This is a genomic window from Vibrio sp. 970 (assembly GCF_033339075.1).
In genome coordinates this window covers 1-110353 of the sequence record NZ_JAWOTW010000013.1, presented here as the reverse complement: position 1 = coordinate 110353, position 110353 = coordinate 1, and the positions used below count along the sequence as shown (strand labels likewise).

The window sequence follows — 110353 nt, the reverse complement described above, 5'->3', positions numbered from 1 at the left end:
GCCAGTTGAGACGACCAGCGATCTCGGTGATACCTGAGGTTTTGCCAGACCCGGTAGGGCCGGTTACGAACAATGCGTCACCGCCAGGCTCTTTGAGATAGGCCAAGACCTCTCGCAGAAACTCTTTGCGGAAAACGTAGTTGGTATCAGTGGCAGGGATGAAAGGGTTTGAACCGTCAGCGTAGCCGATGGCCGTTACCTTCTCCGGAATGCTGGGCATACCGAAAACCTTGCTTACTGAGAATTGAGAGTATTGAGACATAGGTGCGCTCCTATTGTGACAGGCGCACCACGTCCCGAACCGGGCGGATGCGCCCGGTTGGGCTAGTAAATTAACGTTAATTTGCTGTTTGTTTTTGGCGACCAGCTATCGCACTTTTCGCTCTCCGAAGAGAACAAAATCTGCTTACTGATGGTATTCACCATGAGTAAGAAGACTTTTAAGGAGCGAGGAGAGTAGCCTCTCCTGGAGGCTACTCCCTCAATGGACGAACATCACCACATCGTCGTTTTGACCAATGACCCCGGTTTCTTTGGCCCACTTCACTGCTTCACTGTGCGCCTGGTAGGAGCTGGAATACAGTTTCGGATCAAATTTCACCTCGCGTCCATCAGCCAGATAGATGATGCCTGCGTGATCGTCGTAAACATGAAGATTCTGTTGCATTCGACATTCCCCCTGTAGCTTGTCGTCAAAGCCAACTGACACCAGAAGACTTTGAGGACAAGCCACAGAGGCTTGACCAGAAAGAGAGGGGTTGCCCCCTCCCTTTGCGTTGACTATCAGCAGTAACCGAACGATTCAGCGATTCTCACGAAAGGACGAGAGATTGCCCAACCAGCAGGGATACACAAAGCGATGATAGCGATTTCCATGATGTTGCTCCTAAGCAAAAAGGGGCAACATCCCCGTCGGGGTATGGTTGCCCCGATGGGTTTGAAAGTGTCGAAGATTACTCAGCGACAGTTATTACCAAACAAGTTCCTTGCCCTTACGAAGGTAAGTCGGGATTTCGAGATAATCCCAGTCAGGTTCTTGTTTAGCGACTTCTTGAACTTGAGTTACCTCAGGTTCAACGACTGCTTTGGCTTGTTCAGCCTTGGCAGCACGTTCTTTGATGACGGCCTGTACAGACCGCATTGCAGGAACTGCGAATTTGTTCCAAAGGAACAAACCGATACGCTGGAACACTTTAGCGAGAACGATGAAGGAAAAAGCAAATGCCTTCGCGCCTACGTACAGTGCGCCCAGAGATGCAAGCAGAACTACAATGAAAGTGATGATGTGCATGGTGTTGCTCCTATGTAAAAAAAACAGGGGCAACACCCGAAAACCGGGAGAAGCCCCCGGCTTGGGGTTAAGTAATGCCATACGGCATAAGACTAGATGCTGTTTGTTTTCGGAGACCAGCTATCTCACCTATAGCCGCAGAGCGACTAAGATGATTCAAATATAGCTCACCTTTGCTAAACAGAAAACGCTGTAACTGTCCATTTTGGGCACTTCGAGAGGTCAGGTTACAGATTGACCGCATTTATCCTTTCCAGTGCGTTTATCTGTACCTCAAATTTAGGAGTATCTCTAATGGCAGAAGCACAAGTAGCACTGGACACAAACAACGACCGCAGCAACCACTACTCTCGCCCTGTTTTCAAGCAAGTTCTGAAAGTAAACAGCCTCCAAGCTCAGCGCGTCATGGAACGCAGCTTTGAGCGAGTTTCCAACTCCCTGTTCTCCATCGACGTGATCCTTCGCATCATCGGTGAGCAGGACGAAATCGACCAGGTTGAAACCGTCATCCTGGAACACATTTCCAAGGTCTCCGAAGACCTGGACAAAGCTACCGCCCAGCTCAACAAGCTGATGGAAGACAACGGCATCGACATGATGCCCGGCTACACCAACCCGAATGAATACACCATCGAGATCAACTCTCCTCAGGTTGCTCAGTTTGCACACCTGATCCGCAAACTGGATACCCTGATGGGGATCGTTGACACTCTCTGGCTGAACACCGTACTGACCAGCAAGCAGCGCACCGACGCCACTTACCAATGGCAGCAACGCCTCATCAAGCTGGCCGGTCGAATCATCGGCATCGAGAAACGGGCTCGCATTTCCGCCCACAGCAAAGGCAAAGAAGGTGAAGTGGCCGAAGCCGCTCCGGAATCTGCAACCGGCGACAAGGAAATCGCAGACGAAGCCGAGAAAACAAAAGCAGCATAACCCAGCCCAAACCTTTGCCCCTCGCCCGAGGGGCTTTTTTTGTCTTTTATGGTTGCATTTTTTGATGCTGTGATATTATCGAAGTAAATCAGATTCAACTCAGGTAAGAACGGAGAACAACATGAAAAAGGCTTTAATCACCACCGTGGCTCTGGCTGTAGCAGCTCTATCTGGCTGTGCATCCACCAGCAGTTACGAACCCACAGCGTACAAAACCAATCACAGTCGCGCTTACAACATCGCGGAGGCCGGTGGCCTGGTAACAGGCATCCAAGACGCTTCTGTTCCGCGTGACAAGCTGGAGCGTCTGACCGACACCAAAACGTTTGGGGCAGCCTACGTGCTGTCTGGCTACATGTCCCCTCAGCTCGGAATGACCGACTGGCAAGGTGGCTTGGTCAACCTTGCGAACTGGGCTATCGGCCCCAAACAGCATGGCGCTCGCAATAGCTTGATCGCTTGGATGCCTGCTAACGAAGCAGTTTCACCGGCAGACGCTCAGGCCAAATTTCTTTCACATGTGAAAGTTTCCATTGAGTCAGCGCTGACTGATTTGGGTGCCAATTTCACGCTTCTGTATGACAAAGACGGTCGCCTAACCTATCAGTTCTACAAGAATGAATGGGGTTGCCCGACGTGGGTGAACGGACAAAGTAAGGTAGCTGACATGTGTTCCGTTAAGGTGAAAATCGTGGAGCCTCGCCTAGGGTCAGCTCCTAATTTTGTCTCTGGCGTTCAAGGTACAGCGTATGCCTTCACATCAGGCCATGAGACCGCATACAACTTTGTGAATGTCGGTAATGGGGCAGCAAGCCATGCTCCTCAGCAAGCGATCTACGCAGCTATTAGCAAACAGCTACCAGCTTGGGCCTACCTCTACCTTGCTCCAAAATCGGTTGAGCTGGATAATGGCGAAAAAGTTGCTTTCCCTTACCTTCTTGATCAGGGAAAAGCAGAGTTATTTGTTTACCCAGAAGCGTAATCAATCTACATGAGAAAGGGGCCGAAAGGCCCCTTTTTTTATCCACCACCAGTTGGCGCGCCTGTTTGAGGGTCTATGCTGTTTGTCGCCTCTTTTCGCTTCGCGTCAATATCAATCCCTTCCAACCGCTCCAACGCCCTTTCCTGAGCATTCTTCCGCGTCCCGTCAATATTGAAGTCATTCCCTGCTCCAGTCAGCGAGTCGAGATTTATTGAGGCCGGATCAGGGAATTTACCGTTCTGCTGTAATATCCCAAGCCACTCATCCAAATTAATTTTGCTCCAATCAATTTCGGCAATTTTATCTAGTGGAATCCCTTCACACTGAGGATTTTTGGGGTCTCCAAAGTTCTGCCCCAATTGAGGGCGAACCTGTTCTTGTATAATACGAGAGAGCGGAGAATTGAAGCAGCAATACGCTTCTCTTTTTTCAATACAAGCGCCCAACACCTTAGATTTACAATAAGAGCCTACATAGGTGCAATTCTTGAGCGCTCTTTTTGCGTTCATAGTGAACTCTTCTTCCTCGCACTTATAAATCATCTGGATCATCACCATCGCAACGACATAGACGGTATATATCGTCATGGCAGTGCTAAGCCATGTTGTCGCAGTCTCCATCATTGCTTCGGCAGCTTGTTCAGATGCTGCGGCAGCCGCCTGCTCTGTTGCTGCATCTTGGCCTGCTGATTTCATGACATCCATCATCACTTCTTTGACTTGCTCTTTGAGCTGGTCAATGAGTTGATCAACAAACTGCTCTACAGGCTGGAAGAACGAATCAACAGCACCTGAAACGTTCTCTATATAACTTGTGAACGGTTTTGTGACTTCTGTCCACCCTTGAAGGGCAGGTTCCCTAAGTACCTGATAAGCACCTTTAAGCGCATTACCATCAGTCAGCCCCATCACTGCGCCATCGAGCTTTGGAACGGCCATTATTAGGTTCAGATAATCGGCAAGAGATATATTGGTTGGCTTTTCACAGCAATCAGAAACTCCCCCAACAGCTATCTTGCATTCGCCAGCTTCCCCTGCAAAAGCAGAGCAAATAACGTTTTCATCCCCGGTAGGATTGTCATCCCCATCTTGGCCTGTGCAGCTCATATCCTGCGTCATGAATTGGGCTGCATTGAGCAACGCAGTAGCGCGAGCAAAATCAGTGCTTTGTGTTTTGGTCAAATCAAGGCAGTCATCTCCCATGCAGCGTATAGGCCCACCGCACTGGTACTCAGTTTCCTTTTCCAAGGTCGGAACAGAAACATCTGTACCACAGTCATAAGTATCCTCGTGGACGTAGCACGTACCAGAACTTCCCTGAGCACCATCAACACATTTGGAACTGATGAAGCCGCACTGAGGGTTTTCTTCATATTTCTGACAGCTATCGAGATTCCCGCCCGTGTTTACCGGACAGTGCGTTTCACCTTGAGGGTCTGTCCAGCAGTCCATTTGCCCCTTATAGAAGTCATAGTCAGCTTTAACTCGAACCTTTTTGCATAGTTTTGGAATACCAGGCAAAGGTGACGGCTTGAGTTGAGATTCGCAAACTTTGATCCCATTGATGACTGTGCAGCCAGTAGCATCAGTCGGGTCATCTATACATGTGATCTCGCCTTCCGCAAAACCATCTACCACCCCTTTGGCTGAATCCATGCAGCTCTGTGGAGCCCACTCATCCTTGGTAATGGCTTTCGATGGGTCATAGCGGAGTTTTATGCGGCCAAAACCCTCACCTTCGCCACTTACTGAAACGCGGATCTTAAACGTAACAACATCACCATCTTTCACGTTCTTAAAATAGGGAGTGACATCAACATTAGGGTTTCGCTCCCAACTCGTGGAGAGCTCACATCTACCGGCTGTTTCTGGAGGGAAGTTGCCATCTGGGCCAGACCACACTTTAGTCTCTTGGCCGGACTTACCGACCCACACTTGCATGTAGTCATCCCACTTGGCGTATTCAAGCGTTGCAGACACTATGGCATCTGGATTGCTGACTTGGACCCGCGTGTACTCCTCATAAATCTTGCAGTTACCACTCCAGTAGTTGTCCCCCACTCGACCAATCCACAACTCAGTACAGCCTTCTCCACAAGATTTGAGGTTATATGGACCATCATAGTGCTTCACCACAGAGGCGTCGTAGTCATGGACAACCTCACAGTCCGCGCTTTGATCTACAACACGCTGACACCGTTCATACTCTGGAATGTGGGCGTTGATAGTATTCTGATTGATGGTTGTTTCGGCAGAACAATCCCCAAAGCCACCTGCGATGAGGTCCATATCCTCATAGGTCTTTTTGCTTAGATTTAGTACCGGGTCATTACTGAAATCAGGGCGTGATCGATTAGAGGCATCGAGAAGAACCTTGTATGCCGCACCAGAGATTGATGGATTAGCACTATTGGCATCACTCCACAGCGACCCTTTTGCATTATTCCCCACGCTGTCCATGTCATCGCCAGAGTCGTAAATGCCTTGCAGACCGCCCACATCAGGTTTATTGGCATCAGGGAAGTAATAACTATCAGGTTTATTGTTGGTCCCGCTCGTTCCGGGGAATAGATCATTGACATTAATCTGACTCCCCCCGTTCATTTGGAATTGACCGTCTTTCAACGTCGGCATAGAGATTGTGCCATCTTGCACAGTCCCCGAGCTCGACTTGAATGAGTTTGAGAGGTTTTGTCCGAAAGCCTGGGCCTCTTTACCCACCGCTGTGATGTCCTGGTCTTGGCTACCGTTAGCGTAGGAATGTATCGGCAGCGCAGACATGGTTACTGTCAACAGCGAGGCCACAGCTTTCATAAAGTAATTATGACTTCGCATTGTGTTCTCCATTTCAACCTTCCCATGCTATCTGAGAAGACAAGGGCCACCTGTACGTGTAGTGGCCCTTTTGGGGCATAATCTAAAATGCCCGTGCAAATTCGTTAGGGTCTGCTCAATTGTTACAGCAATCATTCCATCGCCAGATGGTGTAAATAGGGTCTTGCCCAATTGCCGGTATAGTTCGCGCCAGACCCCACGTAAGAGTGGATTCGCCAATTACGTGAGATGAGTTTGTCTCTGGAACCGGATGCAATAGCGTGAATTTGTACTGCGTTTTGGGTAGTGTTGGGCTAATAACGCCTCTACACATAGCCTCAGAACCCATTGTCTTCCACGCTAACCCCCGGCGATGCAAAGCAGCCAGAACCCTTGTGCTAAGAAGACTGCTATCGCGGATAACACCTTTTCCACCATTCTGGTTGCCACTAAATGGATACAGGGTGCCCCATGAACCAGCACACCAGAAAAGCTGTTTTAAAGGTTTTCCAGCGGTTGATGAGACAGCATCAGCAGTACACGCAGCCGCCGCAATTGGGTTTGCTACTGCCGCCGCCTCTGGATTGGTAAAAAAAGCGAGCTCATCATTGTTCCAGGTCGGGTCGAGCTCCGACATGTACATGATGTCGAGATCCATATACCCATCAGCATTACAGGTCTGCTTAATAAATAAATCGAGCATCACCAACAGAGGAAACGCATAGTAGTGATAGTGCATAAAAGAACCATCACCACCATCCATGTCTCCCATGCCATGATGCCCTTGGTTAGTCCTATCAAACGGGAACCTGACACCATTCAAGACTGATGAGCAGCCAGGCACTCTCTGAAATTCAACGAGCCGTGCTGGCTCCCACATAGAAGTGGTGACTCCAGGCCGAGGGACCCCTAGATTATCCTCGCACATACACAGAGGGTTGCTTACGGCTTCACTCGGGAATGATCCGCCTCCACCACTTATAGGAACCCCTGCTACTTTGATAGGGAAAATACAGCTCCAGCAGATGTCAGTAATCAGTTTTCCGCCGATCACTTCCGCATTCTGGCACCCAGGGTCAGCCGATACCGAACCAACCCAAAAGACCGCGCTAACGGCCATGATCCGTAGAATTTTTTGCATCATGGTAAGGCCTTTACGTAATTCAAATTTTTCTCCATGACAGCAGGCTTCCCGTGATAGAAACCTTGTTGCCATGACAGTCCAAGTAATTTGGCGCTCTCCCCCAATGGGAAGCTCTCCACCTGCTCAGCAATGAGCTGTATGCCTTTTCGGCGGCAGTGGAGGATGGCCGGGTAGTCTTCAAGCGACCGCAGTCTTCTCGCGTCAAACTTGCAATAGTGCCAGTCATAACGGCTCAGGCGATCCAGAGAAGAGTTTTTGTCTCCATAGTCATCCAGCGCCAGCTCAACCCCTATTTCGGTCAGAGCCTCCCATCTCGATGCGAGAGAGGCGTCCTGAATGCCCTCTGTAATCTCGATGACAAGCCGTGATGAGTGATTTTTAGCAATGTCGCGGACAACCCTACACCACGCCTTGAAGATGACGTCTGATTGCAAAGTTTGTTCGGAGACATTCAGAAAGAGAGCCGGGTACAGATCCAAGCAATAATGAAGGTTGTCCTGAATGAACCGTGCCATCTCCATATCCACCAGTCCCCAATAAGGAGGAGATGACAGAGAGGATGGTGTAAGAACCCGGCCTTCGTCGTACCAACGAGCCAGTACCTCAGCAGCGACAAACGAACCTGTGCCGACGTCTTTAATTGGTTGGAAAGCCGGGGCAAAAATCATTCACCGCCCTCCTCAGCAAGTTCGCGGACAACAAACTTCTTGCCTCTGGCAGTAATGACGCTCGGTGTGTGCTCCAGCTCGAACCGGGTAATCAGATCTGGCGTCAGCAGATATACCGGCGCGTCAAAGTTGTCGGTGACACTCTTGTAGGAATCCCAGCCTTTGTCTTTGTCGAACTCTGTGGCGATATAGGTGATCCGTTGTACGCCAGGCTCCAGCTTGATTTCAGGCAGCTTCTTGGCGAGTAGTTCCATTTGCTTTTTGTCCAGCGGGTCGAAAACTACGACCGCTTGGGTAAATGGCCGCGTTCCAGGCTTGCAAACTTCCTTCGGATCGCACAATGGGTTGATCACGTCACCCGCGTGAGCGAACACAGTGCCATCCGGAGTGCTGATGTCACTGGTGATCATGACGCTAGGGTCAATTTCTCGTGTTCGAGATTTTGGCGCTCTTGGCAGCTCATTGAAATTCTGCTTGGTCCAGAAGCGCTCTATAGCCTGTTTCTTCTTCTCTTCCCAGTCGATATTGGCAAGGCGTTTCTTGGCAACATCAATAAGGTCTGGCTCACTGATTTTCTCCACCGGCCCCTTAACGCCGAGATCGCCTTTTTCTCCGTTATCCACTTCCCGAGCCAACCATACCGGGTCGGACAACCCGGAGACCTGGGCGACGACGTTTGGTTGTTCGCCAGGCAGCGGCTCATCCTCCAGCATCACAATCGTGGGAACGGCTGTGATGTTGTACGTTTTGAACAACGTAGGGTTGATGATGATGTTCGGCACTGGGTCTTTTTTGGCCGCGAGCGCCTGAATAGCTTTAACTCCCTGCCCCAAGTTCATTCCTTCCGGGATGCCACGGAACACAATTACAGAATCAGGCTGGCCTGACACCGCCGTTAGGACGTCATCTAACCCCTGTTCGCCAAGAGACAACGAGGCGAAAACCAGTATCCGATGGTCAGAGTAGATACCCTTTTCAGCCTGTTTCCGGTGCATCTCCTTGAGCGTTGGGTTAGTAGTTTGGAGCTGCTTGAAAAATGCCTTGGCTTCGGCCTGAGCCTCGTCCATGTGTTGGTTTTGCAACAGAGATGGCATTTCCATCTTCTGGGCCTTTTGGGCAATTTGCTTTCCTTGCTCAATAAGCGCCTTATCCTGCTCTGTGAGCGGAGACTCTTGAGCGTATGCCCCGCCAGCCACAGAGAACATCAACGCCACCAGAACGCTCTTAGAACAGGGGATATGCGCGGCCAATGATCTGATCATTTTTCACAGTCCCCCAGTAACGTGAGTCGAAGCTGAATGGGCTTTTGCCCATAAACCAGTAGTTGTTCTCTTTCAGCGTGGTCTTGCCGTAAAAGTGGCTCTCTGGCAGATGTAGTTTCCCTGCGAGCTGGAGCCCCTCTCCGACGACATCACCATTGACGGTGATCTTCCACTTATCGTTGATCTCGACTTTATCCCCCGGCATACCGGTGAGGATTTTGACCATGCGAGTCCCGTCCTTGTAGAAAGGCTGCATGTTCTTGGCTTGGAAGGCGTAAACCGCTCCCCTCTCCAGAGTTTGGTCGTTCAGATCAATGAGGAAGAAGGTGTAACCCGGCAGGCACTTCTCCTGTTGTGGATCAATGCCAATACGGTAGCGGCTGGCAAAGGCCGCACCAGCAGCCCAAAGAACCACTAGTGTCACACCTGCCTTAACCCCGAAGCGCTTCCAGGATTCCTTTTTGACGAAATACTTCTTGAGTGGAAAATTCATTTCAGCACCTCATCAGGGAGGTACACGTCACTTGGAGCCCCGACGACAGCACTTGCGTCAAGGACCAAATAACCTGCGTCTTTCAACTTCAAAATTGCGTCATTGGTCTTGACCATCAGCCTTTCAACTTCCTCCTGAGAGGCACCAGCGGGATACGCCGACGCCACTTTAGCGAAGTCAACCACGACCACTGGCGGGGTTTGATTCAAACGCTGATGGATGCTTGCCGTTTGTTCGCTCATCACGTAGTAGCTACCGCCGAAGCCACCAGCGGCACCGAGAATGGCGGCGATTGCGATTGATTTAATGTCCATTACTGTCTCCCTGGTTATGCAGCCTGCCGACGGCTTCGCATTACGGCCTTGATTGCCTCAGGTATGCTCATGCCTTGTTTCACAAACTGGTCGATGGCGTTAACGTCCACCGGATCGGTCGAATAAAGTAGCTTCTGGAAGTCGCCCACTATCAAGCGACCGACGCCCATACCGCTCTTCGATTTGATAAAGATTTCTGAGTACACGCCTTGGATGGTGTGTACCGTTTTGAGGGTGTGGAACCCGCCCTCTGAAAGGGTCAGACGACCGCTACGTTTAACAGATTCCACGGTTTCTTCGGTTTGGCCGAGCAAGTACATGCTGGCCGAGTTCTCCGCGATGGCGCGGCCCACTGCGTTCTCATAGAGGTCGTTGATGGACTGCGTTGCAATGACAACGGAGCCACCGTACTTACGGAATTTGCGGTAGGCATGTTCCATGAAGACCGAGACCTCGCCCTCTTTGAGCAGGTCCCAGGCCTCATCCACGATGACGACTTTCTTGCGGTTACGTTCACCCAGGAATACTTCTTGCTGGATCTGGTAAATAAGCTGGAGTAGTACAACCTGACGCAAGTGCTTACGCCCTTGCAGTTCATCGAGCTCCAGTACAGTGAACTGGTTCTGGAAGCTGACGTTGTTCTTGCGAGAGAAGTATTTCCCGTAGCTGCCCTGCGACGTAAAGGCGTAGAGCTGCTGACCAATATCCTTGAGGCGCTGGTCATTTTCTTCTTCCAGGCAGCGCTCAGCGATGTCGTCAACCTTCATCTCTTTACCTTTCTCTTCCCACAGGCGAGAAAGGACCTGTTTCAACGCAGAGATTTGCCATTCATCCAGCAAGCCCTTAGCCGAAGCCATCGCACAAACGAGGCTGACTATCGCGTCTTCTTCGTCCTCGTAGTTCTGTATGAGCTCAAACGGGTTGAGGCAGACGTGCGTTCCTTCTTCAAAGTGAACGAAGTCGCCATTGAGCATTTCCGACAACTTCTGGTAGGACTTACCGGCATCAATAACCCAGACCTGAGCCCCCTCGGACAAGTAGGAAAAAATCAGTTCGTTGGTAAGGAACGATTTACCCGAGCCGGATTCGGCTGCGATCACCAGGTTCTTGTTGGTATTACTGTCGTGAAGAGACAGACTCATGAGCTGGCCGTTGCGGGAAATCAGCGCTGCATGATAGGTCCCGGTCCCCTTCCATTCCCCAAACACCGGCAGGACCACAGCAGCCTGCTCGGTTGTCATGGTCTTGTAGCGGAATAGGTCTCGCACTGCATCCCGGTCGGTACAGAATGGCAGGCAGTTGAGGAACATCGGCAGAGCAACGAACTTGTCCTCCATCAGCTCGAACCGAGATTCACGCCAGATGTTTCGTGCGGCCATCGCCGCCGCTTCAACACGTTCTTTGGTTGGAGCAAATAAAACCACCGAGTAGGTGATCTTGACTGGCTTAGCCCCCTCTTTCATGGACTCATAGAGAGTGTCGAAGCTCTCCTTCTTGTCCGCCAGCACCGGCACGAATTTGAGCATCGGCCCGTAGGCTTGGTTTACAGTGAACTGGCGTTTGCGCTCCAGAGTGTTTTTCGTGCTTTCTGCCTCAGGGAAAAAAACATTGGTCACGACCATGTAGTTTTCTTTGATGCTGGAATTGCCGCCGCTGAGATCCCCGGCATAGGTCAACGCATCACCAAAGTAGAAAACGTCAGGCAGCTTTTTCGCTGACATGACTTTCGCGTGGTAGTCACCCAGCCTGATGCCATTCTTGCTGACTTCCACGTCGGTGCCGTAATCGAAGATTTGCTCGCAGATGGGCTTATCCATCTCCCAATCCACAGAGTCATGTCGCCATGAAGCATCTGGCCCCCAATTCAGGATGGTGCTCATGATCCGGATGTAGTTCACCGCCGTCATTGTGCGAGGACGCAGACCAACGGTTTGAAGCGATGATTCGACCTTCGTGCGAAGCTGTGCGAGCTGCTGGAGTTCGCTTTCAGTCGGGTTATTGTTCTTGATGGGGACTTTGCACGTAACGAACAGCTTGAGGTCTTGGATCAAGCCATTGTCGTAGATACCTTTGTTGGTCTTGGCAAATATGCGATCTGTCGTGTGGTGCTGGAGGAAGTTAATCCGTTCCTTGATAACAGATGTCAGCAGCTCGTGACGGAAGCCATCACGCAAACCCATCATCCGGTACATCTCCTGATTGATGTCCGGGGAGCGGAACAGGACAAACTGGAGCGTAGTCTTCGACGGGAACTCCTGATTCAGGAAACCGTTCATTCGCTCCTGAACTTTTTCATCGGCACCACACAGGGGCTCACACATGAAACCAAAGCCTGCACTGTGATCATCCATAAGGAAGACATGATCGTCTTCGTCATAGGCCAGGACAGGAATAATCCCGGCAGCTCGCAAGTGCTCCGGGATCAACGTTTCTTCGAGTTTCTTTTTGATGGTTACGATCATTCAGCACTCTCCAACCATGATTTCAGGTTCTTCGGACGTCCTTTGCTGACACGACCATCCGGAGCAACAACGAACGGAACGCCCTCAATCCCAATGAAATGAGCTGTCAGCAGCGTTTGGTCGTATTGGCCGGGGTCGCAGGTTTCTTTTGAAGGAAGGGAACCCAGGGTGTTGTTCATCAGCGCATCAAGCGCGTGGGTTTTGTCTTTCGCGCAGTACAAGTTTTTTGCCAGGCGGTTGGACTCAGCACCCAGAGCTGGAATCACGATAAATTTAAAGGTGTAATCATCCACCAGCGATTTGGCATCACCCATGAGCTGATGGCAAACCGCGCACCTAGGATCAACAAAGACCACCACCTCTTTGTCACCACGCCCCATCGACACAGTGTTCAGCGTGTCCACATCCATGCCCATGCTCTTGAAGTGGATACGCTCCGCTACATCCCTCATTTGGGACATCGTGTTGAGGGGCTTCTTGCTCCACAGGTCGTAGATTTGTCCTGAAATAACAAATCGTCCGTTTTCAGAGAGGAACATGATCTGCCCATCACTTTGGACGGCTCGAACCCCTTTGATGGGTAGCTCTACAATGTCCTCTATCTTCGCCGCTCTGGGATCGGTGATTTCCAATTTCGATGACGCATGAGCCGTGCCGGTAATAATCCCGAACACCATCAGCGCCCCAAGTAATTTTGTCCGCATGTCTATCCCCTAAGATTGGATTACTGGATGCTGGGCAGTGTATCCGGGGGATGGAAATAGACTCGCCTCTGTAATAGCCCAATTTGGACAATTCCAGCGCGATACAAAAAAAAGCCCGGTCTGAACCGGGCTTTGAGAGGAATGAACCTTAGTTCATGGTAACAGCTTCGGATTTGCCCCCAGAGTCATCGACCCCAACCAGAGAGATGGTCGGCATCGTTTCATAGGTGCCCTTGCTGATAGTCACTCGATCAGAGCTGATGCTCTGCAACTCACCGGCAATGGTCCATTCGTAGGACTTCATGCGGCCATCGGTATCTTCGCAGTTCGCATAGACGATCCACGACCCAACGGTCTCTCGTGAGCTCAGGCTACATGCAGGCAACTTGTTCTCTGCAACATTGATGTTCACCTCGCCCTCAGCTTCATGCCCCATTTCTGAGGTTATTTTCAGCTTGATGCTGTGCTCACCAGCGCCCAGAGTTGCTCTGCCGTAGTAACCACTGCTTTCCAACGGTGTACCATCTACCGAATAAACACGAGTCGAAATACGGTCGCGTGGGTGGCCGCCAGAAATGTACGGTCGCAACAGCACATCCAGAGGCTCACGCTCGTATTTGTTCGAGCCAGAGTATTGCAGGTCAATGGCATAGGGCGCTGCCTGGCCGATCTTGAGCGGTTGCTCGATCACGGTCTCATGGCCGCGAGCATCACGGACAGTGACCTTGATGTTGTAATCACCCGGCTCATTGATCACAAAGGACCGGACAATATCCTGCCGCTGATCCTGAATCACAGCGCCTTCCGGCAACTCCCACTCGTAGGTCGGCTCTTCCAGCTTGCCGTTGAAGGCAATTGGCCGCACTGACGCGGTGATCGTCGCAGGAGCCACGTCTGCGTTCTTCCTAACCTGCATTCCGAAGCTCGGCCATACATACTGCCAAACGCGGGAGCGTAGGCTATGCGAAGCCTCTGCACCCTGATCTCGGTATCCTTCGATCCAGGTGGTGTACTTCGTTTCTACAGTAGCCTGATTGAGGTCAGTGTCAGAGGGTTCGTACTCAGCAGTATCACCCTGCACAATCGAGCCATCAGGCAGCGTGAAGAACCCGTTCAGCTTCACGTCCATCCCACGGTAAGGCAGGCTGGTTTCGGCTTTGAACACATACTTCTTACCGGTCTCAATAACTCGCGGCCCTGTCACGTAAGGACGAGGTGCCTTCACTGCTCGGAAGTCAACCGCCGTTTTCGCAACTTCATAGGCATAGCCGTCATCAGCCGGTGCCGTGGCAGAGCGCACACGAGCCCACAGGCGGTATCGGGTTTCTTCATCGCTCGAAAGCGTGATGCTATCCCCTGTCTGCGCGTAGGTTTTGCCACCGTCAGTAGACCACTCAACAATGGCATTGCCACCGGAGATTGGCTCATCGTTCAACGTCAGGTTCGCTGTGTACTTGCCTTCACTTCCGACAAACAACGTGGTCGGGCCGATAACAGCAATATCAGGTTTGTCGTAAGCGACAACACTGACCGCTTCGGTGTACTTTTCCGCACCTGAGTTGACGTTCACCACCTTGGCCCGAACCTGGTACTCCCCCTTGTCGAAGGTCTTCACAAGCTGATACTTGTATCGATCTTCTGGGATGAACTGCTCCCAGGTTTTACCGTCGTCCTTACTGGTTTCCCACACAACCTGGCCGGTAGCCCGGAGATCCTGACGGTCGTCCAAAGATAGCTTGAACACAGCAGTGAACGGAGCTTCACCAGACAACTTGCGAGCCTCCACGCCAGCACCGATGGCACCACCGCGAAGCACTGTCAAGAAGGCAGGTCTGATAGACAACTCTGTGCGGTTGTAACCCTCAACAGGGCTTTCCAGAACAGCCTCAGCAGCGATACGGACGGAGGAAGTATCCACACCAGACAGGTCTACTGAGAACTGAGCTTCACCGTTCGATGCTTCCGCATAATCAGTGAGCGCAACCGTCTCGTTGTAGGCCTTTTGCTGGATCAGGCGTACTTTCCACACCCCCATCGTGTTAGCGTCATAGTCACCATCAGGTTTGTACTGATCACGGATGAGAACCCTAACCGGCAATGCCTGGGTGTCAATCGCGGTATCACCTTTAACTTCAACGATAGGACGGATACTGTCAGAAGGTGCAGAGATAGCCCGGTAGACAACCTCAGTCTTCACATCAGGCACCTTGTTGTAGGCCGCGTTCACCTTGTAGGTGGTCTCCTCCCACAACGCTCGCTCATCGGTATTGATGCGGCGATACACCTTATTGGTGGCACCCCATCCCGGAGTGAAGGTCTCAGACTCAAGAACATCCGAGTTGCGCGATATGGCAATATCCAGATCAGCTCGTTCAGAGTTGATAATGGCATCACCCAGGTAGTTACCTGTCATCGGCACCAAGTAGATGTTGTCTTTGAAGTTGTAGTCGGAGGCTAGTTCAACGGTCGGAGCTGGTGGGTCAACCGCTTCGACATTGAAAGTCTCGTCGTTCAACGTCACCCTAGTGCCGTTACGGGTGAAAATACTTACCCGCCACCCCAGTGGATGAACGCCGTTGGAGGCCAATGAACCAGAGAGCGAAGGTGATTCCGATAACGGGTCTTGGACCAATCCATCGGGGATCTGCTGCCACTCGAACAGACAGGCACGGCTTGCACTACCAACAGCCTTGTTCGCGGCCTCTTTTTTCGCACGGTCTGCGCTGAGGGTTATAGAACAGTCTGGCCCCTTGCTCTGCTTGAAGTTCACATCAAAATCTTCAATGACGCGATTCACCTGAGCAATGTCATCAATCGGGGTGTAGCCAACAGAGCCATAGGCAGTAGTTACCGTCAGGTTCTGAGAGCCAGACCCAACTTTTACCTTGGAACCGTCACCACTGAACAGGTACAGGCTGTATTCGACAGGTTGTTCACCAATGCTCACAGCCTGCCCCACCAGCCCAGCAACTTTCATCCCGTTGTTGTCCTGCGTAGTTTGTTCAGCCTCATCTGGAGTTCTGTCCCACTGGAGCAAACACACCGGGTCACGAATTGGGTCTGCGGCCATAGCCACATCCTCTTTCGTGGTGAACCGGCAAGGCACACCCGACTCTGGCAGGGCATAGATTTTCACTGGGTCAATGACCTGGCGAATTGTCCATGATTCAGCAGAGAGCTTAGCCGTCCCTTTCCAGGTATTGATGTCCACAACCAAGATGGGTGAGTTCGGCGCGGAGGTCATGACAAGAAGGCTGGAAGAGCCGACCACATCAGGAACAGCAGGTTTAACCGGAATGCTCAAACGACCACCTGACGCACCGAAATCATGTTGGCTCATGATCCCCATTGTCTGGCCTGGCTCGATACGCACCCCATTAACCACCAGCGGTACTTTCGCATCAGAACGTAGGGTCGCAAACACGTCGTATGAACCTGTCACGACAGCACCATCACTGAGCGTCAGCGGCTTGGTTTCGATGATCCGTTTGCCATCTGCATGAACAAATTCATGAGTGACAGCGGGGACCATGACCTTGCCATCCATCCCATCCGCCAGCATTACCTGACGAGGTTTGTACTCGAAGCCAACAGCCTTTTGAACCGCATTGCCTTGTGCATCCTCACCGGAAACAGTCAGCGTGTAAGATTCCCCTTCCTTCAAAGAAGGGAACATTACCGGGTACTCAAGGCGGAATCGACCTTTCGACTCCTCACGCCAAGACAACTGCACCTTGTCATTGGCAGGCCCCCCTACAAGGGCAATAGAGGTCAATTTAGGTGAAGGGTCGATAGCATCAGCCAAGGTAATAACAACATCATCTAGAGTCTGGATAGCTGCTCCATCTGCCACACTGAGTGTCATGGTTGGTGGCGTTCTATCAGACGTTATCTGGAACATTGGTTGTCGCGTTAAAGGCCCGTGCATCTCCTCTGCTGCGGCAACAAGACTGTATTGCCCCTCAGGGAGAGTTTTAAGATCCCACTGGTAAGTGTAGTTCTCCCAGTTGTTGGCTATTAACCCACCAGTTGGAGACAGCTTGTTGCCTTTGCTATCTTCAATCCATGCACTTCGCAGACGCAGCCTATCAAAGTAAGCGCCTCGTCCTGGCTGGTTAACGAATAAGGTAAATACCTTGCTATTTTGATCGAACTGCTGACTTAGCTGAGGGTAGTGCTGATCGTTCCAGTTAACCTCTGCCCAAAGAGGATTCGAGCGAAGAGATTTATCCGGATTGAAAACTGTCGCATTATCGTGGACGTACCCTGTTGTGCCTTTAGCCATTGTGAAGCTATTTGCAATCACGCAGCTATCTTGACCAACAGGAATTTCACAGCTTCCCCTGTGAACGGCAGTTTGAACGTAAGGCCTTGGTTCAACTTTGACACGGATACTACTAACAGTGACAGGAAGAACAGAATTGTTCACCCAGTAGCGGTAAAAACTAGACCATCCTATATCACTGTAATTGTAGTCCACACCCAAAAGTCTGGGACTTTTAGGCGCTGATGGAGAGAGTGTGAGGTTATAAGCAATACCGCCTCCCCCCCACTGGCCGAAGTTCACCCAACGCCAATAATTGCCGTCGGTATTGCCATAAGGTGCGGTTGTGACGAGATAAACATAGCTGGCATCTTCTCCTACCTTGGACATCTCTCCCAAGGCATTGGTCATATTTATCCCACCTTCTCTATACTCATGCCAGTTATCACGCGGAACACGCCAAGCTAACTTGATTGGGTTAGTTTTAACTGTCATGCCCTCAGTGTAAGCAACAAATCCGGTTAATCCAGGGCCTAAGTTGTTTGTACTTGAAGGGTCATAAACACCAAAAGGTGCAGACGGAGCATTGGTTATGCTATCAAACATCACTTTTTGACGAGGTGAAAGATAGCTATTTCCAGCGCTATCGCTTATCTCAAACTGAAGTGTAAACACTTCATCCAAGTCAGAGGCTGGGAAAAAGCCAGATTGGAAAGACTGTCTAGCTTGTCCGTTAGCGTCATCGTAGTTCACGGATACATCTTTGTAGAGTGAACCGTCTTGACGATACAGCTTTGCTTTGACGCCTTTGATGGGTGACTCATCAGAGATTCCTGACAGCAAAAAGGCATTATCCTCAGAGCCACCTAGACCCAGTTTCCAAACATCACCGCTAGTAACCTGCCCATAGTTACTATAAACCGGGGCAAGCGAAGAGTAGGTTGGCGGCGTCACATCGACAGTAAGAGGGTATTCATCCGTCTGTACTGTAGAACCATCAGAGGCAAGAATTTCCGCCCTGATAGTGTATGCCCCACCAACTGGAGCTGGTAGTTGAAGTTCCGCACCATAGTAGGATTTTCCACCCACTGTGATGCGATCAGTAGCCCCAAGAAGGTGGCTGGTCGCTGTCGAAACCACTGTTCCATCCGACCGAAGCACCGAAATCTTTACCTTTCGGTCGATACCGGCACTCAAGGCAAACGAGATATTGCCCGTTGGGTTGGCATAGTTGGCATTCGGAGTCAGAGACCGTTGCGTACCATCTGGAGCCTTAAAGGTGTATTCCAGCAGCTCTGCATGAGCAGCACCAGCGGTAAGAACCGCCAGAGCCCCAAGCATCGCCGGAATTTTAGGCTTGAAATTGATCATCGCATTCTCCATTCGTTTTGAGTTACAAGAACCCAATGCTGGAGGTTACGGGAGGGAGTGCATAAACATGGGCTGTGGAAGTGCCCTTTTTGAGCAAATAAGGAAATAGTTGGAATTTGTTATGACTGGACTTTTTGCCAAAAAATAAGGGCAGCTTTTAGGCTGCCCCTATCACCCGTTGATTAACGGCAAGGTGTCTTTTACACCCCCAGGCCATTGCTGAGTTGCACAACAGCCGGGATGACCTTCTCTGCATGTTCCAGAGTAGCAGACATGATGGATTCCACTACGGTCGGGGAGTTGTACAGGCCCATACCGCCACCGATACCCATAGCGAAAGCCATGAGGCTCTGGCGAGCGATACCACCAACAACACCGACCAGGATCATCGCACCCGCAACGATTCGACCCAAAGTACCTTGGGTCCAATCCTTGAGAGTTACCCATACGTCGTCAAACGCTGTACCACCAGTACCAGCGTGGGCCTGATCCGGCACGAGCAGGAAGGCTACCACCATCAACCCCAGGAAGAGGAAGAGTGCGTTGTTTTTACTTGAGGCATTCGCCAACTGATTTGCGTTCATCAAGAACATCTCCTATTTGGTTGTTTCAGACTTCGGTTCGTGTTGTACCGTTTGCAGCGGTCTCAAAACTGGCTCACTTTGCGGTGTGCCATCCCCAATCACCCACCTGCGCGGTTCGATTTCGGTATAGACATACCCTGTCACGATGAGATCACCATTGGTGTCCTCCCAGGGAGCTACCCAAATCCGCATAACCTGTGCTGGTGTACGAATTGGAATCGGGCGATCCGGAAGACGCGGTGCGACATAGTTGTCAATCACCGGGTCTCCGGAGCTAGATGAGTTCGCTGAAACGTTTGAGGAACCTTCGCCATCCGCTTCCGCTTTGGCCTCGACTTCCTCTGGTTTCATTGGACGCGGGACATTTCCGTCATTGGTTGCGGCGTAAACGTCTCGCGCTGACATACACTGAACACCATTCGGCATTCCCGGACAGCTATACTCATCCTTGCCGATGTTGAACGTCGAACAGCCCGACAAAATAAGTAGCGCTGCACCCACCCCCAACATCTTTGCGGATCTTACTGCCTGTTCCTTTTGAGCCTCGCCTCTGGAACTGCCCTTTCTGGTCAAAATGTTCAAATTTTTCATTTCTTGGTTCCCCCGGTGGAACGAATTTGTAGCTTGGTTCCTTTGGTCACGATGATGTCTACCTGACGGCCAGCATCGACCTCGATAACAGGGAAGATGCCTTCGGCCATGTCGATATAGAACTGAGCGATGCGATCTAGCGCCTTACTGGCCCCCTTCACTGCTGCTCCCTGCAACATCTGGTCGGAGAACACAGACTGGTACTGGGTATTTGAGCCAGGGTTAGTGCTAACGACCGGCACAGGATTGACGTCAAAGGCTTCGGAAACGCCACCAAGGAAGCCTGCCATCAAGCTCTTGGCGATGATTTGCCCCTGCTTCGATACGACGCGACCACGGACACCGGCCTTACCGTCTTCACCCACTGCATAGGAATCCAGCTTCGCTTCTATGACACCCCCATCATCCCGAACGCACGAGAAGGTCTCGCCACGCAGGTACGCTCGCTCTGAACTGAGATCTCCATAGCCTGAAACAATCAGGAAGCACTCACGAACATCCGCACGGAAGCGGTTAGGCAAAATAGCCTCTTTCTGAATCCTGAGGGTCGAAGGGAACGGATCTCGACGAGCACCTTGAGATGTTGGTGCGTCCATACCGTTGATGAGCACCCCTGTCAGGATGGAGCCAGAAGGTAGGTAGATAGACTCATCATCCTTGTTGTCCTTCTCTTCAACTTCTGGCGCTTTCTGCGAGTAGCTCACTATTTGGATGCCTGGTTTAGTTGCATCACGACCGTCTCCCTTGCCAGTTGCAGGAGCCCCACCCTTCGAGTCAGGAAGCGGTGCGTCCCGAAAAAAGGATGCAGGATCTTTGTAGTCGAGCTTTTTCTCCATGAACTGACCATCACCACCAGATGCACCATTAACATCGGCTCTGGCATCCTCTGATGAAGAGGATGTTTTTCCACCAGCAGCGCCGGTTTCGACTTTCTTAGCCAATTCCATGTTCTTCTGGGTCAGGCGGTCCAAATCTTGACGAAGGCGGGTCATCTCACGGCCAACATCACTGGATTTCCCGGCAGTGGTTTTGGTTTCCTCCAGCTCTTTCTTGACTCGTTCCAGCTCCTTTTTCAGGTCGGAGTTTTCACGAGACACCATCTTCACATCGGCAGACAACGAATCTATCCCGATCTCACGGGTGTTTTTGTCTGTGAGAACGTGCTTGATGGTTTCTTGGCGACCGCGCTTCTCTTCTTTCTTGGGTTCACCAGAGAACATTGTCACGACCGCAAAAAGAACGAAGACGCCGCCAGCGATAGACACCCAACGCTTCTTGTTGGGGTCTAACTGTGTCCAAAATCGCTTAATCATTGGGCACCTCCCAGCAGCGATGGACGCTTAGACGTTGGTGCGAGACCACGCTTCTGCTTCTTCGCCACATAGATCTCCGTCTTCTGGCCGGGCTCAAGCACGTTAAGCGGCCACGTAGTCACCGCAGCCACATCCCAGCTCCCACACAACGCCTCTTTGAACTCAATAGGCTGATCAGAGACGTTCAGGGCGACACCGATGAACACGTTAAGGTGGTGGCCCATCATGTATTGCCCCTTGCTGAAATCCACCTTTACCCCAGGATGAGCGCAGCTCGGCACCGCAGCACCAGCAGGGATGCGGTTCAACGTGTAACCTTGAGGGACTTCACCAAGAGCAATCTTGCGGAATACCGACCGGATGGTTTCGACATAAGGCTGGCTCTGTTCCCAGGTCTCAGCCTTGGTATTGGCAAAAGCACCAGTGATACCTACACCACCATCGAGCTTGAGAAAGACTTCTCTGGGCGGAATACGACGGGGAACCATCGTCAGGCTGAGAGCTTGGGCTTCCGAGCCTTTTTCAGTAATGAACATAGTCACCGGATACTGCTTATCCGTGGCGACATAGACCACATTCTCTTTGATGCAGACCTCACCACACTGGCCGTTATCCGTCGCCCCGGTCAGAGATGTTGAAACGATCTCAGGATTGCTGAAAGGCGTGACGATTCGGTTCGGATGACCAACGGCTATCGGGATGATCTGGTTAACCCCCGGCTTCATCGTCAGTAAGGGGTTTTCATTCATGCTGCCCACAACCTCATGGGAGCTTTGTCCTGACGTCACAGGGGCAGGAACATCCTTTTTCATAACACTGGCCGGGACAACAGGAATGTCATCCGAGGCATAGGCCATTGAAGTTCCAAGCGCCAAGGACAGCGCCAGGAGCGAAAGTTTAGCGTTGTTCTTCATGCTTTCTCCGGTTTTCTTCTTTGCGCTGGAGTTGCTCCAAAACAGTTTTGGTGCGTGGCTTTCCTACATAGGTGTCGATGTAGTCCAGCACGGGCGCGTAGTTTGAAATCTTGATGGCGAACTCGTAGGAGCGTTCGCTACGCTCTTCGTTAGAAGAAGCCCCTTTGACGTAGGAATATCCGTAGACAAACACCTTGTCGCTCTTGGGCTCGTACTCAACAAAACGCGGCTCAAACCGCATGGTTACGCGGTCGTTCTTGATCTGTTGAGCTTGAATTTCGATGGCATCAATCACGTCCTGATAGATGCTCGGGGAGAGAAGCGGGGTGATCCGTTCTTTCACAAAGTCAACGGTTCCTGGCGTCACATTGCCAAGGAGCTGAGCAAAAGCGAAACCCCAAGCCTCTTTATAGGACTGAGAGGCGTTACTTTTCGTCACCCAGGCTTCTTCCGTGAGCGTGAAAGGCTGGATAGTGACGATGGTTTCCTTGCTGAATACTTGGACCACCAGCAGGAAAACGATAGCAATAAGACCACCCTGGAAGATTCGCCCCCACTTATTTTCTGTTTGGGTCCCTTCCCAGGTCTTGAGATACTTTTTCAGGTTCAAGGCAAATACCTCCGGACAAACGGGTTCTTGAGAGATTTGGCCTTGGTCATGATGAACCCGGCCCAGTAGATCATGTGGAGCAGGTATCCATCCGGATGGTTATCCCTGAATCGGCGATAAAGGTTGGTTACAAGTAACCCCCCCAGAAAGCAGATCAGAGCCTTACCGATGATGACCCCTATCGTTAGCCCCAAAAGCATCGGGGCCAACTCATCTGCGCTCCACAACAGCAGATGCGGGGGCTCATCGACCCGGCGCGGTATCTTTACAGGCTTCATAGCAACCCTCTTCTTTTCCTAGTGGCCTGTATTCTCATTCAGGGTCACTGATTTTCTGCCACGGCTTCGCGCCCTTTTCGGGCACTTCCAGCGACAAATAAAAAAAGGCGGCCTAAGCCGCCTTTTTTGCGTTTACTGGATCGGTTATTGATTTTGAGGAACCGCTTCCGAATGTTTTTCCGAAGCCGCAACGCTAACTTCATTGGCTGGTCGGGCCACCTCCAGAGTTTTCACTTCCTTGTTAGCATTGGCTTTAAACTTGAACATCAGACTGTACGCCGCCAGCAGGAAGAAGCTGAGAATGCCCCAGTAGGTCTGAACCGTGCCCAGAGCCTTGGCCGGGTCACTTGCAGCTCTGTTGGCCGTATCAGCAGCCAACTTAACCCACTGACTCCAGTCAAAACCTGCCGCAAAAGCAGACAGCCAAAACGCGACGGCCACTGGAACGATGAAGATGCACATCAGCACCGCGTTCATCAAAAACCAGAAAAATTGTTTATTAAGGTTCACACTTCCTCCCATTAACCTAGAAAATTGAATGCGTGTTCCAGGTTCATCCCTGCAACAACACCTATAACGAACATCACCTGCCAGACAAGGAACTGCCAGGAGATGAATGAACCAGATGAGCTTTCGCTTTCTCTGACGTGAGCTTGTGCGGACATAGACCCTCCAAATAACTTGTCGTCATCACGGAGTAATCGTCTCTTAATTGATCAATCTAGGAACAGTGCTGTTACGGCCCATTTTGGGCACTTTATGGAGGTTTATTCGAGGAGATGATAAGAGCGGGAGGCGAAAAACTTTCACATGTGAAAGTTCAAAGCGGCCGATGGCCGCTTGTTTCACACTGTTCTATTGTAACGGAGTTCTCGATAAGCATCCCATGCTTGCTCTGATGAGACACCTCGACGACCAACATCTGTGGCGCACTCAAGGTCCATCTTGTACTGCTTAACCTTCTGGTCTGCTGTATCGCCCCAGCTCATGGCTGATGGGTACTTGGAAACACTAAACACATTTTCAAGTTCAGCCTGATAGTCGTCGTTTTGTAACAGAGGTTCGGTTTCACCATCATCCCAGCGAATGTAAGCCTTACCCTGGAGAGCCTTCAAATGCAAAGGCACCAGTAAGGTGGAAATCACTTCGTCAGCCCTGATGTCTTTGTAAGCACACCAGTGAGGTTTAACGGTGATCACACCATTTACCAAAACGATGTCACACGCCAGTGTCGCTTCAACATTATCGTTAACATCCTGCCGAGCGTAGATCTCCACGAAACCAACCTGCTCTGGATCAACCTTGTCGATGAAGCTCCAAAAGCTGGGGTACGACGTTCCATCGCTGAGCGTCAACTGACCGTCATGCTCTTTCAGTATACGGTTCAGTTGTGCAGTGAAGAACTCTGCCGACACTTTTCTTGCCAATGGTTCCATATCACTCAGTCGTAGAGTGGCTCCTCCACTCCCCTCATACACCTCTCCAAAAAAGAAATCTCTCTTACGCATTAGACTTTGCCACCTTTAATCGCTTGCTGGGTCAGCTTGATCCAGTTCAACGGGTTTTCACAGTCAACATGGTTGCCAGCGGCACCAACTACCGTTTTGTATGCCTCCGAGCCTGCCGCTGTGTGTACAGCCAGCATAAACGAAAACATAGGGTCATTTTGCATGGTGCCAATCATCATTGCACTGGAAGTGTCTTTGAGCTGGCAGTTTTCAACCCGCAGATTGAGTACATCTTTTGCCACCATCTGACAGTCGGGACACACCTTCTCAAGGTTCTTGAGCTTTGCGTCGTCATTGAGCACATCAGGAGCCGCGATGGCAGTACCGGCTATACACAGCCCCAGTGCCAGCAGTTGGAGTCTATTAGTTACTTTCATGGTTCCTCTCTATATCGTTCCAATTTCGTTTCGGTAAAAGAACAGTGGCCCAGTGACTGTTCTGAGTTCCGGCGTTACTTGCTTTACTCTTGAGCAAATATGCTGCTTGAAAAAGTTGTGGTATCCGTACAACGCTGGGCGTGTAAATACGGAAAAGATAATGAGGGTGATGGCCGCACCAGCGGCCCACCCGATCACGTCCGGAGAGATAAGTCCTGACACGTCTGAGATACGTTCTGGTTCAACCAAGCGGCACACCACCAGCACCCAGAACCACATTACCGGCATCACAAAGATCATCTTTCCGACGCAAGCAATGAGCACCTTCACCAAATTCAAGCTCTGCGCCCAGTAAAGCCACAACGCAGACAAGGATTGGCGACGTATCACCTGGTAGACGTTCAATGGGATGTCGCACAGATGCACCCCATCTTGATTTATAACGGAGTAGCTCATCCTCCCTCCCTATACCCGTTTCTGGAGGTTGCCGAACGTCAGGCCAACCAGGACACAGCACGTCATCATTGTCATCGGGATGACAACCGGATCGAGCGCTATGGGGATGAAGAACGCGATGAACAATCCGGCCATCAGGTACATCGTTCCGCGAACGCTGTAACGATGGAGAACCGGACTCGCATAATCGAAGTTGGTCCGCTTAATTCGCCATGTCATCATCCCGTCATATACCGCAGGTACGAACAGGATCAGCATATAGGGAGCCCACGCGGCTAACAGTGCCAACCTTGTGTAGAACTGGTAAATGACGTTGACAAAGGCTTCCATGCGGCCTTTGACCCACACAAACCAGCCCTTGCCCATGTCCTGCATCCCCTTGGACTTCTGGCGCTCCTCTTCTGATGGGATCAGCGTTTGGTACATCCCCTCATAGAATCCTGAATCAATAACGCTCGACCTGAACCAGGTAGATGCTTTGTTCTGTATCCAGTCTCTTGCTTCGACACCAAGACTCTGTTCCACCAGCTCGGATTCCCTTTTGATGGCTCTGTCTGTCCAGTCGCCAGGGATCAGCAGCAATATTGCCAGCAACTCAATAACCAGCAGCCATGCGACCAGCAACCACGGCTTCTTCATAGTCGGTTCTCCTTAAAACAGTTTTCACGCTCTCACAGGTGATGAGCTCATACAGCAAGCCACGCAAAGAGGTCTCATCCTCATGGGGCTGCGGGTTAATGGATAGTTCTCCTGGATGGGAAGAAAGCCACAGTGAGAACGACTCTCCTGAATCGACAGACCATGAATCACCGCCACTATCGACAATTTGCACTTCCAACGCCCGGCAGGTTTCGGTGATCAGGGTTTCCAGAAATGCCCCAATTCTGGCCGGGTCTTCATATTTCTCTCTCTGCTCATGAAACACGAGCTGGCTGTAGCGATGCAGAGCTTCTTCAATGATCGGGTAAATCACAGGCTCCTGATTAGCCTTAATCCCGTCTGTGATGTAGCAGCTCAGCTTCTCGATGATGGCCTCCGATGCAGGCCAGTCGAATTGGAGGATGCTCAGGATGTGAGCGTTCTTGCGGCCACGACTTTTCAATTCATTCATAACCCTGTCGAAAGGGTTCACATCGACCATGATGGCTACCTCGTAATTTCTATACTTCTTGTCACACATAGCTCTGCTCTTACTGGGTCAATATGGGCAGACGGCCTTTTACGATTGTTCCGCCTGAAATTTTGGCTATGTATTCCAGGTTCGGAAGCATTCCCAATAACTGGGCTGGGAACAGATCAGCTTCCTCCTCCATCAAACGCTCGCCTTGGTTGCCTCCGTGCATAATGGGCTCCTTGCCATCCGAGTTCTGGCCTTGAGTCCGCATGACGTACTTGAGCCGGGTCTTCGGCAAGTTATCTGCGATATACTCCTGTGTTTCACCATCGACGATACGCAGAGCAAACGTGTTGTTGATGTTCCCCAACACTTGGAGCGCTTTGTCTTTGCTACCCAGTCGAGCTGCGAAGTCAGCAAAAGTCTGAGTTGCAACGAAAAGACGAAGTTTCGCACCGCGACCTTTGTTCAGGAGCTGGATGAACGGGTCGTTGATCACCTCAGCAGCCTCATCAACAAAGATATTTACGGGTCTGTTGTTGACGCCGTAGTTGTATCTGTCACCGGCAACCGCTGTCAGGTCTGACAGGAAGATGGACCCCATAGCACTACCAACCATGTTGTCGGTCAGGGAGTCGAGCCCCAGATAAGCAACTTGAGCGTTGTTGATGATTTTTGCGGAATCAGTGATCTGGCGTTCGTCGCTCAGATCAGATGAGTCTGGAGACAGCAGAGGGCCTAGCTCCCCGGACGTCAGCATATTCATGATCGGCAGGAGGTTCGCCACCATCTTGGAGAAGTGGGTTTGGTCGTGCTGGAACATCGACAGCAAGCCTTCCAGATCAGAGTTTGGGTGCTCAGGTTGGATGATGTCGTAGTAGAACTTCATCAACGCGAAAGCGATCTTCTCACGCGAACCGTTTTTGACTTTCTCCAAATAAGCCGCTGCTTCTGCCTCCCAGTCGGGCATAACTCGCTCTGAGTAAGCCTGAACGGCCTTGATGACCAAGCCAGCAGCGCCACCTTCAAGGAATCGGCGGAGCTTTGTCAGGTTGGGACGATCATGAGTGATGACCAAGCCCTGAGCGATGTTGTTCAGTGCCTGCCATCCAAATGATTTGAACGGGTCGGCCCCTGCTTCGGACGGGATCAACGCTGCCAAACGACTTGCAATTTCAGTCACGCGGGTGAAGTTACGCAGAGGGTCGATACGCACCGACTCTTCCGGGAATGCTGGATGAAATGAGACGAATCTTTCCGGCTGCCCCATAGCTTCACAGGCACGTCGTGCATTGTCCCGCATCTCCTTATCCCCTTTCGGGTCTATGATGATCACGGCTTCCCCACGCAGAATGGCCTGTGAAATCAGGATGTCGAACATACGGGTCTTGCCCGAGCCGGTGGTCCCAACGATCAGCGAATGCCCCTCAGTGTGCTTGAGTGGCTGCATCAGCTTCTCTTCTTTGGGTTCTACCCCGTGAATCCAGGGCTGGCCGATTGGCAGCTCCTTTTTCTTACCCTGTATCTTCCGGACAACCTTTTTGACCGTGGACTCTCTCCCTACGATGGAAGTCCAGTCGCGTTTCAGGATCTCAAACACGCGCTGGGCATGGCGGTTTTCCCACAGGAACCCACTACCAAGCCACATATCGTCCGGCGTGTCCTTGATGTACTTTTGGAGCTCCGCAATAGAAATAAACTCCAGATCACGCCCCTTCAAATGCTTTTGGAGCAGGTGAAGTTTGATAGCCTTTGGCAAACGAGCCATCGCCATCACGCCACAGATCCCCGTCATCCAATAGAAGGGCTCCGGAGGCATCGTGCTGACTTGCTCTACGGCCAAAGCCGCGCCGGAGGCGGCAAGCCAGCCTGCTACAGCATTTTTTTCATAGTTGGGCCGCCACGGCATCTCGTAGGCGAGCGGGTCATAACTCATTGTCATGTTTCATTTACCTCTAAATACAGTTTTCCCTGACGTTTCTTGAGCAAAGGCCGTCTCTGTGCCCGGCTCAGCATCCCGCAGAGGATGTGTTTGCTGATGCCGATGTTTTCACCGGCAATCATGTCGAAGGCTTTGTCACTGGTTACTAAGCAGCCATCCTCTTCCAGGACAGGTGTCACGAGCCATCTGCCCGAGCGTTTTTGGATCATGTCCTTGAGCATCTGGAGTGCTTTCTGAGGCGTAACACCAGACGGCAAGAAATCTTCCGCGTTGATGTCTTTCGGGTTTGTTTTCGCCTTAGGCGGCTCAAACTCCCTAACCTCTGGCTCTTCCCTTTCTCGCACCTCGACGTGTCCCAATTCCTTCTCACGCTCAACTTTGGGCTCAGGAGCCACTGGTTGAACCTCCCGCTTAGGAAGGCGAGCCACGTTCTGTTTTTCTTGGACCGGCTGGCGCTGCGGCTCTTCAACCGGAGAAGTAACATCGACCTTCTTCTCCTTCTGCTGTGGCTGGGAGTCCTTACCTTTCGCCTTTTGTTCAGGCGAGGGTTTACCGGCGTTAACCTCAGGCTTCTGCTGCTGCGCCTTTTTTCGGCTTTGTTGTTTCGGTGCAGACTTATTCTTGCTTGCATCCAAGCCAGGGGGAGAGACGAGCTCAAAGGCATCCTGGTATCCCCCCATTGACGCCTCGGCATCCTTAATGGCCGCTACGACTGCATCTGAAAGCTGCTCCGCCAGTACAATTGCCTTCACTCCGCTGAAATCACGAACTTTGCGACCTGGCATAATCGGGTCTGGAACAATCGCGTTGGCGTGGGACAGCTTCGAGAGAACCTCTGACGGCGCACCCAGCGACCGAGCGCCATCCGGGTACAAAATGACGGCTTGACCCTTCATCAGGCATAGGACTTCGCCCAGCGTCGTTTTACCTTCCAAAACAGGCATGATCGCTTGTTCAAGCAACGCCGATGCTTCTCCGTACCCGGCTAACATCTCAACGAGTAAGGTCTTTGCGTCTTTCTCATGCAGATTAGGTTTGTCCGTAGGTGGCATTGCTGGCGCTGGTGTTGTTTGTTCTGGTGCGTCAGTCAGCATAGGGAGCGGCTCAATCGCCCATGATGGCGGTTCATCAGAACTACCGAACATTGGAAAGTCATCGCCCTGCAGGGAGTTTTGTTCTTGTGGAACGAAGTCCTGTTTTGGCTGCTTCTCTTGCTTTCCGGGCATTGCCACATCTGGGATTTCTGAGTTTGTTGCGTCAGTGCTGGCTGTCTCTGCCGATGCGCTGAATGCGTCAAACGGAAAGTCGATGTCCCCCAGTCCACCCCCAACATCCTTGAGTGCTTGTAACGGATTGTCGTTTGCCAAAGGTGGTGCGTTTTTGGCAATGTCCTGAGGGGACAAATCCTCTTTTGCCTCTGGTTTGTGGGGTTGTTTCTCTGTATCACTCTTCGGTTTTGCTTTGCCCGGTTTGCTCTGCGGCTTACCCTTCTTGCCAGCGTCAGGCTTAGATGATTCCGTTGATCCAGCATCTTTTTGCTCTGGTTTCTCCTCGACAGCATCTGAGGTGCTTTTCAGCATCTCCATCGCATCACCAAAGCCAAGACCAGCTAGAGCTTTCTCTGCTTCCTGCTCTGCGGCCAACATGTCATCGTTCAGAGCTGACACATCTTCCTCTTGGTCGTCATCGACTTCCTCAGGATCAACGAACTCAATCTCAGCGTCCTCAACATCACCAACAACTTCCGCAGCAACAGCCGCAGGAGGCTCAGTCGTAAACACCAGGTCGTTTGATTCGAGTCGGAGCATCAAGATCTTCACCGATCCCGCCGCCTCCTGGAGCATCTCAGGCAAAACTTCCCAGTAGCGGTAGTACGCACGTTCACCCTTCTCCTGCACCGTGTTTGGTACAGCAAAACCACGTTCGATGAGAATGTCGGCCAGTGTGTCAGGGTCTCGTGGAATACCGGGGATCTTGTCGTGGCTGATCAAGTCATAAAGGTCCCCAAGCTGTTTCCAGGCAATGAATACACCTTGGTTGAGGTGCCAGACTTTCGCGCCTGGCTCATTGACCTTCCATTTTCCGGTTTTAACCAGGCGGCGGATGGCATCGAACACGTACCGCTCGACAGGCACACCATAGGAGAACTCGTCCACATCGAGACGACTCTGGCGAAGGTCCCGTGAGACGCTCTCTTGGTCAGCGCGAAGCATCAGCTTGGTCACAGGCTGATTGACGCTGGTTCCTGAGATAGCTTCCAGCATCGCTTCCATGATGGACGGGCCAGACTTGGACAGAAACTCCCGAGTCTCAGCCGGAATAATTCGATCCACCGCCAGCAGCGAGAATTGCTCATGTCTTTTGTGTCGCTTGTCGCGCCACCGGATAAAGTAACGGTCGATTTCGTGACGGTGTGCCCAGTCATGAAGTGACTCCGAATACGGGTTCCATGTGATTGACCCGTCTTTGTCCGTAATGGACACATCCGAGAGCGGTTTACCCACATCATGCAGCAGCCCGGAGAAACAGCTCGCCAGTCTCCAACGCGGCTCATTGTCACGGCGTTCACGAGGCGTCCCCTCGATGGAAAAGATAACTGACTCAGATGCCTGAGCTGCCCAGAAGGCCACTTCAAGCCCATGTCGGAACAGACCACCAGCGCCACGGTGGTGGTGTGATTCGGAAGCTGGCAACAGGTGAACAAACGCGGCATACCGCTGGATCACCGGCAAAACAAGCCGGTTGAAGTCGTCCACAGTGAAACCGAGAGAGTTCCGCACTTTCTCAATCAGTTCAGCTTGGGTTGCCAGTATCTTGTCTAGTGGGGCCACTGGCAGGCCCTTGGCAAAAGGTGGGTATCGAGGGATTTCTTCATCTTCCACGTCTTTAAGCGGCAACACTCTGACGCTCGGCGCGGTCTCGATCACTCCACTTCGCCCACCAAATAACTTGTTAAGGGCTTTCAGCATGTAGGTTGACCATATTCCTATCGTATTTCTCGTCGCTACATGCTCTCAAAACACCTTTAGATCGCACACACGCCTATCTGTCCAATTTGGGCAGTTTGAGAAACCAGCTTTCCATCCCCCCCCTTTTAGAATGGGCTCATCGACAATTTTTTATGAGGAACGACACGATGAGACAACTGATAGCAATTCTGGGAGTGGCAATTCTGGCCGGGTGTGCCTCTAACGCCCCCGAGCAAAAGCCTCAGCCCCAGACTGCCCCTGCCGAAAATGACAAACCTGCCCGAGTTAGCCGGGAACTGTCGATGGCATGGGACAACATGGGGCGCGGTGGTGCTGCATTACGTCAACCTGGTTATATCCATGTGCTGGGCGACGGTAATGTCAGCGCAACGATGAACAAGGTCAAAGATGACTCCGCTGGTTCAGATAAAACTCCAGCAGGGATCAAACAGCACGGGGATGTCAACGAAGCCATCAATACCTTCAAGTCCATGAATAAAGGCAAAGGCTACTCGCTGTACGAGTTGTCACGCTGGGAACGCTATTGCGATGGTGGCAAAGGTATGGACGAGCACGATTGGCGCTTTGTGGAAGCCGAGGGAACCACAAACATCCCCAAGGACGTTGTAACCGGCTGCATACCACCTACCCACACCTATAAAGATTATCTGAATGCCTGGACGCACTTTTGCACCAGTCAGGCTGTAACTGACGCAGATCGCCGCATTGTGCGCGAGTCCGTGCGTCCCTATTCAGTGGTGAACCCATGCAAAGCTCTGAAATAAGAAACCAGACAGAGCTAGGCCGTAAGGCTGAGCTCTTCGACGCTTTATTAATCATGCTCCAGGAGGCCGGTTCGAGGGGTAATTCCAGCGAAGCGGCCTATGTCATTTCTGGAGTCCTCGAAAACCTCTCCAGAGACTACCCCGAAGTCAAAGGTCTGGCTCAAAGCTGGACTGAGCTGGCGAATCTGGAATCAAAGATGAGAGGAGCTGCTTAATGGACCTTTATATCTGCGAGAAGCCTTCTCAGGCAAAAGATTTGGCTGGCGTAATGAAGGCCTCCCAACGAGGTGATGGATTTCTCCATGATGGAGGAAACCGCGTTATTACGTGGGCGTTCGGCCACCTGCTGGAATTGTATATGCCAGACGATTATGACGAACGCTACAAGTCATGGTCACTGGAGACCCTCCCTATTGCACCAGAGTCATGGCGGTACAACGTTCGCAAGAGTGCGTTCAAACAGTACAAAATTGTTGAGGGACTGGTCAAAAAGGCGAGCACCATCTACATCTCAACGGACTACGACCGAGAAGGTGAGGCTATCGCCCGTTCGCTTCTGGATCGATTCCGCTACTCTGGCCCTATTCGCCGAGTTTGTTTGACGGCTCTCGATGAGTCAAGCATCAAGAAAGCGCTGAACAACGTAAAGGATGGCAAGGATACGGTCTCACTCTACTACGCCGCATTGGCACGGCAACGCGCTGACTGGTTGGTAGGCATGAACGTGAGCCGCCTCTACACAGTGCTGGCCCGAGATGTCGGCTTCAACCACACTCTTCACGTTGGCAGGGTTATCACCCCAACCGTCGCTCTTGTTTGTCAACGGGACCGAGAGATCGCCGGTTTCACCCCCTCACCATACTGGACTCTGGGTGTGAACGTGTCCGTACAGAATGGACAGTTTGCCGCCCAATGGATACCACCAGAAGAGTGCAGTGACGAGCAAGGCCGGTGCGTCAATAAGGCCTATGCCGAGCAGGTAGCCTCCCAGGTCAATGGTGCCAATGCTGTTATCAGCAAAGCAGAAACCAAACCAGGTAAAGAGTCAGCCCCCCTCCCCTTCGATCTAACGTCGCTGCAACAATACGCGAGCAAACGATGGGGATACACAGCTCAGCAGGTACTGGATGCAGCTCAAGCTCTGTACGAGACGCACAAAGCGACCACCTACCCTCGTACTGACAGTCGTTATCTACCCGAGAGCCAAAAGGAAGACATTCCGGACATTCTCCAGGCGCTCATTTTGTCCGATCAGAACGTCTCTGGGCTGGTGGCTGGCGCAGATCCTCATCGCAAGGCCAGGGTATTCAATGACGCCAAAGTGACCGCGCACCACGCGATCATTCCAACACCGGCCAGAACAGACATCAGTGCCATGTCTGAGATCGAGTTCAATCTTTACGACGCCATCCGTCGTTTCTACATCGCGCAGTTCTACAGCGAGTTCGAGTTCACCAAAACCTCCATCGAGGTGCAGTGTGGGCGTCACCTCTTTGCGTCCGCTGGTAAGACACCTACCAAACAAGGCTGGAAGGTTTTGTTTGCTTCTGATAGTGAAAGCAGTCCCAAGGACGAGGGGGAAGACACCGACGCGCCGGTTGAACAAGAGAAGCTCCCCAGGGTTAGCCAGGGCGAACCTGCCTTGCTGAATGGGGCCGAGCTGGCAAACAAAATGACGCGGCCAGCACCGCACTTCACCGAAGCCACATTGCTTGCCGCGATGGAGAACATTGCCCGGTTCGTGACTGAGGAGAAGTTCAAACAAATCCTCAAAGACACAGCCGGTTTAGGCACTCCAGCAACACGCGCAAGCATCATCCAGGGCGCTGTTGATAAAGGCTACTTCAAGCGTCAGAAAAAGGTACTGCTTGCAACTGATAAGGCTCATGCGCTTATAGCAGTGCTTCCACCAGCCATCAAATCACCCGGCATGACTGCGGCTTGGGAGCAGGAGCTTGAGAAAGTTGCCTCCGGCTCCGGGAACATGTCTGTCTTCATGAAGCAGATTTCCACCTGGATCTGCCAAATGGTTGAGCAGCTCAAAGTGGCCGCACCGGTTCTGACCAAAGAAGGTGGCGCGATGGCTAAAGCCTTCGAGGGCGCGAAGCCTCCTTCACACGAATGCTTCAACTGCGGTGGAGAGATGCACCGGATCAAAGGGAAGAACGGTTTTTTCTGGGGCTGCCAGAACGAGGCTTGCAAGAAGACGTTCCCAGACAACCGAGGGAAACCCGAGAAACGTATCGCGGCGGAGGATTGTCCAGACTGCCCAGATTGCGGTAGCCCGATGCGTCTCAGGAAAGGAAAAGCCCCTGGCAAGAAACGAGCCTCTAAGTTCTGGGGCTGCACAGCGTATCCCGATTGCAAAGGCACTATGCCCTTCAAAAAGTCGGACTTTATGGATTGATAGAGGAATTAAGTATGTTTGGAAAAATCATTTTAACTGCGATGCTCACAACCAGCTCTGCCACTGCCGAAGATGCCGGGAAGAACATCGCCTCAGGCTTGGCAACTGCATCTACCCGCCAAATAGGTCAGGCCATCATGCCAACTCTAGCTATCGGCTCGGCCATTGCAAAAAGCGCAGGAAAAGGCATGGTGTTAGGTTTCGCTGAGACATCTGCCAGCTATATTTCCCACGATGACCTGAGCGCCACTCGAAGCTATCAAAACCCTGAGGCTGTTGATATGGCAAAAGGCCTGGGGACCTTGAAAGACGTCCCTGATTTCCTCTACGTCATTACAGACGTAAATGCCAACATGGCTGACAAATGCAAGCGCGTCTGGGAGCCTCAATCACTGGCTTTAAGCCAATTGATTGTTGAGCTGGTGGCACTGCGTAAGACGAACAACAAAGGTAGCTACGAACAAGCGCTATCCCACCTCGATTGTTCAATATTCACAAACTAAAACAATTAAGGGGCCGTCGGCCCCTTATCTTTAATTACCCAAGTTCTTTTGATACCTGAGCTACAATAGTTTTAAATCAGAATACCAAAATCAATTCACATGGATGGCGAATACTTCAACCGGATAATCTCCAAAGTGCGGGTGCGTTATGACGTTCCTTGAGAAGCCACGCCAAGGACGAATCTCTATCCTGGACATATCTCCAGCCTTTGGGTAGCCACACTTAACATGGACTTCATCATACTCGCGCCCCTCTAGTCTTTTTATCCAGTAGTCTGTGACGAGGCGATATTCATCTGGTTTTTCTCCAGATTTGATCTGATCGAAGTAAATCTTTTTTACGGGCAGATGAAGTATTCTCTTTTTCATAATCACCACCTGATAGCTCATCAGACTATCTAACTATTAGACAAAACATCCCTTTTTCAATTTCTGTCTCTCTCGCCTCATGGGCCAATACAATATCCGCGATAACACGAATATTCCCTTCATAGTTGCGAATGGCCGCATCCCGCATCGTGTCTAAAGTGTCCTGACACTTCGCTCGCCTGAATTTAACGAGCCAACTTTGCCGATCTATCTTGTCCACACCAAATCCCATTCAGCGAACCATGTATCCAGCTTCTTTTGCCGCAGCATCAAGCTCGGAGGAAAAGTTAACGTCGGACTTTTCTGCCGCGTTATAGAGGGCTCCACACTTGGGCCATGAGCGCCCTACCAGTTTCATCGCCAACGCATCCGCCAGCATTTCTCGGATCTGTGTTTCAGCCTCACCAAAATCGGCTAGAGTTTCGTCTATGCCCGACTCTTCCATCAGCTCGATGAGCTGAGGTTGTTTGAGCCAGACGCCTGTTTGCATTTCCAACTGGTCTCTTGCATCTGCCACCAATTGGCGTTCAAGGGTGACGCCATTTACGGTCTTAACAAATTGCTTTGGCTGACGCTTTACCTTTTTTGGTCTGGACACATCAGAGATAACCGTCACCGGCTTCCCACGCAGTTCACGCGGCAACGGTCCACTTAGCCCCAGAACTAAGCGACGAGCGTACTCATGCTCGTATGGTTTCAACCCTCGACCTTCACGGTACATCTCAGTATCCACCAGCAGATCACCGCGCAGCCTCGCGTTTTTCCGCACTTGTTCGGACAAGACCGATTTGCCCTTCCCGCTGGCTCCCATTACGAGCGAGTGAGATTCTACTTTGTTATCAAAAAACATAATTCCGCCCCCAAAGAGGTGTTGCTATAAAACATGGTTTGAACATCTGGCGCTGTTATTGCGCCCACCGATACTCTGGGCAACGCACTCTGTTGTGGCCGCTTTTCCCTTTGCTATTGGTGATGTCATCTTCATTCTTCGCAGCCCCCAGCTTACTCAGTATTTCAGCTTTTGTGGCGCGATGACCGCGTATTAAAAGAGCATTCAGCAGGTATCCAGTGAACACCTCTGTACTCGGCATACAGTCAAGCAACTCAACATACTGCTCATCCGTCAAATCATGGATCTCACAATATTTTTCCACCGCCTTTTCGTAGGCTTCTGCGTAGCCATGAGTGGAAATCCTGAAAACAATATCCCCATTGCCGTAGCCTGGCTTTGTGACGAGAAAACAAGGTGCGAAGTAGGTTCTCTTCACCCCCATCCGGCTCCGGTTCTCGATACTGATATAAGCCCTCAGCCCCTCAGCAATGATATTTGGCCCGGAGTTGCGTCGCCGCTTACAAGTCTTATTCTGACGCTTCACCTCTTCTGCCTCAGCTTCCCACTTTCGGTCCAAGCTGTAGGCCAGCCGGTGAGCTGTTGCGTAGGAATACTCTCTCAAGGAGAAGTATTCCTGCCGGTAATCATCCGCCACCCCAACTGTTCGTGCGACACGGAACCCGACGAAACCGGCGTCATGGGTTCCCTCGCCGTAGTAAATGACTGCCATTATTTACCTTCCTTACTTCTGATACCGTGCTGCACCACGGTATGGCGACCGCAATTCACATTCAGGTGATCCCGAACTGCGGCCATGACCGCTGAATGCAATCTGTAATCCACACTCTGCCCAAGTGTTTCTGTCGCTTGTTCTTTTGCCATCCACGAAATATCAAAGCTATCAGGTATCGACATCAACTCCTGAACCAGATCGACCGATGGCTTGTAAATGCGGCCACCGTCTTGGATGTACACTGCATCCTTTACCCCACGATCCTGAGACTTGAGGATGGTCGGGCAACTGGTGCTTTCTCTCGTCAAGAACGCAGGCATCCTGCGAGAAGTTGACTCTCTGGCCTGAATTGACTTCAACGCTGTGACGTCTGCACAATCCCCGAGGTGCTTCTCGATCACCGGCCACAATCGTCCACCAGCTCTCTGCTCAGGTTTCGGTGGAACGAACCCAGGGAAGACCGACGCCACCATGTAATAGCGTTCTCGCCCCTGGTACGCGCCGAAATCCAGACCGTTCAAGACCATCTCAGTGAGGAAGTACCCCATCCGCCGCAGTGTCGTTCCCATCATCGCCCCGGCTCCGGATGCTTTGAAGTTCGGGACGTTTTCCACCAGCACGACGGCAGGGTTCACGACCTCGATCTGTTTTAGTGCCGGGTAAACCATGTCGAGCATGGTGGAGAGATCTTCAAGAGAACGCTCTTTGTCCCTTGGACTTTTGGCGTTTGAGTGGTCATCACACCCCAACGAGTAATGGGCCAAACCAATTGGTGGGCACTCCGCCAGCAAGGCTCCAAGGCGATCCAGCTCCAGGTGATGAATGTCTTCATTCAGCAGGATACGCGGGGAGCTGTTCACCAGCGTATTGAGCGCATGTACTTCACTCAGGTTCCGCCCGGATGCTCTGTCTCTGGCTTCAACTGGACGATGTTCCAAAACAATCTCAGCCTTCCAGCCAAGCGATTCCATAACATGAATGTCTACCCCGCCAGTCAATGCCACAAAGGCACGGAAAGGGCTGGTTTTTCTGAACCGATCAGCAATGGCAAAGGCTCTGTTTGCGACGGGAGTGAAGACTACTCGACCTTTTCGCATTTCGACGTGGAAACGCTCTGTATAGCGAGGGAAGCACTTATCTATGAGCCCTTGTCCAGAAAACTCAATAACGGTTTCCAGCGGGTTGTTGGAGCGACTCTTTGGTTGATACCGGCGCTGATAAACCTGGTGTGTCTGTAGTTCATCGGTCGCTGGGATCACCGAAAAACCGCCCATCCCCTCCCCTGGCTCAACGGCGATGCCCATACCTGGCTTGAACCCCATAACATCCAAAAAGTTGGACGAAACCCTAACCTTGCGTTTATCGCCTACTCGATTGAACGCAAGTTGTTTGGTTACTACGGAGGGGGAGACGATCGGTAACATTGGTCAACCTCTTTTCTTCTTGTTTTGCTCGCGCTTCACCATTGCTCCAGCAGCTTTCAGAAGTCTCTGGTTCTCCGCCAGCTCCTCTTGGAGTTCCTGAGTATCCTCTTCTGTCTGAGCCTTTTTCAGCTCGGCCTCGCAATATTGGACCTCTTCCTGCAAGCTGACTTTCGCAAACTTGAGAGCGGCCAGTCGCGTCGTATAAACGCCAAAAGGCAATTCGCCACCTTCCCGGAACTGCTTCAAGCACCAGCTCGGTATAGATGGCAACCAACCAAAGTCCCCATTCTTCCGTGACCTTTTCCCCCACGTAATCCCATCTAACTTTTGGGCAAGATTGACATAGCGTTGATCGCTGGTTGAGTTGCGTCGTTTCTGAATAGAGCGAACTATCCACTCTGTAACCTCGACCTTTGCTTTATCATCATCAGAGATGTAATAAAGGGCTGCGTACAACACAGCGCCTTTACGAATGACTGATGGTGGGTATGCCTGGGCTTTCATCTATCCCCCTATCGCTTTTTCTGTCCGACAAGACGGAGATGATCGGCGGCCAAGTCATACTGCTCGTTTTTGTCGCGGCGGCGGAATCTGTCAAAAAACTTCCCTCGTGGCAGGGTTTCTTCCATAGCGATCAGGCGGTTCAGCCACACTTCTTGAGGTAGCATCCCTGCTGGAGTCGGCCCGAGCTTACGTCCTTCCTTGACGTGCTCCATTGTTTGCGTGGCAGTAAAAATCGCACCACCAAACTTTCTCCACTTGAATTGCAGGGGCATATCTGGAGACTCATCCAGCATCAATTTCTTATTGGTTTGTTCTGTCACGACAATTACTCCACCATCCATTCTTCACTAAGCAGGAACGCCCAGCGCTCTTCTGCTTTTTCTGGGTTGTCTTTGGCCTGTTTGATCATGATCTCGGCGGCGTTAAAGCCTACCTCTCCACTGAACCGGCCCCATGAATGGCTATGCCACTCGCGCATCACACTTCGGCCAAGCGATGCAAGTTCTGGACTTACACCCTCATGGAGGGCATAGAGCTCCCAAGCATCCCACCCGTATCGTAATAGGTTGTGCCCTGGGGCGTTAAAGGCCTGAGCAGCCTTGAACCGCTCTCCAGGCTCCTTCCCTCTAACATCCACACCCTGGAGCACCAACCCCATTACCACTTCAATGACAGGCTCGCGTTGCTTCTTTGCCAGCTCGATGGCAGCCACCAGCATTGCTTTGGCGTCAACAAATTTCCCATGCCCTTGGCACATACCGCAGGTTTCTTTGGAAGGGGAAAAGTCATAAACACCGGAACCAGCACAAAGGCGGCATGTCAGGTCAATCATGGGCTCTTCTCTCCTCATACTCTTCGATGCGCTCTTTCAGACGCTGAACCACTGGTGCGAGCTCAGGGATAGCTTCCGCTTCCTCAAGCGTGTATCGCTTGTCTTCCTGGTAATCGACTATTTGAGGAGGCCTTGGCTGTTTAGGGAACTCAGCAAAGTCATTCAGCGACATCGAGGTAGGAAGTCCTCCTTCAATCTCACCTTTTTCGTTGAGTGACTGAGTGACGATAAGCTGTGTTCCGCCCACCTCGGTATCAAAGCGGTCATCAAAGCGCTCACCGATAGTCCAGCCGCCACGGCCAAGAACACAGGTCGTACTCATACGTAGGCGATTGAATGCTTTAGCGTCATCCCAGTTCAAAGGATTTTCATCCATGAGGAAAAAAGGCGCTTCGTCCCGAACGAACACCTTGGACTTGGCGTTATCGAAGATCGGCCCAAACACCCCCTGCTGGAGGTATGGTTCGACTTTCTCTGCAAGATCCTGGTGCCCTTGAGAACGCAGCGCCTCATAGAGCTGGGTGATTGTTTGTTTGCCGGTGTCCGGAAGGCAGGACAATACTGTCTGCTTTTCCTCGTCACTCAGGCTTACCATTCTGGACAAAAAGCTGACTACCAGCTCGTTGTGCCCATCGACCGTTTCAATGTTGAGCTTGTTCTCGTCCATCTTCTTCCTCAGTAATCGGTTCGATAAATTCAATGGAGTCCATGCTTACATGACTGATAATGGCTTTCAGGCCGCAGCAGTCGCATGGTTCAAAGGTCAGTTCTGATCCCTTGGGAGACTGATGCGTGACCGTTGCCACAGCCCCTAGAGGGATCAACCCCCAGCCGTTTTTTAGTACCCGAGTAGTTCTGACCAGCCGACCTTTGTACTCTCGTTTCAGTTTCGGATGCGGCACTACCGCATATCGCTTACTCATTTCGGTCCCCTTGTACCAAAGGCTCGACAACCAGCTCTTGAGCTTCGTCCCAGTCGGACACCTTTGCATCACCAAACGCAAAGGCAATTCGCATAGCCACTGTCGGCCTGCCTATTTTCATCAAGTAAGCCGCAGCACCGGCACACATCGACTCTTGTCCCGAAGGTGCATAGTTACCCTCTTCATCCCATTCACCACCTGACTTTGAGTGCACGGTCTTGTGGCAATGAAACGTCGTCATGTCGTTTTCAACGATGTCGTTGATGATGCCTTCTAATCGCCCAGGGGCCAGCTCGATAGCGCCCTCCTTCCGGAATGGACAGTTGGCGCAAGGTTTCTTCAAACGGAGATGATTTGCTTGCTTTGGCATACATATCACTTTTACAGCATCATTTTATGATTCTATGATATAGCCATATTCCGTGTAGTCAATATCTCACTAACAATTACTTTCTATCGGACGCTTACGCGCCCATTTTGGGCAGATAGACAAGTTATTTGGGCGTTTGGGCGTTTGGAGTGTGCGAGGTGGACAGCGGGGAGACTTTCACATGTGAAAGTTTTGTTTCTTGGTATCGTTTTATTGTCTCTTGATATTATTTTATGATGCTGTAATAATCATAAATAAGGGCCGCATCGCTCTTCGACCTTCGTTGCAGCCCTTACAACACAATCAAGCAATTAAGGAGCTTTGTTATGCTGCAAGGCAATACTAACACGAATAAGCGCATCCCGCTCGCGGCGTTCATGAAATGGCCGCTGGCGAAACGTCAGGACTTCATCGACCGGGAAATGTCCGGTTGCCCCGACTTTATCAAGACGTCTTTGCTTCGGCATTAAGGCGATCAGGCAGGAAAGCAAAGAACCTCGCTTCGGCGGGGTTCTTCGTTTCTACCTCTTGAATGTTTCGTCAGAACAAACTGGAGCGCTTATGTCACCAGAAACACAGCAACTTACATCCAAGGCTTTATCTCTCATCGAGCAGTCCCGATACAGAATGGGCACATCTCGGTTTGTTGAGGCCTTTATTGACCAGTGGGCATACTTGCAGACTGGCCTATACCCAGCCAAGGAGGAGATCCCGGAAGAACTTCAGCCGGTCGCCTTCGAGCTCTCTCACGTCCTGTCTGCCGCCATTAAGCGCGACCCCACCAGCGATGTTTTGGGTTACGTCCTAAGCATGTCTGGCTTCCACAAGAAGGGCACCAATTACTTCCCCACTCCTCCAGAGATTGGCCGCTTGATGTCACTCATTGTTGGCTCACAGTCTTCGGCAGACTTTTATGAGCCCTGCTGTGGTTCTGGCATCAACGCCATTCACTGGATGGAAAACCTGATCGAGAACCACGGTCCCGAAGCATTGAGAGAAGCCTCAATCTACCTGGAAGACATCGATCCGTTGATGGTGAAGTGCTGCATGATCCAGCTATTCCATTATTTCGAGTCCCGCAATACCACTCCCAAAACGCTGAGTATCGTCGGCATAGACACCCTTAGCAGACGAACCAAGAACATCGCCTACTACGCCGAAAAACCTCCAGCAACCGCCGCTACCGTGGCAGCATAAAAAAACCCGCCGATTGGCGGGTTTTGCATTCAATGCGCTGCTCTATGGCACCTTACAGTTTTCCGTACCGGTTCAAGAACGAAGACCTGTCTAAGATCCCCCAGTCTGTCAGCATGTAGTAGCCGGTGGCACCTCGTTCGCCGGTAGACTCCCTGACGAACAAGATATTCATTCCGAACTCATCACGCAGGGCAGACAACTGTCTCTTGATCGTTGATTCAGGAATATTTGTTGCCTTGTGAAGGTCTTGGAGACTTGGCTTCTCCGTTTTAGACAGGGCATTCACCAAAGCAAATTTTCTTTTCATGTCCTGTGAGATCTTCATATTCACCTGTTCTTGACAGGCCCAACCTCTTTGGCTGGGCCTCCTTTATTAGCCTTCGACACTCAGGAGTTCAATGTCTGACACAGGCACATGAACATGCTTTTCCTTGCCTTCGCCATCGAGCGTTTTAACCCAGACAGTAGACGGAACCAGAGCAACACGGTCGGTCATGATGACTCCACGTTTGGTCTCGCCATCCAGGTTAACGTTGACAGCAAAAATCAAACTGTCAGCCCGGACGTTCTTCCATTCCTTGTCCTTCGGCAGAGGAGGAAGAGCATCACCGCCTTCTTCATCTTTGTCCTTGCCGCTGTTATCTGGCTGCTTGACAGGATCTTTGTGCTCACCCTCTTCATCACGCAAAGGGTCTTCGTCATCATCGTCCTGACCATTGGAATTTTTACCCCCTTCCAGTTCCTCCTGGGCAAGGTTCAGGTCGTCATTCCCGGTTTGTTCCGACGTACCATCCCCACCCGAGTTGAGGGATTGCTCGTCGGTGTTGCCAGCGCCAAGCTCATCATTCTGGTGGGAGCCAGTCAGTGGGCCTTTTTCCATTTCGTCTTTGATACGTTTGGCATCATTCAGCAGCTCACGGCTTTGTTTACGAGTAATCCCGTCAGACATAGCCACCGCGCAGACGGCGCGACATCTTTCTTCATTCAGATCGAACAAGAGACGAAGGTTATTCAAGGTCTCTGTATCAGAACATACTTCATTATCGTATAACTCACGCACACAGTCAGGTAGCTTGAGCAACGACAGATGCGTAGATACGAAAGTGATATTCTTACCGAGCCGATCAGCAATATCCTTTTGCTTCCAACCTTCTTCAATAAACAGGTTTAACGCCTCGGCAATCTCTACCGGAGTCAAGTCATCCCGCTGGATGTTTTCGATCAGCTCACCAGCAGTCTCGTCCAAATTGTTCTGGACCTTATCATTCACCACCAGGTCAATGGTCTCGATACCAGCGTGTTTACACGCTCTCCAACGCCGCTCCCCTTTTTGGATGACGAACTTGCCTTCTTCATTCTTCGGGAACACGATGATCGGAGATTGCTGCCCTTCGGTCAGCAAGGTTGCCGCCAGCTCTTCAATGTTACGGAAGCGCTTACGAACCTGGACCTTGGATACAACGTCGTCAACAGGTACGGTAAGAACCTCTTTGCCTTTCTTGCCTTTGGCGGCTTTAGCAAGTTCGGACAGGCCTTTTAAATTGTTCAATGCCATCGCTTAGCCCACCTTCTCTAATAGTTCTTCCAACACCGCCTCAACCTCTTTGGCCGCGACATGTCCATAGCGAAGCTCCCAGACAGGGATGCCATCAGTCGTCGCCGTATCGAGCGGAGGCCGGTGCATAATTTTGTTCTCAAACAGCAGATCCGGAACTGTGTTCTCCAGCGACTTGAGGGCTTTGTCGTGATTGACAGAGCGGTCCATGTCGTTGATCACGATGCCCAGGATCTCCAAATTTTGGTTGTATGCCTCGCGCACACCAATAATCGTGTTCAGGAGACCTTCTACGCCGTCCACAGCGAAGCCAGAGAGCTTTACCGGACATGCCACATGGGTAGACATCACCAACGCTGCCACCAGCTTTCTGCCGAGGCTAGGCGGACAATCAATCAGCACGTAGTCGTAGTTCTCAAACAGCTCAGCCAAATGGCGAGCCGGATTCATGGCTTGGTCAAGAGGCACAGCCTCCATCTCAAACAGATCCGGGTCATTCTTCGGCGTATGAATGAGGTCTGCACCGCAAGGGCAGTGCATGACCTCAATGCCGTCCAGCTCGTAAGCGAACAGCTCTGCGGTTTTGGTTCCAGTGAGGATGGGCTCGTAGTCACCATCCTCAAGCTCTCGTCTGGGGGCCAGTCGAGAGGACGTGTTCCCCTGACCATCCATATCCAAGACCAGCACTTTCTTTTTCTTCTGTAACGCCAGATAAAAGGCCTGCTGGATACAGAGGGTACTCTTACCCACTCCGCCTTTCTGGTTGGCGAAGCTGATTACTTTTGCCATACCCACCTCTATTTTGGTTTCTCGCAGGTGATCAAGACCACCCCCAAACTTTCACATGTGAAAGATTGTAGCGATCATAAAATGATACTGCAATATCTAATTATGGTTCTGTTAAAACAAACTTTAAACAAAAAAACGGCCATGAAGGCCGCTTATTGACAAGGTTTGTGCTGTCAGCGCAATTGATTTGCTGCTCCAAGCCCATTCGCCAATAACTGCATCGCATCGTTGAACAGCGCGGAGCCCCGTTCCGGTGTGAGCAATTCCGGCATATCTTCTCGCGGCCAAGTACCGGCTACTTGAATGAGCAAACTGGCAGCCCAGTGAATCTGCTTTTCTTCACTTTCATCGGCCAGAGTGCATACGACGGGGAAACCGTACTTACGCCCCCAGCGACTCACCTCTTTGAACGATACCAGCTCAGGCTTTTGCAAATCCCGGCTGTAGGCCTCAGCTATCATGTGGTTCAGTTCTTGAGTGTCCATTTATCCCCCTTAACAGTTTTTTCAAATTCTTCCTCAAACATCGTTTTTAATGTGTTTCGTATCTCTTCATCCTGGATGTCATTGACATCAAAGCTGGTAGCGACAGCCTCACTTCCAATGCCACAGAGAACATAACCCCGGCCATCAGGACCAGTTTTAAGAGGCACAACGGGAAGTGGTGTATTGGGACACACTCCAGCAATGCCCGGAGAAATAATTGGCCCCCCGCGAGGAATAACCCAATTACCGATAAACCCCCAATCAATTTGCGTCGAGATGGCATCAGGCTGGTATTGCTCACCCCAAAAGTTGATTGCTGCCTGCTGATGTTGTTTACCGGCATAGTAGATATATCCGGCCACAAGAAGCACGGAGAGGACAAAAATAATTGCCAATTGGCGCAAGACTCTTGCGATAATACTTAAATTCATGGGCATTGTTCTCTTAATTCAACGCTCCCCCGCCCACTGCTGCTATGGCCGGGTTCATCCAAAATCCATCAAAGCCGGTGAACATTTCCGCCTGGGTGCGAATGTACTCAAGAATGATGTCACAGGCGATCCAGCGCCGGTTATTCCTTTCTGCGGCCAACCCGCTCTTATTCGACCCACTGAACGGATCAACAACAAGGTCGCCCTCTTCCGTCAGAAAGCGGATAGCCATTTCAGGTATGTCTGTTGGGAACATTGCCGGGTGCGGTGGCAACCCCAGTTCTCTAGCGATTCTCCGAAGCTCCAGAGTATCCGCACAACGGTGGCCGCGCTGGATAACGTTTTTCGGTATCCGTCCTTCCGTGACGTTAGAGAATGCGTTCCCTCTCAGTCGATATGCCCCGTCACCATAACTGACCACTCTGTTATCACCGCCTTGGGCCATCAGCTTCTGATGTTTCTCTGTATGAGGGATCAGGACCCTTCTGTTGTCAGAACGCACCCTGTCAGGGTCGTTGGTGAACCAATAAACAGGCTCCCACCCGGCACACAACTGGTAACGGTTCACACAAGCCCAGTGGGTCGGACTTGGTGGTTTTGACAGGTTGATCCACGGCCATCTATCCATGAGAGAGAGCCCAAGCCGATCATGGAGCGCCAGCACCATTCGCTCAACGTAGAGAGATCTGGAGGGGCTCTTGGCCTCGAATATGTCATTGCTGACATTCAGGACAACGCTTCCTCCTGGCACCAGGTTCTTGACTATCGGTTCGAGTGCCTGAGTAATGAAATCCACCCATTTGGCTTCATCAACGTTTCCATAGCCACGCTGTATACGGAGCGGGAACGGCGGAGATGTCACACACAGATGCACCGGCTCATCGAGGTCAGAGAAAAAGCTCTTGTTGTTTGACCACACCGCCAGCCCAAGATTTGTTGAATAAGCGACCAGTCGAACGCCACCTAGCGCTTCATGCAGGCCCTTCTTGGTTTTGCTTGAGAGCTCCCAGACACCCCGCTCGCCGTCCACCTTCTGGAGAAGGTTCATCGACTTGAGGGTTTGCTGATACCAGCGTATCTGTCTTTTCAGCTTGCTCCGCTTGACCTTTGCCTTGCCAATTTCACTTTGTTCATTCAGAGCGCTTTTCGGGATTCCAGCGAGCTCTGCCACCGAATCGTAGAGCTCCTCATTCGATAACGGCTTATCGGCCTTGGCATACGCCTCTTGGACATGAAAGAGTTCTAGCTGGCTACTCATCATGCCCCTCCGTACCCTGGAATATGTCATTGAGCACAGAGGTCGCCTCGGCGCTCTTTACATCATGCTCGGTGTAGAAAGGCCACCAGGTTAATCCGCCACCTTCAAACCATGAGCAGCGGAACTGGATTGTCTGATCAGGAAGGACTTTGAACTCGACATGCTGGGGTTTGTCATAACGGCACATTGCACCAAGGTCTAGGCCAAACTTTTCTTTAACCAATGTGGATGACATCGACCCCTGGCTCAAACCTTGGCTGTTAACCCAATAGACCCGGTTGACAGCACCAGCAATACCGAAGAATAGGAAAGCCAGTATTGCCCCGGCCTTCAACCATACAAAAACACTTCTCACAATTATCCTTCCTGCTTTACAAATGGGTCTCTGCCATCGAGAGGCTTTGAAAAAATAGCCCCCGGCTCAGACATCGCCGCCTCGACCTCGTACTTGTTAAAAGTCTCCGTCCACCAGCTATTCATCTGGTAAATCGTGATATTCAGAATTGAAGCAGCCTTGCTCTTACTTGTGGCCGCAACGACAGTTCTGAACTGCCCCTCGGCCCCATAAGTGATCCCGCCATAAACCTTCAACTTCGCCACTATCGTTTTCTCCACCCAAATATGTCTCTCACGTCCCGCACACAGAAGAACCAACTTACCCTTGGCAGGAACGCATCGACTAACACACCTAAGGCGATAACAAACAATGGCGCCATCAGGATGAAGCCCAAACGTGCAACGGTCCCATATATACCTGCACAGATGAGCAAGGCTGCGATGACAGAGCAAACTAGCTGATGCTGACGCCTCAGTCTGGCTAGTTCAGACGATTTCTTGTCACTGTTCATCATCGAGCTCCGCGAGCTGAACACTGACACTGGCTGCCGCTGGAGGGGAAAACTGTACTGTCAGTCCGGATTCAAGCCTGATAGAGGAAACCACCAGCGTATCTGGTCCGGATGACGCCGGTACGACCGCAACAATGGTTCCCCCTTCCAGCAACTGGATGGCATCCTCAACAGTACAGCGCCCCATTACTGATTACCCGCCAAATCCAGCTCTTGCTGGTCTTCATTGGACTCGTCAGTTTTGGGCTCCAGCTCCGCCAGCTTGGCTTTCAGCTCCTGAAACGCATCAACATCTTCCCGGCTCAGGGTAAGGGTGAACGTTTCACCGTCATCGTTCGGCTTGATGTTGTCCAGACGACTGGTAATAGAGCTCACGCCTCGGTGCATGGCTTCAACCACCTTTTTGCCCAGGCGGGGACCTTTCTCGACAGACTTTTTGGTCAGTTTTTTCGGGGCCTTCTTGCCGTCATTGCCACTGGCCTGTTCTTCCTGCGCCTTTTTCAGGATCTCAACAGCGTTGGTGCCGTGCTCGTTGTAGAGCTCCTGAGCGTAGGTGGCAGCCACAGAGCCTTCCTGAATCATCCGTTTCAGTTCCAGAGGCATCTCCAAAAGGGCACGGGCGATACGAACGTGCTCAGCCGAGCGGCCAACACGTTGGGCAATCATCTGGTCGCTCCACCCCCAGTTTGCAAGCCGAGCGTAGATCACGGCTCGCTCAAGTGGAGAAAGAGGGAGCCCATCGTTGCTGGTGGCGATCAGAAGGCTCTGTTCGGCTTCATCGCCCTTGTGCTCTACGACCTGCACGAACTGGATGTCGGCACCTTCCTCTATAGCAAGCAGGATGGCGCGGCGACGGCGATGACCTTCACGGACATACACCTTTCCGTCGATAACTTTGACGATGATCGGCGGAACATAGTCGCCACGCTTGTAAGCATCGGCCAGCACTCGAATACCAGCTTTGATGTCCGGGCGCTCGTAGTAGTCCTCGCAGAAAGCGCCACGGGTGTTAAACCCTTCTTCCTCCAGCAGAAGCTGAGGAGAGATAGTGAATCCATCCCCTTTTTTCAGTTCTTCGGGGGCGGTTACGCCTTTGAGAGCGCGGAGTGAGTTGATAACAGCCATTCGTTGGTTCTCCTTGTGACTTGCTCACTTTATAGCATCACTTTTTGATACTGTAAACAGGGCGGCATAAAAAACCCGGCGCTTTACAGTACCGGGTTCTCTCTTCCTTCTCACCACTAACTTGCTTTGACTTTGAGCAACCTCAGCGCCAGCATGGCCCATTGCAGATATGCTTCCAGTCGTTGCTGGTACTCTTTCCCTGGTGGGCGTTGACCTTCCTTGTGGGCTATCGTCCTCTCGATACCGGCGAGGCTCTTTCTCAGCTCCAGGTTCCTGCGTATTCCCACCATTCTCTGTCTTGCTGATTCAGGAGACAGACTCCCAAGTCCAAAGAGGGGCAGTTGTCTGTAGTCCTGTGTTCCCAAGTTAATTTGGTTCCACGCCATTGCTGCTTGCCACGGTCGTTTCTGGATTTGTTGGATCGCCTTCCCACAACCCAGGCAGACCATATTCCAGCGCACAGGAGGACCTATAACCTTCTGCATTTGCGCCCGGCCATGACAACTATCGCAGGCTGCCACAGGAACGCTGAGCGGGTCGTGGTGCCCATAGGCTACTGTTTCAGTCTGGCTGTAGTGTTCATCTGATTTGAGCTCCGCCAAGAGCTTCTCACGCTTCTCTTTTGCGTATTCGAGGGTTAAGCCTTTTCTGATTTGTTCCATGTTCAGTCCAGAATGATTTTTCTCTTGTCTCGCTTGGGAGTGCCTTGTTCTTTCTGGTCCGATGTAGAGCTGATGACTTCTGGCTCTTTGGCCTCGCCCCTTTGTAGTTCGTCAATACTCCCCAGCTCTGTTCCACCGTGTCTTATCTCACCTTGATCTCTATGCTCTCTGGTTGAACGACGGATCTCTTCCGAAACTCCACGCAAAAACCCAATCACATTGGCCCGGAATGTACGTCTCTTCTCCTCTATCTCAAGCAAGTAACTCAAGTAGAAGTAAAACGGTATCGAGACGAACAATGACAAAGGGAACCAGCCTTTTTCGCTGGCAGAAACAAAGAGTCTCGGCTCAAACATTTTCATGGCGAGGGTCGCCATTAGCACAGAGATAACTACTGGAGTCACCGCCATCAAAAATCGGGAATGAAGGTACGCCATCCAGACCCCAGCGACTAAAGCTGTTAGCGAGAGGAACATAGCAACAACCAACGGGCTCGCATCAATGGCGATTAGCCCTATCTGGACGATAATGACGAAGCAAAGAAGCAATATTCTGTATAAAAATGACCGCATTCCAACCCACCTCAATCCAAGATAATCTTGCGCTTATCTTTCTGAATTTCGATAGGCTGCTCCGGTTCACTCAGAACACCCTCTGACGCTTTCAGAACTTGAATACTTGGAAAGCCCTTCCCTGCTCCTGCTTTTCTTGGTCTCTGCTCTGTTACCTCAATCGCTATTTCATCCCCCTCCCGGAACTGCGGGTAACAACCAGCGCGGTTGGCATAGCGATTCAACGACATTTTGAGCAGCCGGTATTTCTTTGGGCAGGTTATTTGTACTGACGCATCAGAGCTGCAAGCTGCGTCAAGCCGCCGGAAAAATTCCTCCGGTATCCCCTTTACAAGGAGCTCGCTCAACTCATCCATAGGCCTTGAGCCGGTTGGCATCGGATATGGCAACCTCCGGTATTCTCTGTAGATGTACCGCTTGATGACGATATGAAAGACGAATGCGGCAAAGCCCCACAAAGGGCCATTAAGGAGCCCCGCAACGATAAGTAGCACCGACGGGAAGGGAACCCCTACGAAACTCGGCAGGATTTTAATCTTTACCATCGGCGTTGACCGACGCACACTCTCACTCATTTGCTGACCCTTTACGTGCAACCTTGTACTGCACTTTCAGATCGTAACCATCCACTTCCTGATGAAGGACTTTCACGGGGACACCTTCAACGGTCCCCAGGTACACGCTCAGCTCAACTTCCGGAACATCGTCCCTGAGACCCAGTACATTGCGCCACCCAGTCGATGTCTTCTGGCAGTGAGCGCCCACCCTGTCATGCCGGTAGTAAATGTCTTTGTTATCTCCTTGGCAGATGAAGAATCCACTAACCTGCCCCGTCCTTAACACCCACTTGCGGTTGTGGAAGGTAGCTTCTTTCTCCACCTCAGTGGACTTGTCTATAGCCACCTGGCTTACCACCAGCTCTTGTGCGGACAAATCAGACACAAGGCCTATTACCAACGCGGATAACAGCGCGGCCATAGCCGCCCGTGTCATCATACTGCCGCCTCGTGAGTGGCATCGGCAAAGAATTTGCCTTGTTTGTAGATCTCGTCCTTCTCGAACGAGATAGCATCCGCACGACTGCTGAATGGTCCATAGCTTTTACCGTCGATCAGCACCTTCCACTGGCAACGCCAAACACGAGTCCATGCCGCAATCTTTGACTCGTCTGAACAAAGTCCGCGAATAACATAGAACGCAATCATTAGAATGCCGCTCGTCGGCACGATGCGCGAAACCCTTGTTTTACTGTATTCCTGCACTTCAAGGCCTTTGAAGGAAACCTCATCGGCAAACCCGCAGACCTCACCATTTTTGATTACGATGCGCTTTTTGCTCATAACCTACCCCACTAATCCAAAATAATTTTGCGCTTGCCTGGCTGTACTTCGATTGGCTCTTCCTTTTGCACCTTTGGTGCCGGAGCTGATGAGCTGACAACCACCGGTTCTCTTTCTGGGTTTTGTTGCTGGCGCTCACGGAGTTCATCCACTGAGGGAGGCTCATTGCTTGGTCGTTCAGCCCTTTCAGCACGTCGGGCTTCTCTTAACAACTCATCAATTTCGGAGTCGCTCCGGTTGTTCATAAAAGCTCTATAGGCAAAGAAAATCAGCACCGGCACTATTGCCACCAAGAAGAAAGGAAATGAGCTTCCGCTATCTTCCACTGGCTTGGTACTGGCCGCGCCTGTATCGAACATGGTACGAATAACCGTTGGCGCGGTCATGATCATAATTGCAGGCATTATCCCCATCACAATTCCTGATGGGCTCTGCCTCATAATTCCACTAGCAACCCCAAACACCAGCATCAACCCCGCTATGACTTTGACGAAAGAGCTATCCATTAGACCGATCATGGAGTCACTTACCTCCTCGAACGGACTTTGAAACGCACTGGTATTGCGGTCGGTGTCTTGTGCAGCACCAATCTGCTTGGGAGGTTCACTCTTTGGTGCAGTCTCTATGGATAGCGCTGGTGGTTGGCTGGCAACCTTCTGCATTTCACCATCTTGCTTAACCACCCCCAGGTCCTGAGTTTTGACGTGCGTTTGTGCTGGTGGTGCTAACTGGTATTTGACTGCCAGGTTGTTCCCGTGGACTTCAATGGTTTGCAGGGAGATGGGTTTACCTTCCAACTTGGTCAGAGCTTCTTGGAGCGGTAGCTCCTGAGCATCAGTCATACCGCCCATAAAGCCATTGAGCCCGTCATCATGGACGCGACAACGCAGCCTTCCCGAATAGCTACGGTATTCACCTGGGCAAACAAAATAGCCGCCCTGAGGGCCATCCAGTTTGCGCCATTTATTGCTTTTGAAGGCCTCCACTTTGGTCACAACTGGCTGACCGTCATGGTAATCAATGACCGTTTTGCTCTCCGGGCCAGTGTCCTCTACCTTCTTGCTGCCTGAGTCATCTGAGAGCATTTGCCCCACCATTACGCCAGTCACAAAGTCACTGGCAAAGGCCGCAGGAGCTGCGACCATGAGACCAACCAGCAAAAGAAGGGGGACGCGCCCTGTCCTTCTCATCACCATTCGTTCTGTTCCGTTTCGTGCTGGGTTTGACCAGCATTGAAGTGGTACTCGGGTTTCAGCTCTTTTTCTTCGACTTCGAGCTCTTCCGGGCGAATACGCTGCTCCAGCGCTTCACAGGTCTTACCCTGAAACCCCGTGAAATCGGCAGCAATCTTGCCGCCCTTGATCTTGATGTTTACCTTTTTCACTTTGTCACCTCGTCGTTAAGTTCAACTAATCTGATTGCCTTGGCGCTATTACCAAACAGCTTCCTCAGCTTCCAGTTCCAAAGTGCCATCGTGATGCTGCTTCACCGTCACGCTGAAACCTTCCTCTTTCAACTGCTGCTCGTAGTGGAAGGCAATGTAGCGATCCTGCACCTTGCTGCTTGCCTGCTGCGTCCAGCGGCCATAAGAGCCGTAGTTTTCCTGGTACTGCTCCCAAACACCGTTTTTTTCCTTGTAGCCAATCCGGTGCTCCTTGTTGTTCTGGTCGATCAGAACAATCGGGTATTTCTCGAAGGTGTAGCCAGCGCCCACGCGGTATAGCTTTTCGTTTTCAACAACGACGCCAACTCCCTCCAGAGCCTTCAACAGCAGCTCTTTGTCTTTGTAGGCGACCTGCACCTTGCCTTTTACGATATGGCTCATCTCATCACTCCTGAGTTGTTTCGGGGGTCATGCCGTGTTCCGGCATGACAAAGTTAATCGCTTAGTCCTCGATGGCGAGTTTTCGTCCAGAGCCATTCTGCTCTTGAACATCGAAGTTATTGGCCGGATAGAAGCCTTGATCCCGCAAACTGCGAATCTGGTTGATGTCTTCTCGGCGAGTTTCACTGGTCGGGGTAATGCGAGTGACCGCATCCACCAGCGCTTCATTGTTGAGCTCTTTGTCCTGAGCGTTCGCCAGATACATCGCGTCAATGACGGCCTGTTCAATCTCTGCCCCGGTGTATCCCTCGGTGGTACGCAGTAGCGTAGGCATATCGAACGCGGCGATGTTGGCCTTCTGCTTGGCGAGGTGGATCTCGAAAATCTTCTGGCGCTCAGCCACACTTGGCAGATCAATGAAGAATGCTCGGTCCCAGCGGCCAGCTCGCATCAATTCAGGAGGCAGCGACTGAACCCGGTTGGCCGTCGCCACAATGAAGATCTTCTTCTTGCGCTCTTGAAGCCAGTAGAGGAAAGAGCCCAGCAGGCGCTTGGATACTTCGTGTTCGCCATCGGCATTACCAAAAAACTTCTCCATCTCGTCAATCAACACAACAACGGGTGCGATCTGCTCAATGGTCTGCAATGCACGATTGAACTGGCGCTCGGTTTCACCGAGATACTTACTATAGAAACGGCCCATATCCAGGCGAACCAAGGTAGTGCCAAGTACACCGGCAGCGGCTTTTGCCGTCAGCGATTTACCACCACCAGGTACACCGGCCAGAAGGACACCTTTTACCGGAAGGTCTTTGTCCCAACCGGCTTTACGTATCTGGAGAAACTCCTTGAGGTTTTCGAGCCCACCGACATTCCCAATATCAATGGCCTCAAGCACATCGAGGCCGACATCACGCAAGATGTGAGCTTTTTCTTTTCGGATCTCGCCCAGGTATTCTTCACCCTTGAATTTCAAGTAAGCGGAATAGGTGAAGACGTTCTTCATCTGGGTGTGTGACAAGCCCAGGGCGTGGTTTGCGATGACAGCACGTTCGTTGCTCTCGAAGACTCCACCATCTTTCACGTTATCTTCACAGGTCTGGAGCAGTTTCAGGATTTCCTGATTGCTCATAGCCGGGAGATCGATGTGATAAACGAACTCTTCATTGAAGACGTCTTTGCCAGCGATGATGTAGTTGATCCCCTCATTCTCCAGATAGGTCAGTGATGACTTGAGGGCTGGGAGTGTTTCCGGGTTTGCACGTTGTCGGTCGAAAAAGAAAGTGTCGAACACGACAACACCGTTTTTGGAGGACTTCTTGGACTCGTCCACCATTGCCTTCATCGTGCCTGGATCGGGCAGCTTCTTGAATGGCATCACAATAAAGTGCTTGCCGACTTTCTTTGCAATGTCAGAGAAAACGCTCTCTGCACGGCCCAGCTCAAAAGTGCTAACGTTGATGACTGGAAAGGACAACTTGATTGGAATCTCAAGTTTGTCCATTTGCTGTGTAATATCGCTCATCGCTTATCCTTTAAATAAATTTCGACTTGTTGATCACCTCACATCATAAGTTCATTTTATGATGCTGTAAATATCACCTTCCAACTCTGTAGCTGTTCACGGCGGACTCAACGCGCTTGACTGACACGTCTATACCATTTGTCACCAGCAACTCATGCACTTGGCAACAGGCCTGTTGTTTTAGGCCAAAGAACTCTTCGTTAACACGGGCATACTCTGCTGCCGAATTGGAGGCGGCTCGTCTTAGATCTGGCATCAGAGATTCAACGCGAGACTCTACTTTGTCCAGAGAGGAACTGGCAGACGACAAGCTGAACAGCGAGAAGACGCTCCCAAAGTCGAAACCATCATTCAAACCGGCAAAGTCCATACCCAGATCGATAAACTCAGTTGCCATTGAGTGGTGCAGTGAGCCCACAATGTCACGATGATCCCCCAGCGCATTTGCGAAGGCTTTCACAGCTCTCTTCGCATCGTCTATTTCACTGCTGGCCGAGGAGTTTGACATCGACGACATGACGGAAATGCCCTTGTTGTCAGTCACAAGGTCGAGAACCTCCATTGTTTGTGCTGATGAAATACTGGAAGAGGCCTCACTGATTTCACGTAAGGCTTTTTGCCCCATGTCCACCAGTCGCTTGTTGCTCTCGTGGAGTCGAGATGCGGCGTCAAGCCTATCTTGAGCTTGGGTGATTCGTTCCAGAATCTGGCTACCGTCAATCGCTTGCTTCACGGCCCGAGAAACCAATCCCTCTTTGAGCTGGTCTCTCCCACGGCGCAAATACCGCAAATCGCTGTTATGGCCTTTTAGTGCTGAACGTATAACGGCGATGTCTCGACGAAACTGCCAGAACGTTATAATTTTTTGCCAGATCCCCAACTGAGCACGCTGTTGGCAAAGAGCTTCGTACTCTGCACCTTTCTCTTCAACCTGGCTGAGAGCTGCGGTAATCCTGTCTTGATATTGCCGGTCGTCAGCCAAGTAACTTTGAATTGCTTGTTCCATCCCGTACCCCAAAAACTTTCACATGTGAAAGTTCATTCTTTCTTTGTTCTGCCAGTACAAAGTATTTTGCCTTAGAACGACCTCACACCCCGCCCCTGCTCACGCCCATTTTGGGCAATTACAGATTCAGCATTTACAGGCTTATAATGTGATGCCGTAATAGACAAATAAAAAACGGCATAGCCGTTTTTACCTTACTTTGCTTTGCTCCGGCCCCCGCATAGTGCATTACCAATGCGTGATGAAAAATCCTTCCATTCTGGACTGTTCCGGTAGTCATCCTGTCCAGTTGCTTGTTCCTGGCTGGTCGATGCGAATTGATTGAGAGCATCCGGGCACGAAGAGCAGACCCCGATACCTTCCACTCTATTCACGCGAAGCCAGTGACACGGTTGACCGTTTTCAACACAAGCGTGATCATCGGTGCATCCGCACCCTATACATTTAGCAGTGAGCATAAGCGCCTCCCCAAGTAAATTAACAACATCATAGTATCATTATGTGATACTGTAAATATTAAAAAGAAAGCGGCCATAGCCGCCCTTCCGAAGTAATTTTCCTTTAGTGGTTGTCTTGGCCCTGTTTCCAAGCGACGAATGCCTGCACTAGCGGTACGCCATCATCACTCAAGGCATTCCCTTCTATCCATCCGCCTCGTATGACGACAGACTGCCCTGATTCCAAGCCAAAAGGTTCCCACTCAGAAGCCACCGGGGAACCGTCCACCAGCAGGTCGAGATCTTCAATCCATTTATCCCGGCCATCCAGAGTTTTCCAAACTGAGTCATCGACCCAAAAGGCCTTGATTTGTTCTGGTGTGGCATTGGTCCAATCGTTGTCTTTCCCGTCAGCAAGTGAAAGTACAGAGTCAACCGTTTGCTGCCAGTTCGGCCAATCTTCTTCGACAACAACGCAAGTAAGCGAGCTCTTGCCATTTGCTCTGCGGCCATCATCAACCTTCCGGATCAGCCTTTCCAGTGTCGCCAGCTCCTCATCGCAGAGCACGGCCTGTGCATCGCTTATCTTTGCCACGAAGTAACGTGCTTCAAGCATCGACATAATTATTTTCCTCCCCAGGGCACAAGTTTTGTCGAATATCCAAGCATTAGTGGGTGCTTCGGGTCCCCCGAACCAGTCACGCCAAATGCCAATACCGGCTTCCCAGATGCAACGAGCTGCTCTAAAAGCCTGTCCAAATGAACATGCAAAGACTTAGGCAGCTTAGTTCGGCTCCCCCAGCAGGGCACCAAGACATCAGCATCCCGAATAATCCTTTCCAAGTGGATTTCATTTTCAGGCCCGACAGGATCAACCGCCGTAGCCAGCTCTCGAACGTCGGTCGCCCGAAAAGCAAAAGCATTACCGACTATGAATCGCCTCCCTCCGTTGACCTTGGTAAACCCTATCCACTTTCTGACCGTGTGATCGTCCTCGGTGGCCGTGGCCGTAGAGCCGTTTACACCAAAATAACCGAACACAAGGCCTTCGGGTTGCACATCCCTTTCCAGACGGTATCTGTACATGCCGCACTTGCTGATAATTGCACTCAAAGTGTCACCTCTTTTTGAATGAAAAACGCCCTTTCACAGTTGCATTTTTTAATGCTGTGATAGGATAAAAGTGTAAGTTGAAAAGGAGAGATGACCATGAAACATGTACTGAATATCGCGCTGATGGCTGTTGTTGTTCTTGGCCTGGCTATGCTTGAGGCAACCAACTGGGGTTACGCAGTGCTGGCTATCCCGGCAGTGATTTGGGCCAAGCCGGTGCTCAACCTTCTGCACAAACTGCCGGTTCTGGCTGCTGCTTTTTGGATTCTGGTTGCTGTTTTCGCGTGGCAAGCGGCACTTGTTGGTATCCTGTTCTATGGCGTACTTGCGACCCCTAAAGCGCCAGCAAACACCAATGGCAAAAAAAGCCGAAAAGCCAATCTGATGGGCACTTACAGCTACGACTTTAAAACCGGCGAATGCTTTAGCTAAGACTGGCTCCACGGTTATTTCTCCTCAGCCTTCCTGATGGGCGCTCTCAGCGCTCTCAGGACAGCTTCTTCAAGAGCTGCGGCCCCTGCCCTATCACGTCGCTTTGTTAATGCCCCATATTGCTTCCTGATGGGTAGCATCAGCTCTTCGAGTTCATTGCGCTTCCTATCGTCGGCTTCAAGTTTCTCGCTTCGCGCCAAGGCTTCGGCTTGCTCGCTTTTTGCTTGCCACTCTATCTTGTCGCCTTGCACTTCCCATGCTTTAACGTAATGAGCATCATCCAGACCTTTTGCTCCGTTGTCCGAAAACGAGGCCCCTGAGTAAATGCCACCGACAACCCAGCGCCTTTTGCTTTTTCCCTTTGAGAAATACATCTCACGGCCTAAAACACCATCGCGCAAAGTGGCTACCGAGATAAAGAGCCCAGCGTCCCCTTTCCTAAAGCCGCAGAACACAAACTCAAGCGGTTCGTATAAATCACTCATGCTGATCACTCCGAAGAACAGACAAGACCTTCTCAGCTCGCTCCTGGAGGTCTATGAGTTCGGCAGCATCATTACCGCTCAATGACATGCCCCCGCCATAGAGGCGATACTCAACGCTGTCCATCGCCTGGCGAAGCAATCCTAGAAGAGCATTCACGTTTGCCGGTGTTGATAGGGCGACGGCTTCACCTTTCAGCTCACGTCCATTAAATTCCGACCACTCGGCTATGCCTGTCAGTTCGCAACAATTTGAGCAGGACATACTGGCAACATTCTGGGGATCGTCTGGACAGTGTCCATTGATGACAAAGTTCATCTCGTCACTGCCGCACTTTCCACAAATGATGTGTACTTTTTTGCCCATGCTGCTGCCCTTAGTGGAGAGTCTGCTCTTCCACAACAATCATCCCGTCAACCAAGCTGATTGTGGCGGGACCGCAGTTACCCAGCACCTCAGCTTTGACTCCGTTGTTCAACGCGACATAAAGCCGTCTCGCCCCGTTGGTGACGCGGATGCCTTTCTGGTCGAGTTGTTCAAGCATTTCTTCGTAGGTAATTTTTTCGTCCATCAGTTCTCCTCAGCAAGGATCTCGTCGATGAGGTTCTTTGCTATCAATCTGGCATCCAAAGGGACAGCCAGGCTGTCAATTCTGCCTCTTTCATGGGCAACAATGAGTTGCGCCTTCCAAGCTATCCCGGAAAGAGAAGCATCAGGTTCTTTACCTGAGCTTCTCATACATCTTGCGTTTCGGTACGCCGCCAGCCACTCAGGTCTGGTTGAGTTATAACGCCCAAGGCCAGCTTTTCGTTGGAAGCACATTCATCGCGCACCTTTACAGATTCATTTTATGATACTGTAAACAATAAAAAGACACCTTGCAAGACTTTCACATGTGAAAGTTTTCTGGTTTACATCTGCTCGCTTGGATCAAACCCCAGAGCCTTGCACACGTCATCCAGGTCATCGAGCGTGAAGAATCCCAGCGTCAGCTCCCCGGAGCGCTTCGCGGGGTTATAGCGAATTTTGATGGGCCTACCCGTCGCATCGCTCATCAGGGTTTCCAGACGCTTAATGTCAGCATCCCTATCCACTTCTTTGCCCTTCGCTATCGCCTCATATGTATGAACCGGTGTCCTGGTATGCAGGAGATCCCTCAGGAGCTTTTCTCTCTTGCTGATAGGTAACTTAGCCACGGCTCTCACATGTCCCAGGGTGATCTTGCGTGGATTTCTGAGCCAGAGTGTGAGCTCTTCCTCCGACAGCGTACCGGCGCGTTTCAGGTGTGTAACCGTGTATACCTTCTCAATCCCCAGTTCCTCTCTGATCTGACTGTTTGAGCGCCCCTCTCCGCTTAGGAACGCGACCACATAGGCCTTTTCTGCATCAGTCATGTCTGGATGCTGGTGGTAGTAGTCAATGGCTTCTCTTGCGTCGAGCAGTAGGGGCAGGTTGTTCATTCAGTACACCTTTTAGTCACATGACTATATTGAGGCCTATTCTACCCCCTATTTTAGTCACATGACTACTTACCGGCATTTCGTCCCCCATAGCCGCCGATTTTTCTTGATTATAGGTTTGAATCTATATAGGATTGCACCTATATTAAGTAAGGAGAAACCATGTGGGTCATCGAGACAACTGACACCTTTGATGAGTGGTTCGATGCACTGGATGATACCGATAGAGCCAACGTGCTGGCTTCGATGATGGTGCTGCGAGATAGAGGTCCCATGCTGTCGAGACCATACGCGGATACTGTTAACGGTTCATCCTACAGCAACATGAAAGAGCTGCGGGTCCAAAGCAAAGGAGATCCTATCAGGGCATTCTTTGCGTTCGATCCAAAGCGTAAGGGGATTCTTCTCTGCGCCGGTAACAAGACCGGGGACGAGAAAAGGTTTTATGAAGTAATGATCCCAATTGCAGACCGCGAGTTTGCGGCGCACTTGGATAAATTGAAGAAGGAGTGACGTTATGGCAAGAACTCTTGACCAAATGCTGGCAACAGAAAAGCCTGAGGTTGTTGCCAAAGCACAGAAAGCGGCCACTGAGATGTTACTGAACATCCACTTGGCAGAGCTTCGTGATCGCATGAACCTTACCCAGGGGGAAATTGCTGCATCTCTGGGTGTGAGACAGCCGACAGTCTCCGAGATGGAAAAACCTGGACGAGATCTCAAGCTGTCGTCCATTAAGCGGTACGTTGAGGCCTCCGGTGGCAAGCTACGCCTCGATGTTGAACTTCCGGACGGCACCCACTACGGCTTTGCCGTTTAACTCGATACGCCCCGTTATGGGGCGTATTACTTATCTTGCACTTCCTCCAGCCGTTTGCGGTATATCTCTCCTGCACGTTCCCTGCCATCGTCGGTCAGCCTAAAGGCCAGCTTTAGAGAAGCATTCCGGTACTTGTTCAACAGGCCATTCTCCACCAGCGTGTGGCATGACGTTCGGAAGTTCGTTCCATGAATACCGCTCTGGCGAGCTGAGTTGATCATCTCCAGTATTTTTACACCTGGTACAGGCTCGGCTTTTCCACCGGCCTCAATTGCGTATAGAATGAACAAAACGTCCTTTTGAGTTGACGACAACCTCATTCCGCCCCCTTATTCATGTCTGATATGAATAAGGCTCCCACGAAAGGAGCCTTATGTAAACCTTATTCATGTGTCACATGATTAAGATCTAGTTCACGGAGTCTTTCAACCCCTTACCAGCTTTGAACCCAGGAATGTTGGCCGCCGCGATCTGGATGTTCTCTCCAGTCTGGGGATTCCGTCCGGTTCGCGCTGCGCGTTCCTTAACGTGGAAAGTACCAAACCCAGTAAGCGCTACTGTCCCACCCGCTTTAAGCACCTCTTTCACTGAGTTGATCAGCGCATTTACCGCAGCTTCGGCCTTTGCTTTGCTAATATCAGCGTCTTCGGCCACTTTCATAATCAGTTCGCTTTTGTTCATCGTTATTCCTGTTTGTTTTCTTGGTTACTGTTTACACCTGCATACTCTGGGGTGTGGTTAGTGCTTTCTTCGCCACTCCCAAGGGGGAGTTCTCTCCGATTCCGGTAATGCCCAGAGACCTCGCTTATCGGCTTTGGCCTCGGTCTCCAGCTTGAACAGCTCCGGTGTTTTGGCGTACTGCCGGTACACCCACGCACTCCCAGAACGGACCATTTCGGCATTGACCCATTTGCCATCGACATAGAGATTGGCAACCAGGCGGCCATAACGGTCTTTGTCGATTTGCTCCACTTTGATCATTCGACCAAACACCAGATCTGATAAGGCCTGCTTCGCCTTTGAGCCGTATGGCTGCTTTTTCTCTGGAGTATCGATCTCCGCGAGCCTTACTCGGTACTGGATCTTGCCACTCCGGCAGTCTTTTCCGGTATCGCAGCTTTGTTCCGTTAGCACTTTGACCGTATCACCATCAGACACCCCCACAACCTTTGCAGTGAAGGTCTCTGCCCACACATGAGGAGCCAGCACCAGCATTGCTGATAGGAACGCTGAAATCCCCGTCTTTTTTGCAAAACCGAACCTCATAATCACTCCATCTTTTTTGCAGCCGGTAGAGCCTTGGCCCAGCAGAGCATTGTTTTATCCGCCTTGCTGTCTACGATTCGACAGGCATCCCAGTTAAGAGATGACCAGTGAGCAATGGCAGAGGCCAACCAGTACCACGGTGCAGTAAACACCGGCAGGCCCCCTTCCTTCGTTTTAAATACCTGGTATCGCATGTTGATCCTCCTGTTTGGGTGAGGCTTAGGCCTCGTAATAGAAATTTTGTGTGTCCGGATAAGGTTTAAAGCAATGAGCTGTGGCTCGCCCAAGGGAAAGCACCGTAGCATCAGCTTCCGGCTCTTCCTCGGTATCTTTACGAGACTCCCCACCAAGTTGCGTTACCCATTCGGCAGCGAGCCGCACCCCCTCATCAAACGGCACTTTGTTCTTTTGGAGCACATCAAGATAGGAAAGTAGCAAGCAGTGAGGTGTGATGACGGCGGTGTTCCAATCGGTTGCGAGCCGAGTTTCGGCCATGTCAGAAAACCAAAAGTCTACTTGATGCTTTAATCCTATTTCAGCCATCATGCCATGCTTGCCAGCGGCCTTTCTGCCTTCCTCTACTACCTGAACCGGGGCGTCCCAGTAGAGGATTTCACCATCCGCTTCTTGGGTCGCGCACGTTGCACCTTGCGGCCAATGCCTCCGTTCCATAATGAGCTCGCAGAGTGTTTGGTTGCCTACAGGAGCCTTGTAGTCCTCATCGAGATTCACCACGATGGTTTCCGGCTCCCGTTCAACTGGTGGCAGGTATCTGGCGACCAGAGGCATTGTCAAAATCACAGCCCCATCCATGTGAAAGGATGTTGGTGCCTTCACTATTCGGTCCATTACCCAGCACCAAGCATGAAGCAACCGATCCTCTACATTGTCGTCAGCCTCAATCTCTTGAACGAACTGGTTGAAACGAACCTGACTATCCAGAAACAGGCCTGTGCTCTGACACTTATCGCTGATCGTATGAATGAGCTCCGCCTGCTCCAGAAGCATTTCTCGGGTGACTTCTTCTACATCACCAAATGCTTCAAACAACTTTGTCATGTAGTCACGAATTTGCATGTTCTTCCCCCTCGGCATCGAACTGCTTTGCAAGCTCAGGATCACCTGCCCAGCGAAGGGCGTCTCCCATATGCGTGAAAGCGCGTTTATTGTCATCTTGCTTATTCACTCTGACCGGCGTCTTTTGGTCACGAGGCTGTAGTAGCCAGTACCCGGCCTCTTCCTTGATTAGTTCTGCGGCCACCAGCAAGCCGCTCTTCGTTGCAATGATCATCATCAGCTCCCGTGGTTAAGCCAGTAGGCATAGACAGTGATGGCAAGGCCACCCGCGAGCACAATGACTGCGGCGGTACGCTGGACCCACTTCGATGCACCAAACCGCGCCAGGTGTCTCCCCAGGAACTGGAAAGGAGCCGTCTTTCCGATAGCGCGAATCACCCAGGTGATTGCCAACAGAAGGATGGCTGTGGCCGGGTATATACCAACCCCTAAGAGATTTACCTCTCCGACCGCGAGTTGATAGATGAATGCCAACAGCATGGCTACCGCAGTCAATACGGCCACAACCTTGGTCCCGTTCCGCCAGTCCCACGCTCGACGTGCGTCACTGGTAAAACTCACCATCGAGACAAGGAACGGCATAAATGGCAGGTTCATGCTGGTGGGTTTATCCATGAATGCGTCAAGACCCACAAACATGGCCGTCATCACCACATAGAACAACAGGGCGGGGACAAGCATGTCGCGTAAAGACCGAACCTGGTTGGCGTTCGCGTTTTGAGTATTCGTCGTCATTGTGTTTGTCCCTTCAACATTCCCCATAGCTGACGGTGAAGATCAGCGATTACCTTGTACGTCCCCTTCACTGCTGGTTGCTCAAGGGTCTTGAGCATCCACAAAGCAATAAACAGGCTGGAAAGCAGTGCCACCACCAACTGGATGTTGTGGCTGCTCAAATAGACGGCATAGCCGTTTAGGCAGGCACTCAATAGCAGCCAGACCCTGGCCGTCATCAGCCCCCAGCGGTGATAGGTCACGAGCAGGTAGGCTGTTACGACAGAACAGAGTGTCATTGCACCAGAAGTGGCTAGGTAAACGCCCCATGTACTGGCCTCGCCAGCGACGTAAGTGCCACCAATGGAGAAGGACAAGCCAAAGATCCAAATTGCTGCATTCCGGAGTAGGGCATCAACAATGATGTAACTAGCAGCGAGATTGATAATTCCGCGTTTTAGCATTACCCCCTCCCGTTATTCTGATACCTGCCCAGCTCAGCCCTGAGCCTATTAATTTCCTCCGTGGCTTCGGCCAACTGCTCCCGATACTTCTTGAACTGCTGATATGAATGCCAGGACTGTCCCTTCGATACTGACTTCGTGATGGCGGCGACCTCATCCGGCGTCAACCGGGTGAGCTGCTCTTCCGGGTAGATCAGGATGGTGTTGCTGTCCCAATCAAACCCAGCATGAATTGCTTTCACCCCTACGGTAGGGGTTCCACCAATCCCTCCAGGCTGGTGGATGACAAGCCTCAAAGGGGCTGAGGCCTTGTGGGGGTGAAGGCTATCGAGAGCATTTTTTGCTTCTTGTAACTCCATTGGTACACCTCATAGTGAAATCAGGCCCCTGAGGGACCTGACTTTCACATGTGAAAGTTAATTTGCATTCTGCTGTCTGACAGAAACCCTCAAGGCCAGCGCCTTTTGCATGTCGGGCTGCTGGAAACGCACCTTGGTCCGTTCAGGCCAAGTGTCCATCTCATTGCATCGCAGGGTGTCGATAGCCGCATCACGGTAAACCTGATAAAGGTCGGTTCCACCAATGGAGTTAATTGCCATCATGGCGGCAAACATCGAGTTACTGTTCATGACGCTGGTTAGAGTCTCCGGGGTTATGGGTTTGTCGCATGACTTGTTGAGGGCAACCAGCAGGTCATTACCAACCAGAGCACAGGCAGCACATACCTGTTTGGTATCATCCAGGGCTTTCGTGTATTCGTTGCTTGTCTGAGGGACGCTTGAGCAAGCCGACAGGACAAGCAGCCCCGCCAGAAGGCACCCCAATTTAGTTGTAATCTTGATCATCAGTTCTCACTCCACTTTCACATGTGAAAGTTTTTATTGGTTCGCTGAGTCGTCTTGTTGCGACTCAATCATCATTTTTCGCATCACCGCCATGATGGCTTGTGCCGGTTGAGCACCACCGAGTAGCTGACTCTTGCCTGTCTGGTTGTCTACAACAAAGGTTGCTGGAGTACCATTAACGCCGTAACTCTTGGCTTTCTGGATGTCAGCTTGAACTTTATCTTCGTGCTTGCCAGAGCTGAGACACTCACGGAAAGCATCCAGATCAGCACCAACACCCGTGACAACAGAGGCCAAGTCAGAAACACCGGCACCGTTGCCTTTGCTGTGATGGAAAATCTCATTCACGAAGACCCAGAAGCCACGGTTGCCCTTCTGTTCAGCAATACATTCAGCGGCCAACGCTTCCTTGTGAGCTGCCGGGTTATGGAAGTCGAGAGGCATGTGCTTCCACTGCCAATTCACATTGCCTTTACTGGCATCCACAATTTGCTTGGGCGTGTCGTGGAATTGCTTACAGAAGGGGCACTCCATATCAGAGAACTCCACCAGCGTGAATCGGGCACCAAGGTCCCCATAGATGTGTTTGCCGTCTTCGACCTTTTCAGGTGCCGCCTCGAACTGGGCATACTTCTGATCGATGTCGGCTTGTTGTTTCTGCGCGACAAACTTATTGATGCTTTCGGCCACAGCAGCCTCAAACTCTGCCTTGCTTTTGAAGGTGACGCCTTCGGCATCTTTCACCTGGTTGACCGTGGACTTCACGTTGGCGATCTCTTGCGCCAGATCCTTCTCTTTCACGAGCTGGTAGATTCCGAACCCGGTTCCTACGAGCCCCAAAATAATGGCGGCAAAAACCCCGAGACGTAGTGATTTGGTACTTTGTTCTGTCATGTCAAACTGCTCCTATCAGTAAACTTTCACAGCGCTGAGTTCTTGCACGAAGGAACTGGCTTCGAGCTTCGCTCGTTGGGTCAGTCGCCGGATGATGTCTTCGGTTGGTGTGTAGTCCACCAAGTTGCTCTGGTGGATGACGTCTCGCGCCACGGAGTTCAAACTCCCCAGGCCATCAATCAGCCCAATTTCTTTGGCCTGCTCCCCGTTCCAGAGCAATCCAGAAAACACCTCTGGGGCGTCTTTCAGTCGATCACCCCGCCCAGCCTTCACTCGTTCGATGAACTGCTGGTGGGTTTTCGATAGAACGCCCTCCCAGAATTTCTTCATATCAGAGGTAAGAGGGGAGAATGGGTCGAGAAGCGCTTTGTGCTCTCCGGAAGTGATTGCCCGGCGCTCGATGCCGAGCCTGTCCATCAAGCCGGTGAATCCAAACCCTGAGCTAATGACGCCGATAGAACCGACAAGACTGGCGCGGTCAGCATAGATTTCATCCGCAGCAGAGGCGATGTAATAACCGCCAGAGGCACCGATGTCATCAATGATGGCGTAGACCTTTTTCTCCGGATGAAGGGCTCGCTGCGCCTTCACTTCTTCATAAATCCGTCCTGCTTGAACCGGGCTACCGCCAGGGCTGTTTATGCGAAGCACGACAGCTTGTGAATTCGGGTTGTCGAATGCTGCTTGGATGGACGGGATAAGGTGATCAGCATCGGCCAGTGTGCCAGCAGCAATTTCACCACGGATGTTGATATACGCGGTGTGAGGGGCTCCAGCCTTGGCGCTTTGCCACGGCATCCCACCCGGATTAGATGCCAAAATGATGAAGCCGATCATGAGAAGCACGAAACCTGATGCGCGAAGCACACGCAACATGGTCCGCCAGCGCCGGTCTTTCACCTGCTCTTTATGCAGGGTGAACATGTACTTCTCAATGAGCTCTTTCTCCCAGGGGATCTCTTTGTTTTCTGCCATTAGTCTTTCCTTTTGCATGTTTCGATTATCTGTCCCCAGAACTCTTCATCAGCGCTATCAGCCCGGTCTTTGACTTTCTGGTAAACAAGGTTGGTGTTGAGCTGATGCTCACGACAGAACTGGGCAATGTTGCTGTAGGTCCTGTCCAGATAGGTGAAGGGTTTCCCTTTACCTTTTTTCTTGGCGAGGATGAGTTTCCACTCATCATTGGAGAGTTTGTCTGCGGCCTTCCTTGTGTCCGCAATGCGCCTACGCACCGTTACCGGATCAAGTCCATGCGCTCTGGCTATACTGGCAACGCAATTGAACTTCCGACCGTCAATCATGACTGTAGGCAAATCACCAGCGGCAGCCTCCTTGAATCGGAAACCTCTGTACCCTGGCCTGAAGATCCCAGGAGCAAGTTGCTCACGGAACTCGATTGCTTGTTCTGACCTGACAAACTTGCTGTCGATTTTGCCGAGCATGTACTTAGCCCGAGCGATTACCTGGTAAAGCATCTTTTCCAGGAGCATGGCGTCAGCAGCTCGACTCGGAAGACCAATATCGTCTTCTTGCTCGATACCCAACATTTCTGCATGGCTGGAGCCTTCGGCATGTCGGAAACAGCCGTCGTACTCAAAAAGAAAGGAGGCCAAACCTCCTCTCAGCTTTGCTTTGAACCGGGTGTTGGCCGCGTTCTCTGGCGCTGGTGCCAGCTCAGAAACTTCAAGCCCTAAATTTGCGGCCAACTTCCGTAGGTCTTCCTCTCCAATTCGGCATCCAGGCTGCATAACCTGCGCCAGAGCAGATTCATCAGCACATCCGCGTTCTTTCAGCTCAGCCAAGAGGTAGGGAACTCGTACTACCCCCATAAGCTCAAGCTCCCTGAATCGCGTGGACCACCAGCTCACAGAGTTTCCCGTACACAGGAGCAAGGCAGAGTGAAGCCATCACCATGCCAAAGGCTTTCGATGGAGCCTCTTTGGCGAACTTGGTCAACCACGGCATCATGCCGCACAGAGCAGCAACCATAGCGCCAGCCACCCCTAGGGAAGGGAATGCCATCACTTGGGCCAGAATGAAGAAACACTGGGCGTATGCCGCATGGGTCATCGCCTTCTTATCTGCTGCCGTGAACTCCACGGCATCTACGCTTTTGACTTTTTCCATCACATTGTCCTCATGCAACATCAGGTTTTCCGAAAAATTTTTCATACACTTCGAGGTCGAAGGCCAGCATGGTCTTTGCCGCCTTTTCACTAAGCTGGTGGAGGCTAAGCATCTGAACCTTGTCAGTGCCGGTCACTTGCAGATCCACTGCGAACCACGTCCCACCTTTGGTTACGGCCAGAACTTGCACCGCCCAGGGCTTATCCAGTCGTTCGGGCGGAGTGATCATGTTCGACACTTTGGCGACCGTCGCGGTTGAACCTACCCAGTGCTTGTCGAACGCAATAACGTTCAACGCTTCAAACGCATCCTTCGCAGCTTTAAACCGGCTACGGACAGCATCTTGTTGCTTCCAAGCCATGAACTGGATAAGGGTCATTCCACCAGCCATAAGGGTGAGAAAACTCAAGCCATTCGCAGCAGCTACGACCGTCGCTACCAAGGACCCCAACATGACGAAGCGGTTATGTTTAAGCTGGGCCACTATTCACCTCCTATACCAACCAGCGTACAGGACTTTTCAAAAATGCAACCCCGCCTAGCTGCCCAATTCGGGCAACCCTAATTCAATCCAGAACTTTCACATGTGAAACTTTCCGCCACAGGAACAGGAGGTTTTTACCTGACCAGAACGGATGGATTGATAGCGGTGCCACAACTTGACCACTTCTTTTTCGCTGAGAAGGTTTGTCTTGATGTAACGGACTCTATCCCCGTCCGCTGTCTCAACAACGGTTCGGACATAGCCGTACTTGGCAACGGGTGCCTTGTACTTGTGTGACAGAATTACCCGGTAAACCGAGAGCTGGATAATGTCCGACTCATAGATGTGGTTTACCTGGCGCAGCTTGGTGTCCAAGGGAATGAGAACCCCATTCTTGGCTTTGTACACCTGATCAACCCTGCCGTGCATGGGCACCGGCTGTGTGGTTGATATGTCCTGTTCGGATAAAAACAGAGTGGCCGAGCGCAGCTCATAAGGCATGTTCTCTGATTTCCACCACGCCCAGGTGTCTCCAATGCCGCGTTTGCGCCACTGGTCCACTTTCGCAATGACGAAAGGTGCAATGATAAGGACGAATATCCAGAGAACTGCCTTCATGACTACCTCAGGCCCCTAAACCACTCTGGATGATTGGATACATCCATGTTCTTAACCTGTGATGAGAAGACCAGTAGCTCTTGGGTCGTCAGGACGGTCTCAGGAGCCCGAGCGATGAAAGGTCTCAGCAATCCAGAACCCGCGTAGATATTGATGACCATATGCAATCGCTCTGTTGTTCCAGACACTCTCCGCCAGCTCCGGTAGGTTTCTGTTGATTTGGCATAGCCAACCAAGGCAGGAGCCAGCGTATCGGACTCCTTCGTATTCAACTTCCCTTTTGCTGCCTTCGATACGAACTCAGCGATCACCGAAGCCAGCATGTCGGAGGTAAGGTGAAGCGGCAGCTTTATCGTGTCGAAGTCAGCCTTCTTGATGGTGAACAGGCGGATGTGATCGTTGCGGTAGTCACGCACATAGATGACATGGCTCTCAAATGGGTTGGAGTGATTAAAGGCATCCATACCCCAGCCTGCGGCCTCAAGATGTGCGTTTGATACTGACTTGTCGTAATCAAATTCCACGCTATTACTCTCCGTCTTGTCGTTCAGGAACTTTCACATGTGAAATTTTTCCGTCGGTCATGATGTCCAGGACGGCTTTGCCCAGTCTCATCCCTTTATGGTTTTGAACGGGGTCTCCCTTGTAGAAAAATCCTGGCTCGTTATCGGGATGGAATACCCCGTGAGGAATGTTGTCGTGATCGCCAAGCCACATGCGTAGCCTCAGATCCACCAACCACCCATCATCCAGGACAACCCAGAAATGCGGTGTCACGATGTCCTTGGTCTGTTCGTTTCGCACAAAACCATACATGCAGTCATGAGGTACACCCGCGTCATTGAGTAGGTGGCTTACTGCCCATGTCATGCCGTCACATTCCATCTGGCAGTCATCCAAGGTCATAAGGACGGCTTCCAGTTCCCGGTGCCACTCCGTCATTTGCTTGGCCGCAGGTTTTACCACCAGCTCGTTTTTGTTTTCTGCCAAGATGATGTCTTCCTCATCAATATTGCATTCGTCTATCGCTTCCGAACGGATGGATACCGCTTCATCCCAGTCATCGCTCGATCCGAAAATGCTCCAACCCTCAAGACCGTAATTCACCCATACGATGAACCGCTTTATCGTTTTCATGTGCGGCCCCCTTTAACCGTGCAACGTTCCCACATACTCACCCCCTCAAACCGTAACCACACCAAAAAACCACTTCTTGATGATTTTCAATCAGCAAGACAGGTTGCCCCTGAACTAACCTCACCGAAAAACCACCTTTAGATTGCTTTCTGGTGCTTATCAAGTTCTCCTGAGTGACTGGTCGTTCTGAAAACTTTACTTTTCACAGCATCATTTTATAATACTGTAAATCATAAAAACAACCCAGTAAAGAAAAAAGAGCGACTTATGTTGAGACGAGAAAACCAAGGAGATTTGTTCGATGACCAGGTGGTGTTGCCATCACTGGAGTCGGTTCTTACCGGTATATCTTCCAGTCAGCGTTGTGACGATAGAACAACGTACTTCTCAGCGCCGGATGTGGACTTGAGTTTGTACGACCACATCATTGTTTGCCTGTCTGGAGGCAAGGACTCGATTGCTGCGTACTTGCGGCTGGTGGACATGGGTGTTGATAAGTCAAAGGTGGAGTTCTGGCACCATGATGTTGATGGTCAGGAAGGTAGTTCGTTGATGGATTGGGCCTTCATGCGTGATTACTGTCGTCAGCTCGGGGAAGAACTGGGTGTCCCAATGTACTTCTCGTGGCTTGAGGGCGGCTTTGAGGGCGAAATGCTCAAAGACAATGCCTATAGCCACCCCCATCGTGTAGAGACGCCTGAGGGGCTTCTGGTGCTGCCTAGAGACCATAAGCGCTCTAAGCCTGGTACACGCCTTCGTTTCCCTCAGCAATCGCCATCACTCCAAACAAGGTGGTGTTCATCAGCCTTGAAGATCGATGTTGGCCGCAGAGCTCTTAATAACCAGGAGCGCTTCAAGGGGAAGAAGATCCTTTTCATCACTGGTGAGCGCCGGGAGGAAAGTGCAAACAGATCCAAGTACAACCAGCTTGAGGCTCATGCCTGTGACAGAAGATATGGGAAGACTGCACGGTTAGTTGATGCCTGGAGGCCCGTTCTTCATTGGACTGAGGAAGAGGTATGGGAAGTAATCGAGCGTCACCGCATTCTGGCCCCAGTCCCTTATCGCCTTGGTTGGAGCCGGTCTTCGTGTATGACCTGCATCTACAACTCACAGCGTATCTGGTCCACTATCCGTCACTACTGGCCTGAACGAGCTGGGAAGATTGCTCAGTATGAACAAACCTTTGGTGTGACGGTATCAAGAAAAAAAATCGACGTAATAGATTTAGGTTCTGCTGTTGCGCCGATACAGATTAGTGATGTTGAGGCATTGGAGCAGGTATCCAGAGAGGATTACACGCTCCCGATTTTTGTGCCGGAGGGGCAGAAGTGGGTTCTCCCTGGTGGCGCATTTGGCCGAGAGGCCTGTGGTTCTGATTGATTTGTGCAGAGGTGGTAATGTTGGATTTTGTTTTTTTGGTGTTTTTGGGGCTGGGCATATCTATGGTGCTGGTGCGTCGGTCTTCCCGTAAGGGGATGGATCTTGAACTGACATGGCTCCAGTCGTTGAAGGTTGTGCTGGTTCGTGGAGCTGTTGCATTGGGTCTGGGGTTTGGCATTGGCAGGCTTGTATTGATGGGGATGCAGTATGGTTTCCTTAGTGAGTCTGTCCTGAGGGAACATGCACTTGTCTCCGTAGCGGTGGTGCTGATCTGTGGGCTTGGTTCGTTCGTTGCGTTTCACTGGATCATCGGGAGGATCTCTGGAAGATCGATCAGCGTCGTTTCTGTGATCAAAGCTGTGGTGTACGAGTCTGGTTACTTTGTGCTGTCGATGCTTATCTTGTTAGTGATACTCGTCCTGTTCGGCCTTGCATACGAGACTTTTCTCTAAAAAACAGTGTTGATTATTTTTTGCTCAGCGATCAAAAGGATAAATATAAAGATCTTTAGATCTTTGTATAAAGGATTAAAAGCGGTTAAAAACAGGTTAGGCGCTCTGAGTTGTCATTCAACGCATTGATATTGCTGGCATTTTCATATTTATTCCGTGCAACGAACCCATAGGTTGCCGTGCAGCGAACCCATAGGTTGCCGTGCAACGCCCCCACATACCCTTGGATCTTATCCACTGTTATCCACACGGAACCCCTTTTTTTTCCACAAAATCCTTACAAAACAGAGCTTTCGTGCAGCGTTCCCACATATCAGAACTGGTGTTCGTGCAGTGTTCCCACATGTCTAAGGTTATACGTGCAGTCAGCCCATATATTCTCTTCTTAACGTGCAACGTTCCCATATATCAATTTTGGTCGTTTTTTGCTCCGTGCAGCGTACCCACATGTGATCGTGCAGCGCTCCCACATACCAAAACCCCGTTTATGCACAGGAAATGTGGATAACTTTTGGCCTCTTTTTATGTGAGCACGATCACTTTATGGACTATTGGAGTCATTTTGACTGCCTTTTTAGGTTTGTCCTGATCTGTCAATCTTTGTTCTGCTTCGTCAATCGTGCAGAGTTCCCATATATCGAGAGGTTCAGAACCTGCTTTCGTGCAACGTACCCACATATCAAATCTCATAACGTGCAGGTCCCCCACATCCTCACCCTTTAACTATCAATACCTTACGGGAACCACTCTACGGGAACCACTGGAGCAGCATGGCACTTATCCTTCGTCGTGGCTTACGCTTGCACGATACTGAGACTCGGCTTGCAACTACCGTGCAACGTTCCCATATATCGAGCCTCAGCCCACGAAGCATCTGGGGTCACGTTCGCTCTATCCGTGCAGCTCCCCCATATGCGGAGGCATTCCGTTTCCGGTCTTTCCTTGTGGGCGTACCTTGTGCGCTTTCTTCTGGCATAAAAAAAGGCGCTGACGCGCCTATCTTTCTTTTCCCTGGGGTATTGGGAGCTTCTGGTGGCTACCTCCCCTTACGCTGGGGTTCATCAATGATGTCGTGGTCGATCATGCCTTGCTTGATGGCCCGTAGCTCTGTCTGCTGCTTACGCTTGTTGGACGCCATCACCTGCTTCACGAAGTTCTCATGAGGCCTTATGACGTACCGCACGTCGATGACTCTGCGGCCATCCTTGATCTGGTTCGCGTCGTAGTCGCTTATGACCTCTTGTTTGATGAGGGCCTCCAGAGCGAGCTTCATAGCTCTGACGTTCTCCGGCATCCGTGGGCTCAATTCACGAGGGCTCTGTGTCAGGAAGCTGATAAGCGATGGCGTGTACGGCGAATCTGGCGATGCTTGAGTCCAGTAGTGGCTCATTCGCTTGTAGATGTACCGTGCAAGAGGGGAGCGGATTTGCATTCCGATTTTGTAGTTGTACTGACGAAACGACAGATTCATGATCGATTCGTTTACCAGCGGGTTGAACTGCACATAGCACCTGGCGTTCCCGCCTTTCTTGCGAAACTCACCTCTGGTGGTAAGTCCCACCATCGGGAAGAAGCTGGAGCTGATGAAGGCTTCGCCGTCATCACTGATACATTCGAGTGTTGCGCCACGACAAACCTGGATTGCTTCCTTGATTTCGTTCAGGTTGTAACCGTGACCCATCTTCGAGAGCTCTTTCTGGAGTTCGTACAGAGTGAACATGACTCCAGCCTTGCCCTCGATGATATGGCCTTTCCCGTTCACTGCGAGCTTGCGTAGAGCATCCTCAAGGATTTCCTCTCGCTGTCCCGCGTAGATCAGCACGGTTCTTCCGTCATCCTTCTCGATGATGGCTGGCTTCACCTTCACCGTGAAATGCTGGCCTCTGATGGTGCATTGTCGTGTCACTACAGCGTTGGATAAATCTTCATGCTCACGCTTTTGGTCCCAAATGTACTTCGGCAGCGCATCGTAGATCTCGATGGTGTTGGAGTAGTCGTCTTTCTTGGCCGGAGATTCAATGATCTCAAACAGGCTCATTTGCGGTGAGTCTTTGATTACGTCGAGTTTCTCCAGGTCTTTGTCTTTGGTTCTCTTGCTCATGATTGTTCCGTCGATACTTTCTAGCTGGTGGTCCATGCCGCCAGCATTGTCAATGCTCCCGCTGCTACCGTCGCTGAAAACACTAGCTGGTAGATGCGACGCTTAGCCCCCGCAGTGCCGCTCATAAAACGCAGGGCTGCCGCTTCATATCGGAAATGAGCGAACTCACCCCGAAGGGTGCTATCTGTCCCCTGTGGCGATTGTGGGCGCTTTGACAGGGCAGGGCGAGGATGGCTGGCGACTTTCTTGATCATCGCTTCACATTTCCCCAGTTTCGCCAATTCAGTGGCCGCTACAGATGCTGTCATGTTGTCACACCTCGTCGCTATGTGTCTTGTTTAGCTGGCGCTCGTACTCGTTTAGCGCCCGGCGAATTTTTGCTAAGGCAGTGGCGCGTTGTCTTAACACGGCATACCTGGTTTCAACTTGCTGGATCAACTCTTGTGCCCAGACAGGCTCTTTCTTGAAGTGCGACATGCTGTAGGCATGACCGCGACCCTTCTTGATATGTGTCGATAGAACCCTTTTCTTTTGTCCGGGAACTTGTTCGACAAATCTGTTGCGATACCACTCTGCAACGAGTGATACGCCTAGAATGCGAACCCGTGTACCGACACGCCCTTGTTCGTCCTCTGACGCTTCTTCACGCGCTGATTTGTGCGCGTTCCAGTACATGTCCGCTTCCTGCTGCGCCTCGACAGCAAGAACCGCTAAGGCGTGATCCAGTTTGCTCCGTACCTCTGCAACAAACTCTCGTCCCTCTGCCTCTAGCAGATCCTCTGTTATCTCGGATCGTTCTTCTTCGAGCTTCGGATCTAGCAGATCTAGCCATCGCTCTGTTGGTAGACTCACCTCAATACCCTCCCAATTCCTATCCAATTCCTATCCACATAACTATCTATCTGGAATTTAAAGCTGATTATTCCAATACTGGAATCTAGTTCTGTCACTAGGCTAACCCATCTTTGGAATTTGTCAAATTTCCCTCTATCTATCTGGAATCTTGATGCTCTTATTCTTTCACAGCCTCTTTAAATATGAATCTATATGTAAAGATTCCAGATATATTGGATATGGCATCAAAGATTCCAAATGCCTCTTTACCACCGTCTCTCGATGCTGGAGGGCAAGCGGTTCTCGATGCGAGGGTAAGGTCTGTTTATCTGAGCCTATCCGTGCAGCGTTCCCATAGGTTCCCTTACTCAACGATCAAAAAGCCACCGAAAAGCAACCTATATGCCCCTTTTGGGCAATTACACAGGCCATCTGTCCCCGCTTTTAGCCTTATTCTCTATCCAACACGCGGCAAGCAATCGAAAAGCAATCTAAAAGCAATCTTTGGAGGATTTCATGAGTCAATTTGTTCTGGGTTTGGATATTGGTTACTCCAACCTGAAAATGGCAATGGGGTATAAAGGTGAGGAAGCTCGCACAGTCGTCATGCCGGTGGGGGCAGGTCCATTGGAACTGATGCCACAACAGTTAACTGGCGGTGCAGGGACCTGCATTCAGGTTGTGATTGATGGAGAGAAATGGGTTGCAGGCGTCGAGCCTGACCGATTGCAAGGATGGGAGCGTGAGCTTCACGGCGACTATCCTTCGACCAATCCATACAAGGCTCTTTTCTACGCTGCACTCCTGATGTCCGAGCAGAAGGAGATCGATGTGCTGGTGACTGGCCTGCCTGTTAGTCAGTACATGGACGTAGAGCGCAGAGAGGCGTTGAAAGCTCGGCTTGAGGGCGAACACCAGATCACGCCAAAACGATCGGTAGCGGTTAAGTCTGTCGTGGTTGTACCTCAACCTGCCGGTGCTTACATGGATGTTGTAAGTTCAACCAAAGATGAAGACCTCCTGGAGATTATCCAGGGAGGAAAAACCGTTGTAATTGACCCTGGGTTCTTTTCTGTAGACTGGGTAGCTCTTGAAGAGGGAGAGGTCCGCTATCACTCATCTGGCACCAGCCTCAAGGCGATGTCGGTGTTGCTACAGGAAACGGACCGGCTAATTCAGGAAGACCACGGCGGTGCCCCTGGCATCGAAAAGATCGAGAAAGCTATTCGTGCCGGTAAGGCCGAAATCTTCCTCTACGGTGAAAAGGTATCGATCAAAGACTACTTCAAGAAAGCCTCAACCAAAGTCGCTCAAAACGCCTTGATCCCTATGCGGAAGTCAATGCGTGAGGACGGGATGGATGCTGACGTAGTTCTGCTGGCTGGCGGCGGTGCCGAGGCTTACCAAGATGCGGCCAAGGAGCTTTTCCCTAAGAGCAGGATCGTACTGCCCAACGAATCCGTGGCATCCAATGCCAGGGGCTTCTGGTTCTGCGGCTGATAGATAGGAGGTCGTTGTGGCTGGTAGCAAATGGGATGGAAAAATATCTAATCTGAACATATCGGAGCAAGCCTTTCCGGAGCTCTATCGTGAACTGTCCCAGATGCAGCATAAGGCGCGTAGTGATCGGCTCCGCGCCCTTGCTCTATTGGGTCTTTATTCTCTTCGATTTTCTGGCAACATTGGGTCTTTTGAGCAACAGAGTTCAGAGAGTCAACCTGCACAGCATCAAAATTCGCCAGTGCAGACTGACGCAAAACTGAACTCTCAACGTGATTCACTTAAAGGAAAACTGATGGGCTCCGTATGACATGAAAGACCACGAGGAGTTCTCTACGCTATCAGCGGCTGAACGTAGAGAGTTAATAATCGCAGAGTTAAAGCGTAAAAGCCGCATTCGCACCCTGTTGCGAGGACTCCCGTTAGATGAAGTTCGGGAGATCATTGACAGAATGAAGGGCGTTCTCAATGAACTGGAGGAAGAGTACAAAAAGCGAGAAGAAGAAGAAAAAGAAAAGCGAGCTCAGGCTGAGCGAATAATGAGCGACATGGAATCCTGCGGTGTGGACATCGGCTTGCTCAACGAAATGTTCACGAGCAGATCAGAACCTGATAATGCTAAATATTCAAAAGACGGAGTTTCGTGGAGTGGGCAAGGACGTCGCCCGGATGCTTTCAAGGGGTTGGGAGCTGTCGAGCTGGAGCGCTACCGTATCCCACAGAAGAAGTAAAAAAATGAGCGCCGCAAAGTTTGGGCGCTCATCTTCTGGTCCGAAATGTCATAGTCTACTCAAGCACACTCTTTCTCCCCACCACCATGCCTTCCTTGTTCTTTGCAGAACGGACATTCAACGCAGGTTCTTTGATTAACAGAGGTGAAGTACGTACACTTGCAGTTGTCGCACACCTCCAGCATTGCGTCCCCACTTCTCAGCTCCGAAGCAAGACACCAGGCATCAGTAATATCAAACGGAGCCCACCGAGCACCTTTCATTCCGGGCACTTCTTTGCGGATTGCGTGATACATTCTAAATGCCTTGTTCAAGGCTTTGATGTTCACAGACCGCAACACGGCTTCTCCACCAATGTTGAAGTAGAGCTGCATTAGAAGAGAGGCCTGTATCTTGGATGTGTGACTATGAATCAGTGTCGCACCACCCCGGAAAGTTCTGGATTTTCGTTCCAGAGTATATCCGTCCCTCTCCAGATCCTGGTAAAGCCGTCTGACCTGTTTGTAGGTCAGGCCAGTCTCGATCATGATGATTTTTGTGATGTACCCAGCAAGGGCCATGTGTCGAGCTGTAACCCAGCGACCCAATGTACCAGAGTTGCCAATGTTCATCTCCACCTCCCACGTCCCTGTAGAGACTGTTGCAGTTTTTTCAATACCGGGTGTGTTAACTCTTCCCGGCTGTCATCGAGAATTTCTTCAATGATGCTCGGAGCAAAACGAAGCGTAAAATGCGTAACCGTTGTTCCAGACATGTGGCGCAACTGGCTGTCTGTTGCCTTAGCCACCAGCTCCGCAAGCTCTCTCGAAACCCCGAAAACTTCCTTTGCCATCTCCGGGTCTCTCGATGCGACGCGGTTAAATAGCAACCAGTAGGCAGCATCAAATTCATCAACACTATGGTTGATAAAAACTACAGGGTCGTAGTCGCCAGAGAGTCGCGTGATGATGTTCTGCTCTGCTGTTTCGAGTTTGAAAGAGATCAACACGCCAGAGGCCAGAGCTTCCAATTGGGAAGGTGTTGCCAGTGACAGCTTTTGAACGGTGTCCATGCCCAAAGAAAATTGTGAGGCCGCATCATCTGGACGTTCTTTTGCCAGAGTGGATAGCAGGTTCCACAATGTCAGATCGAACTCGTAGACGTTTCTATCAGCTTCTTCTTGATCGAGGTTGACGGCTCTTGCATCCCACGCACCAATAATATCCAGTTCCAACATTCCGCCCCCCTCACAAATCACGAAGGTTGCGATAGATAGCCAAGACTCGGCTACCATAGTTTCTGGCTCGGATTTCGTCTTCCCAGGCGTGATAGCGGCCAACGCCAAGCTCCAAGTCATTTGGAGATGACTGAATGGCTTCTGATAGCACCTCTGCCCCAACCATGACGTTGGTCTCTGGGTCGAGAAGATCTGCTGGAGAAGAAACTCTATGACCATTCCACCGGATGCTCACTTGCATAAACCCGACATCAATGGCACGACCGTACTGCTGCTGAAACTCAGCGAGCTTAGCCTTTGCCTGATCTTCCGACTTAGCATAGAAAGGAAGCCCAGGAACGCGAAGCGTCCAAGGCCAAGGACTTATAGAGCCATTACCTCTCCCTGATGCAGATTCGGCCAATGCGACCGAATACACTAGAAGAGGGTCGAGGTTATATGCTTTCGCTGCTTTGTCGAAGATGGTTCCGCTCAGGTCAATAGCATTCGCTGTTGATGAAAGGAGAGCCGCAGACAGAACTAGCGCCTTGGCTTTGTTCTTCATCAGCTTGCCTCCTTATGTCTGAGGGGTATTTCGTGTTCTTCGTCGTACCGCTCCGGCCAAATCTCAGACGGCTTCACACCCAAAGCTGTAGCTATCTCATGTTCCCAGCGTGGACTGGGCTTATAGAGTGCCGTAGACACCACCTGCCGAGATGTTTTGTGTTTTCTGCCCAATGCGGCCAGAGAAAGCCCCTGGATCTTGAGTTTGTACTTGATCCACTCACGTTTCTTCTCTGGGTCGCTTGGGATGTCTATCAATTGGCATTTATCCATTGTTTGCCACCCTTTAAACTGCGTTGTTAGCCATACAAAAAGTGCGTTATTCGATGAACGCTTTTAGAGTTCTTCTATTGTCACAAACTGACACATTTTGCGCCTTTACAAGCCCAAATAATGATGCTGTCAACAATAAAAAACCTTTAAAAACATACACTTAACTTTGTACCGACGGAACAAAGTTACAATACTTTTAGTAATCAATGGGATACGGATATTTTTGCGATAGCAATGGAAAGTGCGCCAAAAGAATGGCGGAAATAGCGCACGGGGAGTGCGGTATTTTGTGATATTAAATAGCGTTTAGGTATAAGTGATTTTAGGGATACAGCGAGGGCTGAAATTGCGAATACAGCAGGAGCTGAGGAGGGCAGGGAAGGCAAAGGCGCATCCCGACCACACAAGGATGATGGTGTTTACAGAAAGAGATATTTGAGAAAGAGAACTCTGCGGTGTTGCAGATGGGGACCAAAGCGTTAGCAATGGCCTATTCCATAGTGTATGCGATTTGTTTGACATGTTCAACTATGTAATGCTTTGTCAATAAACGCCTTGTTCCGTAAGGGCAAACTTTCACATGTGAAAGTTTGAGGGCAAATTCTAATCGAAGAAGTTGCCAATGGAATGGTTGTTTAGCAAAAAATAGTCAAATTTTCACAGTTGCATTTTTTGATGCCGTGGTAAACTGGAGGTAAAGAGTAAGGGGGTTGATATGAAACATGTGGTCAATATTCTTCTGCTGGGAATGGTGCTTCTGGGAATAGCCATGATGGCTGACACACCTTGGGGACTTGGTGTGGCGCTGGCTCCCTTCGGCGTTTGGGGTGCTCGTTTCCTATTTCTGGTTCACAAAAGCCTTTGGGCTGCTGTTATCTTTTGGGGAGGGATCGCTTACTTCCAGTGGCAAGTTGCTTTGGTTGTCGGGGCTCTGTTTGGACTAACGTGCTTTATCCGCGTTGCGCGGTCAGCATATAAAGAGGCACCACCTACCCGGCGCAGAAAAAAACAAACTGGTGGGTTTCAAGATTCCTATGATTTTGACCAGCGCTTCCATATTGGAGCTGGAGACGAATAAGGGGGCCTGCTGGCCCCCTTATTATTTGGTTGGTCTTTTAGAACCTTTGATTTGCTATGTTGTACCCCCTGACGGCAGTCAAATAGCTACCTGAACGGTCTCCAGCTTCCGTCGAGTTCTGCAATACGTTTACCAGCTTGTCCGTAAACTCTTCGTTTTGCTGAGAAAGAACAGGCTGACCTCCTTGCATCATCGGTGAGCCATCCGGGTTACGTTCTGCATACTCCATTTTCAGATTCTGAACAGCCTGGTTCATGCGACCTTCGTTTGTGTCAAACGATTCGGCATAAACAGCGGCTTGGGATTCAGTCAGCCCATAACGGCTTTGAGCGATAGACTGCATCGTTTCTTTGAACTCATCACCGTACTGGTTCATAAACTGCTGCGCGGCTCCACCACCAGCTTCTGCGGCAGAGGATAGCGCTGCTGCATAGAACGCGCCGCGTTCCTCAATGCTCATCCCTTTAGCGGCTTCCGATAGATCAGATTTACCAGTTAACCACTCCTTCGCTGCATCATAGCCGCTTGCAGCAGCTCCCATGACGTTGCGGCCAAGTTTAGCCATACCGACCATCGCATCACCGGCCCAGCCAAACTCCTCTTGCACGGCCTGGTCGCCGCGTTGAGTGGCCGCGATGAATTGGTCGCGTTGTTCAGGTGTCATCGTTCTCATTTGATCCATCGCTCTTGAGAACGCATCAGCGCCAGCTTGACCACCAGCAATGAGAGCTCCACCTGCTTGTTCAGCTCTGCGGCCCATCCAATCACTGGAGTTGTCCCACGCTCCCCACGCCGAAGCGCTCCAAGACATTTCCGGAAGCGAGTTCATAAGGTTATCTTGGGCTTTTTTCAGTTCAGGAGCAGATACATTTCGCTCTGTTTGCTGTGCTTGGTTATGAAGAGCTGACGTACCGGCTGCATGTTCATTTTGAACAAGGGGGCTATTCGTTGGTAACTGCCCAGCTTCTGATGCCGGATTAGTTCCAGCCATCCCAGCCACATTCTCCCGGAATCCGGTTGGGATGTTAGGTCCACTGCCTACAGCCCCTTGAACCTGACCTGGTAGGCCTTGAACATTCGGGCCTTCAATGCCGTTATTTCCGTAAGCATCACCACTAAATGCTCCGTTGCGACCGGACGCGGTATTGATCGCCTGTAGTGCGGCTTGATACCCGCCAAGCTCCTTACCCTGTTCGTAATTTTTGGAGTTGGTCATTGCTGTCATTCGCGCTGCTGCCTGGGCCACTTGAGGAGACATTCCGTAGGCTTGGTATCTTTGCTGTAGTGAAGCCGCCTCGTCTTTAACCGATTGCGGCGCGGCATTTCGGAAATAGTCATTCAGTTGGTTCATGGCCGCAGGGGTTTGTGCTACTGCACCACCGAGAGTTTTAAAGTCGGTATTAGTCATGGAGCCCATTTGGTTTTGGAGCTGACTCATTGTTGTGAAGGTGTCCGATGCAGACACCAGTTCCGAAGCGGACTTGGATAGGTTCTGGGATAAGCTATCGCCCCAGGTTTGCTTGAATGACTCGCTTCCAGAACGGCTGAAACCCTGCGCTAATTGATTTGTCAACGCCTGGCTATCGGTTTGCGAATAGCTCACACCCTTCATGAACTGGGACACATCACTCGCTGACCAGCTTGAAGAGTCTTGAGTTGATGACTCTGTTGCTCCCTTCGCTTGCGCTTTGATGTCCAGGACATCACTGCCGCCGCCTGATTCGCCATTACCACCAGCAGGAACTAGGGCTGTACTGTTTGATTTCACACCAGCAGCGGCCTTCATTGCTGCCCTGGCCTTGCCAACCATAGGCATAAGCATGGACGCAGCTTCGTCAACATCGAGTGTGCCCATAGCCTGCATGGCAAAAGCACCTTTGACAGCATCAGAGTGGCTATCATCCACCTGGAACTTATCCATGAAGTTCTTGGCTTGCTGGTTGATCAATTGGCTTTGAGCTGTGTTTTGCGACGAAACGTTGCGCCCGACATTGGAGAGTCTTGAATAGGCTTGATCCTGACTTACTCCATCAGAAAAACCTCGACCAAGAGTGCTTTGGAAAGCCTCCGATTTCTGACTTTGTAATGCCTGTGCGGAGCTCACGCCTGATGCTAAGGTGGAGCCAAGCGAGAAGGTACTGATCATGCTTTCTGCGCCGTTTGCAATCGCACCACTGAACTGGTTGTGATTGTACGCTGGCTGACTTTGCATAACCGGACCTTGCTTGAGTAGATCTGGCGTTTGCATCTTTTCGTCAACGTGGTCAGAACCACTTATTCTCGATGCCAAGCTGGTGAAGGCGTAGGTGCTACCTGTGACGATAAACAGGGAAATCACCGGAGTGGCCGCAGCCAACATGCCGCCGGTTGCAATCCAGTGTTGCAGAACATCTCCAGTTGAGGAAAGAGCGTACATGGAGTTGAGACCACCAGCACTGAGGCTAGACATCTCATTTGACGCGGCGGTATGAACAAACAGGTTTATAATTGAGAGGACTGGCATCCATAGCTGAATCCAGAGGATGGTTTGTACATATTTCCCGGCTAACTGGAGGCCGAAGCTGCCCATCACGATAATAAAAGCAATGATCGGGGTTATAGCATAAATAAAGCCTTCAAAGAACGTCAGCATTGGTCGGACGACGGTCATGAACATCGACTGCTCTGCGGCCCACTGTGTGTTCCGTTGCTGAATAGCCTGGTTGACCATCAATGCAGAGCCATAATCCTGGAGGTCCTGATAACGTCCTGCTGCGGCTTCATAATAGAGGGGCTCCAGAACGGCGGCTTTCAGATAGTCGATTGATGACGTAGTTGTGGCACCCATCGCTTGAAGCGAATCGGTCAGCTTCGTTAGAGCGTTGTCTCCAGTTGACGTGTCAATACCCAGTAGGCTGTTAAGAGCATCAACAACAACCGGGCTGCTTAGGTTGGCGGTTGCAGTGCTAATAGCCACCCATCCGTCAGTACATGTGTAGTCAGCGCCGTCAGGGTTTGCTGTAGACAAATACAACCTAGTTCCGTAGAGCTGTGAGTTGAATCGCAAAGCTGAGTCAGTTGAACGGTTCATCAACTCATCAAGGGACATTAGGTTGAGATCGACTTTGGTTAACGTGCATTCCCGAATGTAATTGTTCCAGGAACGCCTCACGTCAACATAGCCGCCTCCATTTGCTGAGTTAAGCGCAGTAAAAACTCCTGTGTCATAGGCTCGCCGTCTGACGTCATTCAACAGTTTCAGTGTTTCGGAAAAGTGGCTTTCCGTGACATTGGGTACGATTACCCCATATCCAGTTTCAAACAAATTGGTGATGGTGTATCCCACGTTGGATATGACACCTCCAGCAAAGCCTACCCCAATAGGGACATTGGCGACGACTCGAACCTGCCCTGTATAAGCGTCCTCGATAGTCACAGTTGTGGTTGGGCCGAAGAAACAGGCATATAGAATCCAACCTACCAGCACTTGCTGGAGGTTGATTTGCTTTGCGCCCTGAAAGACGGACTGAATACAGATCATCAAGACCCCAAGAAGCAGGCCAATACTGACCATCTTCTCGAAATCCCCGGTGCCGGTGATCATTGATACTGCAATCAGGATTTGCTCCAGAAAAGCAGAGTCACCGATAGAGTGGATTGAAAAAGATCCCATTCCAATAGCTCCTTAGTTCGTGCTAGGAGGATTGGACAAAGTTGCCAGCATGTATTTTTGCTTGCGGATGTTGTCCAGTAGGTTGTTGTATTTCTCAATTTGGCTTGCCAGATCGCCGTATTGAGAGGACAGGATTGTGTATTCAGCACGGATTTGCTGTTGCGATTGCGCGAGAAGCTCTAGTGCCTCTTTCTTGTAGGGTGATTTGCTGTTAGCCATCGCAATGCGAGCTGCGCGGAAGAACTCTTCCGAGAAGCTATACATCATGGTCAGGGCTATCGCTCCTGATGACTCTGTTGCGAACAGGTTAGCGCCGTCCTGTGAAAGGACAGACAAGTTACGAACAATGGTGCCAATCCCTCCGGGGAGGTTAGAAACAAAGGCCTTTTCTGGGTCGGTTAAGGTTCCAGAGTTCGTTGCGTATTTGTAGATCACACCAGGTGTAGAGCTTGTTCCTAACAGCATATCGGTGATCTGGTTCTTGATACCTTTGAGCACGACAGTTTTATTGCTGGAGCCAGCACTCAGGCAGTTGGTCGTATCAGAATCACAGGAATAGATCTCAACAGAACCGCCTGAAATCAGGTCTGACAAGGTGATCTTGTTACCTGGTAGGGTCGTCAGAGGGGTTGTTTTCGCACCAGTGCCGGTTGAGTTCGGGTCGTTTACCAGATCACCAATGATGACTGTGCCGGTTAAAGACATGATCGCTTCAAGAAGGGTGTTATCCCCGTACTGGAACCAGGTGTTGGCGTTGTTGCTCTTGAGTTGCTTCCAGACGATGTTGCCAATCATCTTGTTGTATTCGTCAGGTTTGTTGGCTTTCAGTTCTTCCAGAGGACTCTTGCCGCTGGTTTCCTGCTTGGACCCGAAGAAGTCTTCATACAGGCCGGAAGTTGTCGCGGTTATAGAAGCATCAGTTTTGTGTTTAAGGTCCATGCCGCTGGTTAGGTCGTTCACGAAACCTTGAGCGAGCTGGCAGGAGTTGCCCAGATGTTGGTTGAGCGCTTGCACTTTCTTCTGGAAGTTCTCTATCCACTTCGCTCCGTCCGGGAAAACGTTATCGAGCGCAAGCTGGAAGGCATAGCCCTTGGCGTTGGCTGCTACAGCCCGAAGGAGTTGGACAATTTGATCCGCGTTAATGAAGGAAAGCGAACCGCCGAACAGATCTACACCACCGCAACCAGCTTTCCATGATGGAGGGGCAAAGCTCACCAGGTTCTCGTCGAAGATTCGTGTCTTTGCAGTGAACCGGCCACCAGCTAAAACGCCACGTCGTTGGCTTTCATAAACCCCAGGTGGTGTTGTGTTGCTCATTTCATTGAAGAGTTTGTCCATCTGTGATTGGAGGCCGTTAGCGGCTATCGCCCCTGTCGGTGCCATGACGAGACTGGCCGCCACACTCAGGGCAAGCAGGCTCCTTTTTAATGTCTTGTGCGTGACCATCTTAGTTCTCCTGTAATTTGTCCCGGATGTACTTCATGAGTTGTTCCGGTGGCACAAAGTTGTCTTTATCGCCGCTCGCTTGAGATAGTTGTTTGAGGTCAGAGCCCAGCTCTGGTGAGGCCAAGCGTTCGGCTATGTTGTTTTCTAGGTTGAGTACCGGACGTGTACGGTTAAACTCTTCGTCTGTGACCCAACCATTGCGTTTTGCTGCGACCAAAATCCTGTGATTCAGCTCAGGAAGAGACATTGGCCCTTGTCCTATAGGAGCGAACTGACCGTCTGGAGATGCGAGGTAAACAGCAGGGAAAGTTACGATACCAAGTTGTTTGGCATGGCCTTCATCGGTTTTGTAATGGGGGAAAAGCCCACTGGGGAGTGGTTTGCCGTCCATAGATACAGGAATGATCGAGAATCCTTCTCCTTGTTCCAACATCTTGATGAGCGGTGCTTGCAAGTCACTGTAGTCATCGTCGGACTTGTAGAAGAAGAATATCCCTACGCGTTCGGCTACGCTTTTGAGTAGCATGTTTTTGGCGTTACCAGCGTCACGATCAACTTGTTGTGAGGCAAACGTGGCAGCAGGACGTCGAGTAATTTCATCCAAGAAAGGATCACCTACGACCGCCAGCTCTGTAGCATCGGAAAATTGTTCAGAGCGATCTATCGCAAATCGTTGCAAGTAGAGAAACGTCCTGACGTTTTCAACGGTAGGATTGTTCCAAGCAAGGTCTTTGTACTTGGGTAAGTTTTCCCGGAACCATTCCGCTGAGAACATTTCTGGGCCGCTCGGAAGCGGAGCAGCAGGCTTAGGCTGTGTAGGCTTCGCTTCTGCCACAGGCTTTGGTTTGGGCTTTTCGGGTTTTTTCTCTGGTTCTTTGGGCTCTTCCTTGTACCAGAACCAACCCTCTTCCTTTCGCTCATAAAAACCAGGTCTTGTGCCATCTTGAGCCCAAGCCTGGTGTGATGCCCCCAGCGTGAGCGCTGCAAGGAGCAGTAAATTCAAAGGTGATTTTTTCATAGTCTCACGCACGTATTTTCCCATGCTCGATATGGTAGAGGTGGGAGGCGTGAAATTAGGCAGGTGTAAGCGCCCATTTAGGGCGCTTAGAGCGTTTTATTTGTCAACTTTCACATGTGAAAGAATTGACCAAACTATTTGGTCGTGTCCTCTTCAACTTCTGTCGCTTCTGCGGCCATCTTCATCTGCTTCTCGACCATGCGTTTTTGGGTGATGTAGCGGATAACCATCTCGACAGCGCTGTTCAACGCAAGGATTCGCATCGCTCTGGTGGATGCAACGTAGAGCAGGTTTATTTCATCGTCACGGGCCATTGGGTCGAGCTCTGGGTCCAGGACATCCGGAAAGTCGTCATAGAGCTGAACAAAGTCCCACTCCAACCCTTTGCACCGATGAGCTGTTGAGACCGTAATGTCAGCCCCAAACTCTTCTTTGACTGTATTGCGTCGTAGAGTGGTGAGTCGTTCAGGGATTTCATCGTAGCTGTTGATGATCTTGACAGCCCTCATCATCTCAGGGTCTTTGGTCGCCTTCGCTACTTCTTGATACTCGAAGTAGTCTTCATACTCATCAAGCAGTTTCTTATTCTTTACCCGGTCTGGCTCTGCCATCGAAAACCAGTACAAATCCTGGAGCTCATTGATCTGGTAAGCGTCGATTCCACCGACCCAGAATACCTGCGCTCCGGATTCGGTCGCAGAGAGCGCCGTCTCTATAACCCCCATGACGGTTCGGTGAAGTATTGCGCGGTGGCCCACGTCACCTGGTAAAAACATGAGTACCTGATCTGCTGGTCCCCGGCCAACAACAGGTCGTGTTTCACCTTTGAGTTCAAGAAGGGCGTTTGCCACCAGCGAAACGTTGGGGCCAAAGCGGAAGCTATGAGTGAGATAGAGTTGGTCGGCGTTCATGAGCTCTTTGCTATCAAGGGCGTTGTTTGCGCCTCTGAACCTATAGATCTGCTGGTGGCGATCTCCAACCAGGATTACCTTGCAGTTCTGCTGTAGGACGATGCTACTTGTTACGGGGTTAGCGTCTTGTGCCTCATCAAAAAGAATGGTGGTGTACCGGCGAGACAGATTCGGCATCCCGAGCTGATACTGTTTGAGGTAGCAATCGTGTACGGTCGGGAACGGATCTTGAACGTTTGTCATCCGTTTCCATATGAGCTCAGCACCTTCGACCACCTGGATTTGGTATCTCTCCTGTTTGGACGTAAGCACTTTACCCGTATCGGCGCGAGCAAAATGCGTATAAAGAATCCGCATGTCTGCACTACACATAAAGGCGTTGAGCGTATCGAGAATATCTTTGGCAAACGTCCAGTTCTTGGTATTCACCGCTTGGGCAATATCGGTGAGCCTTAGGTTGCCGGAGAGTTTGTGCTGGTAGCCCCTTCCTATAGTGGCGTAGGCAAGCTGGTGGGACGTTTTGCAGTCTACGTTTGCAGGAAACTTTTCTCTTGCCTCGTCGCGGATAGCCCTGTTGTATGCCAAGTAGAGGATACGTGAATCGAGGTTGTTGTGGGCGTACTTCACCAGTGTCGTGGTTTTACCCGTTCCAGCGTAGGCCTTAACGACAAGGCGAGGCCCTTTGTACTGAGTGATCAGTGATTGTTCTGGTGTGTCAGGAGGAAGTTGTTTCATGAGGCCCCCTACGACAAACACATCTGGAGAGTGATGCGCTTCTTTTGTGTCGAGAGGAACGTACTGATCCGCTTTTCTTCTCGGGGGAGGGATACTTCACAATCCAGATCTGTCCACCAGTCTGGGGCTTTACCTTGAGCCACCTCCGTAACCCAACTATGGAGACGGTGTAACCAGCGATAGTCGCCAATAGATGAGGTGGCTAGTGTCATAGCCTCCTCAATCTTGGTTTGAAGAGCCGCAGCTCTGTGTCGCCACTCTTCTGAATATTTAGCCTTTCGCGCCATCAGTTTTCCTCTTTCTTTTTCCCTCCCTTACCAGCTTTAGCGAGCTCTTGCTCCAACCCAGAAATTTTGGTCAGTGCATCATTGAGTCTTTGTTCGAGGCTCTTGGCCTGCTGGTCTTTTTCCTGCAACTGACCAGCCATCATGCCTTTGTCTTGAACAAGAGCGCGAGCTTCTGCTTCGGCGCTGGATAATTTGGCGTCCAGCTTTTCTACCTCTCCAGATAGGCGCTGGCACTCTCGTTCAGCGGATTCGCCATGAGCTTTGGCTGTGGCAAGGGAGTCCTGTGATTGGGCCAGTTTGGCCTGTACATTTTCGAGCTGCTCTTTCAACGATGTTTTTTGTTCCTGAGCGGCCCGGAGCTTTTCTGTCTGCTCTATACTCTTGCCTTTTTGCTCCTCCAACTCACCCTCTGTAGTTGCCAATTTTTGGCTCAAAGAGCGATTTTCGCTTTTAGCTTGCTCCAGGTGATCCTGTGCTCGGGTCAGATCTGCGGCTTTCGCCTCCAGCTTGCCCTCCAACTCAACGATCCGCTTTTCCAGCTTATCAATGTCAGCCAGTGAGCGTTCTAGCTCCGCAGACTTGAGGGATAGCGAGTTTTCTGCCTTACCAAGGGCCGCATCGAGCTCTGATTTTTTGTTGGTGAGAGCTTCAAGTTGTTCTTCCAGTAGCTCAGCCCGTTCGGTGGCATCATTTGCCATGTCCACGGCTTGCTGCATATCTTCCTGGTACTCAATTTCTTTCTGTCGTAGCAGTTCACGCTCGCGCTCAAGCTGTTCATCGGCGCTTGCTTTGGCTACCGTATAGATCTTCTGTAGGAAGAGCTCAGCATCGCTCATAACCGATTCTGGAAGGACTACCTCTACCAGCTCTTCATCGAGGGAGTGTTCCTCTGACCACTGTTTGAGATACGTTGAAATGGTGGTAAAGCTCCCCTTGCCAATGATGTCTCTGATAGCGATGACCGTTGGGCGTTTACCGGCGTCCTTGAGCTTTTGGGCCGCAGCCGCTACATCGTCAAACTCAACCAATTTTCTTGCCATGAGAACGTTCCTTTTAATTTGTAATGTTTACGATAATTACGATAATACGGTAATTATCATAATTATATATCATGCTGCTGTCGATTGGAATTGTTTGTGTGGGACAAAGCCCTTCCGGCTGCGGAAAAGCCTTGTTACGCGGTCACGCTGATTCATCCAGGGAAGGATTCGATAGTGACTCCACCGAAGGTGCCAAGGATTTCCGATGCCGCTTTATCAGATCGAGTTTTGCGTTGTTCTGAGGCGTCAAAGTTACGAAGCAATTTGAGCTGAACATCCTTATCCTGGAGCACGATCAGGGGCATTGGCGCGGTAACGGTTTTGAGTACCCCTGCGGCCATGACGTTTGCCACCGGTTGAACCTTTACTTCCCTTCGCTCCCGGAGATAAGGCTCCGGGGTGCTGGCGATCTTCTGGATAAGCTGCTCCAGGGGAAGTTGATAGTCTGGCCCAGATCGCTCCAGCTCCTCTCTGATGCGTTGCAAAAGCTCCTCTTTTACGGGCTTCTTCAAGGAGTCCTTCCGTTGCCAGGTGAAGCGGATAGAGTCGATGTCGCCATTGGTATAGCACCGAATTTGTCTGTAAAGGTGGAGAGTCATGACACCAGGGCAGTCCGCTCGAAGTGCTTCAAACCTCTCTTGCCTGGTGGGGTACGTCGAGATAATGAACTCCTCGATACCAGCTTTGGCCGCGTTGATGCGTTCAACCGTCGCCGCAATTTCGTCAGCTACACCAATCCTGGAAGGGGAGAACCAGAGTACCCCCACGGTGCGCCTGGCAGACTTCTGCGAATAGTCTGGGTTGATGTGAAGATCTCTGTAGCTGTGCGCTGCCAGCTCAAGAGCTTCGCGCCCAGTTTGTTCAGTTACGACAATCTTGTTGACGGGCTCGTTCTCCATTCCTTTTCCGGTAGGAGGGATGGCCGCAACTTTTGCGTACCGTGGCGGTAGTCGTTTGATAAGAGAGGACAGGTTCGTTAAGTCGCGGCACATGGCCGAGAATTGTTCTGATATGAAGTTTTTAGCCATGCTGCCGCCTATGTGTGGGTTTGTTCTAACAGTTCATTGGTTACATAGTAGACAGATTTAGACCATCATGCAATGAGGGGGAGGGGCAAGAATACGCCTCCGCTTCGCGTCGGCGGGTGCCCTGTTTGACCTTCGTGTGTGAGATTAGATTGAGAAAGAGAGAGAAAAAGAGAGAAAGAAGAAAAGCGCGGGGCAAGCCAGAAATGTGGCTGAGGGGGACTGCTGGGGTGGGGCTGGCACCCTCTATACCCCACTTTGCATGATGGTCTAACTTTGTGGTTATAGGACGACTTTTAGGGTGCCTAGATTTGCTCGATTAGGACAAATTTCGGTCCATCCACGCTGATTGGCGTAGCAGCGCGATGGCATCAGAAGGGGTAACTTTCCATGCGTTGGAAAGCTGGCGAACTGCGAAGACTGCGAGCTCCATTCGGTCGTCATCATTGATGAAATTCTGGAGCTGGTTTCCTCGCTCACTAAGGATGATCGCAACACCGGCCTTGCCGTTGTTGTAAACCGCAAAGCTCTTATTCTTCGCGTCGCCGTGATAGGAACCCTCAGCCTTGCTACGCAAACCAAAGAGAACGCTGCAAAACGCCGTCAGTTCGCCGCGAGTGAGCTGCACCGTGATCTTGCTTTTCCAGTCTGGGCTGGACCCCGATGCCCTGATCGGCGCAATCTCGATGCTGACCGTAGGATATTCACCTCTGGTTAGCGTGTGTTGCACATTCAGGCCGGTGCGTTTCGCGGGGTCCTTCTGCCAGTCTGAGAAAAATTTGAGGCTTTCGCCGTAGGATTGTTCTGTCATTCCAAATTACCTTTGCTTTGAAGCTCCTGGAGCTGGACCACGAGGTCACGTTGGACTTTGGCTATCTCTGTCACCAAGTCGGCGGTGGCAATAGCGTCGGTCGCTGCTGAATGGGCTCGACCTTTCCAGCTCACACCTGCCTCGCAGGTGGCATCCGCAAGTGAGATTGTGCCGTGCCGGTTGGTTGAGCCAAAGGCATCAGCCGCCAGCTTCATCGCGCACAGACAGTTCTGCTCTTGCCACCAAGAGAGTTGGTCTCCAAATGCACTGGCTGTTTGCCTCAACATCCTACTGTCGAAACTGGAGTTAAATATCACCAGATGACGGCCCGACAAAAGCCGGGCGAGAGCTGGCGCAACTTGAGTCCACGTAGGCTCATTCGACAGCTCAGTCTCGGTGATGCCATGAACACCCATTGCCTGAGGGTCTATTTCCACGGTTGGCCGTAATCTGGTGCAGAGGAGAACCGCGCCTCTGATGTCAGTAACAGCCAGCTCGATCACCTGGTCTCTTTCACCAAGTCCGGTCGTCTCGGTATCGAGAACCAGAGGTTCCAGAGCGACCCACCTTTGTGCCATGACAGAGGCCTTTGCCAGGTTGCTACGCATTCTTGCCTTGACCGAAAGGATGGATTGCGCCCTTATTTGCTTTTGTGATGCCGGTGAACAACCCCTTCTCCGCATTGGTTGGCAATCTGCTATCCGGTACACTCCAAATTGGCCACCATACCCGTTTTTGTAGAACGAAACTGGCTCTACTCCTGGCTTAGGCTTCATCCGAAATTCGTCCCTGAGCCGTCCTTTTGAAAAGCACCTATCGGCTTTCATGGCTTCGGCTCTGGCAAGTTCGAGTTCTTCATCATTCATGCTGTTAATCCGCTATATCGAGGCGTTGGCTCGCTCTCTTCAAACGCTCATCGCCGCGTCTGTCATATTTCTGGGTAGTTGCAATGCTTGAGTGGCCCATTGCGTCCTTCACGGTCACAATATCCTCACCGTTATCCAGCATCGAGGAGGCAAAGGTGCGTCGCAGGTCATGGGGCGCAAACATCTCCAGACCGGCTTCAACTCTTCTGGTCTCCAAGATGTGGTAGATGGCCTGATCCGACATCCGCTCTCCAGTCACATCATCAAACCGCCTGATCCTCGGGAATAAAGGCCCTTCATGCGTTCCTCGAACCTCTTCAACCCACTTATCCAGTCTTTTCCATGCGCCACCAGGCACATACGCCATTCTCTCTTTGTTGCCCTTGCCAAGAACCTTGAGAGCGCGGTCCTTGTAGATCATGCTTCCCATGTCCAGCGCAACGATTTCCGAGCGGCGCAAGCCACACCCGAGGAGCACCCCGAGAATGGCCGCATCCCGAAGCCCTTTGGCGCTTGAATCACTTTCACATGTGAAAAAGAGGCTGCGAATCTCATGGCGTTCAAGTGCCCGCCCTTTAGGAAGTCGAGATCCACGTACTGAACGGACTTGCTTAATGTGCTGGAAGCTATCCGTATCAATTTGCTTCATCGTCCAGGCTTCAAGAGCCACCCCTTTGAGCGCTGACAGGTAGGTGTTGATCGTTGCCGGAGCCTTCCCTGCATCCCCCAGCATTTCCAGCACCGCCAATATGTGGTGCCGCCTCATTGAGCTCCATGCACAGTCACGAAGGTTCTGAAACCCGATCATCTTGGCGACAATGTTGAGGAATGAGCTCATGGTCTGCCTGCTTCGCTTTGACCCGAGGCTCACCAGATAGGCGACGGCGGGGTTGTCCTGGATGTTCCGGAGCGAGCTCGATGACGGCAACAGTTCACCGCGAATGCTTTGTTCTGCCGGAACATTTACTTTCGCATGTGAAACTAGCTCTTCCTTGTCATTGTTTGTGTCGTGCAAAGTCACCTCCTAAGCCCGACCGCAACGAGAAGAAAATCCCATATTTTGAGGTGAAGAGGTAGTTCCTCCTCCATATGTTGCGTTTCGTAGCTTTGCATCAGTGGTTCAAACTTGGTTGGATTGCACAGCAATTCGTAAACTGTTCGGTTGGGCTTGGTGATCGGCTTATTCGGAGTGAATCCATGTTTGTTCTGGAGGTACAGCGCTACCGCGCCACTTCTGGATTCTCCGTAATAGCAATGAACGAAGATCTGATCGATACCGCTACCAACCAATCCATCCAGGAAGGTGGACAGCTTTTCAGCCTGGGATGAGTCAATGTAAGAGGCGTAATTCATCCGGAACGCTGCCTTCATCGTGTGGATGGTGTTCTCAGAATAGCCGCCGTCATAGAAGCTATCGCGGTACAACTGCCCCCACTGTCCGAGAGCGGCAGGGGACTTGTCTGGGTCAGTTATGGAGATCATGGCCGCACCGGGAACCGGCTCCAGTCTTTCGGCCTCCGCTTGACTAATGAAAAAGACTTTTTTGCTAAGCATGCCCCATCATCCCCTTACAAGGATGTGTTGCGAGTAGCTCATGCGCCTGACTTTGCCCCTCTTGAGTATCTACAGGAGCGGTCGTATACACACCTCCATGCCGCAAGTCCACAATACTGGTCCGACAGCAAGAACCTACGTTCTGAACTTTATTGTCCGAATCCAAACCAGCAAAAGTATGGCACGGTCCAGGGAATGGTTTCCTGCAAATAGAGCAGCGCTCAAAGTTCTTATCGAGGATTCTCTTTAAAACTTTCTCAAATTTGTTTTTGTTTAACATCGAGTTCTCCACACAAAGTTACTGGCCGAGCATCCCAGCCAAGGTGGTCTGCTGGCCTTCGCTACAAGGTGCAAATCCGGCAAAAGCACCGGCATTAACCTTGAGCTCATCAAAGCGTCCATCGGTGTCCCGGTAGTACACCTTACGTTTTCCAATTCCACCTTCGAGGTTTGCGGCCAACCAGGCGATCACTGCATCAGCATCGTTCGTAACTGATGCTCCCTGATCCAGATCGATAAGTACCAGGTGGGTGTCCGTCTGGAGTGCCACTTCAAAGGTCGCTCTTACATCAAAAATCACTGGTCGCGCTCCTTGTAAAAAGTGGGCATTCAGCACCACCTATCCTATTCCAAAAACTCTACTTTTTCAAAGATACATTTTAATAAGTAGAACAACAGCAAGAAGAACTTAAATTTATTTACCGTAATTATCATAATTACGGTAATACGGTAATTTTACAGATTTAGATGGAATGGTATAAGATGTCTCGCTGGAACATACTTGCTGAAAAAACGCTTAACAACGATAGTGAAAACATCATGTACAGGTGCGAGAGATAATATGTATAAGAGCCTTGAAGATCTGATGGCGGGTATTTACGAGATGGCAGCGCCAGATGGCATCATCTGTAACGAGGTTTCCAAATTCCTTGCGGCCAACCAGGTCAAGCCGGAAGACATAAGCTCTGGGATCTGGTTTTTCCTGTGGCTGAAATCAGCTCCCAAGGATGCGAAGCCAATCCAAAAAGAAATCCCCGGATTTGGAGTTGTTCTCAACATGCCGACTTATGGCGGAACGCTCAACGAAGCAATCACAGGGTTGATCGAGAACGAGTGCCGTCAAATAGAGCTCGCTGAGGGACATCCGAGCCTTGAGGCTTGGGTTGAATCAGTATTAGCCGGTCGAGATGACGGAGAGGAAAATGAAGCTGCGGCCAATATCGTGGATCTGCTTAATGGGTGTCACGACCTACTGGATACAGCAATAATCAATTACCTTTTTAAGGTGGGAAAAATCAACGAGCAAGAGATTTTGTCGCTCATCTATTATGGAGAGCTATGTGACCACTCTCTTGTCGGTACGCCTTTTTCAACGTTACATATCCCGAGTGAAAATAACGTCCACGAACGTAACATCATCCCCATTAAAAAAGGAGCCAGTTAGGCTCCTTTTTGTTACTCAGGGTTTGCTTTGAGAAACAACTTCATTCCAAGTATGCAGCACCTTCGATAGGTGCTGATGCTTTCTGGTGAAGTCCTTATCATCCAAGAGTGCTTTAAATGGCGCGTTCAGGTCACTGCATGTGACGTTCTTGCCGATCACAGACAGGGTATCCTGGAGTGATCCACCAGCAGCATCAAGCCCCATTCTATCGACGGTCTCACTACTCACCATTGCCTGGACAACATTGGTGAATGCCTTTGAGTTGAGCTGCTCAACGCTCAGGGCTGTATTGCATTTCTGCTCAACCGCTTGCTTGTACTGGATGGTGTACTTTGCAGTGATAGGTGACATGGTGTTCATCGCAAGTATGTATGCGTCTACCTCACTGGTCGGTAATGTCGCGGCGTAGACTGACGAGCATGATGCGGCTGCGGCCATTATCAAAGTTATTACCTTCTTATTCTTCATTTCTCTGAAATCCCCCTTTAAAATATGGAGCTACAACTCATTTGTACCAATCATAATACTATTGATTTCCAAAAGTATCTCTCTCTACTGACTCTATGATGGCTCGCCTTCCAAACACTTGGCCGCTGGCGTCGGTTAGCTAGACTAACACCAGCGTATTCAATGAATAACTAGCCAAAAACCTTTATCAATTCTTTAATTGTTCTGGCAGACTCCATTTCCTCCATAATCTTTTCAATTCCGACGCCGGAATCCAAATTACTTCTGTACTTTTTAGCCAAATCACAAAGTTCAGATTTTAACTCCTTGCAATCCAGATTAGAGATAAGAACAGCATTGAAATTAGCCTTAAACAGTCGAGAACCATACATCACAATTTCTACAGGCCAGTACCAGAATGGACTTAGCGGCTTGTAGCTCGCAACCTCGTCTATTTTGTAGTGACGACCTTCCGAATCATAAATGTCCATCAGCTCAAAATAACCGTTCCTCAAAGACTGAATAGTACATTTCCCGAACTCGGATTCTGATGCCACTACGAAGAGCGACCTTTTCTTGCTGCTCACAAGCAGCGCTGGAAATTCAATTTGCACAACCGCATCCCTCATCATTTATTGAATCAGCTAAACCACCACTAACAGGAGAGGCTTGAGCTACTTTTGCCCATTCAGGCGTCCCGTGCCACCAACGACCAAATGCGCTATATGGGGTAGGTCCATTGCCGTGAATGTTTTGGTGAATATCTCTTGGAATGGACTTCAAGTTCCAAGGATGGTTTTTTATTGAGTCAGGAACATATTTGCCAAACTTGCCATTTCTCTGAATAGCCCAATGGTGAAGCTCATTACCTCGTGGAACCCCTTGAACTTTCCTTACTCTGGGTGAGACATTGCTCCATTTTTGGCTTAATTTGAACCACGATTTACCGGAGCTGGCATGTCTGAAAACTCCTGACGCCCAGCCGCCACCTATAGCCCCAATCGCTCCGGCGATTCCAACTTTTGACCAACTAACACATTTCCAACTCCCATTATTTTCGATTAGTTGGCTAAGTAGCTCCAACCCAGCTCCAATACCTGCACCAACAAACGCAAATTCACCCGTCGGGTCGGTATTGGACATAGGGTTTCCATGCACATACCCGTAGGTGTTTACTCCATCGATCAGGCCAAGAGGGTCGCTGGTAATGTACCGCCCGGTCGCTGGGTCGTAGTAACGCCGCCAGTTGTAGTGGAACCCGGTCTCCGCGTCGTAATACTGTCCTGGGAATCGCAGGTTGAAGGTTGGCCCCTGGATGATGATGCTGGCCTTACCGAACGGGCTGTAGCTCGCCTTCCAAACGACTTGGCCGCTGACGTCGGTCAGTGCCTTCGGGGTGCCCAGGTGATCGACGTGGACTTGGTAGGTCTGTCCTGACTGAACAAAGCCCAAGGGTGTCCCATCGAGCCAGATGTACTCCGCCAGCACGTCTCCAGTGGCCGCGTCCAGCTCCTCGATGAGGTTTCCTGCCAGGTCGTAAACCAGCAGCCGGGTATGCCCGTTTAGGGTCTTGGTTACACGCTGATCCAGATGGTTGTATGTGTAGCTTACAGTCACTCCCGCGACCGTTGCGGCCACCAGCCGGTTCTGGCTGTCATAGGTGAAGGTATCCGCCCCCTGCTTCGTCAGGTTGCCATTGGCGTCATAGCTTCTGGAGGTTTGCCCGGCCTTCACCAACCAGTTGTTCATGTAGTTGATGGTGTAGCTTTGGCTCAGGCCATCGGTCGTGATCGAGGTCCTGTTGCCGGTGGCGTCATAGCCATAGCCCAAAACGCCATAGATCCCCTCAGCAGAGGTGATGCGGCCAACCGCGTCATAACCGAGTGACTGATTGACTGATGAGCTGAGATTGTCGTCTATGGCTGAAATCAACGAGTCTGGCGTGTACCGATAGACCAGCGAATGCACCCTAGCAGCGTCGATGCCGGTGACACGGTAATCGAGATCCAGAGTGCGGCTTTCTGAAATGCCGTTCCCTCTGACCATACTGGTGACGGGGCCAAAGGGCGCTCGCTCAATCTGGCTTGCCAGGTTTGTTGTGGTGCCTGCTTGTGTCGTTGTCACCTCGATGACGTCACCGGCTGAGTCACGGGTGTAGGAGACCTCACGGCCACTGGGATACGTGATCTTCGTGACGAGGCCTGCACCATCGTATTGGTACTGGGTAGTCAGGCTCTGCCCGTGGGTTTCCCAGGTTTCGTAAGCCAGCCATCCTTCGGGGGTGTAGCCAAATCTCCGGACACCGTTGCCATCATCGACTGAGGTCAAGCGGCCTATGCCGTATGGTGAGGTTGCTTCGTCGTACCCGTACAGAATTGGCGATTCGCCAGCGACATCGCTGGAGGTTTCGATGATCCGGTTCAGCGCGTCATAGCTGTAGCTTGTGGTTTGCCCCTTGGCCGTTTTGCGCGTTGCCACGTTACCGGCTTCGTCATAGGTAATGTCGGTGGTGCCGGTGTCCGGGCTCCGGACCTGGGTCACTTCGCCAAAGCCGTTGTAGCTGTAGTAGGTCAGGCGCGAACGAGGGTCGGAGACACGGTAAACATCGCCGGTATCCTTGTAGAGCACCTGCGTGACCTTCCCGAGGGGATCGGTCGTTTGTGTCCGGTGATGGAAGCCGTCGTACTTGTAGGAGTGTGTGTTACCAGAGGGACTGGTCTCCTGTATCAGGTTTGCCACCACATCGTAGGAAAACGATGACTGATTGCTATAGGCGTCGGAGACACTGGAGAGCCAGCCGATTTCGTTGAAGATCCGGCGCTCTATCCAACGGGTCTGGCCCAGCGCATCGAGCAGTCGCTCTTCTACTGGGTTCCCGAGGTCATTGAGCTCAAGCTCGCGCCGGTTGCCCTGTGCATCTGTTTCCGCCACCAGCCGATGTGCAGCGTCGTACTCATAGCTGACGGTTGCACCATTTGGCTTGGTCAGCGAACTCAGGAGGCCCACAGCATCATAGTTGTAGACCGTGGTTCCTTCTGGCCCAGTGGAGCTGACAAGTCTTCCTCTGGCGTCATAGGTGAGGGTTTGGGTTACACCATTGACACCCTGAATGGTCCCGGCGCGACCGTTCGCGTCGTAGTCACCAAACTGCGTCACCTGCCCCAGCGCGTTCGTTGTCCGGATCAGGTTGCCCTGGTCATCGTAGTCAAATGTCGTAACATCGCTGACGTCGGTGCGCGGACCATCAACCGAGGCCAACAGGCTCGGCTTTCCTGTACCAACAGGGGCATAGGTGTAGGTCCATGTCCGGGAAGCGCCCGAGCTGCGATCAGTGACCTTGCGGCTTATCACCCGGAGATGAGTGTCGTAGGTGAGCTCAGTGATCCTGGTTGGTTCTGTGATTTTTGCCGGGAGCGACTTGGAAGGAAGCCAGTCGGTCGTAACCTTACCCCCGTCCTGGTCTATCTGGGTGGTTTCCAATCCCCGGTCGTTATGGGTGAACGTGCGCTTCTGCCCAGCGCGGTCAGTAATGCTGGAGACGAGGCCTTTGCTGTCGTAGACGTAGGTTTCCTTGCCGCCCACAAAGCCGGTACACGGCGCACCCTCAACCACATCAGGCTTGAGCATCCCATTGTGGCGACTGTAGGTGTATCGCTGAACGTGGCCGAGGGCATTGGTGACAGAGACGCTTCCGTCAGCGTTGTAGCTTACCTGAGTTTTCTCTGCGCCCCCGGCGTGTTCGCTTAGAACCGCTCTCCCCTGAGTATCATATCCCCATGTGGCGAAACGGTTGCCGTTCTCGTCCACCAGCCCAGAGAGCAAACCCGGTGCATTCGGGTCATCGTAGAGATAGCTGCGGCTCGTATTGTCCTGGTAGATCACTTCCGCCAGCTTGCCAGCGCTGTTGTACTGGTACTGAATACTGCCACCAGCAGGATCGGTGACACTGACCATGCGGCCATCTTGATACTGGAACTGGATGGTGCGGCCAAAGCCGTCAGTGATCGAGGATAGCTCTCCGTTCAGATAGCTCAGGGTGATGTGATTGCCGTTGGGCTTCTCGATGCCGGTCAGTCGTCCGGTTTCATCATAGGCCTCGACTACCCCGTCAGATTGAGTGTAGCGCCAGCCGGTAGCATCCTTCGTCAAGGTATCATCGGTTTTCCATGTTGGCACCCAGACAGAGGACGAGTTGTAGAACGCGAGTTGTTGCCCTTCTGGCCGGTGCAGGACAACCATGTTCTCACCGTACTTCGAGGCGTTGACCTCGACGCTCCGCGAGTAGGTATGCCGCCAGCCGCCGAGCTCTTCATCAGGAAGGTGGCTATTGTAGTATCTGGTGAATGTGAAAGGGTCGGAGCCTCCGCTTTGATAATCCAGTTCAGCCTGGAACTTGTTGCCGGTGCCAAGATGGATAGGGTTCCCTACACACATGGTCGTTGTTGGTAAGCCGAGATCCCTGTCCAGGAACGGTGTTTTATCCATCTCACCCGGCAGAACATAGGTTGAGCGCCAGTAGACCGTAGCTGGGTCGCCAGTGCAGGTAGTGGGGTCATAATCGCCAGTAGCACCTAGATACTTAAAACAGATCCTGGAGACATAACGGCCATCACCATAACTGGCAACCGGATAAAGCGCATCCCCAACTGGCGTTCCCTTCCCTTGCTCCTCACCAGAGCGATAATTCTTCATGAAGGAATGCGCGTCTATGATGGTGTTGAAGCGCATTTTGTCTACTTCGGTGCTCACGGCTACAACCCGCCATTGTGCAAAAGCAACGCATGGCAAAGTTGCGAGCACCACAACGGCCAATGACCGCAGGTTTCGCATCAGTAAAAGGGAAGGTCTCGATCTCATTTACAGCTCCAGTTTTTATGCTGGAGCTATTTTCAGGTGGGAGAGTCGTTATCAACGACTGCGTTATTGCCCTTTTAGGGTATGAATACGTGATTTGGAGAGGTTGTGTATTCAGAACAAATGAGAAGCAGGTTACTCATTTCGCTCAAACACTGTGACAAGAACACGTTTTTGGTTGTCGTCGTTGATCACCATCAGGTACTTGAACTTGGAATCTCTATGGCCCCAGACTTCCACGTTATCTACGCGGCCATACTTTCTGGCTTTATGGCGAGCCACTTTCTCGTCAAAGGGCTGAACCTGTAACTCTGGATGCTGGAGGCGGCCAACAAGTGAGGCCCACGGTTTTTTAGGGTCTCCAGAGGTTATCCGGGCCTGATACTGATCGATGGCATGTTGAGTAACCAGGACGGGGCCAATGGCAGGTGTAGATATTTCGTCATGGGTCTGGGTATAGGCTTGCTTGTCCACATCGAGGAGCTCAATGTTGCCCTCTCCCGGCTCATCCATAAACTCCATGCTCTGCGAGACTTCAATAGTAGCGCCCTTTAAACGCCCAGTGAGGCAAGCCGCAAACTTGAAAGCAAAAGCCTTGGTGGATTTGCCCAGCGCCAGCTTCTTGATTGCACCTTTGGATACCACCAGCTTGTAACCAGCACCAGCACCTGGCTCTCTGCAAAAAACCTGTTTGTCCAGCGCCAGATAGCGAATGGCTACGAGCTCAGCCAAAAGATCCGCTTCTTCGTGGTCAAAATCAATATGGACATCAAGGATGCCTTTCCGTTTTGTACCAACGCGCCAGAATACAAGGGCTGAATTATTTGAAGTTTTCTTCGAGACGGTAGTCAATGTCATCATGGTCTATTTCTCCATTGTCGGGATAATGGTCGGCATCGCCGCCAGCCCCCCTATTCGTTTGGGTTCATTTAGATGCTATCACGGGTTTTAAAAATGCAACCCCTAGTGTCACTCTATTTATGGTCCCATGTATTTTTATAAGCTCGGGCTAGGCGTTTCTCGATCACTTCTGACAAACTGCAACCATCGACTTCTGACAACCGCTTCAAAATCCTGTGGGCTTTATCGCTTATAGTTATGCTTTTACCAACACCATATCCCCTTCTGCGACGTTGCCTAATTGATGTCCCGAGTTTATTGATTTGCTCTGCTGTCAGGTATTTATTAATCCATTCAGTGAGTTCTGATGGTGATCGCCCTATGCTGTTCAGGCTGTCCACGGCTTCAAGTTTCTTATCGAATGGGACGTCACGCCAGAAAGCTGGGCGCGAAGCAGCTCTGAGGAGATAGATCGCCGTAGCCTGAGCATCTTCATTGGATACTTTCAAAAAATCACCTTTTCCGTTACATGTCACACTTACCTTATCGTGACATGTAACACCTCAAACTGCAAGTATAAAAAAAGGCCAGCTATTGCTGGCCTTTACGTTCATTGTCGCAGTTACTCTTTAGGCGTTGTGATGCTTTTTTTCCTTCTGTTTCTCATGGTAGAGATACAGACTGCCGCCAGTGACGACAGTGAAAAAAATGAGCAACCCCAACATGCCTAATGTGAAAGCGTCCATTTGACCCCCTTAGGAATTGCTGACCTTGGTTAAGATTATACCATAGATCCACAGGATAACCCCAATGACCAACACCAAACCGGCTTCTTTGACGGTTATAGTGTCCCCAGATACAGCCAATCCTACAAGGGGTCGTCTCAGAAAACGGAATCTATGGTCACTCCCGTTTTTGCAACACCGATTTTGACGACAAGTTGGCTTGCTTGAATCTATCCGGCGTCTGAATGGGATTTTATTCCCGCGCCTCGATGAGTTCCGCGCCTGATGAACCTCCAGAAAATATACGGCTTCAATGAGCCTTTCCGTTTTACAGGTTCCTCAACAGGCCGGTGGGCCGTTAGTATCATCAATATCAGTATTCGCAAAACCAGATCAGTAATTCTTTAAACCGGTGTATTTCTGCCGTTATGCTACATAAGTTTGCTGTCGTGCCGTTAGGGCCCAGGCTATTCTGGCCAGCTTGTTTGCCAGAGCACAAGTGACGACAAAGTTGCTTTTCCGGCACAGTAAATCCCTGACCCAATCGGCCAATTTGCCAGACTGGTGTTCCAGTTTTTGTATGAATACCCTGGCACATTGAACCAACAAAGTTCGGATCTTTTTATTACCTCGCTTACTAATTCCCAGCAATGTCGTCCTACCTCCCGTGCTGTACTGCCGAGGTACAAGCCCTGTTGCCGCCGCAAAGTCACGGCTGCTGGCGTACTGCTTCCCGTCGCCAATCTCAGTTGAAATAGTACTCGCTGTCAGTGTTCCGACGCAGGGAATGCTCAGCAAGCGCTGTCCAACCTCATCTTCGTCCAACTTTCGTTTCAACTGGGATTCCAAATCTTTAATCTGCTCAACAAGATAGTGATAATGCTGTTGTAATTTCAGCAATAACTGGCTGAGGTAAAGAGGCAAACTATTATCCTCAAGAATGGTACTCAGTCGGCTAATAACGGCAGCTCCTCGGGGAACGCTAATGCCAAATTCCAGCAGAAAAGCATGCATTTGATTGGTTGTTTTTACCTTATCCTGAACCAGGGATTCACGGACACGATGCAGAGCCCGCATTGCCTGCTGAGATTCCGTTCTGGGCTGCACAAAACGCATAGACGGACGCGATGCAGCTTCACAAATAGCTTCGGCGTCGACAAAGTCGTTTTTATTGCTTTTAACGAACGGGCGGACAAATTGTGGTGATATCAGCTTTGGGGAATGCCCCAACTCTTCCAACTTGCGTGCCATAAAGTGAGAACCGCCACAGGCTTCCATTGCGATGGTTGTAGCGGGGCATGTCGCCAAAAATTCGATCAACTTTGGCCGGGTAAATTTTTTACGGTAAACAGCCTTCCCGCGACGATCCTGGCAATGAATATGGAAAGAGTTTTTACCCAGATCGATACCAATGAGCGCAATGTTTTCCATGATAGTTCTCCGAATGAAAGCCTGTCCTCAGCATAGTACCGGGAAGGAGGGAGTGACCATCTCATTAAATAAAGCACGCTAAGGCGTAACTACCCTCGGCTACACCGCGTCGGCACCACGCGGCTCTTTCTCCCCTTGCAGCGAAGCAATCAGCGGGCAAGAAACGTTCCCTTGCCGCGCATGGCAGGCGAACACAAGTTCGGATAGCACGGTTTCCATGCGCGCCAGGTCGGTCATTTTTTCGCGCACGTCCTGAAGCTTGTGCTCGGCCAGGCTGCTGGCTTCCTCGCAGTGGGTGCCGTCATCCAGCCTCAGCAGCTCTGCGATCTCGTCGAGGCTGAATCCGAGCCGCTGGGCTGATTTCACGAAGCGCACCCGCGTCACATCCGCCTCGCCATAGCGGCGGATGCTGCCATAGGGCTTGTCCGGCTCCGGCAACAAGCCCTTGCGCTGATAGAACCGGATTGTTTCCACGTTGACCCCGGCCGCCTTGGCGAAAACGCCAATAGTCAGATTCTCCAAATTTTTTTCCATATCGCTTGACTCCGTACATTGGTACGGAAGTAAGCTTAAGCTATCCAATCCAGATTTGAAAGGACAAGCGTATGTCTGAACCTCAAAACGGGCGCGGGGCGCTCTTCACTGGCGGGCTAGCCGCCATCCTCGCCTCGGCTTGCTGCCTGGGGCCGCTGGTTCTGATCGCCCTGGGGTTCAGCGGCGCTTGGATCGGCAACTTGACGGTGTTGGAACCTTATCGCCCGATCTTCATCGGCGCGGCGTTGGTGGCGCTGTTTTTCGCCTGGCGGCGCATCTACCGACCGGCGCAAGCCTGCAAACCAGGGGATGTGTGTGCGATTCCCCAAGTGCGCGCTACTTACAAGCTCATTTTCTGGGTCGTGGCCGCGCTGGTTCTGGTCGCGCTCGGATTTCCCTACGTCATGCCATTTTTCTATTAATCACAGGAGTTCATCATGAAAAAACTGTTTGCCTCTCTCGCCATCGCTGCCGTTGTTGCCCCCGTGTGGGCCGCCACCCAGACCGTCACGCTGTCCGTACCGGGCATGACCTGCTCCGCTTGTCCGATCACCGTTAAGAAGGCGATTTCCAAGGTCGAAGGCGTCAGCAAAGTTAACGTGACCTTCGAGACACGCGAAGCGGTTGTCACCTTCGATGATGCCAAGACCAGCGTGCAGAAGCTGACCAAGGCCACCGAAGACGCGGGCTATCCGTCCAGCGTCAAGAAGTGAGGCACTGAAAACGGCAGCGCAGCACATCTGACGCCCTTGTCTGCTACCACAAACGAAAAAGGATCTGTCGCATGACCCATCTAAAAATCACCGGCATGACCTGCGACTCGTGCGCGGCGCACGTCAAGGAAGCGCTGGAAAAAGTACCCGGCGTCCAATCTGCCATAGTGTCCTATGCCAAGGGCGCGGCCCAGCTCGCCCTTGATCCAGGCACAGCGCCGGACGCACTGACCGCCGCCGTGGCTGGCCTGGGCTACAAAGCGATGCTCGCCGATGCCCCGCCGACCGACAACCGCACTGGGCTGTTCGACAAGGTGCGCGGCTGGATGGGTGCCGTCGACAAGGGCAGCGGCGGCGAGCGCCCGTTGCAAGTCGCCGTGATCGGCAGCGGTGGAGCCGCGATGGCGGCAGCACTGAAGGCCGTCGAGCAAGGCGCGCAGGTCACGCTGATTGAGCGCGGCACCATCGGCGGCACCTGCGTCAACGTCGGTTGTGTGCCGTCCAAGATCATGATCCGCGCCGCCCACATCGCCCATCTGCGCCGGGAAAGCCCATTCGACGGCGGCATGCCACCCACACCGCCGACGATCTTGCGCGAGCGGCTGCTGGCCCAGCAGCAGGCCCGTGTCGAAGAACTCCGTCATGCCAAGTACGAAGGCATCCTGGACGGCAATTCAGCCATCACCGTTCTGCACGGTGAAGCGCGTTTCAAGGACGACCAGAGCCTTATCGTTAGTTTGAACGAGGGTGGTGAGCGCGTCGTGATGTTCGACCGCTGCCTGGTCGCCACGGGTGCCAGTCCGGCCATGCCGCCGATTCCGGGCCTGAAAGAGTCACCCTACTGGACTTCGACCGAGGCCTTGGTCAGCGACACCATTCCCGAACGCCTAGCCGTGATCGGCTCGTCGGTGGTCGCGCTGGAACTGGCGCAAGCCTTCGCCCGGCTGGGCAGCCAGGTCACGATCCTAGCTCGCAACACGCTGTTCTTCCGCGACGACCCGTCCATCGGCGAGGCCGTCACAGCGGCCTTCCGTGCCGAAGGGATCAAGGTACTGGAACACACGCAAGCCAGCCAGGTCGCGCATGTGAACGGCGAATTCGTGCTGACCACGGGACACGGTGAAGTACGTGCCGACAAGCTGCTGGTCGCTACCGGACGGACACCGAACACGCGCAGCCTGGCACTCGACGCGGCGGGAGTCACCGTCAATGCGCAGGGTGCCATCGTCATCGACAAGGGCATGCGCACCAGCACGCCACACATTTACGCGGCCGGCGACTGCACGGACCAGCCACAATTCGTCTATGTGGCGGCAGCGGCCGGCACCCGTGCCGCGATCAACATGACCGGAGGGGATGCTGCCATCAATCTAACCGCGATGCCGGCCGTGGTGTTCACCGATCCGCAAGTAGCAACCGTGGGCTACAGCGAAGCGGAAGCGCATCACGACGGGATCGAAACCGACAGTCGCACGCTCACGCTCGACAACGTGCCGCGTGCGCTTGCCAACTTCGACACACGCGGCTTTATCAAGCTGGTCATCGAGGAAGGTAGCGGACGGCTCATCGGCGTGCAGGTCGTCGCCCCGGAAGCCGGCGAATTGATCCAGACGGCTGTTCTCGCCATTCGCAACCGCATGACGGTGCAGGAACTGGCCGACCAGTTGTTCCCCTACCTGACGATGGTCGAGGGGCTGAAGCTCGCGGCGCAGACCTTCACCAAGGATGTCAAACAATTGTCCTGCTGCGCAGGATGAAAGGAGATGGAACCATGAAGCTCGCCCCATATATTTTAGAACGTCTCACTTCGGTCAATCGTACCAATGGTACTGCGGATCTCTTGGTCCCGCTACTGCGGGAACTCGCCAAGGGGCGTCCGGTTTCACGAACGACACTTGCCGGGATTCTCGACTGGCCCGCTGAGCGAGTGGCCGCCGTACTCGAACAGGCCACCAGTACCGAATATGACAAAGATGGGAACATCATCGGCTACGGCCTCACCTTGCGCGAGACTTCGTATGTCTTTGAAATTGACGACCGCCGTCTGTATGCCTGGTGCGCGCTGGACACCTTGATATTTCCGGCGCTGATCGGCCGTACAGCTCGCGTCTCATCGCATTGCGCTGCAACCGGAGCACCCGTTTCACTCACGGTTTCACCCAGCGAGATACAGGCTGTCGAACCTGCCGGCATGGCGGTGTCCTTGGTATTGCCGCAGGAAGCAGCCGACGTTCGTCAGTCCTTCTGTTGCCATGTACATTTCTTTGCATCTGTCCCGACGGCGGAAGACTGGGCCTCCAAGCATCAAGGATTGGAAGGATTGGCGATCGTCAGTGTCCACGAGGCTTTCGGCTTGGGCCAGGAGTTTAATCGACATCTGTTGCAGACCATGTCATCTAGGACACCGTGATCGGATATCGACCCAATGTTCTACGGCACCGGCATCGGATTCGCAGCGCGCGGATTGAACTCGGCGAAACGGTATATGCATTGCCGTGAACCGACCAAAAGGAGGTGTTCGATGAACGCCTACACGGTGTCCCGGCTGGCCCTTGATGCCGGGGTGAGCGTGCATATCGTGCGCGACTACCTGCTGCGCGGATTGCTGCGGCCAGTCGCCTGCACCACGGGTGGCTACGGCCTGTTCGATGACGCCGCCTTGCAGCGACTGTGCTTCGTGCGGGCCGCCTTCGAGGCGGGCATCGGCCTCGGCGCATTGGCGCGGCTGTGCCGGGCGCTGGATGCGGCGAACTGCGATGAAACTGCCGCGCAGCTTGCTGTGCTGCGTCAGTTCGTCGAACGCCGGCGCGAAGCGTTGGCCAATCTGGAAGTGCAGTTGGCCGCCATGCCGACCGCGCCGGCACAGCATGCGGAGAGTTTGCCATGAACAGCCCCGAGCGCATGCCGGCCGAGACACACAAGCCGTTCACCGGCTACCTGTGGGGTGCGCTGGCGGTGCTCACCTGTCCCTGTCATTTGCCGATTCTCGCCATTGTGCTGGCCGGCACGACGGCCGGCGCGTTCATCGGCGAGCACTGGGGTATTGCAGCCCTCACGCTGACCGGCTTGTTTGTCCTGTCTGTGACGCGGCTGCTGCGGGCCTTCAGAGGTCGATCATGAGCGCTTCCCAGCCAATTGAATGGACAGTGGCGCAACTGGCGCAGGCGGTCGAGCGCGGGCAGCTTGAGCTGCACTACCAGCCGATTGTCGATTTGCGCAGTGAGCAGATTGTCGGCGCGGAAGCCCTGTTGCGCTGGCGTCATCCGACGCTCGGACTGTTGCCGCCGGGCCAGTTCCTGCCCGTGATCGAATCGTCCGGCCTGATGCCGGAAATCGGCGCATGGGTGCTGGGCGCAGCCTGCCGTCAAATGCGCGACTGGCGGGTGCTGGCATGGCAACCGTTCCGGCTGGCCGTCAATGTTTCGGCGAGCCAAGTGGGGCCAGATTTCGACAAGTGGGTAAAGGGCGTGCTGGCCGATGCCGGGTTGCCCGCCGCGTATCTTGAAATTGAGCTGACCGAATCGGTTGCGTTCGGTGATCCGGCGATCTTCCCCGCCCTGGAAGCTTTGCGACAGATCGGTGTGCGCTTCGCCGCCGACGACTTCGGCACCGGCTATTCCTGCCTGCAACACCTGAAATGCTGCCCCATCAGCACGCTCAAGATCGACCAATCGTTTGTCGCCGGACTCGCCAACGACCACCGCGACCAGACCATCGTGCGCACCGTGATTCAGCTTGCGCATGGGCTTGGCATGGAAGTAGTGGCCGAAGGCGTGGAAACATCGGCGAGTCTTGATTTGTTGCGACAAGCGGACTGCGACACAGGACAAGGCTTCCTGTTCGCCAAGCCGATGCCGGCGGCGGCATTCGCCGTCTTCGTCAGTCAATGGAGGGGTGCCACCATGAATGCAAATGATCCGACTGCCACCAGTTGCTGCGTGTGCTGCAAGGAAATCCCGCTCGATGCCGCCTTCACCCCGGAAGGCGCGGAATACGTCGAGCACTTCTGCGGGCTGGAGTGCTATCAGCGCTTCCAGGCGCGCGCCAAGACCGGGAGCGAAACCGATGCCGATCCGAACGCCTGCGACTCATCACTGTCAGACTGAGGCATAGCTCAACCTGACATAGAAGCAAAAACTCAACCACCTTCTACCAACTCTCCGAACAGCTCCTTGACCTTTGTTTTCGCATCAGCAAGTGCAGTTCTGCCTTGTTCAGTGATGTCATAAACACGCCGTTCACGTCGCCCGGTGCGTTCGTGGCGTGAGGTCAGATAGCCTTTTTTTTCCAGGCCGTGCAGCATCGGGTACACGGTGCCAGCGCTCATCTCGTAGCCGTGTCGGCGTAGCTCTTCGATGATCCCCAGCCCAAAGACAGGTTCCTCGGCTGCATGGTGAAGGATGTGCAGGCGGATCAAACCGCCGTAGAGGTCTTTGTCAGTCATTTTTTGTGCCTCACAGAGCGACGCTCAACAGCCACCCAGCTGCACCGCTACCGAGGACAACCAGCCACGGCGGGAGCTTCCAGAACATAAGTGCGACAAGGGCAACTAATGCCAAGCCGAAGTCTTGCGGCTGAAAGATGGCGCTAGTCCATACAGGCTGATACAGCGCGGCCAGCAGCAAGCCGACTACAGCGGCATTGATCCCGGCCAGCGCAGCTTGGATGCCTGTATTGCGGCGCAAACGCTCCCAAAATGGCATTGATCCGACGACCAGCAAGAACGAGGGCGCGAAGATAGCCAGCAGACACACAATGCCGCCGATCCAGCCCGACGGGGCGGTGTTCATCGAGGCACCAAGAAACGCGGCGAACGTGAACAAAGGGCCGGGCACCGCTTGAGCTGCCCCGTACCCCGCGAGAAAGGATTCATTGTTGACCCAGCCGGAGGGCACCACTTCGGCTTGCAGTAATGGCAGCACAACGTGACCACCGCCGAACACCAGTGATCCGACACGATAGAAGGAATCCACCATTGCCATGGTTTGACTTGGCATCAGTTCGGCCAACACCGGCAGGCCAATCAGCAAGACAAAGAACAGCGAGAGCCAAAGCACGCCGGCCCGGTGACTGACCGTGATAGGTAGGGGGTCATGCTCAACAACTTTCGCTGGCTTGAACAATAACCGGCCTGCGATGCCTGCGATAGCAATCACGCCAACCTGTCCCCACGCGGACGGCACAAGTAAAACGACGCAGGTAGCAATTGCCATGATGGTGACTCGCAGCCCATCCGTGCATAGGTTACGCGCCATGCCCCATACTGCTTGAGCGACCACGGCCACAGCCACCACTTTTAAGCCATGCAACGCGCCCTGCGAGACGTAATCGCCATAGCTGGAGATGCCGAGCGCAAAAAGGATCAAGGCTATGGCAGACGGCAGCGTGAAGCCAGCCCAAGCAGCCAGCGCCCCGCTGTATCCAGCCCGAGACAGTCCTACCGCTATGCCGACCTGGCTGCTTGCAGGCCCTGGCAAGAACTGACAAAGCGCGACCAAGTCAGCATAGCTCCGTTCGGAGAGCCAGCGCCGCCGTGTGACAAATTCGGCGCGGAAGTAGCCCAAGTGCGCAATGGGGCCGCCAAAAGATGTCAATCCAAGCCGCAGAAAAATAAGAAAGACCGACCATGGTCTGCTGTCATCGGTAGGGTTATTCGTCATACTTTCGCCTTCATGATCTGCAACGAGTTGATCAATAATAAGCGAAATTCGATAACGAAATTCGATATAAATCTAGAAAAAAATACCTCTATGTGTACTACGCAGTTTTAGCTGTGGCTTTCACAGGAGCACGCTTACTTACGGCTTAGCGTGCTTTATTTAATGAGATGGTCACTCCCTCCTTCCCAGTACTATGCTGAGGACAGGCTTTCATTCGG

The 110353-nt window shown here is 51.6% G+C and carries 133 protein-coding genes (1 of these 133 cut by a window edge); 25 read left to right on the top strand and 108 right to left on the bottom strand.

Annotated elements, in window-relative coordinates:
- From R7Q11_RS18295 to R7Q11_RS18285, 3 genes are all read right to left on the bottom strand, one after another.
- Positions 1 to 262, bottom strand: the start of a protein-coding gene (locus R7Q11_RS18295; protein ID WP_000085160.1) for an AAA family ATPase. It extends 707 nt beyond the left edge of the window; 262 of the gene's 969 nt are visible here — the first part of the coding sequence; it begins with the start codon at positions 260 to 262; its stop codon lies off the left edge, out of view.
- 219 nt (positions 263 to 481) lie between these two features.
- Entirely contained in the window at positions 482 to 667 is a 186-nt protein-coding gene (locus R7Q11_RS18290) for a hypothetical protein (RefSeq protein ID WP_001186917.1), read from the bottom strand.
- A 303-nt stretch (positions 668 to 970) separates the two neighbouring features.
- The gene (locus R7Q11_RS18285; RefSeq protein WP_000547566.1) at positions 971 to 1291 is read right to left on the bottom strand and encodes a hypothetical protein; all 321 of its coding nucleotides are present in this window, start codon (positions 1289 to 1291) and stop codon (positions 971 to 973) included.
- Between the two features lie 294 nt (positions 1292 to 1585).
- On the opposite strand from R7Q11_RS18285, the gene R7Q11_RS18280 reads away from it, so the two are divergent.
- Together R7Q11_RS18280 and R7Q11_RS18275 are read left to right on the top strand one after the other, a co-directional pair.
- The gene (locus R7Q11_RS18280) at positions 1586 to 2227 is read left to right on the top strand and encodes a hypothetical protein (RefSeq protein WP_000796664.1); all 642 of its coding nucleotides are present in this window, start codon (positions 1586 to 1588) and stop codon (positions 2225 to 2227) included.
- Positions 2228 to 2348: 121 nt separating this feature from the next.
- Positions 2349 to 3209 carry a hypothetical protein gene (locus R7Q11_RS18275; RefSeq protein ID WP_000709517.1) on the top strand — a complete coding sequence of 287 codons (861 nt, stop codon included), beginning with the start codon at positions 2349 to 2351 and terminating at the stop codon, positions 3207 to 3209.
- A 38-nt stretch (positions 3210 to 3247) separates the two neighbouring features.
- Here R7Q11_RS18275 and traN read toward each other — a convergent pair whose 3' ends face one another.
- From traN to mobH, 24 genes are all read right to left on the bottom strand, one after another.
- The gene (traN, locus tag R7Q11_RS18270) at positions 3248 to 6043 is read right to left on the bottom strand and encodes a conjugal transfer mating pair stabilization protein TraN (protein WP_001256484.1); all 2796 of its coding nucleotides are present in this window, start codon (positions 6041 to 6043) and stop codon (positions 3248 to 3250) included.
- Positions 6044 to 6158: 115 nt separating this feature from the next.
- A complete protein-coding gene (locus tag R7Q11_RS18265) occupies positions 6159 to 7166 on the bottom strand; it encodes a TraU family protein (protein WP_000983282.1) in 1008 nt (335 codons plus the stop codon).
- Complete coding sequence (locus R7Q11_RS18260) at positions 7163 to 7834, bottom strand: EAL domain-containing protein (protein ID WP_000575345.1); 672 nt, start codon at positions 7832 to 7834, stop codon at positions 7163 to 7165. Before R7Q11_RS18260 ends, R7Q11_RS18265 begins: the two co-directional genes overlap by 4 nt.
- On the bottom strand, positions 7831 to 9096 hold the full coding sequence (locus R7Q11_RS18255) for a TrbC family F-type conjugative pilus assembly protein (protein WP_001447719.1): 1266 nt from the start codon (positions 9094 to 9096) through the stop codon (positions 7831 to 7833). The genes R7Q11_RS18260 and R7Q11_RS18255 overlap by 4 nt, the downstream gene beginning before the upstream one ends.
- Positions 9059 to 9589, bottom strand: coding sequence for a S26 family signal peptidase (locus R7Q11_RS18250; RefSeq protein WP_001010740.1), 531 nt, complete (start codon positions 9587 to 9589; stop codon positions 9059 to 9061). Before R7Q11_RS18250 ends, R7Q11_RS18255 begins: the two co-directional genes overlap by 38 nt.
- Positions 9586 to 9903 (bottom strand): hypothetical protein, encoded by a 318-nt coding sequence (locus R7Q11_RS18245; RefSeq protein WP_000351984.1) that lies wholly within the window; start codon positions 9901 to 9903, stop codon positions 9586 to 9588. The genes R7Q11_RS18250 and R7Q11_RS18245 overlap by 4 nt, the downstream gene beginning before the upstream one ends.
- Before the next feature lie 14 nt (positions 9904 to 9917).
- Positions 9918 to 12365 carry a type IV secretion system protein TraC gene (gene traC, locus R7Q11_RS18240; protein WP_000637384.1) on the bottom strand — a complete coding sequence of 816 codons (2448 nt, stop codon included), beginning with the start codon at positions 12363 to 12365 and terminating at the stop codon, positions 9918 to 9920.
- On the bottom strand, positions 12362 to 13069 hold the full coding sequence (locus R7Q11_RS18235; protein WP_001259346.1) for a DsbC family protein: 708 nt from the start codon (positions 13067 to 13069) through the stop codon (positions 12362 to 12364). The genes traC and R7Q11_RS18235 overlap by 4 nt, the downstream gene beginning before the upstream one ends.
- 148 nt (positions 13070 to 13217) lie before the next feature.
- Positions 13218 to 18704, bottom strand: coding sequence for an Ig-like domain-containing protein (locus R7Q11_RS18230; protein WP_000606835.1), 5487 nt, complete (start codon positions 18702 to 18704; stop codon positions 13218 to 13220).
- 200 nt (positions 18705 to 18904) lie between these two features.
- Positions 18905 to 19222, bottom strand: a complete 318-nt coding sequence (gene traA / locus R7Q11_RS18225) for a TraA family conjugative transfer protein (protein WP_064754699.1) — start codon at positions 19220 to 19222, stop codon at positions 18905 to 18907.
- 78 nt (positions 19223 to 19300) lie between these two features.
- Complete coding sequence (traV, locus tag R7Q11_RS18220; RefSeq protein ID WP_000793435.1) at positions 19301 to 19879, bottom strand: type IV conjugative transfer system lipoprotein TraV; 579 nt, start codon at positions 19877 to 19879, stop codon at positions 19301 to 19303.
- Positions 19876 to 21189, bottom strand: a complete 1314-nt coding sequence (locus tag R7Q11_RS18215) for a TraB/VirB10 family protein (RefSeq protein ID WP_024131605.1) — start codon at positions 21187 to 21189, stop codon at positions 19876 to 19878. The genes traV and R7Q11_RS18215 overlap by 4 nt, the downstream gene beginning before the upstream one ends.
- On the bottom strand, positions 21189 to 22106 hold the full coding sequence (locus R7Q11_RS18210) for a type-F conjugative transfer system secretin TraK (protein WP_000794249.1): 918 nt from the start codon (positions 22104 to 22106) through the stop codon (positions 21189 to 21191). The genes R7Q11_RS18215 and R7Q11_RS18210 overlap by 1 nt, the downstream gene beginning before the upstream one ends.
- The gene (locus R7Q11_RS18205; RefSeq protein ID WP_001049717.1) at positions 22090 to 22716 is read right to left on the bottom strand and encodes a TraE/TraK family type IV conjugative transfer system protein; all 627 of its coding nucleotides are present in this window, start codon (positions 22714 to 22716) and stop codon (positions 22090 to 22092) included. The genes R7Q11_RS18210 and R7Q11_RS18205 overlap by 17 nt, the downstream gene beginning before the upstream one ends.
- Complete coding sequence (traL, locus tag R7Q11_RS18200) at positions 22713 to 22994, bottom strand: type IV conjugative transfer system protein TraL (protein ID WP_000805625.1); 282 nt, start codon at positions 22992 to 22994, stop codon at positions 22713 to 22715. Before traL ends, R7Q11_RS18205 begins: the two co-directional genes overlap by 4 nt.
- A gap of 144 nt (positions 22995 to 23138) precedes the next feature.
- Positions 23139 to 23504, bottom strand: a complete 366-nt coding sequence (locus R7Q11_RS18195) for a hypothetical protein (RefSeq protein WP_001052530.1) — start codon at positions 23502 to 23504, stop codon at positions 23139 to 23141.
- An 11-nt stretch (positions 23505 to 23515) separates the two neighbouring features.
- Complete coding sequence (locus R7Q11_RS18190; RefSeq protein WP_001275801.1) at positions 23516 to 23659, bottom strand: hypothetical protein; 144 nt, start codon at positions 23657 to 23659, stop codon at positions 23516 to 23518.
- Positions 23660 to 23839: 180 nt separating this feature from the next.
- On the bottom strand, positions 23840 to 24502 hold the full coding sequence (locus R7Q11_RS18185) for a hypothetical protein (protein WP_001231464.1): 663 nt from the start codon (positions 24500 to 24502) through the stop codon (positions 23840 to 23842).
- Positions 24502 to 24879 carry a hypothetical protein gene (locus R7Q11_RS18180; protein WP_000869297.1) on the bottom strand — a complete coding sequence of 126 codons (378 nt, stop codon included), beginning with the start codon at positions 24877 to 24879 and terminating at the stop codon, positions 24502 to 24504. Before R7Q11_RS18180 ends, R7Q11_RS18185 begins: the two co-directional genes overlap by 1 nt.
- A gap of 241 nt (positions 24880 to 25120) precedes the next feature.
- Positions 25121 to 25297 (bottom strand): hypothetical protein, encoded by a 177-nt coding sequence (locus R7Q11_RS18175; RefSeq protein ID WP_169342285.1) that lies wholly within the window; start codon positions 25295 to 25297, stop codon positions 25121 to 25123.
- A gap of 47 nt (positions 25298 to 25344) precedes the next feature.
- On the bottom strand, positions 25345 to 25974 hold the full coding sequence (locus R7Q11_RS18170; RefSeq protein ID WP_000743449.1) for a DUF4400 domain-containing protein: 630 nt from the start codon (positions 25972 to 25974) through the stop codon (positions 25345 to 25347).
- Positions 25931 to 26476, bottom strand: a complete 546-nt coding sequence (locus tag R7Q11_RS18165) for a hypothetical protein (protein ID WP_000228720.1) — start codon at positions 26474 to 26476, stop codon at positions 25931 to 25933. Before R7Q11_RS18165 ends, R7Q11_RS18170 begins: the two co-directional genes overlap by 44 nt.
- Positions 26477 to 26525: 49 nt before the next feature.
- Positions 26526 to 28391, bottom strand: a complete 1866-nt coding sequence (gene traD / locus R7Q11_RS18160) for a conjugative transfer system coupling protein TraD (RefSeq protein WP_000178857.1) — start codon at positions 28389 to 28391, stop codon at positions 26526 to 26528.
- Complete coding sequence (gene mobH, locus R7Q11_RS18155) at positions 28388 to 31360, bottom strand: MobH family relaxase (RefSeq protein ID WP_001326173.1); 2973 nt, start codon at positions 31358 to 31360, stop codon at positions 28388 to 28390. Before mobH ends, traD begins: the two co-directional genes overlap by 4 nt.
- A gap of 167 nt (positions 31361 to 31527) precedes the next feature.
- Here mobH and R7Q11_RS18150 point away from each other — a divergent pair, with 167 nt between their 5' ends.
- The 4 genes from R7Q11_RS18150 to R7Q11_RS18135 are packed head-to-tail and all read left to right on the top strand — an operon-like array spanning position 31528 to position 35055.
- Entirely contained in the window at positions 31528 to 32145 is a 618-nt protein-coding gene (locus tag R7Q11_RS18150) for a hypothetical protein (RefSeq protein WP_001249395.1), read from the top strand.
- Positions 32127 to 32360, top strand: a complete 234-nt coding sequence (locus R7Q11_RS18145; RefSeq protein WP_001191890.1) for a hypothetical protein — start codon at positions 32127 to 32129, stop codon at positions 32358 to 32360. The genes R7Q11_RS18150 and R7Q11_RS18145 overlap by 19 nt, the downstream gene beginning before the upstream one ends.
- On the top strand, positions 32360 to 34552 hold the full coding sequence (locus R7Q11_RS18140) for a DNA topoisomerase 3 (protein ID WP_000366823.1): 2193 nt from the start codon (positions 32360 to 32362) through the stop codon (positions 34550 to 34552). The genes R7Q11_RS18145 and R7Q11_RS18140 overlap by 1 nt, the downstream gene beginning before the upstream one ends.
- Positions 34553 to 34566: 14 nt before the next feature.
- A complete protein-coding gene (locus R7Q11_RS18135) occupies positions 34567 to 35055 on the top strand; it encodes a hypothetical protein (RefSeq protein WP_000467110.1) in 489 nt (162 codons plus the stop codon).
- 90 nt (positions 35056 to 35145) lie between these two features.
- On the opposite strand, the gene R7Q11_RS18130 is transcribed toward R7Q11_RS18135, so the two are convergent.
- The 10 genes from R7Q11_RS18130 to R7Q11_RS18085 form a co-directional block, all read right to left on the bottom strand.
- Entirely contained in the window at positions 35146 to 35424 is a 279-nt protein-coding gene (locus R7Q11_RS18130; RefSeq protein WP_000746034.1) for a hypothetical protein, read from the bottom strand.
- A gap of 232 nt (positions 35425 to 35656) precedes the next feature.
- The gene (locus R7Q11_RS18125) at positions 35657 to 36205 is read right to left on the bottom strand and encodes a phage head-tail adapter protein (protein WP_225452416.1); all 549 of its coding nucleotides are present in this window, start codon (positions 36203 to 36205) and stop codon (positions 35657 to 35659) included.
- Positions 36206 to 36329: 124 nt separating this feature from the next.
- Positions 36330 to 36986, bottom strand: coding sequence for a hypothetical protein (locus R7Q11_RS18120; RefSeq protein ID WP_109883172.1), 657 nt, complete (start codon positions 36984 to 36986; stop codon positions 36330 to 36332).
- Positions 36986 to 38413 (bottom strand): DNA cytosine methyltransferase, encoded by a 1428-nt coding sequence (locus R7Q11_RS18115; RefSeq protein ID WP_000936897.1) that lies wholly within the window; start codon positions 38411 to 38413, stop codon positions 36986 to 36988. The genes R7Q11_RS18120 and R7Q11_RS18115 overlap by 1 nt, the downstream gene beginning before the upstream one ends.
- Positions 38414 to 38416: 3 nt before the next feature.
- Positions 38417 to 38917, bottom strand: a complete 501-nt coding sequence (locus tag R7Q11_RS18110) for a hypothetical protein (RefSeq protein ID WP_000647188.1) — start codon at positions 38915 to 38917, stop codon at positions 38417 to 38419.
- 8 nt (positions 38918 to 38925) lie between these two features.
- A complete protein-coding gene (locus tag R7Q11_RS18105) occupies positions 38926 to 39237 on the bottom strand; it encodes a hypothetical protein (RefSeq protein ID WP_002210541.1) in 312 nt (103 codons plus the stop codon).
- A gap of 5 nt (positions 39238 to 39242) precedes the next feature.
- Positions 39243 to 39749, bottom strand: coding sequence for a hypothetical protein (locus tag R7Q11_RS18100; protein ID WP_000566443.1), 507 nt, complete (start codon positions 39747 to 39749; stop codon positions 39243 to 39245).
- A complete protein-coding gene (locus R7Q11_RS18095; RefSeq protein ID WP_000344149.1) occupies positions 39742 to 40416 on the bottom strand; it encodes a hypothetical protein in 675 nt (224 codons plus the stop codon). The genes R7Q11_RS18100 and R7Q11_RS18095 overlap by 8 nt, the downstream gene beginning before the upstream one ends.
- The gene (locus tag R7Q11_RS18090; RefSeq protein WP_000044823.1) at positions 40391 to 40672 is read right to left on the bottom strand and encodes a hypothetical protein; all 282 of its coding nucleotides are present in this window, start codon (positions 40670 to 40672) and stop codon (positions 40391 to 40393) included. The genes R7Q11_RS18095 and R7Q11_RS18090 overlap by 26 nt, the downstream gene beginning before the upstream one ends.
- Entirely contained in the window at positions 40665 to 41042 is a 378-nt protein-coding gene (locus R7Q11_RS18085; RefSeq protein WP_001125904.1) for a hypothetical protein, read from the bottom strand. Before R7Q11_RS18085 ends, R7Q11_RS18090 begins: the two co-directional genes overlap by 8 nt.
- A 326-nt stretch (positions 41043 to 41368) precedes the next feature.
- Between R7Q11_RS18085 and R7Q11_RS18080 the strand changes: the two genes are divergently transcribed.
- Both R7Q11_RS18080 and R7Q11_RS18075 read left to right on the top strand, forming a co-directional pair.
- Entirely contained in the window at positions 41369 to 41512 is a 144-nt protein-coding gene (locus R7Q11_RS18080) for a hypothetical protein (RefSeq protein ID WP_000939033.1), read from the top strand.
- Positions 41513 to 41603: 91 nt separating this feature from the next.
- Positions 41604 to 42239 (top strand): N-6 DNA methylase, encoded by a 636-nt coding sequence (locus R7Q11_RS18075; RefSeq protein ID WP_000074431.1) that lies wholly within the window; start codon positions 41604 to 41606, stop codon positions 42237 to 42239.
- 52 nt (positions 42240 to 42291) lie between these two features.
- Here the strand turns inward: R7Q11_RS18075 and R7Q11_RS18070 are convergent, their stop codons facing one another.
- From R7Q11_RS18070 to R7Q11_RS17970, 21 genes are all read right to left on the bottom strand, one after another.
- Positions 42292 to 42564, bottom strand: coding sequence for a helix-turn-helix domain-containing protein (locus R7Q11_RS18070; RefSeq protein WP_000703827.1), 273 nt, complete (start codon positions 42562 to 42564; stop codon positions 42292 to 42294).
- Between the two features lie 48 nt (positions 42565 to 42612).
- Positions 42613 to 43794, bottom strand: a complete 1182-nt coding sequence (locus R7Q11_RS18065; RefSeq protein WP_001207227.1) for a ParB/RepB/Spo0J family partition protein — start codon at positions 43792 to 43794, stop codon at positions 42613 to 42615.
- Positions 43795 to 43797: 3 nt separating this feature from the next.
- Positions 43798 to 44583 (bottom strand): ParA family protein, encoded by a 786-nt coding sequence (locus R7Q11_RS18060; RefSeq protein WP_001151305.1) that lies wholly within the window; start codon positions 44581 to 44583, stop codon positions 43798 to 43800.
- 173 nt (positions 44584 to 44756) lie between these two features.
- Positions 44757 to 45068: a hypothetical protein gene (locus tag R7Q11_RS18055; protein WP_000380893.1), complete on the bottom strand. Its 312-nt coding sequence runs from the start codon at positions 45066 to 45068 to the stop codon at positions 44757 to 44759.
- Positions 45050 to 45499 (bottom strand): hypothetical protein, encoded by a 450-nt coding sequence (locus R7Q11_RS18050; RefSeq protein WP_001053910.1) that lies wholly within the window; start codon positions 45497 to 45499, stop codon positions 45050 to 45052. The genes R7Q11_RS18055 and R7Q11_RS18050 overlap by 19 nt, the downstream gene beginning before the upstream one ends.
- Before the next feature lie 13 nt (positions 45500 to 45512).
- Positions 45513 to 46757: a DNA-methyltransferase gene (locus tag R7Q11_RS18045; RefSeq protein WP_000098294.1), complete on the bottom strand. Its 1245-nt coding sequence runs from the start codon at positions 46755 to 46757 to the stop codon at positions 45513 to 45515.
- Complete coding sequence (locus tag R7Q11_RS18040; protein WP_225452413.1) at positions 46750 to 46992, bottom strand: hypothetical protein; 243 nt, start codon at positions 46990 to 46992, stop codon at positions 46750 to 46752. The genes R7Q11_RS18045 and R7Q11_RS18040 overlap by 8 nt, the downstream gene beginning before the upstream one ends.
- 122 nt (positions 46993 to 47114) lie before the next feature.
- Positions 47115 to 47357 carry a hypothetical protein gene (locus tag R7Q11_RS18035; RefSeq protein WP_001096360.1) on the bottom strand — a complete coding sequence of 81 codons (243 nt, stop codon included), beginning with the start codon at positions 47355 to 47357 and terminating at the stop codon, positions 47115 to 47117.
- Between the two features lie 434 nt (positions 47358 to 47791).
- Positions 47792 to 48730, bottom strand: coding sequence for a ParB/RepB/Spo0J family partition protein (locus R7Q11_RS18030; protein ID WP_000268394.1), 939 nt, complete (start codon positions 48728 to 48730; stop codon positions 47792 to 47794).
- A 116-nt stretch (positions 48731 to 48846) separates the two neighbouring features.
- Positions 48847 to 49392, bottom strand: coding sequence for a hypothetical protein (locus tag R7Q11_RS18025; protein ID WP_000435225.1), 546 nt, complete (start codon positions 49390 to 49392; stop codon positions 48847 to 48849).
- Between the two features lie 2 nt (positions 49393 to 49394).
- Positions 49395 to 49829 carry a hypothetical protein gene (locus R7Q11_RS18020; protein WP_411913167.1) on the bottom strand — a complete coding sequence of 145 codons (435 nt, stop codon included), beginning with the start codon at positions 49827 to 49829 and terminating at the stop codon, positions 49395 to 49397.
- 146 nt (positions 49830 to 49975) lie between these two features.
- A complete protein-coding gene (locus tag R7Q11_RS18015) occupies positions 49976 to 50509 on the bottom strand; it encodes a hypothetical protein (RefSeq protein WP_001348525.1) in 534 nt (177 codons plus the stop codon).
- A 22-nt stretch (positions 50510 to 50531) separates the two neighbouring features.
- The gene (locus tag R7Q11_RS18010) at positions 50532 to 50960 is read right to left on the bottom strand and encodes a hypothetical protein (RefSeq protein ID WP_000988988.1); all 429 of its coding nucleotides are present in this window, start codon (positions 50958 to 50960) and stop codon (positions 50532 to 50534) included.
- A complete protein-coding gene (locus R7Q11_RS18005; RefSeq protein ID WP_000039129.1) occupies positions 50957 to 51304 on the bottom strand; it encodes a hypothetical protein in 348 nt (115 codons plus the stop codon). The genes R7Q11_RS18010 and R7Q11_RS18005 overlap by 4 nt, the downstream gene beginning before the upstream one ends.
- A gap of 11 nt (positions 51305 to 51315) precedes the next feature.
- Positions 51316 to 52500: a hypothetical protein gene (locus tag R7Q11_RS18000; protein ID WP_000245300.1), complete on the bottom strand. Its 1185-nt coding sequence runs from the start codon at positions 52498 to 52500 to the stop codon at positions 51316 to 51318.
- On the bottom strand, positions 52494 to 52688 hold the full coding sequence (locus R7Q11_RS17995; protein ID WP_000757530.1) for a DUF2997 domain-containing protein: 195 nt from the start codon (positions 52686 to 52688) through the stop codon (positions 52494 to 52496). The genes R7Q11_RS18000 and R7Q11_RS17995 overlap by 7 nt, the downstream gene beginning before the upstream one ends.
- A 48-nt stretch (positions 52689 to 52736) precedes the next feature.
- Positions 52737 to 53129, bottom strand: coding sequence for a hypothetical protein (locus tag R7Q11_RS17990; protein WP_000018404.1), 393 nt, complete (start codon positions 53127 to 53129; stop codon positions 52737 to 52739).
- Between the two features lie 61 nt (positions 53130 to 53190).
- Positions 53191 to 54654 carry an AAA family ATPase gene (locus tag R7Q11_RS17985; RefSeq protein WP_001280522.1) on the bottom strand — a complete coding sequence of 488 codons (1464 nt, stop codon included), beginning with the start codon at positions 54652 to 54654 and terminating at the stop codon, positions 53191 to 53193.
- Positions 54655 to 54727: 73 nt separating this feature from the next.
- Positions 54728 to 55672 (bottom strand): hypothetical protein, encoded by a 945-nt coding sequence (locus R7Q11_RS17980; RefSeq protein WP_015063558.1) that lies wholly within the window; start codon positions 55670 to 55672, stop codon positions 54728 to 54730.
- Between the two features lie 549 nt (positions 55673 to 56221).
- Positions 56222 to 56692: a hypothetical protein gene (locus tag R7Q11_RS17975; protein ID WP_347880240.1), complete on the bottom strand. Its 471-nt coding sequence runs from the start codon at positions 56690 to 56692 to the stop codon at positions 56222 to 56224.
- A 29-nt stretch (positions 56693 to 56721) separates the two neighbouring features.
- On the bottom strand, positions 56722 to 57210 hold the full coding sequence (locus R7Q11_RS17970; RefSeq protein WP_001273096.1) for a DUF1643 domain-containing protein: 489 nt from the start codon (positions 57208 to 57210) through the stop codon (positions 56722 to 56724).
- Positions 57211 to 57306: 96 nt separating this feature from the next.
- Between R7Q11_RS17970 and R7Q11_RS17965 the strand changes: the two genes are divergently transcribed.
- Positions 57307 to 57642 carry a hypothetical protein gene (locus R7Q11_RS17965; RefSeq protein WP_000683477.1) on the top strand — a complete coding sequence of 112 codons (336 nt, stop codon included), beginning with the start codon at positions 57307 to 57309 and terminating at the stop codon, positions 57640 to 57642.
- Between the two features lie 14 nt (positions 57643 to 57656).
- Here the strand turns inward: R7Q11_RS17965 and R7Q11_RS17960 are convergent, their stop codons facing one another.
- The 4 genes from R7Q11_RS17960 to R7Q11_RS17945 form a co-directional block, all read right to left on the bottom strand.
- Positions 57657 to 58127, bottom strand: a complete 471-nt coding sequence (locus R7Q11_RS17960; protein WP_001281821.1) for a hypothetical protein — start codon at positions 58125 to 58127, stop codon at positions 57657 to 57659.
- Positions 58120 to 58491, bottom strand: a complete 372-nt coding sequence (locus R7Q11_RS17955; RefSeq protein WP_000516918.1) for a hypothetical protein — start codon at positions 58489 to 58491, stop codon at positions 58120 to 58122. The genes R7Q11_RS17960 and R7Q11_RS17955 overlap by 8 nt, the downstream gene beginning before the upstream one ends.
- Positions 58492 to 58501: 10 nt before the next feature.
- Complete coding sequence (locus R7Q11_RS17950) at positions 58502 to 58696, bottom strand: hypothetical protein (RefSeq protein WP_000343597.1); 195 nt, start codon at positions 58694 to 58696, stop codon at positions 58502 to 58504.
- A 340-nt stretch (positions 58697 to 59036) separates the two neighbouring features.
- Positions 59037 to 59585: a hypothetical protein gene (locus R7Q11_RS17945; RefSeq protein WP_001061573.1), complete on the bottom strand. Its 549-nt coding sequence runs from the start codon at positions 59583 to 59585 to the stop codon at positions 59037 to 59039.
- 162 nt (positions 59586 to 59747) lie between these two features.
- On the opposite strand from R7Q11_RS17945, the gene R7Q11_RS17940 reads away from it, so the two are divergent.
- Positions 59748 to 60098, top strand: coding sequence for a type II toxin-antitoxin system RelE/ParE family toxin (locus tag R7Q11_RS17940; protein ID WP_000270043.1), 351 nt, complete (start codon positions 59748 to 59750; stop codon positions 60096 to 60098).
- A 4-nt stretch (positions 60099 to 60102) separates the two neighbouring features.
- Complete coding sequence (locus tag R7Q11_RS17935; RefSeq protein WP_000124640.1) at positions 60103 to 60405, top strand: XRE family transcriptional regulator; 303 nt, start codon at positions 60103 to 60105, stop codon at positions 60403 to 60405.
- 26 nt (positions 60406 to 60431) lie between these two features.
- Here R7Q11_RS17935 and R7Q11_RS17930 read toward each other — a convergent pair whose 3' ends face one another.
- From R7Q11_RS17930 to R7Q11_RS17845, 18 genes are all read right to left on the bottom strand, one after another.
- Entirely contained in the window at positions 60432 to 60725 is a 294-nt protein-coding gene (locus tag R7Q11_RS17930; protein WP_001239998.1) for a hypothetical protein, read from the bottom strand.
- Positions 60726 to 60813: 88 nt separating this feature from the next.
- Positions 60814 to 61086 (bottom strand): HU family DNA-binding protein, encoded by a 273-nt coding sequence (locus R7Q11_RS17925; protein ID WP_001043046.1) that lies wholly within the window; start codon positions 61084 to 61086, stop codon positions 60814 to 60816.
- Between the two features lie 57 nt (positions 61087 to 61143).
- Positions 61144 to 61671 (bottom strand): thermonuclease family protein, encoded by a 528-nt coding sequence (locus tag R7Q11_RS17920; protein WP_001210659.1) that lies wholly within the window; start codon positions 61669 to 61671, stop codon positions 61144 to 61146.
- Positions 61672 to 61673: 2 nt separating this feature from the next.
- On the bottom strand, positions 61674 to 61865 hold the full coding sequence (locus R7Q11_RS17915; protein ID WP_001270409.1) for a hypothetical protein: 192 nt from the start codon (positions 61863 to 61865) through the stop codon (positions 61674 to 61676).
- A 25-nt stretch (positions 61866 to 61890) separates the two neighbouring features.
- A complete protein-coding gene (locus R7Q11_RS17910; RefSeq protein WP_001167036.1) occupies positions 61891 to 62748 on the bottom strand; it encodes a hypothetical protein in 858 nt (285 codons plus the stop codon).
- Positions 62735 to 62962, bottom strand: coding sequence for a hypothetical protein (locus R7Q11_RS17905; protein ID WP_004201084.1), 228 nt, complete (start codon positions 62960 to 62962; stop codon positions 62735 to 62737). Before R7Q11_RS17905 ends, R7Q11_RS17910 begins: the two co-directional genes overlap by 14 nt.
- Before the next feature lie 2 nt (positions 62963 to 62964).
- Positions 62965 to 63483 carry a nitrite reductase gene (locus R7Q11_RS17900; RefSeq protein ID WP_000210757.1) on the bottom strand — a complete coding sequence of 173 codons (519 nt, stop codon included), beginning with the start codon at positions 63481 to 63483 and terminating at the stop codon, positions 62965 to 62967.
- Entirely contained in the window at positions 63480 to 63926 is a 447-nt protein-coding gene (locus R7Q11_RS17895; RefSeq protein ID WP_000919343.1) for a hypothetical protein, read from the bottom strand. Before R7Q11_RS17895 ends, R7Q11_RS17900 begins: the two co-directional genes overlap by 4 nt.
- Entirely contained in the window at positions 63926 to 64285 is a 360-nt protein-coding gene (locus R7Q11_RS17890; RefSeq protein WP_000422769.1) for a hypothetical protein, read from the bottom strand. Before R7Q11_RS17890 ends, R7Q11_RS17895 begins: the two co-directional genes overlap by 1 nt.
- 57 nt (positions 64286 to 64342) lie before the next feature.
- A complete protein-coding gene (locus R7Q11_RS17885; RefSeq protein WP_000591076.1) occupies positions 64343 to 64771 on the bottom strand; it encodes a hypothetical protein in 429 nt (142 codons plus the stop codon).
- A 33-nt stretch (positions 64772 to 64804) separates the two neighbouring features.
- On the bottom strand, positions 64805 to 65665 hold the full coding sequence (locus tag R7Q11_RS17880; RefSeq protein ID WP_000139696.1) for a DsbA family protein: 861 nt from the start codon (positions 65663 to 65665) through the stop codon (positions 64805 to 64807).
- 15 nt (positions 65666 to 65680) lie between these two features.
- The gene (locus tag R7Q11_RS17875; protein ID WP_000829617.1) at positions 65681 to 66640 is read right to left on the bottom strand and encodes a S49 family peptidase; all 960 of its coding nucleotides are present in this window, start codon (positions 66638 to 66640) and stop codon (positions 65681 to 65683) included.
- Positions 66640 to 67467, bottom strand: coding sequence for a hypothetical protein (locus R7Q11_RS17870; RefSeq protein ID WP_347880239.1), 828 nt, complete (start codon positions 67465 to 67467; stop codon positions 66640 to 66642). The genes R7Q11_RS17875 and R7Q11_RS17870 overlap by 1 nt, the downstream gene beginning before the upstream one ends.
- Positions 67468 to 67498: 31 nt before the next feature.
- Entirely contained in the window at positions 67499 to 67792 is a 294-nt protein-coding gene (locus R7Q11_RS17865) for a hypothetical protein (protein ID WP_001370730.1), read from the bottom strand.
- 10 nt (positions 67793 to 67802) lie between these two features.
- Positions 67803 to 68276 carry a hypothetical protein gene (locus R7Q11_RS17860; RefSeq protein ID WP_000057876.1) on the bottom strand — a complete coding sequence of 158 codons (474 nt, stop codon included), beginning with the start codon at positions 68274 to 68276 and terminating at the stop codon, positions 67803 to 67805.
- A gap of 96 nt (positions 68277 to 68372) precedes the next feature.
- A complete protein-coding gene (locus R7Q11_RS17855; protein ID WP_000648873.1) occupies positions 68373 to 68894 on the bottom strand; it encodes a hypothetical protein in 522 nt (173 codons plus the stop codon).
- Between the two features lie 2 nt (positions 68895 to 68896).
- A complete protein-coding gene (locus R7Q11_RS17850) occupies positions 68897 to 69418 on the bottom strand; it encodes a hypothetical protein (RefSeq protein ID WP_000393783.1) in 522 nt (173 codons plus the stop codon).
- Between the two features lie 4 nt (positions 69419 to 69422).
- A complete protein-coding gene (locus tag R7Q11_RS17845) occupies positions 69423 to 70031 on the bottom strand; it encodes a hypothetical protein (RefSeq protein WP_000849069.1) in 609 nt (202 codons plus the stop codon).
- 267 nt (positions 70032 to 70298) lie between these two features.
- Between R7Q11_RS17845 and R7Q11_RS17840 the strand changes: the two genes are divergently transcribed.
- Positions 70299 to 71414 (top strand): phosphoadenosine phosphosulfate reductase family protein, encoded by a 1116-nt coding sequence (locus tag R7Q11_RS17840; RefSeq protein ID WP_000946104.1) that lies wholly within the window; start codon positions 70299 to 70301, stop codon positions 71412 to 71414.
- A gap of 17 nt (positions 71415 to 71431) precedes the next feature.
- On the top strand, positions 71432 to 71866 hold the full coding sequence (locus R7Q11_RS17835; protein WP_004201092.1) for a hypothetical protein: 435 nt from the start codon (positions 71432 to 71434) through the stop codon (positions 71864 to 71866).
- 1036 nt (positions 71867 to 72902) lie between these two features.
- Here R7Q11_RS17835 and R7Q11_RS17830 read toward each other — a convergent pair.
- From R7Q11_RS17830 to mobI, 3 genes are read right to left on the bottom strand one after another with little or no spacing between them, the layout of a single operon-like run.
- Positions 72903 to 73967 (bottom strand): RepB family plasmid replication initiator protein, encoded by a 1065-nt coding sequence (locus R7Q11_RS17830; protein WP_000044788.1) that lies wholly within the window; start codon positions 73965 to 73967, stop codon positions 72903 to 72905.
- A 20-nt stretch (positions 73968 to 73987) separates the two neighbouring features.
- Complete coding sequence (locus tag R7Q11_RS17825) at positions 73988 to 74275, bottom strand: hypothetical protein (RefSeq protein WP_000127321.1); 288 nt, start codon at positions 74273 to 74275, stop codon at positions 73988 to 73990.
- A gap of 4 nt (positions 74276 to 74279) precedes the next feature.
- A complete protein-coding gene (mobI, locus tag R7Q11_RS17820; RefSeq protein ID WP_001447712.1) occupies positions 74280 to 74819 on the bottom strand; it encodes a conjugative transfer protein MobI(A/C) in 540 nt (179 codons plus the stop codon).
- 498 nt (positions 74820 to 75317) lie between these two features.
- On the opposite strand from mobI, the gene R7Q11_RS17815 reads away from it, so the two are divergent.
- Genes R7Q11_RS17815 through R7Q11_RS17805 form a run of 3 tightly spaced genes read left to right on the top strand, consistent with a single transcriptional unit; the run spans position 75318 to position 77032 of the window.
- Positions 75318 to 76301: a ParM/StbA family protein gene (locus tag R7Q11_RS17815; protein ID WP_000077457.1), complete on the top strand. Its 984-nt coding sequence runs from the start codon at positions 75318 to 75320 to the stop codon at positions 76299 to 76301.
- A gap of 16 nt (positions 76302 to 76317) precedes the next feature.
- Positions 76318 to 76611: a hypothetical protein gene (locus R7Q11_RS17810; protein ID WP_000919078.1), complete on the top strand. Its 294-nt coding sequence runs from the start codon at positions 76318 to 76320 to the stop codon at positions 76609 to 76611.
- A gap of 1 nt (position 76612) precedes the next feature.
- Positions 76613 to 77032 (top strand): H-NS family nucleoid-associated regulatory protein, encoded by a 420-nt coding sequence (locus R7Q11_RS17805; RefSeq protein WP_000651490.1) that lies wholly within the window; start codon positions 76613 to 76615, stop codon positions 77030 to 77032.
- Positions 77033 to 77091: 59 nt separating this feature from the next.
- Here the strand turns inward: R7Q11_RS17805 and R7Q11_RS17800 are convergent, their stop codons facing one another.
- Genes R7Q11_RS17800 through R7Q11_RS17785 form a run of 4 tightly spaced genes read right to left on the bottom strand, consistent with a single transcriptional unit; the run spans position 77092 to position 79064 of the window.
- Complete coding sequence (locus R7Q11_RS17800) at positions 77092 to 77643, bottom strand: FlhC family transcriptional regulator (RefSeq protein WP_001020646.1); 552 nt, start codon at positions 77641 to 77643, stop codon at positions 77092 to 77094.
- Positions 77640 to 78305, bottom strand: coding sequence for a hypothetical protein (locus tag R7Q11_RS17795; RefSeq protein ID WP_002210562.1), 666 nt, complete (start codon positions 78303 to 78305; stop codon positions 77640 to 77642). The genes R7Q11_RS17800 and R7Q11_RS17795 overlap by 4 nt, the downstream gene beginning before the upstream one ends.
- Positions 78259 to 78792 carry a transglycosylase SLT domain-containing protein gene (locus R7Q11_RS17790; protein ID WP_000790610.1) on the bottom strand — a complete coding sequence of 178 codons (534 nt, stop codon included), beginning with the start codon at positions 78790 to 78792 and terminating at the stop codon, positions 78259 to 78261. The genes R7Q11_RS17795 and R7Q11_RS17790 overlap by 47 nt, the downstream gene beginning before the upstream one ends.
- On the bottom strand, positions 78792 to 79064 hold the full coding sequence (locus R7Q11_RS17785; protein ID WP_000356489.1) for a transcriptional regulator: 273 nt from the start codon (positions 79062 to 79064) through the stop codon (positions 78792 to 78794). Before R7Q11_RS17785 ends, R7Q11_RS17790 begins: the two co-directional genes overlap by 1 nt.
- A gap of 715 nt (positions 79065 to 79779) precedes the next feature.
- Between R7Q11_RS17785 and R7Q11_RS17780 the strand changes: the two genes are divergently transcribed.
- Positions 79780 to 80142, top strand: a complete 363-nt coding sequence (locus R7Q11_RS17780; RefSeq protein WP_000683483.1) for a hypothetical protein — start codon at positions 79780 to 79782, stop codon at positions 80140 to 80142.
- A 37-nt stretch (positions 80143 to 80179) separates the two neighbouring features.
- Here the strand turns inward: R7Q11_RS17780 and R7Q11_RS17775 are convergent, their stop codons facing one another.
- The 12 genes from R7Q11_RS17775 to R7Q11_RS17720 all read right to left on the bottom strand — a co-directional run bounded on the left by R7Q11_RS17775 (position 80180) and on the right by R7Q11_RS17720 (position 94067).
- Entirely contained in the window at positions 80180 to 83794 is a 3615-nt protein-coding gene (locus R7Q11_RS17775) for a conjugal transfer protein TraG N-terminal domain-containing protein (protein ID WP_000534551.1), read from the bottom strand.
- A 12-nt stretch (positions 83795 to 83806) separates the two neighbouring features.
- A complete protein-coding gene (locus R7Q11_RS17770) occupies positions 83807 to 85240 on the bottom strand; it encodes a conjugal transfer protein TraH (RefSeq protein WP_000256129.1) in 1434 nt (477 codons plus the stop codon).
- 1 nt (position 85241) lies between these two features.
- The gene (gene traF, locus R7Q11_RS17765; RefSeq protein WP_000749520.1) at positions 85242 to 86258 is read right to left on the bottom strand and encodes a conjugal transfer protein TraF; all 1017 of its coding nucleotides are present in this window, start codon (positions 86256 to 86258) and stop codon (positions 85242 to 85244) included.
- 134 nt (positions 86259 to 86392) lie between these two features.
- Complete coding sequence (locus tag R7Q11_RS17760) at positions 86393 to 87904, bottom strand: UvrD-helicase domain-containing protein (RefSeq protein WP_000811656.1); 1512 nt, start codon at positions 87902 to 87904, stop codon at positions 86393 to 86395.
- An 8-nt stretch (positions 87905 to 87912) separates the two neighbouring features.
- Complete coding sequence (locus R7Q11_RS17755) at positions 87913 to 88191, bottom strand: hypothetical protein (RefSeq protein ID WP_000101263.1); 279 nt, start codon at positions 88189 to 88191, stop codon at positions 87913 to 87915.
- On the bottom strand, positions 88191 to 89231 hold the full coding sequence (locus R7Q11_RS17750) for a DNA-binding protein (protein WP_000101568.1): 1041 nt from the start codon (positions 89229 to 89231) through the stop codon (positions 88191 to 88193). Before R7Q11_RS17750 ends, R7Q11_RS17755 begins: the two co-directional genes overlap by 1 nt.
- A 152-nt stretch (positions 89232 to 89383) precedes the next feature.
- Positions 89384 to 90259: a DNA replication terminus site-binding protein gene (locus R7Q11_RS17745; protein ID WP_001097010.1), complete on the bottom strand. Its 876-nt coding sequence runs from the start codon at positions 90257 to 90259 to the stop codon at positions 89384 to 89386.
- Positions 90260 to 90575: 316 nt separating this feature from the next.
- Complete coding sequence (locus R7Q11_RS17740) at positions 90576 to 91067, bottom strand: hypothetical protein (protein ID WP_000139717.1); 492 nt, start codon at positions 91065 to 91067, stop codon at positions 90576 to 90578.
- Complete coding sequence (locus tag R7Q11_RS17735) at positions 91064 to 91933, bottom strand: 3'-5' exonuclease (RefSeq protein WP_000997323.1); 870 nt, start codon at positions 91931 to 91933, stop codon at positions 91064 to 91066. The genes R7Q11_RS17740 and R7Q11_RS17735 overlap by 4 nt, the downstream gene beginning before the upstream one ends.
- A gap of 4 nt (positions 91934 to 91937) precedes the next feature.
- Positions 91938 to 92948, bottom strand: a complete 1011-nt coding sequence (locus tag R7Q11_RS17730; protein ID WP_000543934.1) for a tyrosine-type recombinase/integrase — start codon at positions 92946 to 92948, stop codon at positions 91938 to 91940.
- Positions 92949 to 92950: 2 nt separating this feature from the next.
- Complete coding sequence (locus R7Q11_RS17725) at positions 92951 to 93487, bottom strand: hypothetical protein (RefSeq protein WP_000949433.1); 537 nt, start codon at positions 93485 to 93487, stop codon at positions 92951 to 92953.
- A 298-nt stretch (positions 93488 to 93785) separates the two neighbouring features.
- Complete coding sequence (locus R7Q11_RS17720) at positions 93786 to 94067, bottom strand: hypothetical protein (protein ID WP_000575657.1); 282 nt, start codon at positions 94065 to 94067, stop codon at positions 93786 to 93788.
- Positions 94068 to 94268: 201 nt separating this feature from the next.
- Here R7Q11_RS17720 and R7Q11_RS17715 point away from each other — a divergent pair, with 201 nt between their 5' ends.
- The gene (locus tag R7Q11_RS17715; protein ID WP_015063586.1) at positions 94269 to 94931 is read left to right on the top strand and encodes a hypothetical protein; all 663 of its coding nucleotides are present in this window, start codon (positions 94269 to 94271) and stop codon (positions 94929 to 94931) included.
- Positions 94932 to 94946: 15 nt separating this feature from the next.
- Here the strand turns inward: R7Q11_RS17715 and R7Q11_RS17710 are convergent, their stop codons facing one another.
- From R7Q11_RS17710 to R7Q11_RS17670, 7 genes are all read right to left on the bottom strand, one after another.
- Complete coding sequence (locus R7Q11_RS17710) at positions 94947 to 95369, bottom strand: hypothetical protein (protein WP_002210564.1); 423 nt, start codon at positions 95367 to 95369, stop codon at positions 94947 to 94949.
- A 200-nt stretch (positions 95370 to 95569) separates the two neighbouring features.
- Positions 95570 to 95992, bottom strand: a complete 423-nt coding sequence (locus tag R7Q11_RS17705; RefSeq protein WP_001165345.1) for a hypothetical protein — start codon at positions 95990 to 95992, stop codon at positions 95570 to 95572.
- The gene (locus tag R7Q11_RS17700; protein WP_001257735.1) at positions 95982 to 100235 is read right to left on the bottom strand and encodes an RHS repeat-associated core domain-containing protein; all 4254 of its coding nucleotides are present in this window, start codon (positions 100233 to 100235) and stop codon (positions 95982 to 95984) included. The genes R7Q11_RS17705 and R7Q11_RS17700 overlap by 11 nt, the downstream gene beginning before the upstream one ends.
- A gap of 132 nt (positions 100236 to 100367) precedes the next feature.
- Positions 100368 to 101093, bottom strand: a complete 726-nt coding sequence (locus R7Q11_RS17695; protein WP_000988731.1) for a hypothetical protein — start codon at positions 101091 to 101093, stop codon at positions 100368 to 100370.
- Between the two features lie 113 nt (positions 101094 to 101206).
- Positions 101207 to 101581, bottom strand: coding sequence for a hypothetical protein (locus tag R7Q11_RS17690; RefSeq protein ID WP_000868820.1), 375 nt, complete (start codon positions 101579 to 101581; stop codon positions 101207 to 101209).
- A 642-nt stretch (positions 101582 to 102223) separates the two neighbouring features.
- Entirely contained in the window at positions 102224 to 103228 is a 1005-nt protein-coding gene (locus R7Q11_RS17675; RefSeq protein WP_000427623.1) for an IS110-like element IS4321 family transposase, read from the bottom strand.
- Positions 103229 to 103327: 99 nt separating this feature from the next.
- The gene (locus R7Q11_RS17670; protein WP_000414383.1) at positions 103328 to 103762 is read right to left on the bottom strand and encodes a mercury resistance transcriptional regulator MerR; all 435 of its coding nucleotides are present in this window, start codon (positions 103760 to 103762) and stop codon (positions 103328 to 103330) included.
- Positions 103763 to 103833: 71 nt separating this feature from the next.
- Here R7Q11_RS17670 and R7Q11_RS17665 point away from each other — a divergent pair, with 71 nt between their 5' ends.
- From R7Q11_RS17665 to R7Q11_RS17635, 7 genes are all read left to right on the top strand, one after another.
- Positions 103834 to 104184, top strand: coding sequence for a mercuric transport protein MerT (locus R7Q11_RS17665; protein ID WP_001294666.1), 351 nt, complete (start codon positions 103834 to 103836; stop codon positions 104182 to 104184).
- Positions 104185 to 104199: 15 nt separating this feature from the next.
- Complete coding sequence (merP, locus tag R7Q11_RS17660) at positions 104200 to 104475, top strand: mercury resistance system periplasmic binding protein MerP (RefSeq protein WP_000732290.1); 276 nt, start codon at positions 104200 to 104202, stop codon at positions 104473 to 104475.
- A gap of 71 nt (positions 104476 to 104546) precedes the next feature.
- On the top strand, positions 104547 to 106232 hold the full coding sequence (gene merA / locus R7Q11_RS17655; protein ID WP_109883233.1) for a mercury(II) reductase: 1686 nt from the start codon (positions 104547 to 104549) through the stop codon (positions 106230 to 106232).
- 14 nt (positions 106233 to 106246) lie between these two features.
- The gene (merB, locus tag R7Q11_RS17650; RefSeq protein ID WP_000761850.1) at positions 106247 to 106885 is read left to right on the top strand and encodes an organomercurial lyase MerB; all 639 of its coding nucleotides are present in this window, start codon (positions 106247 to 106249) and stop codon (positions 106883 to 106885) included.
- A gap of 111 nt (positions 106886 to 106996) precedes the next feature.
- Complete coding sequence (gene merD / locus R7Q11_RS17645) at positions 106997 to 107362, top strand: mercury resistance co-regulator MerD (RefSeq protein ID WP_000995361.1); 366 nt, start codon at positions 106997 to 106999, stop codon at positions 107360 to 107362.
- Positions 107359 to 107595, top strand: coding sequence for a broad-spectrum mercury transporter MerE (merE, locus tag R7Q11_RS17640; protein ID WP_001087810.1), 237 nt, complete (start codon positions 107359 to 107361; stop codon positions 107593 to 107595). Before merD ends, merE begins: the two co-directional genes overlap by 4 nt.
- Positions 107592 to 108581, top strand: coding sequence for a DUF3330 domain-containing protein (locus R7Q11_RS17635; RefSeq protein ID WP_001276635.1), 990 nt, complete (start codon positions 107592 to 107594; stop codon positions 108579 to 108581). The genes merE and R7Q11_RS17635 overlap by 4 nt, the downstream gene beginning before the upstream one ends.
- 32 nt (positions 108582 to 108613) lie before the next feature.
- On the opposite strand, the gene R7Q11_RS17625 is transcribed toward R7Q11_RS17635, so the two are convergent.
- Together R7Q11_RS17625 and chrA are read right to left on the bottom strand one after the other, a co-directional pair.
- Positions 108614 to 108919 carry a PadR family transcriptional regulator gene (locus R7Q11_RS17625; protein ID WP_000130000.1) on the bottom strand — a complete coding sequence of 102 codons (306 nt, stop codon included), beginning with the start codon at positions 108917 to 108919 and terminating at the stop codon, positions 108614 to 108616.
- 10 nt (positions 108920 to 108929) lie between these two features.
- A complete protein-coding gene (gene chrA / locus R7Q11_RS17620) occupies positions 108930 to 110135 on the bottom strand; it encodes a chromate efflux transporter (RefSeq protein WP_000184001.1) in 1206 nt (401 codons plus the stop codon).
- Between the last annotated feature and the right edge of the window lie 218 nt (positions 110136 to 110353).

Bases quoted from the DNA above. Each gene is read 5' to 3' on its own strand.
- R7Q11_RS17770 (WP_000256129.1), bottom strand. From the start codon at position 85,240: ATGGTCACGCACAAGACATTAAAAAGGAGCCTGCTTGCCCTGAGTGTG.
- R7Q11_RS18275 (WP_000709517.1), top strand. From the start codon at position 2,349: ATGAAAAAGGCTTTAATCACCACCGTGGCTCTGGCTGTAGCAGCTCTA.
- R7Q11_RS17635 (WP_001276635.1), top strand. From the start codon at position 107,592: ATGAGCGCTTCCCAGCCAATTGAATGGACAGTGGCGCAACTGGCGCAG.
- merP (WP_000732290.1), top strand. From the start codon at position 104,200: ATGAAAAAACTGTTTGCCTCTCTCGCCATCGCTGCCGTTGTTGCCCCC.
- R7Q11_RS18015 (WP_001348525.1), bottom strand. From the start codon at position 50,509: ATGGTAAAGATTAAAATCCTGCCGAGTTTCGTAGGGGTTCCCTTCCCG.
- R7Q11_RS17665 (WP_001294666.1), top strand. From the start codon at position 103,834: ATGTCTGAACCTCAAAACGGGCGCGGGGCGCTCTTCACTGGCGGGCTA.
- traD (WP_000178857.1), bottom strand. From the start codon at position 28,391: ATGACAATGAGTTATGACCCGCTCGCCTACGAGATGCCGTGGCGGCCC.
- R7Q11_RS17760 (WP_000811656.1), bottom strand. From the start codon at position 87,904: ATGAAACAACTTCCTCCTGACACACCAGAACAATCACTGATCACTCAG.
- R7Q11_RS17965 (WP_000683477.1), top strand. From the start codon at position 57,307: ATGAAACATGTACTGAATATCGCGCTGATGGCTGTTGTTGTTCTTGGC.
- R7Q11_RS17745 (WP_001097010.1), bottom strand. From the start codon at position 90,259: ATGGCTAAAAACTTCATATCAGAACAATTCTCGGCCATGTGCCGCGAC.
- R7Q11_RS17955 (WP_000516918.1), bottom strand. From the start codon at position 58,491: ATGGGCAAAAAAGTACACATCATTTGTGGAAAGTGCGGCAGTGACGAG.
- merD (WP_000995361.1), top strand. From the start codon at position 106,997: ATGAACGCCTACACGGTGTCCCGGCTGGCCCTTGATGCCGGGGTGAGC.
- R7Q11_RS18185 (WP_001231464.1), bottom strand. From the start codon at position 24,502: ATGCGTAAGAGAGATTTCTTTTTTGGAGAGGTGTATGAGGGGAGTGGA.
- R7Q11_RS17835 (WP_004201092.1), top strand. From the start codon at position 71,432: ATGTTGGATTTTGTTTTTTTGGTGTTTTTGGGGCTGGGCATATCTATG.
- R7Q11_RS17710 (WP_002210564.1), bottom strand. From the start codon at position 95,369: ATGGCCGCAGCCGCATCATGCTCGTCAGTCTACGCCGCGACATTACCG.
- traL (WP_000805625.1), bottom strand. From the start codon at position 22,994: ATGAAGCCTGTAAAGATACCGCGCCGGGTCGATGAGCCCCCGCATCTG.
- R7Q11_RS17880 (WP_000139696.1), bottom strand. From the start codon at position 65,665: ATGACAGAACAAAGTACCAAATCACTACGTCTCGGGGTTTTTGCCGCC.
- R7Q11_RS17985 (WP_001280522.1), bottom strand. From the start codon at position 54,654: ATGAGCGATATTACACAGCAAATGGACAAACTTGAGATTCCAATCAAG.
- R7Q11_RS18100 (WP_000566443.1), bottom strand. From the start codon at position 39,749: ATGATTGACCTGACATGCCGCCTTTGTGCTGGTTCCGGTGTTTATGAC.
- R7Q11_RS17695 (WP_000988731.1), bottom strand. From the start codon at position 101,093: ATGATGACATTGACTACCGTCTCGAAGAAAACTTCAAATAATTCAGCC.
- R7Q11_RS18110 (WP_000647188.1), bottom strand. From the start codon at position 38,917: ATGAAAGCCCAGGCATACCCACCATCAGTCATTCGTAAAGGCGCTGTG.
- chrA (WP_000184001.1), bottom strand. From the start codon at position 110,135: ATGACGAATAACCCTACCGATGACAGCAGACCATGGTCGGTCTTTCTT.
- R7Q11_RS17940 (WP_000270043.1), top strand. From the start codon at position 59,748: ATGTGGGTCATCGAGACAACTGACACCTTTGATGAGTGGTTCGATGCA.
- R7Q11_RS18010 (WP_000988988.1), bottom strand. From the start codon at position 50,960: ATGATGACACGGGCGGCTATGGCCGCGCTGTTATCCGCGTTGGTAATA.
- R7Q11_RS17960 (WP_001281821.1), bottom strand. From the start codon at position 58,127: ATGAGTGATTTATACGAACCGCTTGAGTTTGTGTTCTGCGGCTTTAGG.
- R7Q11_RS17905 (WP_004201084.1), bottom strand. From the start codon at position 62,962: ATGATCATTGCAACGAAGAGCGGCTTGCTGGTGGCCGCAGAACTAATC.
- R7Q11_RS18190 (WP_001275801.1), bottom strand. From the start codon at position 23,659: ATGTCCGCACAAGCTCACGTCAGAGAAAGCGAAAGCTCATCTGGTTCA.
- R7Q11_RS17805 (WP_000651490.1), top strand. From the start codon at position 76,613: ATGAAAGACCACGAGGAGTTCTCTACGCTATCAGCGGCTGAACGTAGA.
- R7Q11_RS18170 (WP_000743449.1), bottom strand. From the start codon at position 25,974: ATGAAGAAGCCGTGGTTGCTGGTCGCATGGCTGCTGGTTATTGAGTTG.
- R7Q11_RS18075 (WP_000074431.1), top strand. From the start codon at position 41,604: ATGTCACCAGAAACACAGCAACTTACATCCAAGGCTTTATCTCTCATC.
- R7Q11_RS17780 (WP_000683483.1), top strand. From the start codon at position 79,780: ATGAAACATGTGGTCAATATTCTTCTGCTGGGAATGGTGCTTCTGGGA.
- traV (WP_000793435.1), bottom strand. From the start codon at position 19,879: ATGAAAAATTTGAACATTTTGACCAGAAAGGGCAGTTCCAGAGGCGAG.
- R7Q11_RS18255 (WP_001447719.1), bottom strand. From the start codon at position 9,096: ATGATCAGATCATTGGCCGCGCATATCCCCTGTTCTAAGAGCGTTCTG.
- R7Q11_RS17935 (WP_000124640.1), top strand. From the start codon at position 60,103: ATGGCAAGAACTCTTGACCAAATGCTGGCAACAGAAAAGCCTGAGGTT.
- R7Q11_RS18265 (WP_000983282.1), bottom strand. From the start codon at position 7,166: ATGATGCAAAAAATTCTACGGATCATGGCCGTTAGCGCGGTCTTTTGG.
- R7Q11_RS17890 (WP_000422769.1), bottom strand. From the start codon at position 64,285: ATGGAGTTACAAGAAGCAAAAAATGCTCTCGATAGCCTTCACCCCCAC.
- R7Q11_RS17920 (WP_001210659.1), bottom strand. From the start codon at position 61,671: ATGAGGTTCGGTTTTGCAAAAAAGACGGGGATTTCAGCGTTCCTATCA.
- R7Q11_RS18030 (WP_000268394.1), bottom strand. From the start codon at position 48,730: ATGGCTGTTATCAACTCACTCCGCGCTCTCAAAGGCGTAACCGCCCCC.
- R7Q11_RS17865 (WP_001370730.1), bottom strand. From the start codon at position 67,792: ATGGAAAAAGTCAAAAGCGTAGATGCCGTGGAGTTCACGGCAGCAGAT.
- R7Q11_RS17670 (WP_000414383.1), bottom strand. From the start codon at position 103,762: ATGGAAAAAAATTTGGAGAATCTGACTATTGGCGTTTTCGCCAAGGCG.
- R7Q11_RS17740 (WP_000139717.1), bottom strand. From the start codon at position 91,067: ATGACAGAACAATCCTACGGCGAAAGCCTCAAATTTTTCTCAGACTGG.
- R7Q11_RS17825 (WP_000127321.1), bottom strand. From the start codon at position 74,275: ATGACAGCATCTGTAGCGGCCACTGAATTGGCGAAACTGGGGAAATGT.
- R7Q11_RS18060 (WP_001151305.1), bottom strand. From the start codon at position 44,583: ATGGCAAAAGTAATCAGCTTCGCCAACCAGAAAGGCGGAGTGGGTAAG.
- R7Q11_RS17725 (WP_000949433.1), bottom strand. From the start codon at position 93,487: ATGCTTAGCAAAAAAGTCTTTTTCATTAGTCAAGCGGAGGCCGAAAGA.
- R7Q11_RS17625 (WP_000130000.1), bottom strand. From the start codon at position 108,919: ATGACTGACAAAGACCTCTACGGCGGTTTGATCCGCCTGCACATCCTT.
- R7Q11_RS18285 (WP_000547566.1), bottom strand. From the start codon at position 1,291: ATGCACATCATCACTTTCATTGTAGTTCTGCTTGCATCTCTGGGCGCA.
- R7Q11_RS17925 (WP_001043046.1), bottom strand. From the start codon at position 61,086: ATGAACAAAAGCGAACTGATTATGAAAGTGGCCGAAGACGCTGATATT.
- R7Q11_RS18130 (WP_000746034.1), bottom strand. From the start codon at position 35,424: ATGAAAAAGAGAATACTTCATCTGCCCGTAAAAAAGATTTACTTCGAT.
- R7Q11_RS17845 (WP_000849069.1), bottom strand. From the start codon at position 70,031: ATGAAAACGATAAAGCGGTTCATCGTATGGGTGAATTACGGTCTTGAG.
- R7Q11_RS18235 (WP_001259346.1), bottom strand. From the start codon at position 13,069: ATGCGGACAAAATTACTTGGGGCGCTGATGGTGTTCGGGATTATTACC.
- R7Q11_RS18135 (WP_000467110.1), top strand. From the start codon at position 34,567: ATGTTTGGAAAAATCATTTTAACTGCGATGCTCACAACCAGCTCTGCC.
- traA (WP_064754699.1), bottom strand. From the start codon at position 19,222: ATGGTGGTAGCCTTCCTGCTCGTGCCGGATCAGGCCCACGCTGGTACT.
- R7Q11_RS18180 (WP_000869297.1), bottom strand. From the start codon at position 24,879: ATGAAAGTAACTAATAGACTCCAACTGCTGGCACTGGGGCTGTGTATA.
- R7Q11_RS18080 (WP_000939033.1), top strand. From the start codon at position 41,369: ATGCTGCAAGGCAATACTAACACGAATAAGCGCATCCCGCTCGCGGCG.
- R7Q11_RS18115 (WP_000936897.1), bottom strand. From the start codon at position 38,413: ATGTTACCGATCGTCTCCCCCTCCGTAGTAACCAAACAACTTGCGTTC.
- R7Q11_RS18085 (WP_001125904.1), bottom strand. From the start codon at position 41,042: ATGCCAAAGCAAGCAAATCATCTCCGTTTGAAGAAACCTTGCGCCAAC.
- R7Q11_RS18165 (WP_000228720.1), bottom strand. From the start codon at position 26,476: ATGGTCGATGTGAACCCTTTCGACAGGGTTATGAATGAATTGAAAAGT.
- merB (WP_000761850.1), top strand. From the start codon at position 106,247: ATGAAGCTCGCCCCATATATTTTAGAACGTCTCACTTCGGTCAATCGT.
- R7Q11_RS18250 (WP_001010740.1), bottom strand. From the start codon at position 9,589: ATGAATTTTCCACTCAAGAAGTATTTCGTCAAAAAGGAATCCTGGAAG.
- merA (WP_109883233.1), top strand. From the start codon at position 104,547: ATGACCCATCTAAAAATCACCGGCATGACCTGCGACTCGTGCGCGGCG.
- R7Q11_RS18145 (WP_001191890.1), top strand. From the start codon at position 32,127: ATGCAAAGCTCTGAAATAAGAAACCAGACAGAGCTAGGCCGTAAGGCT.
- R7Q11_RS18210 (WP_000794249.1), bottom strand. From the start codon at position 22,106: ATGAAGAACAACGCTAAACTTTCGCTCCTGGCGCTGTCCTTGGCGCTT.
- R7Q11_RS18005 (WP_000039129.1), bottom strand. From the start codon at position 51,304: ATGAGCAAAAAGCGCATCGTAATCAAAAATGGTGAGGTCTGCGGGTTT.
- R7Q11_RS17910 (WP_001167036.1), bottom strand. From the start codon at position 62,748: ATGCAAATTCGTGACTACATGACAAAGTTGTTTGAAGCATTTGGTGAT.
- R7Q11_RS18020 (WP_411913167.1), bottom strand. From the start codon at position 49,829: ATGGCGTACCTTCATTCCCGATTTTTGATGGCGGTGACTCCAGTAGTT.
- R7Q11_RS17795 (WP_002210562.1), bottom strand. From the start codon at position 78,305: ATGGTAGCCGAGTCTTGGCTATCTATCGCAACCTTCGTGATTTGTGAG.
- mobH (WP_001326173.1), bottom strand. From the start codon at position 31,360: ATGCTGAAAGCCCTTAACAAGTTATTTGGTGGGCGAAGTGGAGTGATC.
- R7Q11_RS18065 (WP_001207227.1), bottom strand. From the start codon at position 43,794: ATGGCATTGAACAATTTAAAAGGCCTGTCCGAACTTGCTAAAGCCGCC.
- R7Q11_RS18120 (WP_109883172.1), bottom strand. From the start codon at position 36,986: ATGGCAGTCATTTACTACGGCGAGGGAACCCATGACGCCGGTTTCGTC.
- R7Q11_RS17950 (WP_000343597.1), bottom strand. From the start codon at position 58,696: ATGGACGAAAAAATTACCTACGAAGAAATGCTTGAACAACTCGACCAG.
- R7Q11_RS18025 (WP_000435225.1), bottom strand. From the start codon at position 49,392: ATGGAACAAATCAGAAAAGGCTTAACCCTCGAATACGCAAAAGAGAAG.
- R7Q11_RS18050 (WP_001053910.1), bottom strand. From the start codon at position 45,499: ATGAATTTAAGTATTATCGCAAGAGTCTTGCGCCAATTGGCAATTATT.
- R7Q11_RS18260 (WP_000575345.1), bottom strand. From the start codon at position 7,834: ATGATTTTTGCCCCGGCTTTCCAACCAATTAAAGACGTCGGCACAGGT.
- R7Q11_RS17815 (WP_000077457.1), top strand. From the start codon at position 75,318: ATGAGTCAATTTGTTCTGGGTTTGGATATTGGTTACTCCAACCTGAAA.
- R7Q11_RS18055 (WP_000380893.1), bottom strand. From the start codon at position 45,068: ATGGACACTCAAGAACTGAACCACATGATAGCTGAGGCCTACAGCCGG.
- R7Q11_RS17750 (WP_000101568.1), bottom strand. From the start codon at position 89,231: ATGGCAAGAAAATTGGTTGAGTTTGACGATGTAGCGGCTGCGGCCCAA.
- R7Q11_RS17895 (WP_000919343.1), bottom strand. From the start codon at position 63,926: ATGCTAAAACGCGGAATTATCAATCTCGCTGCTAGTTACATCATTGTT.
- R7Q11_RS17875 (WP_000829617.1), bottom strand. From the start codon at position 66,640: ATGGCAGAAAACAAAGAGATCCCCTGGGAGAAAGAGCTCATTGAGAAG.
- R7Q11_RS18040 (WP_225452413.1), bottom strand. From the start codon at position 46,992: ATGTCATCCACATTGGTTAAAGAAAAGTTTGGCCTAGACCTTGGTGCA.
- R7Q11_RS17855 (WP_000648873.1), bottom strand. From the start codon at position 68,894: ATGAAGGCAGTTCTCTGGATATTCGTCCTTATCATTGCACCTTTCGTC.
- R7Q11_RS17785 (WP_000356489.1), bottom strand. From the start codon at position 79,064: ATGGATAAATGCCAATTGATAGACATCCCAAGCGACCCAGAGAAGAAA.
- R7Q11_RS18045 (WP_000098294.1), bottom strand. From the start codon at position 46,757: ATGAGTAGCCAGCTAGAACTCTTTCATGTCCAAGAGGCGTATGCCAAG.
- R7Q11_RS18150 (WP_001249395.1), top strand. From the start codon at position 31,528: ATGAGACAACTGATAGCAATTCTGGGAGTGGCAATTCTGGCCGGGTGT.
- R7Q11_RS17840 (WP_000946104.1), top strand. From the start codon at position 70,299: ATGTTGAGACGAGAAAACCAAGGAGATTTGTTCGATGACCAGGTGGTG.
- traN (WP_001256484.1), bottom strand. From the start codon at position 6,043: ATGCGAAGTCATAATTACTTTATGAAAGCTGTGGCCTCGCTGTTGACA.
- R7Q11_RS17735 (WP_000997323.1), bottom strand. From the start codon at position 91,933: ATGAATGATGAAGAACTCGAACTTGCCAGAGCCGAAGCCATGAAAGCC.
- R7Q11_RS18090 (WP_000044823.1), bottom strand. From the start codon at position 40,672: ATGAGTAAGCGATATGCGGTAGTGCCGCATCCGAAACTGAAACGAGAG.
- R7Q11_RS17990 (WP_000018404.1), bottom strand. From the start codon at position 53,129: ATGAGCCATATCGTAAAAGGCAAGGTGCAGGTCGCCTACAAAGACAAA.
- R7Q11_RS18290 (WP_001186917.1), bottom strand. From the start codon at position 667: ATGCAACAGAATCTTCATGTTTACGACGATCACGCAGGCATCATCTAT.
- R7Q11_RS17700 (WP_001257735.1), bottom strand. From the start codon at position 100,235: ATGAGATCGAGACCTTCCCTTTTACTGATGCGAAACCTGCGGTCATTG.
- R7Q11_RS18095 (WP_000344149.1), bottom strand. From the start codon at position 40,416: ATGGACGAGAACAAGCTCAACATTGAAACGGTCGATGGGCACAACGAG.
- R7Q11_RS18140 (WP_000366823.1), top strand. From the start codon at position 32,360: ATGGACCTTTATATCTGCGAGAAGCCTTCTCAGGCAAAAGATTTGGCT.
- R7Q11_RS18000 (WP_000245300.1), bottom strand. From the start codon at position 52,500: ATGGTGATGAGAAGGACAGGGCGCGTCCCCCTTCTTTTGCTGGTTGGT.
- R7Q11_RS17830 (WP_000044788.1), bottom strand. From the start codon at position 73,967: ATGAGCAAGAGAACCAAAGACAAAGACCTGGAGAAACTCGACGTAATC.
- R7Q11_RS17790 (WP_000790610.1), bottom strand. From the start codon at position 78,792: ATGAAGAACAAAGCCAAGGCGCTAGTTCTGTCTGCGGCTCTCCTTTCA.
- traC (WP_000637384.1), bottom strand. From the start codon at position 12,365: ATGATCGTAACCATCAAAAAGAAACTCGAAGAAACGTTGATCCCGGAG.
- R7Q11_RS17900 (WP_000210757.1), bottom strand. From the start codon at position 63,483: ATGACGACGAATACTCAAAACGCGAACGCCAACCAGGTTCGGTCTTTA.
- R7Q11_RS18070 (WP_000703827.1), bottom strand. From the start codon at position 42,564: ATGAAGATCTCACAGGACATGAAAAGAAAATTTGCTTTGGTGAATGCC.
- R7Q11_RS17915 (WP_001270409.1), bottom strand. From the start codon at position 61,865: ATGCGATACCAGGTATTTAAAACGAAGGAAGGGGGCCTGCCGGTGTTT.
- merE (WP_001087810.1), top strand. From the start codon at position 107,359: ATGAACAGCCCCGAGCGCATGCCGGCCGAGACACACAAGCCGTTCACC.
- R7Q11_RS17755 (WP_000101263.1), bottom strand. From the start codon at position 88,191: ATGGCGCGAAAGGCTAAATATTCAGAAGAGTGGCGACACAGAGCTGCG.
- R7Q11_RS18230 (WP_000606835.1), bottom strand. From the start codon at position 18,704: ATGATCAATTTCAAGCCTAAAATTCCGGCGATGCTTGGGGCTCTGGCG.
- traF (WP_000749520.1), bottom strand. From the start codon at position 86,258: ATGAAAAAATCACCTTTGAATTTACTGCTCCTTGCAGCGCTCACGCTG.
- R7Q11_RS17885 (WP_000591076.1), bottom strand. From the start codon at position 64,771: ATGATCAAGATTACAACTAAATTGGGGTGCCTTCTGGCGGGGCTGCTT.
- R7Q11_RS17930 (WP_001239998.1), bottom strand. From the start codon at position 60,725: ATGAGGTTGTCGTCAACTCAAAAGGACGTTTTGTTCATTCTATACGCA.
- R7Q11_RS18245 (WP_000351984.1), bottom strand. From the start codon at position 9,903: ATGGACATTAAATCAATCGCAATCGCCGCCATTCTCGGTGCCGCTGGT.
- R7Q11_RS17800 (WP_001020646.1), bottom strand. From the start codon at position 77,643: ATGAACATTGGCAACTCTGGTACATTGGGTCGCTGGGTTACAGCTCGA.
- R7Q11_RS17675 (WP_000427623.1), bottom strand. From the start codon at position 103,228: ATGGAAAACATTGCGCTCATTGGTATCGATCTGGGTAAAAACTCTTTC.
- R7Q11_RS17775 (WP_000534551.1), bottom strand. From the start codon at position 83,794: ATGGGATCTTTTTCAATCCACTCTATCGGTGACTCTGCTTTTCTGGAG.
- R7Q11_RS18280 (WP_000796664.1), top strand. From the start codon at position 1,586: ATGGCAGAAGCACAAGTAGCACTGGACACAAACAACGACCGCAGCAAC.
- R7Q11_RS17945 (WP_001061573.1), bottom strand. From the start codon at position 59,585: ATGAACAACCTGCCCCTACTGCTCGACGCAAGAGAAGCCATTGACTAC.